At 64.5% G+C, this 113,106-nt stretch carries 116 protein-coding genes and 2 tRNA genes (2 of these 118 running past the window's edge); 67 read left to right on the forward strand and 51 right to left on the reverse strand.

Features of this window, described 5'->3' with window-relative positions; translation table 11 throughout:
- Positions 1-661: the 3' portion of an MFS transporter gene (locus CH276_RS07425; protein WP_217901408.1), read on the forward strand. It extends 605 nt beyond the left edge of the window; the window shows 661 of its 1,266 coding nt (coding positions 606-1,266); the start codon falls outside the window, past its left edge; it ends in the stop codon at positions 659-661.
- A 27-nt stretch (positions 662-688) separates the two neighbouring features.
- Here the strand turns inward: CH276_RS07425 and CH276_RS07430 are convergent, their stop codons facing one another.
- From CH276_RS07430 to CH276_RS07480, 12 genes are all read right to left on the reverse strand, one after another.
- On the reverse strand, positions 689-2,074 hold the full coding sequence (locus CH276_RS07430; protein WP_045196538.1) for a DEAD/DEAH box helicase: 1,386 nt from the start codon (positions 2,072-2,074) through the stop codon (positions 689-691).
- Positions 2,075-2,297: 223 nt separating this feature from the next.
- Complete coding sequence (locus tag CH276_RS07435) at positions 2,298-3,614, reverse strand: HNH endonuclease (protein WP_094631281.1); 1,317 nt, start codon at positions 3,612-3,614, stop codon at positions 2,298-2,300.
- 833 nt (positions 3,615-4,447) lie between these two features.
- Positions 4,448-4,816, reverse strand: coding sequence for a hypothetical protein (locus CH276_RS28165; protein WP_141214675.1), 369 nt, complete (start codon positions 4,814-4,816; stop codon positions 4,448-4,450).
- The gene (locus CH276_RS07445) at positions 4,816-5,343 is read right to left on the reverse strand and encodes a hypothetical protein (RefSeq protein WP_094631191.1); all 528 of its coding nucleotides are present in this window, start codon (positions 5,341-5,343) and stop codon (positions 4,816-4,818) included. The genes CH276_RS28165 and CH276_RS07445 overlap by 1 nt, the downstream gene beginning before the upstream one ends.
- A gap of 688 nt (positions 5,344-6,031) precedes the next feature.
- Positions 6,032-7,123, reverse strand: coding sequence for a GmrSD restriction endonuclease domain-containing protein (locus CH276_RS07450; protein ID WP_254924308.1), 1,092 nt, complete (start codon positions 7,121-7,123; stop codon positions 6,032-6,034).
- A 76-nt stretch (positions 7,124-7,199) separates the two neighbouring features.
- Positions 7,200-8,000: an FRG domain-containing protein gene (locus tag CH276_RS07455; RefSeq protein ID WP_094631193.1), complete on the reverse strand. Its 801-nt coding sequence runs from the start codon at positions 7,998-8,000 to the stop codon at positions 7,200-7,202.
- A gap of 229 nt (positions 8,001-8,229) precedes the next feature.
- Positions 8,230-8,305, reverse strand: a tRNA-Arg gene (locus CH276_RS07460).
- 116 nt (positions 8,306-8,421) lie between these two features.
- Positions 8,422-8,712, reverse strand: a complete 291-nt coding sequence (locus CH276_RS07465; RefSeq protein ID WP_254924309.1) for an isochorismatase family protein — start codon at positions 8,710-8,712, stop codon at positions 8,422-8,424.
- Positions 8,642-9,049, reverse strand: a complete 408-nt coding sequence (locus CH276_RS28910; protein ID WP_254924312.1) for a hypothetical protein — start codon at positions 9,047-9,049, stop codon at positions 8,642-8,644. The genes CH276_RS07465 and CH276_RS28910 overlap by 71 nt, the downstream gene beginning before the upstream one ends.
- Positions 9,050-9,179: 130 nt before the next feature.
- On the reverse strand, positions 9,180-11,588 hold the full coding sequence (locus tag CH276_RS07470; protein WP_217901452.1) for an ABC transporter permease: 2,409 nt from the start codon (positions 11,586-11,588) through the stop codon (positions 9,180-9,182).
- Between the two features lie 59 nt (positions 11,589-11,647).
- Complete coding sequence (locus CH276_RS07475; RefSeq protein ID WP_094631282.1) at positions 11,648-12,349, reverse strand: ABC transporter ATP-binding protein; 702 nt, start codon at positions 12,347-12,349, stop codon at positions 11,648-11,650.
- A gap of 84 nt (positions 12,350-12,433) precedes the next feature.
- Positions 12,434-13,633: a PucR family transcriptional regulator gene (locus CH276_RS07480; protein ID WP_230596811.1), complete on the reverse strand. Its 1,200-nt coding sequence runs from the start codon at positions 13,631-13,633 to the stop codon at positions 12,434-12,436.
- 367 nt (positions 13,634-14,000) lie between these two features.
- Between CH276_RS07480 and CH276_RS07485 the strand changes: the two genes are divergently transcribed.
- Both CH276_RS07485 and CH276_RS07490 read left to right on the forward strand, forming a co-directional pair.
- Positions 14,001-14,906, forward strand: a complete 906-nt coding sequence (locus CH276_RS07485) for an acyl-ACP desaturase (protein ID WP_094631196.1) — start codon at positions 14,001-14,003, stop codon at positions 14,904-14,906.
- Between the two features lie 153 nt (positions 14,907-15,059).
- On the forward strand, positions 15,060-15,920 hold the full coding sequence (locus CH276_RS07490; protein ID WP_045196513.1) for a universal stress protein: 861 nt from the start codon (positions 15,060-15,062) through the stop codon (positions 15,918-15,920).
- On the opposite strand, the gene CH276_RS07495 is transcribed toward CH276_RS07490, so the two are convergent.
- Genes CH276_RS07495 through CH276_RS07505 form a run of 3 tightly spaced genes read right to left on the reverse strand, consistent with a single transcriptional unit; the run spans position 15,913 to position 17,597 of the window.
- Positions 15,913-16,239 (reverse strand): cupin domain-containing protein, encoded by a 327-nt coding sequence (locus tag CH276_RS07495; protein ID WP_032395790.1) that lies wholly within the window; start codon positions 16,237-16,239, stop codon positions 15,913-15,915. The genes CH276_RS07490 and CH276_RS07495 overlap by 8 nt on opposite strands.
- A 54-nt stretch (positions 16,240-16,293) precedes the next feature.
- Positions 16,294-16,800, reverse strand: coding sequence for a dihydrofolate reductase (locus tag CH276_RS07500; protein ID WP_094631197.1), 507 nt, complete (start codon positions 16,798-16,800; stop codon positions 16,294-16,296).
- Positions 16,797-17,597: a thymidylate synthase gene (locus CH276_RS07505; protein WP_045200242.1), complete on the reverse strand. Its 801-nt coding sequence runs from the start codon at positions 17,595-17,597 to the stop codon at positions 16,797-16,799. Before CH276_RS07505 ends, CH276_RS07500 begins: the two co-directional genes overlap by 4 nt.
- Before the next feature lie 29 nt (positions 17,598-17,626).
- Here CH276_RS07505 and CH276_RS07510 point away from each other — a divergent pair, with 29 nt between their 5' ends.
- Positions 17,627-18,493: a DNA-formamidopyrimidine glycosylase family protein gene (locus CH276_RS07510; protein WP_094631198.1), complete on the forward strand. Its 867-nt coding sequence runs from the start codon at positions 17,627-17,629 to the stop codon at positions 18,491-18,493.
- On the opposite strand, the gene CH276_RS07515 is transcribed toward CH276_RS07510, so the two are convergent.
- Entirely contained in the window at positions 18,486-20,030 is a 1,545-nt protein-coding gene (locus CH276_RS07515; RefSeq protein WP_094631199.1) for a carboxylesterase/lipase family protein, read from the reverse strand. The two genes, CH276_RS07510 and CH276_RS07515, sit on opposite strands and share 8 nt — an antisense overlap.
- A gap of 74 nt (positions 20,031-20,104) precedes the next feature.
- Here CH276_RS07515 and CH276_RS07520 point away from each other — a divergent pair, with 74 nt between their 5' ends.
- The 5 genes from CH276_RS07520 (at position 20,105) to CH276_RS07540 (ending at position 25,387) form a co-directional block, all read left to right on the forward strand.
- A complete protein-coding gene (locus tag CH276_RS07520; protein WP_094631200.1) occupies positions 20,105-20,665 on the forward strand; it encodes a molybdenum cofactor biosysynthesis protein in 561 nt (186 codons plus the stop codon).
- 152 nt (positions 20,666-20,817) lie between these two features.
- Positions 20,818-22,209: a GntP family permease gene (locus tag CH276_RS07525; RefSeq protein WP_032396252.1), complete on the forward strand. Its 1,392-nt coding sequence runs from the start codon at positions 20,818-20,820 to the stop codon at positions 22,207-22,209.
- A 47-nt stretch (positions 22,210-22,256) separates the two neighbouring features.
- The gene (locus CH276_RS07530; RefSeq protein WP_032395785.1) at positions 22,257-23,477 is read left to right on the forward strand and encodes a CaiB/BaiF CoA transferase family protein; all 1,221 of its coding nucleotides are present in this window, start codon (positions 22,257-22,259) and stop codon (positions 23,475-23,477) included.
- Positions 23,478-24,401 carry a hydroxymethylglutaryl-CoA lyase gene (locus tag CH276_RS07535; protein ID WP_094631202.1) on the forward strand — a complete coding sequence of 308 codons (924 nt, stop codon included), beginning with the start codon at positions 23,478-23,480 and terminating at the stop codon, positions 24,399-24,401. It abuts the gene before it with no gap.
- Positions 24,398-25,387: a 2-hydroxyacid dehydrogenase gene (locus CH276_RS07540; RefSeq protein ID WP_094631203.1), complete on the forward strand. Its 990-nt coding sequence runs from the start codon at positions 24,398-24,400 to the stop codon at positions 25,385-25,387. The genes CH276_RS07535 and CH276_RS07540 overlap by 4 nt, the downstream gene beginning before the upstream one ends.
- On the opposite strand, the gene CH276_RS07545 is transcribed toward CH276_RS07540, so the two are convergent.
- Both CH276_RS07545 and CH276_RS07550 read right to left on the reverse strand, forming a co-directional pair.
- Positions 25,375-26,151, reverse strand: a complete 777-nt coding sequence (locus CH276_RS07545; protein ID WP_094631204.1) for an IclR family transcriptional regulator — start codon at positions 26,149-26,151, stop codon at positions 25,375-25,377. The genes CH276_RS07540 and CH276_RS07545 overlap by 13 nt on opposite strands.
- 16 nt (positions 26,152-26,167) lie before the next feature.
- Positions 26,168-26,755 (reverse strand): TMEM175 family protein, encoded by a 588-nt coding sequence (locus tag CH276_RS07550; protein ID WP_094631205.1) that lies wholly within the window; start codon positions 26,753-26,755, stop codon positions 26,168-26,170.
- A 38-nt stretch (positions 26,756-26,793) separates the two neighbouring features.
- Between CH276_RS07550 and CH276_RS07555 the strand changes: the two genes are divergently transcribed.
- Entirely contained in the window at positions 26,794-28,200 is a 1,407-nt protein-coding gene (locus CH276_RS07555) for an APC family permease (protein WP_094631206.1), read from the forward strand.
- On the opposite strand, the gene CH276_RS07560 is transcribed toward CH276_RS07555, so the two are convergent.
- Positions 28,194-29,636: a dihydrolipoyl dehydrogenase family protein gene (locus CH276_RS07560; RefSeq protein WP_094631207.1), complete on the reverse strand. Its 1,443-nt coding sequence runs from the start codon at positions 29,634-29,636 to the stop codon at positions 28,194-28,196. The two genes, CH276_RS07555 and CH276_RS07560, sit on opposite strands and share 7 nt — an antisense overlap.
- Before the next feature lie 29 nt (positions 29,637-29,665).
- Here CH276_RS07560 and CH276_RS07565 point away from each other — a divergent pair, with 29 nt between their 5' ends.
- Positions 29,666-30,424 carry an SDR family oxidoreductase gene (locus CH276_RS07565; protein WP_032395778.1) on the forward strand — a complete coding sequence of 253 codons (759 nt, stop codon included), beginning with the start codon at positions 29,666-29,668 and terminating at the stop codon, positions 30,422-30,424.
- Positions 30,425-30,438: 14 nt separating this feature from the next.
- Here the strand turns inward: CH276_RS07565 and CH276_RS07570 are convergent, their stop codons facing one another.
- The 3 genes from CH276_RS07570 to CH276_RS07580 are packed head-to-tail and all read right to left on the reverse strand — an operon-like array spanning position 30,439 to position 32,709.
- The gene (locus tag CH276_RS07570) at positions 30,439-30,684 is read right to left on the reverse strand and encodes a DUF2630 family protein (protein ID WP_032395777.1); all 246 of its coding nucleotides are present in this window, start codon (positions 30,682-30,684) and stop codon (positions 30,439-30,441) included.
- A gap of 16 nt (positions 30,685-30,700) precedes the next feature.
- Complete coding sequence (locus CH276_RS07575) at positions 30,701-31,948, reverse strand: hypothetical protein (RefSeq protein ID WP_094631208.1); 1,248 nt, start codon at positions 31,946-31,948, stop codon at positions 30,701-30,703.
- The gene (locus CH276_RS07580) at positions 31,945-32,709 is read right to left on the reverse strand and encodes a crotonase/enoyl-CoA hydratase family protein (protein ID WP_032395775.1); all 765 of its coding nucleotides are present in this window, start codon (positions 32,707-32,709) and stop codon (positions 31,945-31,947) included. Before CH276_RS07580 ends, CH276_RS07575 begins: the two co-directional genes overlap by 4 nt.
- Before the next feature lie 61 nt (positions 32,710-32,770).
- Between CH276_RS07580 and CH276_RS07585 the strand changes: the two genes are divergently transcribed.
- Both CH276_RS07585 and CH276_RS07590 read left to right on the forward strand, forming a co-directional pair.
- Positions 32,771-33,373 carry a TetR/AcrR family transcriptional regulator gene (locus tag CH276_RS07585; RefSeq protein WP_094631283.1) on the forward strand — a complete coding sequence of 201 codons (603 nt, stop codon included), beginning with the start codon at positions 32,771-32,773 and terminating at the stop codon, positions 33,371-33,373.
- Complete coding sequence (locus tag CH276_RS07590) at positions 33,360-34,976, forward strand: acyl-CoA dehydrogenase family protein (RefSeq protein WP_094631209.1); 1,617 nt, start codon at positions 33,360-33,362, stop codon at positions 34,974-34,976. The genes CH276_RS07585 and CH276_RS07590 overlap by 14 nt, the downstream gene beginning before the upstream one ends.
- A 10-nt stretch (positions 34,977-34,986) precedes the next feature.
- Here CH276_RS07590 and CH276_RS07595 read toward each other — a convergent pair whose 3' ends face one another.
- Together CH276_RS07595 and pgi are read right to left on the reverse strand one after the other, a co-directional pair.
- Positions 34,987-35,997 carry a type IV toxin-antitoxin system AbiEi family antitoxin domain-containing protein gene (locus tag CH276_RS07595; protein ID WP_094631210.1) on the reverse strand — a complete coding sequence of 337 codons (1,011 nt, stop codon included), beginning with the start codon at positions 35,995-35,997 and terminating at the stop codon, positions 34,987-34,989.
- Between the two features lie 124 nt (positions 35,998-36,121).
- Complete coding sequence (gene pgi / locus CH276_RS07600; protein WP_094631284.1) at positions 36,122-37,771, reverse strand: glucose-6-phosphate isomerase; 1,650 nt, start codon at positions 37,769-37,771, stop codon at positions 36,122-36,124.
- Positions 37,772-37,853: 82 nt separating this feature from the next.
- Between pgi and CH276_RS07605 the strand changes: the two genes are divergently transcribed.
- The gene (locus CH276_RS07605) at positions 37,854-39,305 is read left to right on the forward strand and encodes an NAD-dependent succinate-semialdehyde dehydrogenase (protein ID WP_094631285.1); all 1,452 of its coding nucleotides are present in this window, start codon (positions 37,854-37,856) and stop codon (positions 39,303-39,305) included.
- A 46-nt stretch (positions 39,306-39,351) separates the two neighbouring features.
- On the opposite strand, the gene CH276_RS07610 is transcribed toward CH276_RS07605, so the two are convergent.
- Positions 39,352-39,642: a chorismate mutase gene (locus tag CH276_RS07610; protein ID WP_032396247.1), complete on the reverse strand. Its 291-nt coding sequence runs from the start codon at positions 39,640-39,642 to the stop codon at positions 39,352-39,354.
- A 296-nt stretch (positions 39,643-39,938) separates the two neighbouring features.
- On the opposite strand from CH276_RS07610, the gene CH276_RS07615 reads away from it, so the two are divergent.
- The gene (locus CH276_RS07615; RefSeq protein WP_032395773.1) at positions 39,939-42,416 is read left to right on the forward strand and encodes a UvrD-helicase domain-containing protein; all 2,478 of its coding nucleotides are present in this window, start codon (positions 39,939-39,941) and stop codon (positions 42,414-42,416) included.
- A gap of 71 nt (positions 42,417-42,487) precedes the next feature.
- On the opposite strand, the gene CH276_RS07620 is transcribed toward CH276_RS07615, so the two are convergent.
- Positions 42,488-43,510 carry a M23 family metallopeptidase gene (locus tag CH276_RS07620; protein WP_094631211.1) on the reverse strand — a complete coding sequence of 341 codons (1,023 nt, stop codon included), beginning with the start codon at positions 43,508-43,510 and terminating at the stop codon, positions 42,488-42,490.
- Positions 43,511-43,750: 240 nt separating this feature from the next.
- Between CH276_RS07620 and CH276_RS07625 the strand changes: the two genes are divergently transcribed.
- The 4 genes from CH276_RS07625 (at position 43,751) to CH276_RS07640 (ending at position 48,326) form a co-directional block, all read left to right on the forward strand.
- The gene (locus CH276_RS07625) at positions 43,751-45,616 is read left to right on the forward strand and encodes a hypothetical protein (RefSeq protein ID WP_094631212.1); all 1,866 of its coding nucleotides are present in this window, start codon (positions 43,751-43,753) and stop codon (positions 45,614-45,616) included.
- A gap of 147 nt (positions 45,617-45,763) precedes the next feature.
- Positions 45,764-46,927 carry an ADP-forming succinate--CoA ligase subunit beta gene (gene sucC, locus CH276_RS07630; protein ID WP_032395771.1) on the forward strand — a complete coding sequence of 388 codons (1,164 nt, stop codon included), beginning with the start codon at positions 45,764-45,766 and terminating at the stop codon, positions 46,925-46,927.
- 8 nt (positions 46,928-46,935) lie between these two features.
- Positions 46,936-47,847, forward strand: coding sequence for a succinate--CoA ligase subunit alpha (sucD, locus tag CH276_RS07635; protein WP_032381720.1), 912 nt, complete (start codon positions 46,936-46,938; stop codon positions 47,845-47,847).
- A 137-nt stretch (positions 47,848-47,984) separates the two neighbouring features.
- Positions 47,985-48,326: a DUF2200 domain-containing protein gene (locus tag CH276_RS07640; RefSeq protein WP_094631213.1), complete on the forward strand. Its 342-nt coding sequence runs from the start codon at positions 47,985-47,987 to the stop codon at positions 48,324-48,326.
- 7 nt (positions 48,327-48,333) lie between these two features.
- On the opposite strand, the gene CH276_RS07645 is transcribed toward CH276_RS07640, so the two are convergent.
- Genes CH276_RS07645 through CH276_RS07655 form a run of 3 tightly spaced genes read right to left on the reverse strand, consistent with a single transcriptional unit; the run spans position 48,334 to position 50,738 of the window.
- Positions 48,334-49,167, reverse strand: coding sequence for a hypothetical protein (locus CH276_RS07645; protein ID WP_141214676.1), 834 nt, complete (start codon positions 49,165-49,167; stop codon positions 48,334-48,336).
- A gap of 34 nt (positions 49,168-49,201) precedes the next feature.
- Positions 49,202-50,212 carry a hypothetical protein gene (locus CH276_RS07650; protein WP_094631215.1) on the reverse strand — a complete coding sequence of 337 codons (1,011 nt, stop codon included), beginning with the start codon at positions 50,210-50,212 and terminating at the stop codon, positions 49,202-49,204.
- Positions 50,213-50,219: 7 nt separating this feature from the next.
- On the reverse strand, positions 50,220-50,738 hold the full coding sequence (locus tag CH276_RS07655; RefSeq protein WP_094631216.1) for a hypothetical protein: 519 nt from the start codon (positions 50,736-50,738) through the stop codon (positions 50,220-50,222).
- 209 nt (positions 50,739-50,947) lie between these two features.
- Between CH276_RS07655 and CH276_RS07660 the strand changes: the two genes are divergently transcribed.
- From CH276_RS07660 to purH, 6 genes are all read left to right on the forward strand, one after another.
- Positions 50,948-52,171, forward strand: coding sequence for an acyl-CoA dehydrogenase family protein (locus CH276_RS07660; RefSeq protein ID WP_176459154.1), 1,224 nt, complete (start codon positions 50,948-50,950; stop codon positions 52,169-52,171).
- A gap of 108 nt (positions 52,172-52,279) precedes the next feature.
- On the forward strand, positions 52,280-53,404 hold the full coding sequence (sfnG, locus tag CH276_RS07665; RefSeq protein ID WP_094631217.1) for a dimethylsulfone monooxygenase SfnG: 1,125 nt from the start codon (positions 52,280-52,282) through the stop codon (positions 53,402-53,404).
- Between the two features lie 94 nt (positions 53,405-53,498).
- Positions 53,499-54,689: a DUF5336 domain-containing protein gene (locus tag CH276_RS07670; RefSeq protein ID WP_141214677.1), complete on the forward strand. Its 1,191-nt coding sequence runs from the start codon at positions 53,499-53,501 to the stop codon at positions 54,687-54,689.
- A 71-nt stretch (positions 54,690-54,760) separates the two neighbouring features.
- Positions 54,761-56,203, forward strand: a complete 1,443-nt coding sequence (locus CH276_RS07675) for a cell division protein PerM (RefSeq protein WP_094631219.1) — start codon at positions 54,761-54,763, stop codon at positions 56,201-56,203.
- An 80-nt stretch (positions 56,204-56,283) separates the two neighbouring features.
- Positions 56,284-56,898, forward strand: coding sequence for a phosphoribosylglycinamide formyltransferase (gene purN / locus CH276_RS07680; RefSeq protein ID WP_094631220.1), 615 nt, complete (start codon positions 56,284-56,286; stop codon positions 56,896-56,898).
- Complete coding sequence (gene purH / locus CH276_RS07685; RefSeq protein ID WP_094631221.1) at positions 56,895-58,451, forward strand: bifunctional phosphoribosylaminoimidazolecarboxamide formyltransferase/IMP cyclohydrolase; 1,557 nt, start codon at positions 56,895-56,897, stop codon at positions 58,449-58,451. Before purN ends, purH begins: the two co-directional genes overlap by 4 nt.
- 67 nt (positions 58,452-58,518) lie before the next feature.
- Here the strand turns inward: purH and CH276_RS07690 are convergent, their stop codons facing one another.
- On the reverse strand, positions 58,519-59,382 hold the full coding sequence (locus CH276_RS07690) for a DUF559 domain-containing protein (protein ID WP_094631222.1): 864 nt from the start codon (positions 59,380-59,382) through the stop codon (positions 58,519-58,521).
- Positions 59,383-59,619: 237 nt separating this feature from the next.
- On the opposite strand from CH276_RS07690, the gene CH276_RS07695 reads away from it, so the two are divergent.
- Both CH276_RS07695 and CH276_RS07700 read left to right on the forward strand, forming a co-directional pair.
- Positions 59,620-61,005, forward strand: a complete 1,386-nt coding sequence (locus CH276_RS07695) for an ATP-binding protein (protein WP_032395759.1) — start codon at positions 59,620-59,622, stop codon at positions 61,003-61,005.
- Positions 61,005-62,951, forward strand: coding sequence for a vWA domain-containing protein (locus CH276_RS07700; protein WP_094631223.1), 1,947 nt, complete (start codon positions 61,005-61,007; stop codon positions 62,949-62,951). The genes CH276_RS07695 and CH276_RS07700 overlap by 1 nt, the downstream gene beginning before the upstream one ends.
- Here the strand turns inward: CH276_RS07700 and CH276_RS07705 are convergent, their stop codons facing one another.
- From CH276_RS07705 to rpmB, 7 genes are all read right to left on the reverse strand, one after another.
- Entirely contained in the window at positions 62,952-63,524 is a 573-nt protein-coding gene (locus tag CH276_RS07705) for a DUF1707 SHOCT-like domain-containing protein (RefSeq protein WP_094631224.1), read from the reverse strand. It abuts the gene before it with no gap.
- A gap of 25 nt (positions 63,525-63,549) precedes the next feature.
- On the reverse strand, positions 63,550-64,014 hold the full coding sequence (locus CH276_RS07710; protein WP_032395756.1) for a hypothetical protein: 465 nt from the start codon (positions 64,012-64,014) through the stop codon (positions 63,550-63,552).
- 46 nt (positions 64,015-64,060) lie between these two features.
- A complete protein-coding gene (locus CH276_RS07715; protein ID WP_032395755.1) occupies positions 64,061-64,987 on the reverse strand; it encodes an AEC family transporter in 927 nt (308 codons plus the stop codon).
- 85 nt (positions 64,988-65,072) lie between these two features.
- Positions 65,073-65,327, reverse strand: a complete 255-nt coding sequence (gene rpsR, locus CH276_RS07720; protein ID WP_008719028.1) for a 30S ribosomal protein S18 — start codon at positions 65,325-65,327, stop codon at positions 65,073-65,075.
- A gap of 16 nt (positions 65,328-65,343) precedes the next feature.
- The gene (gene rpsN / locus CH276_RS07725; RefSeq protein WP_045196459.1) at positions 65,344-65,649 is read right to left on the reverse strand and encodes a 30S ribosomal protein S14; all 306 of its coding nucleotides are present in this window, start codon (positions 65,647-65,649) and stop codon (positions 65,344-65,346) included.
- A 3-nt stretch (positions 65,650-65,652) separates the two neighbouring features.
- The gene (rpmG, locus tag CH276_RS07730; RefSeq protein WP_170944568.1) at positions 65,653-65,823 is read right to left on the reverse strand and encodes a 50S ribosomal protein L33; all 171 of its coding nucleotides are present in this window, start codon (positions 65,821-65,823) and stop codon (positions 65,653-65,655) included.
- Complete coding sequence (gene rpmB / locus CH276_RS07735) at positions 65,820-66,056, reverse strand: 50S ribosomal protein L28 (protein WP_094631225.1); 237 nt, start codon at positions 66,054-66,056, stop codon at positions 65,820-65,822. Before rpmB ends, rpmG begins: the two co-directional genes overlap by 4 nt.
- 137 nt (positions 66,057-66,193) lie before the next feature.
- Between rpmB and mrf the strand changes: the two genes are divergently transcribed.
- The 6 genes from mrf (at position 66,194) to CH276_RS07765 (ending at position 72,236) form a co-directional block, all read left to right on the forward strand.
- Positions 66,194-67,426 (forward strand): ribosome hibernation factor-recruiting GTPase MRF, encoded by a 1,233-nt coding sequence (mrf, locus tag CH276_RS07740; protein ID WP_094631287.1) that lies wholly within the window; start codon positions 66,194-66,196, stop codon positions 67,424-67,426.
- A complete protein-coding gene (locus CH276_RS07745) occupies positions 67,423-67,683 on the forward strand; it encodes a type B 50S ribosomal protein L31 (protein WP_094631226.1) in 261 nt (86 codons plus the stop codon). The genes mrf and CH276_RS07745 overlap by 4 nt, the downstream gene beginning before the upstream one ends.
- Before the next feature lie 3 nt (positions 67,684-67,686).
- Positions 67,687-67,854 carry a 50S ribosomal protein L32 gene (rpmF, locus tag CH276_RS07750; protein ID WP_094631227.1) on the forward strand — a complete coding sequence of 56 codons (168 nt, stop codon included), beginning with the start codon at positions 67,687-67,689 and terminating at the stop codon, positions 67,852-67,854.
- Between the two features lie 26 nt (positions 67,855-67,880).
- Positions 67,881-68,939, forward strand: coding sequence for a VIT1/CCC1 transporter family protein (locus CH276_RS07755; protein ID WP_094631228.1), 1,059 nt, complete (start codon positions 67,881-67,883; stop codon positions 68,937-68,939).
- A 233-nt stretch (positions 68,940-69,172) separates the two neighbouring features.
- The gene (locus CH276_RS07760; protein WP_094631288.1) at positions 69,173-70,354 is read left to right on the forward strand and encodes an RtcB family protein; all 1,182 of its coding nucleotides are present in this window, start codon (positions 69,173-69,175) and stop codon (positions 70,352-70,354) included.
- A 163-nt stretch (positions 70,355-70,517) separates the two neighbouring features.
- Complete coding sequence (locus CH276_RS07765) at positions 70,518-72,236, forward strand: metallophosphoesterase (RefSeq protein WP_094631229.1); 1,719 nt, start codon at positions 70,518-70,520, stop codon at positions 72,234-72,236.
- A 64-nt stretch (positions 72,237-72,300) separates the two neighbouring features.
- On the opposite strand, the gene CH276_RS07770 is transcribed toward CH276_RS07765, so the two are convergent.
- On the reverse strand, positions 72,301-73,317 hold the full coding sequence (locus CH276_RS07770; RefSeq protein WP_032396242.1) for a magnesium and cobalt transport protein CorA: 1,017 nt from the start codon (positions 73,315-73,317) through the stop codon (positions 72,301-72,303).
- A gap of 109 nt (positions 73,318-73,426) precedes the next feature.
- Positions 73,427-73,798, reverse strand: coding sequence for a PASTA domain-containing protein (locus CH276_RS07775; RefSeq protein ID WP_094631230.1), 372 nt, complete (start codon positions 73,796-73,798; stop codon positions 73,427-73,429).
- 31 nt (positions 73,799-73,829) lie between these two features.
- Here CH276_RS07775 and CH276_RS07780 point away from each other — a divergent pair, with 31 nt between their 5' ends.
- The 10 genes from CH276_RS07780 (at position 73,830) to CH276_RS07825 (ending at position 82,713) form a co-directional block, all read left to right on the forward strand.
- Positions 73,830-74,444 carry a trimeric intracellular cation channel family protein gene (locus tag CH276_RS07780; protein ID WP_032395748.1) on the forward strand — a complete coding sequence of 205 codons (615 nt, stop codon included), beginning with the start codon at positions 73,830-73,832 and terminating at the stop codon, positions 74,442-74,444.
- Between the two features lie 56 nt (positions 74,445-74,500).
- On the forward strand, positions 74,501-75,187 hold the full coding sequence (locus CH276_RS07785) for a response regulator transcription factor (protein ID WP_032395747.1): 687 nt from the start codon (positions 74,501-74,503) through the stop codon (positions 75,185-75,187).
- Positions 75,187-76,638 carry a HAMP domain-containing sensor histidine kinase gene (locus tag CH276_RS07790; RefSeq protein WP_032395746.1) on the forward strand — a complete coding sequence of 484 codons (1,452 nt, stop codon included), beginning with the start codon at positions 75,187-75,189 and terminating at the stop codon, positions 76,636-76,638. Before CH276_RS07785 ends, CH276_RS07790 begins: the two co-directional genes overlap by 1 nt.
- A gap of 102 nt (positions 76,639-76,740) precedes the next feature.
- The gene (locus CH276_RS07795; RefSeq protein WP_082322504.1) at positions 76,741-78,222 is read left to right on the forward strand and encodes a trypsin-like peptidase domain-containing protein; all 1,482 of its coding nucleotides are present in this window, start codon (positions 76,741-76,743) and stop codon (positions 78,220-78,222) included.
- Positions 78,223-78,311: 89 nt separating this feature from the next.
- Positions 78,312-78,809 carry a MogA/MoaB family molybdenum cofactor biosynthesis protein gene (locus CH276_RS07800; protein ID WP_037191958.1) on the forward strand — a complete coding sequence of 166 codons (498 nt, stop codon included), beginning with the start codon at positions 78,312-78,314 and terminating at the stop codon, positions 78,807-78,809.
- Positions 78,810-78,817: 8 nt separating this feature from the next.
- A complete protein-coding gene (locus tag CH276_RS07805; RefSeq protein WP_032395744.1) occupies positions 78,818-79,021 on the forward strand; it encodes a hypothetical protein in 204 nt (67 codons plus the stop codon).
- Between the two features lie 561 nt (positions 79,022-79,582).
- Positions 79,583-80,266 (forward strand): MspA family porin, encoded by a 684-nt coding sequence (locus CH276_RS07810; protein WP_094631231.1) that lies wholly within the window; start codon positions 79,583-79,585, stop codon positions 80,264-80,266.
- A gap of 172 nt (positions 80,267-80,438) precedes the next feature.
- Positions 80,439-80,867 carry a hypothetical protein gene (locus tag CH276_RS07815; protein WP_094631232.1) on the forward strand — a complete coding sequence of 143 codons (429 nt, stop codon included), beginning with the start codon at positions 80,439-80,441 and terminating at the stop codon, positions 80,865-80,867.
- 383 nt (positions 80,868-81,250) lie between these two features.
- Entirely contained in the window at positions 81,251-81,919 is a 669-nt protein-coding gene (locus CH276_RS07820) for an MspA family porin (protein ID WP_094631290.1), read from the forward strand.
- Between the two features lie 62 nt (positions 81,920-81,981).
- On the forward strand, positions 81,982-82,713 hold the full coding sequence (locus CH276_RS07825; protein ID WP_254924302.1) for an MspA family porin: 732 nt from the start codon (positions 81,982-81,984) through the stop codon (positions 82,711-82,713).
- 129 nt (positions 82,714-82,842) lie between these two features.
- On the opposite strand, the gene mscL is transcribed toward CH276_RS07825, so the two are convergent.
- The 4 genes from mscL to CH276_RS07845 form a co-directional block, all read right to left on the reverse strand.
- Positions 82,843-83,316, reverse strand: coding sequence for a large conductance mechanosensitive channel protein MscL (mscL, locus tag CH276_RS07830; RefSeq protein ID WP_045196436.1), 474 nt, complete (start codon positions 83,314-83,316; stop codon positions 82,843-82,845).
- Between the two features lie 43 nt (positions 83,317-83,359).
- Positions 83,360-84,022, reverse strand: a complete 663-nt coding sequence (locus tag CH276_RS07835) for an SAF domain-containing protein (RefSeq protein WP_094631233.1) — start codon at positions 84,020-84,022, stop codon at positions 83,360-83,362.
- Between the two features lie 89 nt (positions 84,023-84,111).
- Positions 84,112-84,456: an FmdB family zinc ribbon protein gene (locus CH276_RS07840; protein WP_032396238.1), complete on the reverse strand. Its 345-nt coding sequence runs from the start codon at positions 84,454-84,456 to the stop codon at positions 84,112-84,114.
- A 153-nt stretch (positions 84,457-84,609) separates the two neighbouring features.
- Positions 84,610-85,206: a 5-formyltetrahydrofolate cyclo-ligase gene (locus CH276_RS07845; RefSeq protein ID WP_094631234.1), complete on the reverse strand. Its 597-nt coding sequence runs from the start codon at positions 85,204-85,206 to the stop codon at positions 84,610-84,612.
- A gap of 107 nt (positions 85,207-85,313) precedes the next feature.
- Here CH276_RS07845 and CH276_RS07850 point away from each other — a divergent pair, with 107 nt between their 5' ends.
- The 13 genes from CH276_RS07850 (at position 85,314) to CH276_RS07910 (ending at position 95,621) form a co-directional block, all read left to right on the forward strand.
- Positions 85,314-86,267, forward strand: coding sequence for a UTP--glucose-1-phosphate uridylyltransferase (locus CH276_RS07850; protein ID WP_032395738.1), 954 nt, complete (start codon positions 85,314-85,316; stop codon positions 86,265-86,267).
- A gap of 33 nt (positions 86,268-86,300) precedes the next feature.
- Entirely contained in the window at positions 86,301-87,560 is a 1,260-nt protein-coding gene (glp, locus tag CH276_RS07855; protein WP_032395737.1) for a molybdotransferase-like divisome protein Glp, read from the forward strand.
- A 72-nt stretch (positions 87,561-87,632) separates the two neighbouring features.
- Entirely contained in the window at positions 87,633-88,280 is a 648-nt protein-coding gene (locus CH276_RS07860) for a GNAT family N-acetyltransferase (RefSeq protein ID WP_032395736.1), read from the forward strand.
- Positions 88,281-88,430: 150 nt separating this feature from the next.
- A complete protein-coding gene (gene sepX, locus CH276_RS07865) occupies positions 88,431-89,300 on the forward strand; it encodes a divisome protein SepX/GlpR (protein WP_032395735.1) in 870 nt (289 codons plus the stop codon).
- Between the two features lie 55 nt (positions 89,301-89,355).
- Positions 89,356-89,428, forward strand: a tRNA-Ala gene (locus tag CH276_RS07870).
- 353 nt (positions 89,429-89,781) lie between these two features.
- The gene (locus CH276_RS07875; protein ID WP_094631235.1) at positions 89,782-90,624 is read left to right on the forward strand and encodes a glycosyltransferase family 2 protein; all 843 of its coding nucleotides are present in this window, start codon (positions 89,782-89,784) and stop codon (positions 90,622-90,624) included.
- Entirely contained in the window at positions 90,621-91,265 is a 645-nt protein-coding gene (locus CH276_RS07880; protein ID WP_254924304.1) for an acyltransferase, read from the forward strand. Before CH276_RS07875 ends, CH276_RS07880 begins: the two co-directional genes overlap by 4 nt.
- Before the next feature lie 145 nt (positions 91,266-91,410).
- Positions 91,411-92,295, forward strand: a complete 885-nt coding sequence (locus tag CH276_RS07885) for a glycosyltransferase family 2 protein (RefSeq protein ID WP_176459155.1) — start codon at positions 91,411-91,413, stop codon at positions 92,293-92,295.
- A gap of 367 nt (positions 92,296-92,662) precedes the next feature.
- Positions 92,663-93,115 (forward strand): GyrI-like domain-containing protein, encoded by a 453-nt coding sequence (locus tag CH276_RS07890; protein ID WP_032395733.1) that lies wholly within the window; start codon positions 92,663-92,665, stop codon positions 93,113-93,115.
- 95 nt (positions 93,116-93,210) lie between these two features.
- Positions 93,211-93,549 carry an effector binding domain-containing protein gene (locus CH276_RS07895; protein ID WP_254924311.1) on the forward strand — a complete coding sequence of 113 codons (339 nt, stop codon included), beginning with the start codon at positions 93,211-93,213 and terminating at the stop codon, positions 93,547-93,549.
- Between the two features lie 189 nt (positions 93,550-93,738).
- Positions 93,739-94,413, forward strand: coding sequence for a ScbR family autoregulator-binding transcription factor (locus CH276_RS07900; RefSeq protein WP_176459156.1), 675 nt, complete (start codon positions 93,739-93,741; stop codon positions 94,411-94,413).
- Between the two features lie 59 nt (positions 94,414-94,472).
- Positions 94,473-94,643, forward strand: coding sequence for a hypothetical protein (locus CH276_RS28420; RefSeq protein ID WP_155290802.1), 171 nt, complete (start codon positions 94,473-94,475; stop codon positions 94,641-94,643).
- A 75-nt stretch (positions 94,644-94,718) separates the two neighbouring features.
- Positions 94,719-95,621: an SDR family oxidoreductase gene (locus CH276_RS07910; RefSeq protein WP_045196424.1), complete on the forward strand. Its 903-nt coding sequence runs from the start codon at positions 94,719-94,721 to the stop codon at positions 95,619-95,621.
- Here the strand turns inward: CH276_RS07910 and soxR are convergent.
- The gene (gene soxR / locus CH276_RS07915; RefSeq protein ID WP_082073774.1) at positions 95,537-96,037 is read right to left on the reverse strand and encodes a redox-sensitive transcriptional activator SoxR; all 501 of its coding nucleotides are present in this window, start codon (positions 96,035-96,037) and stop codon (positions 95,537-95,539) included. The two genes, CH276_RS07910 and soxR, sit on opposite strands and share 85 nt — an antisense overlap.
- Before the next feature lie 64 nt (positions 96,038-96,101).
- Between soxR and CH276_RS07920 the strand changes: the two genes are divergently transcribed.
- Entirely contained in the window at positions 96,102-97,340 is a 1,239-nt protein-coding gene (locus CH276_RS07920) for an arginine deiminase (RefSeq protein ID WP_094631237.1), read from the forward strand.
- Between the two features lie 4 nt (positions 97,341-97,344).
- On the opposite strand, the gene arsC is transcribed toward CH276_RS07920, so the two are convergent.
- Positions 97,345-97,728 carry an arsenate reductase (glutaredoxin) gene (gene arsC / locus CH276_RS07925; RefSeq protein ID WP_052049600.1) on the reverse strand — a complete coding sequence of 128 codons (384 nt, stop codon included), beginning with the start codon at positions 97,726-97,728 and terminating at the stop codon, positions 97,345-97,347.
- A gap of 64 nt (positions 97,729-97,792) precedes the next feature.
- Between arsC and CH276_RS07930 the strand changes: the two genes are divergently transcribed.
- The 3 genes from CH276_RS07930 (at position 97,793) to CH276_RS07940 (ending at position 99,329) form a co-directional block, all read left to right on the forward strand.
- Complete coding sequence (locus CH276_RS07930; protein WP_094631238.1) at positions 97,793-98,461, forward strand: NAD(P)-binding oxidoreductase; 669 nt, start codon at positions 97,793-97,795, stop codon at positions 98,459-98,461.
- A 10-nt stretch (positions 98,462-98,471) separates the two neighbouring features.
- A complete protein-coding gene (locus CH276_RS07935; RefSeq protein ID WP_045196418.1) occupies positions 98,472-98,840 on the forward strand; it encodes a GntR family transcriptional regulator in 369 nt (122 codons plus the stop codon).
- Positions 98,841-98,906: 66 nt separating this feature from the next.
- Entirely contained in the window at positions 98,907-99,329 is a 423-nt protein-coding gene (locus CH276_RS07940; protein WP_032395726.1) for a DoxX family protein, read from the forward strand.
- Between the two features lie 39 nt (positions 99,330-99,368).
- Here CH276_RS07940 and CH276_RS07945 read toward each other — a convergent pair whose 3' ends face one another.
- Positions 99,369-100,880 (reverse strand): dolichyl-phosphate-mannose--protein mannosyltransferase, encoded by a 1,512-nt coding sequence (locus tag CH276_RS07945; protein WP_094631294.1) that lies wholly within the window; start codon positions 100,878-100,880, stop codon positions 99,369-99,371.
- Between the two features lie 107 nt (positions 100,881-100,987).
- Between CH276_RS07945 and rsmI the strand changes: the two genes are divergently transcribed.
- Positions 100,988-101,812: a 16S rRNA (cytidine(1402)-2'-O)-methyltransferase gene (rsmI, locus tag CH276_RS07950; protein WP_094645811.1), complete on the forward strand. Its 825-nt coding sequence runs from the start codon at positions 100,988-100,990 to the stop codon at positions 101,810-101,812.
- Between the two features lie 4 nt (positions 101,813-101,816).
- On the opposite strand, the gene CH276_RS07955 is transcribed toward rsmI, so the two are convergent.
- Together CH276_RS07955 and CH276_RS07960 are read right to left on the reverse strand one after the other, a co-directional pair.
- Positions 101,817-102,245: an SRPBCC family protein gene (locus tag CH276_RS07955; RefSeq protein WP_032395725.1), complete on the reverse strand. Its 429-nt coding sequence runs from the start codon at positions 102,243-102,245 to the stop codon at positions 101,817-101,819.
- Positions 102,246-102,259: 14 nt separating this feature from the next.
- Positions 102,260-103,279, reverse strand: coding sequence for an alpha/beta hydrolase (locus tag CH276_RS07960; protein WP_032395724.1), 1,020 nt, complete (start codon positions 103,277-103,279; stop codon positions 102,260-102,262).
- Between the two features lie 171 nt (positions 103,280-103,450).
- Here CH276_RS07960 and CH276_RS07965 point away from each other — a divergent pair, with 171 nt between their 5' ends.
- A complete protein-coding gene (locus CH276_RS07965) occupies positions 103,451-104,830 on the forward strand; it encodes a WS/DGAT/MGAT family O-acyltransferase (RefSeq protein ID WP_094631239.1) in 1,380 nt (459 codons plus the stop codon).
- A 71-nt stretch (positions 104,831-104,901) separates the two neighbouring features.
- Here CH276_RS07965 and metG read toward each other — a convergent pair whose 3' ends face one another.
- On the reverse strand, positions 104,902-106,446 hold the full coding sequence (gene metG, locus CH276_RS07970; protein ID WP_094631240.1) for a methionine--tRNA ligase: 1,545 nt from the start codon (positions 106,444-106,446) through the stop codon (positions 104,902-104,904).
- A 21-nt stretch (positions 106,447-106,467) separates the two neighbouring features.
- Here metG and CH276_RS07975 point away from each other — a divergent pair, with 21 nt between their 5' ends.
- The 3 genes from CH276_RS07975 (at position 106,468) to rsmA (ending at position 109,519) form a co-directional block, all read left to right on the forward strand.
- Positions 106,468-107,295 carry a TatD family hydrolase gene (locus CH276_RS07975; protein WP_094631241.1) on the forward strand — a complete coding sequence of 276 codons (828 nt, stop codon included), beginning with the start codon at positions 106,468-106,470 and terminating at the stop codon, positions 107,293-107,295.
- A 102-nt stretch (positions 107,296-107,397) separates the two neighbouring features.
- Positions 107,398-108,525, forward strand: coding sequence for a resuscitation-promoting factor (locus CH276_RS07980; RefSeq protein ID WP_032395720.1), 1,128 nt, complete (start codon positions 107,398-107,400; stop codon positions 108,523-108,525).
- A 118-nt stretch (positions 108,526-108,643) separates the two neighbouring features.
- Positions 108,644-109,519, forward strand: a complete 876-nt coding sequence (rsmA, locus tag CH276_RS07985; RefSeq protein ID WP_094631242.1) for a 16S rRNA (adenine(1518)-N(6)/adenine(1519)-N(6))-dimethyltransferase RsmA — start codon at positions 108,644-108,646, stop codon at positions 109,517-109,519.
- 7 nt (positions 109,520-109,526) lie between these two features.
- On the opposite strand, the gene CH276_RS07990 is transcribed toward rsmA, so the two are convergent.
- On the reverse strand, positions 109,527-110,342 hold the full coding sequence (locus CH276_RS07990) for a DNA/RNA non-specific endonuclease (RefSeq protein ID WP_094631243.1): 816 nt from the start codon (positions 110,340-110,342) through the stop codon (positions 109,527-109,529).
- Between the two features lie 12 nt (positions 110,343-110,354).
- Positions 110,355-111,344, reverse strand: a complete 990-nt coding sequence (locus CH276_RS07995; RefSeq protein WP_094631244.1) for a helix-turn-helix transcriptional regulator — start codon at positions 111,342-111,344, stop codon at positions 110,355-110,357.
- A gap of 182 nt (positions 111,345-111,526) precedes the next feature.
- Between CH276_RS07995 and CH276_RS08000 the strand changes: the two genes are divergently transcribed.
- Together CH276_RS08000 and CH276_RS08005 are read left to right on the forward strand one after the other, a co-directional pair.
- Positions 111,527-112,462, forward strand: coding sequence for a 4-(cytidine 5'-diphospho)-2-C-methyl-D-erythritol kinase (locus CH276_RS08000; protein WP_032396229.1), 936 nt, complete (start codon positions 111,527-111,529; stop codon positions 112,460-112,462).
- On the forward strand, positions 112,462-113,106 hold the 5' end (the start) of the coding sequence (locus tag CH276_RS08005) for an ABC-F family ATP-binding cassette domain-containing protein (protein ID WP_032395716.1). 1,152 nt of this gene lie beyond the right edge of the window; the window shows 645 of its 1,797 coding nt (coding positions 1-645); the start codon lies at positions 112,462-112,464; the stop codon falls past the right edge of the window. Before CH276_RS08000 ends, CH276_RS08005 begins: the two co-directional genes overlap by 1 nt.

Here is a 113,106-nt window from a genome sequence, read left to right on the forward strand (position 1 = left end):
CCCCTACGGAGCGCCGGAGGATTACACAGCGGTCGTCGTGGAGTCGACGGTGAACCCCGCCAAGGCCGCGATACAGGCGTTGCGCGACGCGAGCCGGGTCCGAACCTTCTGGGCTCTGGTGGTGGGCTTCGCGATCTGTGGGGCAACGACCAACGGCCTCATCGGAACTCACTTCATCCCGTCGGCGCACGACCACGGAATGCACGAGACCACCGCAGCGGGCCTGCTGGCGGTGGTCGGGATCTTCGACATCGTCGGAACGATCGCATCGGGGTGGCTGACCGACCGCGTCGACCCGCGCTACCTGTTGGCGGCGTACTACGGATTTCGCGGCGTGTCGTTGCTGTTCCTGCCGTGGTTGCTGTCCGCGACCATCCAGCCGTCGATCGTCATCTTCGTGGTGATCTACGGATTGGATTGGGTGGCAACGGTTCCGCCCACTATTGCGCTGTGTCGCGAGGTGTTCGGCGACCGAGGCTCGCTGGTGTTCGGCTGGGTGTTCGCCTCACATCAGATCGGTGCCGGCATCGCGTCGGTCGTCGCAGGCGTCGTGCGGGACGCGACCGGTGAGTACACGATGGCGTGGTTCGGCGCAGCTGGTCTCTGCGCGGTTGCGGCGGTGGTGAGTGTGAGAACAGCGAAGCGCGGAAAGCCCTCGTAGGGAGGACTTTCCGCGCTCAGGCCGAAATCAGCGGCTGCGCTGGCTCGTGGCCGGTCCTGCTGCGCGACGGCTGTGGCCACCACCACCGCTGCGCGGCTGTCCACCACTGCGGGGCTGTCCACCACTGCGGGGCTGACCACCACTGCGGGCCGGGCCGCCGCGTCGCGCGTTGTTGCTGTTGCGGGGATTCGCGGTGCGAGCCGGTGCCTGCTCGGCCTTCGGCGCGGGCTGGACGTAACGAGCCTGCTCGCCGACGAGGTTCGCCACGGCGGGCGAGTCGGCGGTGACGCGAATGGGCGTGACCTTGATGTCGGCCTTGCGCAGCAGTACTGCGGTGTCCTTGCGCTGCTCGGGCAGAACGACGGTCACGACGTCTCCGGCGCTTCCCGCGCGTGCCGTGCGGCCGGAACGGTGCAGGTACGCCTTGTGCTCGGCCGGGGGATCGACGTGGACGACGAGCTGGACGTCGTCGACGTGAACGCCGCGAGCTGCGACGTCGGTGGCGACGAGGACGCGAGCCTCGCCGGAGGAGAACGCGGCGAGGTTGCGGTCGCGTGCGGCCTGAGAGAGGTTGCCGTGCAGGTCGACGGACGGGATTCCGGCGTCGGTGAGCTGCTTGGCGAGCTTGCGGGCCTGGTGCTTGGTGCGCATGAACAGGATGCGGCGTCCGGTGCCGGAGGCGAGCTGGTGGACCAGCTTCTTCTTGGCTTCGACGCCGTCGACCTCGAACACGCTGTGCGTCATGGCCTCGACGTGCGAGGTGGCCTCGTCGACGGAGTGCGTGATCTGGTTGTGCAGGAAGCGCTTGACCAGCTTGTCGACGCCGTTGTCCAGGGTCGCGGAGAACAGCATGCGCTGGCCCTTGTCCGGGGTGGCAGCGAGGATGCGGGTGACGACGGGCAGGAACCCGAGGTCGGCCATGTGGTCGGCCTCGTCGAGGACGGTGATCTGAACGCCGTCGAGGGTGAGGTGACGCTGCTTCATCAAATCTTCGAGCCGACCGGGGCAGGCGACGACGATGTCGACTCCACCCTTGAGCGCGGAGACCTGACGGACCTGCGAGACACCGCCGAAGATCGTGGTGACCTTCAGCGAGTACGCGGAGGCGAGGGGTTCGATCGCGACGGCGATCTGGGTGGCGAGCTCACGCGTCGGCGCGAGGATCAGGCCACGGGGGCGGCCGGGCTTCCGGTTACCGGGGAGCTGGCCGGCGAGTCGAGCGACCATCGGGATGGAGAAGGCGAGTGTTTTGCCGCTGCCGGTCTTTCCGCGTCCGAGCACGTCGCGTCCCTGCAATGTGTCGGGAAGGGTGTCGGCCTGGATGGGGAATGCCTCGGTCTTGCCCTGGCTCGCGAGTACATCCGCGATGGCCTGGGGTACGCCGAGTGCAGCAAAAGTCTGTGGGGTCGTCATAGTGATGAAAAGTGCCTTTCGGGCAGGGTGTTGCACCTGCGGGCCTTCGGGCCGAGATGCAAGGTGGCGAGACTGCCGGTGGGCAGTTTCGATCGCCGTAAGAGAAGCCTGTGCTGGGTGCACATGGAGGTTCGGGAGCATTCCACGACGTCTGGCGTGCAGCTGGGCGCGCCGTTGACGAGTGTAACCGAGTCGGTGCTCGGTATCTTCCCGCCGCGACCTGTCATGCGGCGTCGTCGTCGAACAGACCGGTGATGATCACGTTCTCGATTCTCGAGTTGTAGACCTCGACCACCGGGATCGGCGGCGCGCTCGAGTCATAGGTCTGCCCGGTGGGTGAGATGAGCCGGTAGCGATGTCGAGCGCCCCGTTTGTCTCGTAGGGCCTCGGCCGTCCAGCCCTCGCCCTCTTTCGCGTAATTGCATGCGGCACAAAGGCCTGCGCCGTTCTCGGCGCTCGTTCTGCCGCCTGTGGAGTGGGGTCTGATGTGGTCGTGGTGACGGATGGGCGCGTCGCACCACGGAGTGCGGCAGGTGCGATCTCGCAGATCGATGAGGCGTCCCAGCGCGGTCGGAAATGCGCGTGATGTGGACTCGACAGCCGTCAATGCGCCGGACGTCGGATGCGCGTAGAGGCGACGCAATGCGACGTGCGTCTCACTGTCGAGTGTGTGTCGGATGAGTTGCCGGGCGACGTCGGACGGAATGTCGCCATAGCCGTGCACGTACGCGGACGTGGGACCGCCGGCCAGGAGGGCGGCGTCGGCGATGACGATGTCGACGGTCACCGGCGGGCCCTGTGCGGCGGCTGCGCCGGTGACACGCTCGAACACGAGGTCGGCCATGATCTGGTCGCGGGTCCGTGTCTCACCGCCTGAGTTGACGATGGTGTCGGCGTCTCGTCGCAAGGTCGCCCACATGCAGACCATCTTCTCCATCGAGGTGAGGACCGTGAAGAAGCCCATCGATTCGGGGGCTGGCCGGGTGCTCGTGCGGCGGGCGGCGTAGGCCTTGGCGCGTCGTTTCACCTGGGAGGCGGCGTCGAGTTCGTTGGCCAGGGCGCGGGCGCGGCCCTCGATGGTGCGGTCACCGGCACCGGCCAGTGTGGCGGGGTCCGCGCACAGTCGTTCGTCGATGGTGCGGCGGTCGTCGACGGTGAGGCATGCGGTTTCGCGGGCGAGGATCATGGCGCGCCACTCGTTGAGTTCTCCGGCTTTCAGGCGAGCCAGGGTGTGCGGCATTTCGTGCACCAGAGCGCGAGCGAGGCCCAGATGAGTGCCGCCGCGGTTCGGGGATTCGCGTCGGGCCAGACCGATCTGTGACGCAATACCTATGCGCCACTGAGCTTTAGGCTTGCCGCGCTCGCGGCGTTCTTTGCTGATGGTCGTCGCCACGGCGTCGGTCACGATGGCTTGAACGGCCACGCTGGCGCACTTGATCGTCTCGAGGGCGGAGATCAGATCGATGCCCGCTGCCGCGTCGACATCGAACTCCGATGACTGAAGGCGCGCAACGAACCGCAGCACTTCATCGGACGTCAACGGCAAATCTTGTACAGCTGTGACCACGAGTTCCTCCCCAGTACTCGAATGCATGTTCGATAGTATGTGAACTTCACGCTAAGCGCAACCAGAATTCCCGGTGTCTGGAGAGGTCGAACTTGGTCAGAGGTCGACCGTGGAGGTGGCCTTTAGTCCATTGACTGCTGACGTGCACGAAAGTCCGACAATCCCCGCGTAGTCACGTGCCGATCCGGCACCGGCTCCCGCCGCCGGATTGCATTCAACGAGCTTGGCCCCTGTCGGGGAGCATCTCAGCGGATTGGGGTGCGTATGTGGAGCGCAGCCTGGATCGCGATGAGGAACTGATCGAATACTGTTGCTGTGCAGTTGGATCGGTGAGTGATCAAGAAGGCTGCGGTGTGTAGGGCGCATCGGCCGGCGACCTTGTCGATGCTGGCTGGCCACCGAAGGCGACGCGTAGCCGCCGCACAGCGCTTCGCATGGCGCAGTCACACACGCAAAGCCCACACCACAGACATACCGCGCCGTTCGGTCCGGCCTGCCCACCGCCAGGCGGCCAAGTGATGGGGCAGGGGCGTCGACAATTGGTGGCTTTGTGCGGAAGGAGCCGACACGACATTCGATGCGCGGTACCTAGGACCCTGGGATTCCCAAGTTGCGCAAGTCCGCCGCAAGGTGTCGATAGACGGATGGCTGGCCAGCTACTTACGTGGCCACCGTCCGGAGTGTATTTCATGACAGTGAGCAAGTGGTTCGGGTACTTAATCCGCGTCGTCGCTAACCGTCGATGCTACTGAATCGCGGAGAAAGAAGGCGGCAAGCTTTGTGGCGCTGTTCCAGGCGCTCTCGCGCTAGAACGGCGGCTCTTCAATCCCAAGTTCGTGCAGTAGGGCGACAATTTTTTCGTCTGCGCCTGATGAGTTCAGTGTGACGCTCTCGTAAAGGTCCCGGAGCTTGTAATCCGGGTATCGGGGAGTGCCTTCATCGACAATGATGAATGGTAGGCCCGATTCATCCCTGACAATGAAATCGAACGGATCGGCTCCATCGCCATCGCGGCTCTCGATAGTAACCGTAGAACGAGACATCGACAGTTCGTATCTGTTTCCGTTGATTCTTTCCCAGCGCAAGCGAGTTCCGTCTACTGCCCGAGTCTTTTCAATTAGTCCGCTTACCAACTTCCGAACTCGGCTCTCGTGGTCCGGTGGGAATGCAGTCATCACGCCTCCTCGATGCTTTGTTGGGCAATAATTGCCCCCACTTCGGCTGTCACTTCATTCACAGCTTTCCTGACCTTTTCAGTCTCGGAGGCCCAGTCTGTCGAGTTATCGAAACTAATAATCGATAACTTTAGTGCGTTTACAGGTAGGATGGCTTTCTGGATCTTCTTACTCAAAGCGAGTTCATTTGGGATGTTGGGGTCTAGAAACTGCTTGTAGGTCGTGGCCTGAAGTCTCCAATTCACAATTGATACATTGAGCAATTCGCTTGACTGCCGTTCGATCGCAGAGTCGATATTTTCCTCAAGGCGCATCAAGTGAGGGCCGATCGATGCGACCTGAATGGACCTGACTTGGCTGCGTGCCGCCTTCGATGCCTCCTTCGCGGCGTCCTCAGCTGCGTCTGCCGCACTCTTGGCCCTGTTGGCTGCCTTTTTCGCATCAAGGACCTGCCATAGGGTTATCGCGAAACCGATGATCCCGAGAGGCAGCGCGAGCCACAAGTTCGCCCATACGAAAAATTCCAACCGCGTGACCCCTGTTCGTTGCGTACCGCTTGTTAGCCGATCATACGGTGACGCAGAAACCGTTGACGCGATAATAACAGCGGGCATTGTGCCGAAACCGGCAACCTGCAGATGCCGGTGTGTCCCATTCAGCCAGGTGGCCCCAGCAGCGTCGGGACCGCACGTGACCTGCACTGCTTTGAACCGAGCTTCGGTGGCGCGCTCGGCAGGAATCGAACCTGCGACCTACTCCTTGGGGAGCGCGAAGGGCGTGAGTTCGGCGAACTCGGGTCGTCGCGGGAGTCGCCTAGGGTCGGTCTAGTAGGCAGTTGACGCCGCTCGGAGAGCGGCCCGTCCGGTGGCTATCAAGTGGACCGTTCCAATCAATGCCGAGAACGTCGCTGAACACTACTTCGAGCCCGCGCTACAGGAGGGCGGCCCGCGGCACTCGCACCGGCACGACCGCCGCCACTCGTTGGCGGGTGTGATGAGCCTGAACGCGAAGGGGTACTAAACGTAGGTCTCGAATTGGCTCGGGCACGCGTCTTTCGTGACCACGCTCAGCGTCTACGCCAATTAGACCGCGTACAACGAGGACGGGAAGCAAGCCCGACGACCCCCCCTACCCGCGGAACAAGTTCCGAAACAATCCGCCCTGCAGGGGGCATCGAACGTCTTGTCGCTCTTTGGACGGCGATCTGTCTGCTGATCAGGCCTTCTTCCGGCGCAGTCGTTTAGTTGGTTGGGCGGGCTCCAGCGCGAGAAGCTTGCGCCCGATATCAATGAACTGTGTCAACCGCTTTTCTGTGCTGATTCCGGTCGCAAACTTTCGGTTCATCTCTGGTCTGGACCAAAAGCTCTTGACGGCGACCTCAATATCAGTTCGGTAATGGCGGTTTTTTGCTACATGGTAGCCGAGGCCGATCGCTACTACCTCGTACGATGTGTTCAAGAAGCTCCCACTGTAAGCCGACTTTGCCGGAATCCACCGCCTGAATGCATCTTCCCCCGCGTTCTCATTTATAACCTTGAATGTCGTCTCAAATGTCCTTTTTAGGACTTCTAGGTCCTCTTTCGGGCTCAATGCCAAGGCGAGAGATTCATCATTAAGAAATTGGGCAAAGTTTCTCAGATCGTTTTGCCTTAATGGGTCTCGTCCGTGTAGCACTAGAAATCGAATAACCAGTTCGATATCGTATTGCTCTTGAGCGTTGCGTTCTGAAATTTGTACACAGTCTACAAAGTCACTGTTTTTAGCCAAGTTTTCGACCCATTTTAGGAATTCGGGATCGACCGCCACCAGCATTGCGCTCCTCAGCTCCTGGGGGGTCAACATCGAACCGTAGCTATTGAGTCTTTGAAAGAGGTCGTATTTAGCGTCTGGGGATGACTCGCGCTTTATTATTTGAATGTCAATCCGAGACCGCCTGATGTCCAAGACCTGGGTCGCGGGTAGGGAGTCGTCGGTGACACTGTTCTTGTCCATCGGCCAAACCCTGCCTTCGAGGTCTGGAAGGTACTTGGTACCGACAAGCCTTAACGGGTCGGCCATGGTCCCGTTCTCAAGCTTCAGGACTCCCTGAAGCTGCAAGAGAGTGCTGACGCGCTGGAGGCCGTCCACGATCTCCCAGGCTCCTGATTCGGTGGTGGAGACAAAGATCGACGGGAGCGGAATTCCAAGCAGTAGGCTCTCAATCAGCCGGGACTTTTGAAGGTCATCCCACCGGAAAAATCTCTGAAACTCGGGCCGAACAATGAGTTCTCCCGCCTGATACATCGACGTCAATTCGCCGATTGACATTGCCAAGCGGTCAGATGATATCTCGCGTCGGCGTGCTTCGATTTGCTCCGCGAGCGTCAGGGGCGATGACAATTTTTCACCATCCTTCAAGTTCAGTTAGCTCCGCAGATAGGCTAGAAAGGTCGGGAAATATCATCGACTCTGTGAAGCCTACAAATTTTAGTTCTTGGCGAAGTTCGTCTCTTTCGCCTTGGTAGACGTATTTCTTCAAGAGACCTCCCCACCGCGCTTCTGAATCCGCGATCTCCTCCATGCCCGTTTGGAATTCACCGGCAATGGTGAAGGTTCCGCGCTGGGCAACGATTCGCGCGCTATTATGCACGCCGTATATTGCGACGGGATGCTTGGCGCGCCAGCCCAGATGATTCTCTGACAGAACCGGTTCCCAGCGGTCACGGATCTGATCAGCCACCGTAAGGATATTGATCCCAGTTTCTTGCAACTGCGGTATCTGCCGGTTCCATCCTCGTGGATCGAGAGTCCAAATCGTGGGCTTGGGTTGCGCATCGAGGTTAGTCTTCGACGAAGCGGCAGTTGGGGTGGCGGCAAAGTAGGCGGCGATCAGTAGATTTTCCGACCAATCGAGTAGGCGCGTGGGAACTCCGTGGTGCTGCATGGAAAATAGGTGCTCCCAAGCCCCCTGCGGATACCCGGACGGCCAAAAAGGCAGGCTTCGCTCTCTGAAGCGCGCGAGCAGCCGGGACTCCCGTCGATAGATTTCCTTGTCTGTACGAGTGCCCTCCCTCATGAGCTTCGGAACGAGGCGGTAATCTTGGCTGCTGTGTCCTCGAAACCAGAGGGACTTGGAGTCATCTCCGCGATCATCCAGCACCAACGACATTAGTTGGCTGATCGAGTCGAATCCGATCTCCTCCATAATCCTCCTTGAGATCACACACCCCCGTCGTTGGCGTTTCGTCAGTCTATGGGGCCGCTCGCACAGATGGCGGGAACATAGCGCGGACGTCGTCGGCGCAGTGCCGCGCGTAGAAGCGGTGGGCACGCCTCGTCTCTTCACGCGTAGATCACGCGCGTTTTTCGGGCTTGGGGTGGTCGATGCGAGCCCTTAGATAGGGCCTCGCAAGCACTCTACCTGCGGTTATGCGTGGTGCCCTCGGCAGGATTCGAACCTGCGACCTACCCTTTAGGAGAGGGTTGCTCTATCCCCTGAGCTACGAAGGCTGGTGATCGTTCTGCTCACCGAAAGCCCTTGTCCAGCAACGGCTTTCGATCCATCGAACAATTGGTTGCGGATGGGTTCGCTGCCTCCGGTGCTCAGCTGGCCCACATCGCGCTCGCTAGTCTAGCGGCCCACCGTGTCGATCGTGAAGCAGGTTGCCGCTGCTCGTCACCGTCCCGGTCAGCGAGGCGATCAGGTTCAGGGCAGTGCGGTGCTGGTGAGCGGTGTAATCGGCGATCGATTCGATGCCGACGAAGCACTGGATGTCACGGGCGAAAGCGTCGAATGTCGTCGCGAGAATTCCCGCCGAGGCGAACACTCCCACGATGATGAGCTGGTCACGGCCACGTCGGCGCAGTTCGACCTCCAGATCGGTGGCGTAGAAGGCGCTGTAGCTGCGCTTCGCGATCGGAACGAAGTCCGGCTCGGGTGATCGCGCCCTCCTCGGCGGACGGACCCAACCCCCACATCGGTCCCAGCAGTCCGCGCTGCTGGATGGCACTCGCTGTTCGCGGACCACTCGCCACGATGGGTATTCCAAGGGCCCGGGCACGCGAGACCACCTTCGACACCTCCGCAGCAACCCGCGTACACACAGACTGGTCGAGCACGTTCAGGTAGTACGGCTGCATGTCGTGCACCAGAACCGCGACGCGTTCGGGCTGCACCTCCCACTCGGGACCGCCCACGCAGTCGCGCAGACTCTCGACGTCGTACTCCTCGACTTCGGCGCTGAATGTGGCCACGTCGGTCATCCTCGTACAAACGCGCGCGCATTTGCCAGACGTGCGCAGAATCGCCGGCCTATCGCTGTCTATTCCGCTCGCACCTGACCAACGCGCGCGCGTGTGCGGATCCCGAGGCCCCACAGAGCACCTAATCCGCCGCAATGGCGTCCACGATGTTCAGTCGCGATGCGTGCACAGCAGGTGGAGCCGAACCCAGCAGCGAGAGGCCGAGGGCGACGAGGCCGTACAGCAGCACCGACCAGCTCGCGGTGTAGGCGACCGGAATCCCGATGCTGGCTCCGAGGATCAGGGTGCTCAGGTATTGCAGCCCTGCGCCGATGATCAGGCCGAGGACACCACCGACGATGCCGACCGACAGCGCCTCGGCGAGCACCATTCGCGCCAGGGTTCCTCGGCCACCGCCCATGGCGCGCAGCACTCCCAGTTCGCGGCGACGTTCGAGTACCGACAGTGTCAAGGTGTTGAGCAAGGCGACGGCAGCGACGAGCGCGACGATCCACTGCAGCGCGATCGCCAATGCGCCGGACTGTCGGATGGCCGCACTGGTGCCCTCCAGAGCCGCAGCGCCGGTGTAGACGAAGGCTTCGGGCGGCAGTGTCGAACGCAACGAATCCTGTACGGCGGCAACGTCTCCGTCGACGCCGATCTCGAGGTAGGTCGCCCCGGGTCGGTCGTACCACCGTTGCATCGAATCCAGCGAGATCGCCATCGTGCCGCCGGCGGCGTTGATGTAGTCGACCAGATCCAACACCTGCACGGTCTGGACGCCGGTCGGCGTCGGCAAGTCGATGGAGTCGCCCACCGAGACACCCAACGTTCTGCCGAACCCCCGGGACAGCACCACCCCGTCACCGGCGAGCACCTGGGAACGCACGTCCTCGGTGAGCGAGGTGAGAGTCACCGCGTTGCTGCCGTCGGCGACGCCCTGGATGGAGACCGTCTCGCCGTCGATCGTGGCGTACGCCCACTGTCCCTCGACGATGCGAGACACACCGGGCGTCGACGCTACGGCGTCCTCCACCTCGGCGGGAACGATCGGGCCCGACGGTATGGCGTCGGGCGAGGTCATCGACACGTACAGGTCGGTATCGGCCAACGACGACAACGACTCGGCCGCCGAGTCGGTCATGTTGGTCAGTGAACCCGACACTCCCACACTGACTCCCACCGCGATCACGATCGTCATCACGGTTGCCCATATACGCCGCGGGGCGCGTTCGATGGTGGCGGTCGCGAGGCGACCGGCACCACCCCAGCGGCGGGGGACCGCTGCGGTGATCGACACGATCGGTCCGGTCGCGCCGACACACAGTGCGACGACGCCGAACATGAACAGTGCGCCGGCCCCGAGGGTCAACTGCCCGTCGACGTTGACTGCGAACAGGAAGGATCCGGCCACGGCGAGCACGCCGAACACCGTCGCAGCCAGGGTGAATCGCAGACCGGGGCCACCCGAGGTTTCCCCGCCGCCGACGGCGAGTGCTTCGATCGGCGAGATGCGATACACCTGCACGGCGGCGACTGCCGAGGCACCCGCGCAGGCCAGTACACAGGCCACGATCGCCACCGGAATCGCGAAGCCGGGCAAGACGTATTCGATCCGCGCATCGAAAGCCTGCGAGAGGAACGGCGGCAGACTCTCGATCGCGATGCGGCCCATCACGATTCCCAGCGGAACGCCGACGGCACCGCCGACGAGCCCGACCAGAACGGACTCGAACAACAGGTCGCGGACGATATCGCCGCGGCGGCCACCGACTGCCCGGAGCAGAGAGATGGTGGGTCGACGCTTCGCGATGGCCATGTTCATGACGTTGAAGACGAGGAACGCCGCGACGACGAACGCGATGAGCGAGACCATCAGTGTGGCATTGCGAGTCAGGCTCATCGCCTGGTTCGCGCGGTCGGCCCGAAAGTCGGGATTCATCACCGACACCCGGCCCGCCAGTGCGGCGTCGAGGTCGGTGCGCAGAGCGTCGCCGCTGCCGAGGACGAAGATCGAATCGAGTTGATCGGGGCGGTCGGTGAGCGTCTGAGCCGTCGGGATGAGCGCGACGGCGAACATGCCCCCGCCGATCCGCTGCGTCCCCGGGCCGTCGACCACGCCGACCACCGTCGTCGGAACATCGTCGATGGTGACGGTGTCGCCCTGCGTCAGACCTGTTGCGGCTCCGACCAATACTCCGGCCGGGTCGGTGAGCAACCCGGCCGCGTTTCCGACTGCGCCTTCGAGATCGGATTGCAGTGCCGTGATGGACGAGTCGACACCGAGAATCGTCAGGTCTCCGACGTCGGACCGAACGGTGCTGCGCAGCAGTGGGACTGCGGTCTCGACACCGGGGACCGCGCGAACTGCGTCGAGCTCGCTCTGATCGAAGCCCGAGTCGGTGACACCGACGACCTCGTAGTCGGCGTTACCTGCGATCGACACCGCGAGACGCTCGACGGATCCGGTCAAGGACCCGTACGTGCCGAGGACGGCGATGAGCAACCCGGCCGCGACGGCGACGACGCCGGCCGAGACCAACGAACGCACCCAGTGCATGCGGAGGTCGCGCAGGCTGATGACTCGAAATCTGCTGAGCGCGGTGCCTATCACCGATCGAGGCCGGCCGTGGGAGTGTCGGTCTCGACGCGACCGTCGATCATGCTGACGATGCGATCGGTGGACCGTGCCGCCTCGAGGTCGTGGGTCGCCATCACCACCGCTCGACGCCCGTCACTGGCGTGCGCCACCTCGGCAAGAATCTCCAGGACGTTGTGGGAGGTTTTCGAATCAAGATTGCCGGTCGGTTCGTCGGCGATCAGTAGCGCCGGATCCATCATCAACGCCCGTGCGATCGCGATGCGCTGGATCTGACCGCCCGACAACTGCGCCGGACGGTGCTCGGATCGGTTGGAGAGTCCGACCATGTCGAGCAGACGCATCGCGTCGGACTTGGCCTTCTTCATGGGGGTGCCGTCGAGCAGCTTGGGAACGGCGACGTTCTCCCATGCGGACATCGTCGGCAGCAGGTTGAAGAACTGGAAGACGAACCCCACCTGGTGGCGTCGAAAATCGGATTGAGCATTGTCGTCGAGGGTGGTGACCTCGACGTCGTCGAACCGGATGGAACCCGACGTGGGCGTGTCGAGTGCGCCGAGCATGTGCAGCAGCGTCGACTTGCCGGCACCGGACGGCGCGACGAGCGAGACGAACTGGCCACCCTCGATCGTGAGATCGATACCGTCCAACGCGCGTACCGGTTGCTCGCCGGTGGGGTACTCCTTGACCACACCGGACAGCTCGAGCTTCAACTTCGTCATCCAACAATCCCCTGCTCCTCGAATACTTCCGACGCTACCTGCCGTCGGGTCGAGAAACCGGTCGGAGTTCTCAGATCACGCTGCGCCGCGCGAGGATTCGAGGCGTCGGGCCACCAGGGCGGCCTGCAGGTGTCGGATACCCGAGGGACGGGTCGGGTCGAACCCGGTGAGCTGGGCGATCCGTTTGAGGCGGTAATCGACGGTGTTGGTGTGCAGGTGGAGCTGGCGTGCGGACCGCTGACGGTTCAGATCGTGGGAGATGTGGATCTCGAGGGTCTCGAGCAGCTCCGGCGACGAGTCGAGTGGCTCGAGGATCTGGGTCAGGTGGCGACGGCCGGGTCCCGGTCGCGTGAGCTGGTATTCGAGCACCAGGTCGTCCATGCGGTACAGCCCGGACGGACGGTGCAGCTGGTGCGCCAACGACAGCAGTTCGTGGACCTGATCGGCTGCGGTGGGGATGTCGGCGGTAGCGGCCTGCTCGGCGGTGACGGTGACGGGAACCTCGGCGGCGGTACCGATGCGGTGCACCAGGGCCTCGACCCACTCTTCGTCGTGAACACCCGGGATCAGCACGGTGCCGCCTTCGGTGCTCAGCAGAGACAGGGGAGTGCGACCGCAGATCGTGGCCAATTCGGCCTGAACGCGGCGCAGCTTTCGACGGGCGGCGACGGTCTTCTGGATGTTGGGGTCGTTCTCGTCGGGGTGCGGCGGCACCGAGATGGCGAGCACGAGGTAACTGTCGGCGAGCTCGATGCCGGACTGACGGGCCATCGACACCGCATTGTGGCCGCTGAGCAGCGAGGTCACCAGGGTGTGCGCTGCCGTGTGATGCTCACTGGCCACCGATTGGAGTTCCTCGACGTAGCTCTTGCTGGCCGCGATGGACACCTTCTCCGACAGCAGCACGAACATCCGCGCGGCCTCGATCAGCTGGGCGGCGTCGCCTTCACCTGCCCGCTTGGACACGAGATTCCAGCCGATCTGGATGCCCTCGTGGTAGACGCTGAGGACGGACTCGAGGGGCACACCCTCGCGCGCCCACTGACTGGCCTTGGCGCGTAGTTCGGCCAGGTCGGACTCCGCCGGAGCGCGTCTTTCGTCGAGCATCTGCACGGCGATACTGATGCACTTGACAGTGAATTCGGTGACGTCGCCGTGGAGCTGTTCGCCCGGCAACGACCCGCAGGGGGTGTTGGCGGCGAAGTGCCCCACGAGGAGCCGAGCCACCGCGCGGAAGTCGCGAAGAGGAGCCGACGCAGGCTGACCCGCGACCATGATTCCGAGGCTAGTCGAGTTGTGAACGGTCACAGATCAACCCTTCGTGTTGGATTCTTCAGGTCTCGAGAAAGCAAACTCACTCACGCGTATCGACGCGCTTCCACGGCTCAATGTATGCAATCCCCGACGAAACCGCGGCGTTTTCGTACTTCAAGTTTGTTTCTGGGCCTCTAACAGGATCGATCATAGGTTGTTATCAACGCGTGATCCACCATTTCGGCAAAACTCGTTGTGACCTATCTCGAGCGCGTGCCGTGGGCGCTTGCGACTTGCCCTAAACAATCGCCAAGCCGTCCCGACGGACGGGCCGCGCATCTACGTTGATCTCCGTCGGAGTGGGTGTGCGGGCGGCGAAGGGGTGGGTATGCGCAGTGACATCGGGCAGTTCGCGGTTCTGCGAGAACTGCTGCCGAGCATCGAGGCGAATCTCGTTCGTCATCGCGCCGAAGCCGTGCAGTGGGAACCGGCCGACTTCGTTCGGGCCGAGATGTACTGGGGTTCGCGTCCCTCCAGCCTGACCGAGGCCGCCAAAGCGGCATTGGTGACCACTCTGCTTGTCGAGCAGAACATTCCGCTGTACCGGCGCGACACCGCCGCCTCCGAGATCGGGGCCTGGCCGTCGTGGCTCACCGTATGGAGCGAAGAACGAACCAGGCATGCAGTGGCGGTCACCGACTACCTGGTCGCCACCCGCAGCGTCGATCCGATCGCCCTCGGTCGCGCCCGAGCGCAGTGCATGACGGTGGGTTTCGACGCCCCGATGAACGGAGCGCACCTGCTTCGGTCGCTCGCTCAGGTCGCCCTGGACGAGTCGGTTGCGAGCATGTGCCACCGCAACACCGCCGCGCAGTGCCACGATCCGGTGGCCGATCGCCTGCTCGGACGCATCGTCGCCGACCAGGACCTGCACGTCCGCTTCTTTTCCGACCTGGTCTCCGCAGCGCTCGAGGTTGCGCCGTCGCTCACCGTCACCGCGATCACCGAGGTCGTCATGAACTTCCAACTGCCGGGCAGCAACCTGCCGGGGTTCGCGCGCAGTGCGATGCTCATCTCGCGTGACGGAATCTACGATCTACGCCGCCACCTCGACGAGGTCCTGCGTCCTTTGCTGGCGCAGTGGCGCATCTTCGAGCGCACCGACCTCGGTGCCGGAGCCCGCAGTCGCGACCAACTGGCCGACCATCTCGATCATCTCGACGCGCAGGACACCGCTGTCGAGCTCAGCCGCACGCGAAGCCGAGAGTACGCAAACGCATTGCGCGCCAGCTGACACCACATACCCCGGGGGGTCCGTGGGACCGGCGCCTCTTCGATTCGATTCGAATCGAAGAGGCGCTTCGGCGGGGTCCATCGACTAGCCTGAACTCCTATTCGTCATACGCCCGAGGCCCCGGTTCTCGCGCAACGACCGGAGGCCCGAAACGTGACAGGCTCTCGACCGATCATCGTCGGCATCGACGGATCCGCTGCAGCGGACAAGGCCGTGATCTGGGCGGCGCTCTGTGCTCACCGACGCGATCGGCGATTGCACATCGTGACGGCCGTGGACATGCCGGGTGTGGTCGACCTGAGCGAATTCGCCGGAGAAGCAACCGAATTCGTGGCCACGGCCAAATCCAGATTGGTGGCGGCGGAAACTCTGGCGGCACTGGTGGTCGACGACCCGGCGTTCGAGGTGACCTCCAGTGCCGTCGAGGGCGGTGTGATGGACGTTCTCATCGGGGTCTCTGCTCAGGCCGAGCTCCTGGTGATCGGGGCGAGCGAAACCGGTGCTGTCACACTCTCGTTGGCTGCTCACAGCGTCTCTCCTGTCGCGGTGGTGCGAGGCCGTGACATCGACGGTCGGCCGGTCGCCGAGGGGCCGGTCGTCGTCGGTATCGACGGCTCGGAGGTCAACCAGGCTGCGGTCGAGTGGGCGTTCGTCGAAGCATCGGCCCGCGGAGCCGTGCTGATCGCGGTGCACGTGTGGTCGGATGTCGATCTGACCCAGTCGTTCGGCCGTGCACCCAAGGACTGGCAGGCCATCGCCGACGGTGAGGAGGCTCTGCTGGCGGAGAGCCTCGCCGGCTGGCAGGAGAGGTTCCCGGACGTCGAGGTGCAGCGCATCGTCGCTCAGGACCGTCCGGTGAGGATTCTGAGCGGACTGTCCGAAACCGGAGCGTTGATCGTGGTGGGCAATCGGGGGCGCGGTGGATTCGGTGGAATGCTCTTGGGCTCCACGAGTTTCGCGCTCGTCAACACCGCGGACTGCCCGGTGCTGGTCGTGCGGAAGTCCCCTACATAGCGACGGTCAGCAGAAAGCTCACGTCTTCGAGGGCCTCGACGCTGTGGCGGGCGTCGGGGATGACGAGAAGGTCGCCGGTCGAACCCTTCCAGGAGCGTTCACCGGAGATCAGTTCCAGCTTGCCGCTGAGCACCAGGACGGTCGACTCGCCGGACAGGTCGTGTTCGGCCAGTTTGTTACCGGCGGCCAGCGCCACGACCGTCTGCCGTAGGTGGCGTCGGTGACCGCCGTAGACCGTCTGCGAACTGCGGCCACTCGACGCGCCGACTGCAAGCTTGAGCTGTTGGCGGGCAAGGGCGGTGAGTGACTTCTTGTCCATGATCGTCAGTATGACGCACCACTCGCAGTCGCGACGGGGGAATCCTGAACGCGCTCAGGAAGGTTGGGTAGGCTTTCCGTACTCGACCCAGCGGAATCGGGTGCCGTCGACCCGGCTGCTCTGCCAGTCGCCTGCCCTGGCGACCCAGCCGTCGGGAATCTCCGGAGCACTCGTATCGCCCACGACGTCGAGATCGACCTCGGTCACCTCCAGGTGGGTCGCGATATCCATTGCACTGCGATAGATTTCGCCGCCCCCGATGACCCACACCGGGTCGGCGTCGGCGAGCGCGATCGCGTCGGCGACGCTGTGTGCCACCTCCGCGCCCTCGGCCGACCACGATGCGTTGCGCGTGACGACGATGTTCCGACGCCCGGGCAGCGGCCGGAACTTCGCGGGAAGTGAATCCCAGGTCTTGCGGCCCATGACGACGGCATGACCGCCCGTCACGGCGCGAAAGTGTGCCAGGTCCTCGGGAATGTGCCAGGGGATACCGCCCCCGTCCCCGATGGTTCCCGTGGTGCTCTGCGCCCAGATCGAGCCGACGAACGGAGCACTCACACCGCTACCGGGGCCTTGATCGCCGGGTGGTGCCGGTAGCCCACGATCTCGATGTCCTCGTAGGTGTAGTCGAAGATCGAATCCCGTTGCGCCAGTTTCAGAGTGGGGTAGGGGTATGCCTCGCGCGAGAGCTGCTCGGTGACCTGATCGCGGTGGTTGTCGTAGATGTGGCAATCGCCGCCGGTCCAGACGAACTCGCCGACCTCGAGACCGGTCTGCGCCGCCACCATGTGCGTGAGCAGCGCATAGCTCGCGATGTTGAACGGCACTCCGAGGAACATGTCCGCACTGCGCTGATACAGCTGGCACGAGAGCTTGCCGTCGGCCACGTAGAACTGGAAGAACGCGTGGCACGGCGGCAGCGCCATTCGCGGGATCTCGCCGACGTTCCAGGCCGAGACGATCATCCGCCGCGAATCCGGGTCGGTCTTCAAGGTCTCGATGACCTGGCTGATCTGGTCGATGTGCTCGCCCGACGGGGTGGGCCACGATCGCCACTGCACTCCGTAGACGGGGCCGAGCTCGCCGTCGGGAGCAGCCCACTCGTCCCAGATGCTCACGCCGTGTTCCTGCAGCCACGTGGCGTTCGAATCCCCACGCAGGAACCACAGCAACTCGTAGACGATGGATTTGAGATGGACCTTCTTGGTGGTGATCAGCGGGAAGCCCGCGGCCAGGTCGAAGCGCATCTGATGCCCGAACACGCTGGTGGTGCCGGTTCCGGTTCGGTCGGATTTCGCCGTCCCGGTATCGAGGATGTGGCGCAGCAGATCTTCGTACGGAGTCGGAACCATCACGACGGTCATCGTAGCTGCATACTGGGTACATGCCGGAATTACCCGAGGTGGAAGCCCTTGCCGGCTTTCTGCGCGAGCATGCCGTCGGTGCGGTGATCGGTCGCATCGACATCGCTGCACTGAGCGTTCTCAAGACGTTCGATCCGCCGATCACCGAGCTGCAGGGCAAGGACGTCACCGATGCCGCCCGCTTCGGGAAGCATTTGGCACTTCGCGCCGGTGACCTCTGGCTGATCACCCATCTCTCTCGCGGGGGATGGTTGCGGTGGGTGGACAATCCCAGCGTCGCACCGCCGAAGCCGGGCAAAGGACCCTTGGCGCTGCGGATCCATTTCTTCACCCCCGAGGGAGCGACGCCCGCCATCGATCTCACCGAGGCGGGTACCAAGAAGCGGCTGGCGGTGTGGGTGGTGCGCGACCCGCAACAGGTTGCGAGCATCGCCCGGCTCGGTCCGGACGCGCTGACGGTCACCGAGCTCGAATTCGCCGAGATCCTGGCAGGCACCACCGCGCGACTGAAGACCTCGTTGGTGGATCAGTCGCTGTTGGCAGGCATCGGCAATGCCTACTCGGACGAGATACTGCACGTGGCGAAGCTCTCGCCCTTCGCGTCGTCGAGCAAGCTCGATCCCGAATCCGTCGCGACGCTCTACGCGGCGATGCGATCGGTTCTGTCCGACGCGGTGACCCGCTCGGCCGGGCAGGATGCGGCGCGTCTGAAGGGGGAGAAGCGATCGGGGATGCGTGTACACGCCAGAACCGGACTTCCGTGCCCGGTGTGCGGCGACCCGGTACGTGAAGTCGCCTACGTCGATCGCTCTTTTCAGTACTGCGCGACGTGCCAGACGGCCGGCAAGATTCTCGCCGACCGTCGCATGTCGCGACTGCTCAAGTGACGGGTTCGAGCTTCTGGCTGTCGTAGCCCCGGTAGCCTTCCCATGCCTTGCGCCGGTCGCTCCGTGGGTCCTTCTGTACCCGGGTGCGGGTGTCGAAGATCAATGTCCGACGCGAGTCCTCGTCGTACGCCGGCCACGTGTCCAATGGTTTTCCGTTGGTGGCGAACGCAATCCAGTTCAACTGCACCTGCTCGGTGACCTCGGCGAAGGCCTTTCGTCCACCCGTGAGTGTGAGCGCCTTGCCGAAGAGGGTCTCGTTGATTCCGAACACGGCGAACAACTCGAATCCGTGGGTGGCGTCGAGGCCGAGCACCTTCATCGATCGCGGAGCGAAATCGAAGCGGTAGAAGTACGTGGGTGCGTGACGCGAATGTCCTTCGGCCACTTCGAGAGACGGCTTCCAGAAGGTGAAGTCGCCGCCGAAGTCGATGGCCGACCGCTCACTGGGGTAGCCGCGATAGCCTGCGGTGACCACGGCCTCGGCGTCGGGATCGGTGAGCGAGAACAGCTTGCCGATGCGTTCGGGGTTGGTGGGCAGTGCGTCGAGGAACTTCGGAAACAGTGTTCCCTCACGGGCATTGGTGCCGATGATCAGCGGGACGCGGTGCGCGGTGCCCTTCGCGTAGGCCTCCACCGGGCTGACCGGCAGGAAGTCGCCGTCGATCACGGGTCCGAACGGAAGCAGGCCGGGAGTGCGGTGCAGGGTGGTCAGGCCCAGCTTGGTGCCGGCCCGCCCGAGCCGTAGTACCTCGGCGTTCTCCAGGGTCTCGGCCGCGTTCTCCGCGGTGCCGCCCAGGTAGCCCACGTACTCGCGCGCCCATTGATCGGCACGCTCCTTGGTGGCCGTCATGCCGGGAGCAGAGCTCTCGGAAATGGCCTGTGCGAAAAGGCCTTTCGCGGCGGGAACCGTCATGAGTGTGGTGACCGCATTGCCGCCCGCGGATTCGCCGAAGATGGTGACGTTGCTCGGATCGCCGCCGAAGTTCGCGATGTTGCGCTGCACCCATTCCAGCGCCGCGACCTGATCCCGCAGGCCCAGGTTGGAGTCGAACGGCCGCTCGGGAGTGGAGAACTGGGACATGTCCAGGTAACCCAGTGCGCCGAGTCGGTAGTTGACCGAGACGTAGATGATTCCGTCGCCGTCCTTCAGTGAGCGGCGCACCAGCGAGCCGCCGCCGTACAGCGGGGTCGCCGAGGTGCCGAGCGTGTAGGCACCACCGTGGATGAACACCATGACCGGGCGCGGGTTCTTGCTCGGTGCGCTCGGGGCCAACACGTTGAGCGTCAGGCAGTCCTCGCTCGACGGCTGGTACTTGCCGACGGCGAGCATCGTGCCGCGCTTGTGCTGAATGGAGGCGTTGCCCCATTCGGTGGCGTCGCGCACGCCCGACCACGGTTGGGTCGGTTGCGGCGCTCGGAAACGAAGCGGTCCGACGGGCGGGGCGGCGTACGGGATGCCGCGCCAGGTGGTCAGGTCGCCCACCGGCTTGCCCTCGATGATGCCGTCGGAGGTGGTCACGCGTGTCGTCACAGCCATGTCGCGAGTGTACTGATCAGTTCTTACCCGCGGGTAAGAACGGATGGAGATCGGTACCGGGCAGACTCGAGGGCATGCTTTTCGAGTATCGCGCCGAGATCGTGCAGTTGCTGCGCTCGCCCACACACGCCTACTTCGGTAGATCCAAGGACGGCCCGGCCAAGTCGGCGACGGACCTGCCGACCAGCGTCGAGATCGTGGCGCACAAAGGCATTCGTGGAGATCGGTTCTTCGGCGTGAAGGCACACACCGAGGCGGCGGTGAGCTTTCTGGCCGTCGAGGCCTGGGAGGCCGTCGGCGACGTACTCGGGGTCGATGTGCCCGATCCGTCCGTGGCCAGGCGAAACGTCGTCGTACGCGGGCTGGAACTCGACCCGTTGCGAGGGCTGGAATTCGAGCTCGATTCCGGTGACGGCTGGATTCGGTTCCGTGGTGGCCGGCCGGCCCATCCGTGCGCGTGGATGGACCGGATGGTGGTGGACGGTGCACGTAAGGCGCTGATCGGTCGCGGCGGACTGCGTGTCGAGCCGCTGTCCGACGGCATCCTGCGGGTCGGGGAACTGCTGGTCCGCTCGCCCGTCGAACTCGATCCCTCTCGGGCCGCGCTCTCGATAAGGCGCGCTCAGCCAATCTGACCTGGCTCTCGGCGGACCTTCGTGGTTCCGTGCTGCCCAGGCCCTTGCTCACGAAGTAAATCTGTGCCCATAATGTGGGTATTGGTGTGATGGATCACATCGAGCCGCATGCGATGGCAGCGGTCACTCTTTTTCAGCGGGAAGAATTGCCGATGTCCGATATGTGGATCGTGATCAACACCGTCGTCGCCGTCCTGGCGGTGGTGGTCTTCATCGTTCGTTTTCACTTCAACCCGGTGATCTCGCTGGTGCTCGGGGCCGCGTACCTGGGACTGGCGACGAAGCTCGGAGTCGGCACCACCGTCGACACCATCACCGGCGGCTTCGGCGAGATCATGGCCGAGGTGGGCCTGCTCATCGCCTTCGGCGTTCTGATGGGTTCGGTACTGCAGGAGATGAATGCCATCCAGCGACTCGTCGGCACGTTGCTGCGAACATTCGGACCCAAGCGGCTGCCGTACGCACTCTCGCTGACCATCGCGACCCTGCTGCAGTCCATCTTCCTCGACGTGCTGCTCGTGATCTCCGCTCCGCTCGCCCGCAACCTCGCCCCGAAGATCGGCAAGTACGGCACAGCGCGAATGGCCACGGCGCTGGCGATCGCGCTCGAATGCGGCATTGTGTTCATGGTCCCCGGTGTCGCGACGCTCGCACTGGCCGGACTGCTCGGCGTGCCGCTGGGCAAGATGATGATCTACGGACTGATCCTGATCGTTCCGGTCGTCGTGCTGTCGGTGGCCGTCATGTCGTTCGTCTTTCGGCACGGCTGGTGGAACGAGGAGAAGGACGAGCAGCAGATCGTCGTGGTCCCAGAGCCTGTGGTCCCGGAGCCTGCCGATTCCGGCGACGAGCCTCTCGAAACCGGAGGTGGCGTAGCCCAGAAGGTGCGCACCGAGAAGCAGACGTCGCTGCTGGTGTTGCTCTCGCCGCTGCTGCTCGCGCTCGTCCTCATTGCCATCGGAGCCGTACTCGAAGTCGCCGAGATCTCGATTCCCGTCGTCGAGTTCATTGCCAGCCCGGTCATCGCGCTGCTGATCGGCTTGGTGGGAACGTGCCTCATCGGTCGCTACCACGTCGGACAGGCTCGGGTGGAGAAGGCTCTCGCCCGTGGCTTCGCGGAGAGCGGTCAGATACTGATCCTCACCGGCGTCGGTGGATCGCTCGCGGCCGTCATCAACGAGGCGGGTCTCGGCGACATCCTCGGCCAATACTTCACGGCGAGCACCGCAGCGCCGCTCCTGATGGTGTGGGTCATCGCGGCCGCATTGCACATCGCCGTGGGATCGGTGACGATCTCCGCCATCACCTCGGCCGGCATTCTCGCCCCGGTCGCTCCGCTGATCGGTCTCGACCCGGTGTTCATCGCACTCGCCGCCGGTGCCGGATCGTTGTTCGCCGTCCACGTCACCAGCAACACCTTCTGGCTCCTGCAGTCCTTGATGGGCCAGTCGACCCGAGGCACACTCAAGACGTGCTCGGTGGGCGTCTCGGTGGCATCGGTCATCGCCATCGCGTTGATCGTGCCGATGAGCTGGATCCTGTGAGCCCTGATTCCATGAGCCCTGATTCCGGGAGTATCGAAAGGAACACGATGGCATTGCCGCTCAGCGGAGTTCGAGTTCTCGAACTCGGCAACTACATAGCCGCCCCTACTGCGGCGCGCATGCTCGCCGATTTCGGTGCCGAGGTCATCAAGGTCGAACGGCCGGGAACCGGCGACGAACTACGCAACTGGCGGCTCTACTCCGGCACCACGTCGATGCTCTATCGCACGATCAACCGCAACAAGAAATCGATCGTGCTGGACCTGCGTACCGAACAGGGCCGCAAGGACGTCGTCGACCTCGCAGCGAAATGCGACATCGTGCTCGAGAACTTCCGGCCGGGCACGCTGGAGAAATGGGGTATCTCGCCGGAAGTGCTCAGCGCAGCCAACCCCGAATTGATCATCACGCGCATCTCGGCCTTCGGCCAGACGGGCCCCATGTCGCAGCGACCCGGATTCGCCGCTGTCGCAGAGGCGTACGGCGGCTTTCGCAATCTCGTGGGTGACCCGGATCGGCCACCCGTCCGGGTCGGGGTCTCGATCGGGGACTCCATCGCCGGGCTGTACGCGGCGTTCGGATGCGTCATGGCCCTGTTCCAACGGCAGACCCAGCGCGCGGCGCAGGCCTCGGACGGGCAGTCTCCGCTGTCGCTGGCACAGCGTTCCATCGATGTGGCGCTGAACGAATCGATTCTGTCGATGATGGAATCGCTGATTCCGGACTACCTCGCCTACGGTGTCGAACGCGAGCGCACGGGCGGCCGAATGGAAGGCATCGCACCCTCGAACGCGTACCCGTGCAACGACGGACACTCGATCATCATCGCCGGCAACGGCGATGCGATCTTCCAGCGCTACATGGAGACCATCGATCGTCCCGATCTGGGAGCCGACCCGGACCTGGCGTCCAACGCCGGTCGGTGGCGTCGACGCGACGAGTTGGACGCCGCGATCTCGGCGTGGACCGGGTTGCACTCGCGCGAGCAGGCGTTGAAGATTCTCGACGCCGCCGGGGTGCCGTCGGGTCCGATCTACACCGCGGCGGACATCGTCGCCGACGAACAGTACGCCGCCCGCAACATGATTCAGCACTTCTCGGTCGACACCGGAGGTGACGAGCCCACCGACGTCGGATTCGTCGGCGTCGTCCCGGTGATCGGTGACGCGTCCCTGCCGATTCGTTCGGTCGGACCGGATCTGGGCGAACACACCAGGGAAGTACTGTCGACTCTGCTCGGCCGCACCGACGAAGAGATGAGCCTCTAGATGTACCGATTCGCTCCCGCCGCAGAGCTTCGCGACGTCACGATGCGCGACGGTCTGCAGCTCACCGGCAAGATGCTCGCCACCGAACGAAAGCTCGAGATCATCAGAGCGCTCATCGAACTCGGCGTGCCCTCGCTCGAGATCGGCTCGATGGCTCGGGGTGACAAGGTGCCGCCGATGGCCAACACGCTCGAGGTGATCGGTGAGCTCACCGCCGCCGAACTCGCTCGATGCTGGGTGTGGGTCGCCACTCCACGTCACATCGAAAAGGCCGCTGCCGCCGGAGCCCGCAACTTCCAGTACTGCTTCTCCGCCTCGGACTCGCACAATCAGGCCAACATCGGCCGTACCACCGAGGTGTCCCTGGCTGCGATGCCCGACGCCGTCGACATCACTCGATCGGTCGGCGGTGAGATAGAGCTCTGCATCGCGACCTCCTTCACCTGCCCCTTCGAGGGGCAGGTGCCGCCGGACCGGGTCATCGAGATCGCCAACGACGAACGAGCAACCGGTGCAACGGATATCGTCATCTGTGACACCCTCGGGCAGGCGGTACCGGTACAGGTACAGTCGCTGATCTCGCGGGTCCGCGAGGAAACCCCCGACCGCAGAGTGGTGTTCCACGGACACGACACCTGGGGCCTGGGCGTCGCGAACACCCTCGCGGCGATCTCGGCCGGTGCCACGATGATCGACGGTTCACTGGGCGGACTGGGCGGATGCCCCTTCGCTCCTGGCGCCAGCGGTAACACCTCGTCGGAGGACATTCTCTTCGCGACACGGCCGGACTGGTTCGAGCCGGCGACGCTGGCGTCCATGGCGTCCCTCTCGGAGGGGCTGCTCGCCGAGCTGGACGAGCCCATGCGATCGAAGGCCGTTCAGGGTGTCCGGTCCGAGGCGCGCGCCTTCGAGTGGGTCGCATGAGCCGCATCCTCGTCACCACCGAGATCCCGGCACCGGGGATGGACATTCTGCGGGCGGCAGGGGACGTGGACCTGAGGGCGGTCGATCACGAGCAACTCGTCGCCGCCTGCTCCTCCGGTGAATACTCGGTCGTGGTGTCCCAGTTACGTGATCGGTTCGATGCGGAGTTGCTGGAGACGGCGTCGATCGTCGGGATCTCCAACTACGCCGTCGGATTCGACAACATCGACATCGCCGCCGCGACGCAGCGCGGGATCACCGTCGCCAACACCCCAGGGGTTCTGACGAACTCGACCGCCGACATCGCGATGCTGTTGATACTGTCCACTGCTCGCCGCGCCGTGGAGGCCGATGCATTCGTCCGTTCCGGCTCGTTCACCGGGTGGGAGCCGGAACTGCTTCTCGGCAGCGATGTCTCGGATCGAGTACTGGGACTGGCCGGCTTCGGCCGCATTGCCCGCGCCACCGCTCGCCGGGCATTGGGGTTCGGCATGACGGTGAAGTTCTGTCCGCGTCCCCCCGGTGATCGAGAGGTCTCCGACGACGAGCTCGGTGAGTTCGCGGGTCGCGTCGAGCATGCGTCGTGGGACGAGATCGTCACGACCAGCGATTTTCTGTCCCTGCACGTTCCGCTGTCGGACTCCACCCACCATCTGGTGGACGCCGAAGTGCTCGGGGCGATGAAGCCGTCGGCGATCGTGATCAACACCGCGCGAGGACCGGTGATCGACGAGGCCGCTCTGGTGACCGCGCTCCGCGAGGGGACCGTTGCCGCAGCAGGATTGGACGTCTACGAGCGCGAGCCGGCCCTCGAACCCGGCCTGGCCGATCTGCCCAACACGGTATTGCTCCCACATGTGGGGAGCGCGACGGTGTCGGTGCGTTCGGAGATGGCCCGGCTGTGCGCCACCAACGCAGCTGCGATGGTCGGCGGTTCGATACCTGCGCATCCGGTGAATCCCGACGCCTGGTCTCACGCAGGGTAGCGGCCGCCGAGGGTCCTCGTGATCTGCTCGGCGTGGGAGATCAGCAGATCCACCCAGTCCTCGCACTGCGACTGCGGCATGCGCAGTGTCGGTCCGCTGATGGTGACGGCACCGACGATGTCCGCGGCCGAATCGAACACCGGTGCGGACAGTCCCGACGCTCCGGTCTCGCGCTCGCCGGTGGTGATCGCATAACCGTCGGCTCTGGTCTGCGCCAACAGGGTTCGCATCGTCTCGGCTTCGGTCACCGTCTGCTCGGTCATCGATTCGAGTTCACGGGACAGGACACGCTCTGCCAGGTCGTCGTCCCAGGCCAGCAGGACGCGGCTGGCCGATCCTGCGCTGAGCGGGATCACCTTGCCGACGTACATGTCCCGGCGCAAGGCGTGGCGGGTCTCGGCGATGGCGACGCACACGCGGTAGTTCTGTTCCGGCCGAAAGAAACACGCGGTCTCGGTCGTCAGATCGCGCATGTTCTTGAGCACGGGGTTGACGACCGACAGCACGTCGAGGTCCTTGGTCGCCGTCGCTGCCCAGTAGGCCATCCGCACTCCGATACGGATCCGATCGCCGCCCCGGTCCAGAAATCCTTGCTGCACAAGGTTGGTGACGAGACGCTGCACCGTCGAGGTGGGCAGGCCGGTGGTCTGTTGGATCTCACCGAGCGTCATCGAAGGGCGGTCGAACGAGAAGGCGTCGAGAATCTCGGTGATCTTGCCCAGCACGAGAAGCGGTTGCTGCTTCGACGCGCTCTCGGTACTCACCCGACCAATCTACTCGTCAGACACGGCCGAGGAGGCGGTTGATCGGCGCTGTCAGGAACAGGAGGAGCAGCGACCACAGGCCCAGCGGTGTGAACGCCAGTCCCAGAGCGGCCAGGATGAGAACCGAGGTGATCGCGCCGTTGCGCACGCCGCCGTGACGCGGTGCGTCGTCGGCGACGATGTTCGGATGCCGGGAGACGATCACGTCGGCCGCGAACATCGAGACGACCGACACCGCGATGGTCGCGACGTACAACGGCACCGCACTGGCGTCGTACCCGCTCTTCTCGGCGATCAACTTGGTGGGGAACGGCAGGAACACGATCGAGAGCAACCAGACGAAGTTCACCCACATCAAACCCTTGGTGTAGCCGACCAGGGCACGGAACACGCGATGATGGCTCAGCCACTGCGAGAAGATGACCAGAAAGCTGAGCACGAATGCGAACAGCTCGACACCGCGGTCACGCAGAATATCGACGAATTGTGCGCTTTCGTCCGGTTCGGCCAGTTCCACCAACGGCAGAATGAGCAGTGTCGCGGCAATCGCGACCACGGCGTCGCTGAAGTTGACGAGTCTGTCGAATCCACGTTCGTATTCCATGTCAGCATTGTGCACTTCGGACGAGTAGCGTCCGAACGATGTCCGATCGACGTACTCTCACCACCGGCCGAGTGGTATTTCTCGTGGTTGCTGCGGCGGCCCCGATGGCGGCCATGATCGGCAACGTGCCGCTGGCCCTCATACGCGGCAACGGTGCCGGTCTGCCTGCGGCCTACGCGATCAGTGCCGTTGTGCTGCTGTGCTTCTCGGTGGGTTTCGCGGCGATCAGTCAGCAGGTGTACAGCACCGGAGCCTTCTACACCTACATCGGTCTCGCACTGGGGAAGCCGCCGGGAGTTGCTGCCGCGTATGTCGCAGTTGTCGCGTATACCTCGCTCGCATGTGGACTTTCGGGTGCGTTCGGATATTTCACTCACCTGGTGTTCGCCGATTCCGGTATCGACATTCCGTGGTACGTCTTCACGGCGGTCGCTGTCGTGATTGTCGCTTTCCTGGGTTTCAGGAATGCCGATCTTTCCGCGAAGGTGTTGGGAACGCTGATGGTTCTCGAATTCGCTTTTCTGACGGTGTTCAACGTCCTGGTGGTGGGTGAGAAGGGAACCGCGGCGATACCACTGGAATCGTTCAGTCCCACGCAGGTGTTTTCCGGATCGCTGGGGATAGCGATGATGTTCGCCTTCTCGAGTTTCATCGGTTTCGAGTCGGCCGCCCTCTACGGAGAGGAAACCAAGGACCCCAGACGCAGCATCCCACGCGCGACGTTCATCGCGGTGTCGCTCATCGCGGTCTTCTATGTGCTGACGAGTTGGATCATCGTCGGGGCCGCGGGCGGAGTCGATGCGCCGGTGCTGGCGCAGAGCGAACTGGGCAATCTTCTGTTCACGCTGGCGCAGCAGTACGGAGGAACGGTGCTGTACGACGGTACGGCAGTATTGTTGTGCACCAGCGTGCTCGCGTCGTATCTCGCCGTACACAACGCAGCGAGCCGATATCTGTTCGCCCTCGGGCGTGAGCACGTACTTCCGGCGCGGTTGGGCCGAATTCACCCGCATCACTCGAGCCCGCACATCGGCAGCATCACCGCCTCACTGGTGGCTGCCGTGGCGCTGGCGGTGTTCGCGGTGACCGGTGCCGACCCGTACCTGATCTACGCCGCCGGGGCCATCGGACTCGGAACTCTGGGGGTGATCGCCCTGCAGGCCGCCGCAGCGCTGTCGGTGGTGGTGTTCTTCATCGGCCACCCCGACCGTTCCGTGTGGCGCACCGCTGTCGCCCCCGGCATCGGCTTCGTCGGTTTCATGACCGGATTGATCCTCGCCGGAACGCATTACAGCGTTCTCACCGGTTCCGATTCTGCGGTCGTCAATGCGATACCCGTGGTGTTGATACTCGCCGCGATCCTCGGTGTCCTGGTGGCTCTGCGCATCAGGAAAGCGGACCCGAAGACCTACGAGGGAATCGCCGCGGCCTACATGCGTCAGTGATCGGCTGTTCTGCGAGCCTCGAGGAGTCTGAGCCAGATTTCGCTGACCGTCGGGTACGACGGCACCGCATGCCACAGGTCGTCGATCGAAACCTTGCCGACCACAGCCACAGTGGCTGCGTGGACCAGCTCGGCGACTCCCGGACCGACGAAGGTTGCGCCGACTATCGTGTCGGCGGCGCGGTCGATCACCAGCTGCGCCCGTCCCGAGTAATCGTCCTGCTGCAGAGACGAACCCGCGACGGCGATGTCCTGCGCGACGATCTCGACGTCGATGCCCGCCTCCCTGGCCTTGGCCTCGGTCAGCCCGACGGAGGCCACCTCGAGTGGAGTGAACACCACCTGGGGAATTCGACCGTGATCTGCGGTCGCACGGAATCTCTTGCTGTCCAGGGGCTTTCCCTCGGCCCTGGCGGCGATGACGTCGCCGGCCACGCGGCCCTGGTACTTGCCCATGTGCGTCAGCGGGGCTCGTCCGTTGACGTCGCCCACCGCGTAGAGCCACTCGTGGCCGGGAACGTTCAGGTGATCGTCGACATCGATGTAGCGCCCCTCCTCGAGTCCGAGGCTCGACAACCCGAGGTCCGCACTCGCCGGGTTACGTCCCGCGGCGACGAGAATCTCGTCGACCGTGATCTCGCTGCCGTCGACGACGAGACCGACCGGGCCACCGTGAATTCGACCGATGCCGGTGTCGGCGGGGTTCTCTCGTGACACGGACTCGAGGGTGGCGTCGAGCATGATGGTGGCACCTCGCGCCGTCAGCGCGTTCGCGACGAGTTCGCCTGCGAACGGTTCGGAAGCGGCGAGCAGCGACGAGCCGCGCTCGATCATCGTGACCTTCGCTCCGAGCGAGAGCAACCAGGTGGCCGCTTCCGTCGCGACGACGCCACCGCCGATGACGGCGATGTGGCCGGGGGTCTCGTGAATGTTGGTGGCATCGCGGGAGATCCACGGCCGGGCGTCGCGCAGCCCCGGTGTGTTCGGTACCGATGCAGTGGTTCCGGTGGCGAGGACGACGGCGTGCCGGGCGGTGAGCGTGCGCCCGTCGACCTCGACGGTTCTGTCCCCGGTCAGGCGTCCGTGACCGCGCACGACGGAGATCCCTGCTTTCTCCGCCCACGTCATCTGCGACGAATCGTCGAGGCCGTGGGTGAAGGATTCGCGTCGGGCCAGGACGGCGTCGGCATCGAGGGGCTGATCGCCGACCAGTTCCTTGACCCCCGGCATGTTTCGTGCGGTGTCGAGAACCTCGCTGGGGCGCAGCAGCGCCTTGCTCGGCATACACGCCCAGTACGAGCATTCGCCGCCGAGCAGTTCGTGCTCGACGATCACGACCGTGCGGTCGCTGCCCTGTGTCGCATACTGAGCGGCGTTCTCGCCGACCGGGCCACCGCCGATGACGATGACATCGAATTCCGAGCTTTCTGAGGCCATTGCTCCACAGTGACATAGGCTCGCCGCTTATGGCGACCACTCGGAACAAGATTCTGATCACCGGAGCGAGCTCGGGGCTCGGCGAGGAAATGGCGCGACGGTTCGCAGGCATGGGCCGGGATCTGGCGCTCTGCGCCCGGCGGGTCGAGCGGCTGGACGACCTTCGTGCGGAGCTGATGCACCACAACCCGAACATCACCGTGGTGGTCCGAGCACTCGACGTCACCGATCACGACGCGGTGGGTGAGGTGTTCGGAAAACTGCGAGACGAATTGGGCGGCCTCGATCGAGTGATCGTCAATGCCGGTCTCGGCAAGGGCGCGAAGATCGGAACCGGCCGCGCCGACGCCAACCTGCAGACCGCGCACACGAACTTCATCGGAGCGCTGTCGCAGGCCGAGGCCGCACTGTCGATCTTTCGTGAGCAGAAACGCGGGCACCTGGTGTTCGTCTCGTCCATCAGCGCCGACCGGGGACTGCCGGGGGCCAAGGCGACCTACTCGGCCAGCAAAGCGGCAGTGGCGTCGTTGGGTGAATCGTTGGCCACGGAACTGTCGCGAACCGACATCACCGTCACCACCCTGCTACCCGGGTTCATCGCCACCGACATGTCCGCCAATGCGGGCGACAGTGCCGCTCTCACAGCCACTCTGGACGAGGGGGTGTCGGCGATGGTCGACGCCATCGAGAGCGAGACCCGCCGCGCCGCGCTACCCGGACTCAAGTGGCGGGGCATCGACGCGGCGCTGAGGTTCCTGCCGAATGTGCTGACGGATCGACTGGTGTAGCTCCAGGGCCGGGGTTACTGCAGGTACCCCTCGACCTGGTCGATGCTGTTGGCGGTTGCGGTGTCGGGGTTCTGGCCTGCGTCGATGCGCGCCCGGCGCTGGCGGAGCAGGTCCCAGCACTGGTCGAGGGCGTGCTCGAGGGATGCCAGTTGAGCCTTCTCGGTGTCCGGGTCGATATCGCCCGACTGGGTCTCGGTGCGAAGTTTGTGCTCGGTGGCGATGAGCTGCTGGATCTTGGTGTGGATATCGTGCTCGTTCATGGCGACAACGCTAGACCTACCAGGGTTCGGCGGCCAGGTTCCGTGTCGCCAGGGCTCGATGTACGGCCGCGGTGAGCTCGGCGGTCGATCCCGCCAGGGCGTTGTCGGTGCACACGAGCGAGAGTGTGTAGTTGCCGTCCAGTCGGGAGAGGTAGGTCGACATCCTGATCGTCGACAGCGCGCCCGACGGGTTCGGATGAATCGCGCGGGTCGCGAGTCCGCACGATCGGTGGGAGCCGAGTGCGGTGATGCCGTCGGGAATGTCGCCGATGTTGGAGCACAACACTTCTCCGCGGCCCGGGGTCGACGTCAGCTTCGCGGCGAGACGGTGGGGGAGCAGCTGGACGATCTCGGGTGGATAGCCTGCCGGGGCCCCGACAGGTTTGCCGAACGCCGCCTTGCACGCTGCTCGGATGGCCGCGGGCGAGTCGTCTCCACGGACGGCGACGGTGGCCATGCCGATGGCGTTGGCATCACCGGACCCGGTGCGAAAAGGAATGTCGACGGTCACCGCGGGTGACCCGAGTTCGCTCATCGTGGCGGCGACGATGGAGACGAACAGCGAATTGGCCGATCCACCGACGCGTCGCGCCGTCGAATCCCATTCCGCAGCATCGATATCCACGATCACCGACTGCATCCCGTGTGCGTGGTGTGGCGCGATACCGCCGGGGTCGCCGGTGGTGAACGCCCGCAGTTCGGCGCGGGCCTTCCTGCTGACCCACAATCTGGCCGTCGCCGCGATGGATCGCAGGGCAACGGTGACGATCATCGAGATCGCGTCCTTCACATCCGAGCCCGGATGCAGCGCAGGCGCGGGTGCCGATCCGGAAAAGGCGCGAGCGGCAGAGTCGATCAGTTCCCTGGCATCGGCCAGCGCGTGCGAACACACCAGAGACAGCACGGTGCCGCCGTGTGCAACGGGCGCGGCCGTCAACCGCCAGCCGGGCCCGTACTGCGGGTCGAGTCGAACGTCTGCCTGCGTATCGGCCCATCCGATGATGTCGTCGACCGGGTCGGTGGCGTAGACGAGCGGAAGCGTCGCGGACGAGATGTCCCATCGAAGCCGTGCTCCGGGTATGCGGGGCTTGCCGACTCGACGGCCGAGCTGCCCGACGGCCAGCTCGTCGTGGATCCGGTCGAGTTCTGCTCGGCTCACCGTCTCGGTGGTGCGCCAGATACCTTGGAGGGCAATGGGAATTCCGTAGCCGCGGTGGGTCCGGAGAAAGATCTCGTCGATCACCGACAGGCGGGTGGATTTCACGGGCTCGCGGTGCCGTGTCGTCCCGCCCCCGAAGCGAACCTGCTCGCGCCGCTGAGCGCGTCGGCGTTGATCGAGATGGCACCGTGTCGGAATTCGTTCCGCAAGGCGGTCTCCTCGTCGAGACCGTCCTGTTCGAGCAGGGACAGTCGATCCTCTCGCATGCACGTCTGCGGCAGCAGGGCGAGTTGAGCAGCCAACGCCTCCGCTTCCGACCGGGCTCGACCCACCGGAACCCTTCTGGTGATCAGACCGATGTTCAACGCTTCCTCGGAGTCGACAGCGCGACCGGTGAGGATCATGTCCATCGCTCGGCCCGTGCCCACGATGCGCGGCAATCGCACTGTGCCGCCGTCGATCAACGGAACTCCCCAGCGTCGGCAGAAGACGCCGAACGTGGCGTCGTCCTCGGCGATGCGGAGGTCGCACCACAGCGCGAGTTCCAGTCCGCCCGCGACGGCGTATCCCGACACGGCGGCGATGACGGGCTTGGACAACCGCATTCGCGTCGGGCCCATCGGGCCGTCCCCGTGTTCGGTCGCGTGATTCGAGCGTGGAGTGCCCAGTGCTTTCAGGTCGGCTCCCGAGCAGAACGTGCCGCCCTCGCCCCACAGCACTGCCACCGAGGCTGATTCGTCGGCGTCGAACTCCTCGAACGCCTGGATCAACTCCTGGGCGGTGGGGCCGTCGACGGCATTGCGTGCCTCGGGGCGCGACAGGACGATGGTGGTGACGGGGCCTGATCGCTCGATCCGTACCGACATGTCAGTGAACGTTACTCGAGTTCTCTTGCGTGAAGCAATGAATCAGTGCTTCAATCCTTGCGTGCCGTATCGACGAACCCCAGCAGTGCAGGCCAGGCTCGACGCCGGTCGCGACAAGCTCTTCGCCGCCGCCATCGAGATCCTCTCGACGCAGGGATATGCAGGCCTGTCGGTGGCCTCGGTCGCCGCGGCAGCAGGAGTGTCCTCGGGCAGCGTCTACACCCATTTCGAGGGGAAAGCAGATCTGGTGGTCGCGATCTTTCGCGAGGTCTGCAGTCGGGAGGTCGCCGCGGTGGTCACCGCGTGCGAGCACGGCAGCGCCGTCGAGCGAGTGACCGCAGTGGTGCAGACATTCGCCGGACGCGCCCTGAAGAACCGGACGATGGCGTACGCCCTGCTGGCCGAACCGGTCGACCCGGCCGTGGACGCCGAGCGTCTGGTGTTCCGGCAGAAGTTCACCGACGCCTTCGCCGACGCGATCGTGGCGGGCATCGACGCCGGAGAGATCCCCGAGCAGGACGCGGCCATCTCGGCAGCAGCGCTGGTCGGTGCCGTCGGCGAAGTGATGGTCGGCCCGTTGTCCTCGCACGAATCGGTGGATCCAGTACCCAGTCTCGTTGCATTGTCGTTGCGCGCGTTAGGAGTTCGAGATGGACACGTATGAGGTATTCAACCAGGCCATCGACCTGACGCCCTACGACACCTCCGCGGACCCGTCGTTGCTCGACGGCGTGACGAGGGCAGGCGCAGGCTGGGCACTCGACGAGGTCGGCCGGCTCGGGGCGCTCGCCGGTGGTGTGCAAGCCCAGGAGTGGGGCAGGCTCGCCAACGAGAACCCGCCGGTGCTGAGAACCCACGATCGCTACGGGCACCGAATCGACGAGGTCGAATTCCACCCGCACTGGCACGATCTGATGACCGTTGCCGTCGAGCACGGACTGCACGCCACCCCATGGACCGACGACCGCGTCGGTGCACACGTCGCCCGTGCCGCCAAGTTCTACGTCTGGGGCCAGGCCGAGGCCGGGCACATGTGCCCCATTTCGATGACCTACGCCGTCGTTCCGGCGTTGCGGCACAACCCCTCTCTGGCTGCACAGTACGAGCCGCTGCTGGCGTCGCGGGAATACGACTTCGGTCTGCGCGAACCGTCTGGCAAACGCGGCTTGATCGCCGGTATGTCGATGACGGAGAAGCAGGGCGGCTCGGACGTTCGCGCGAACACCACCACGGCCACCCCGTCGTCGGACGGCACCTATTCGATCGTCGGCCACAAGTGGTTCACGTCGGCACCGATGTCGGACATGTTCCTCACCCTCGCGCAGGCACCCGGCGGACTCTCGTGCTTCATGCTGCCGCGCGTACTGCCCGACGGCACCCGCAACCGAATGATGCTGCAGCGCTTGAAGGACAAGCTGGGCAACAAGTCGAACGCATCCGGGGAGCTCGAATACCACGGGGCCACCGGCTGGCTCGTCGGCGAAGAGGGGCGCGGGGTCCGCACCATCATCGAGATGGTCAACATGACCAGGTTGGACTGCGTCATCGGGTCGGCGGCCGGAATTCGCAACGCCACGGTGCGCGCAGTTCATCACGCGCGTCATCGGGCTGCGTTCGGGGCCGCACTGGTCGATCAGCCGCTGATGCGAAACGTCCTGGCGGACCTGACCGTCGAATCCGAGGCCGCCACCGCCGCCATGATCCGCCTGGCTCAGGCCACCGACGGCTCGGCCCGCGGCGACGAGCGGGAGAGCGCACTGCGCCGAATCGCGTTGGCCGTCACCAAGTACTGGGTGTGCAAACGAGCTCCCGCCCACGCCGCCGAGGCCCTCGAATGTCTCGGTGGCAACGGCTACGTCGAGGAATCGGGAATGCCTCGGCTGTTCCGCGAATCGCCGCTGATGTCGATCTGGGAAGGATCGGGCAACGTCGCCGCACTCGATTCCCTGCGGGCACTGGCCCGTCAACCCGACAGTGTCGAGGCGTTCTTCGGTGAGATCGGCCAGGCGGCGGGCGCGGATTCTCGCCTGGACGACGCCATCGCGCGGGTCGGCAAGGAACTCTCCGACACCTCCGACATGGAATACCGGGCCCGCCGAGTCGTCGAACTGATGGCACTGACCTTTCAGGGCGCGCAACTGGTGATGTACGGGGATTCCGCTGTCGCCGATGCCTTCTGCGCCAGTCGACTCGACCGAGACTGGGGCATCGCCTTCGGCACCCTGCCGACGGGAGTCGATACGGCGGCGGTCTTGGCTCGGGTGTGATGCTGGGGATTCACGCCCCTCGTGGGAATTCGCACCGCCTGTAGGGTGCGCATATTCCAACGAGCGCCGTAGCCGCGGGGAGGGGGAGTTCGGCGTACCGTCCACTCGGCGGGCCGAGGAGCAACGCACGCCGATAGGCAGCATGGAGCCTGTCGATGATGACATGCGGAGTCGACAAGTCCCGCCAGTCGAATCTGAAGACGGTCCTGCCCTGCTCGGCGAGCCGGTTGTGGCGATTCTTCTCTGCGATGATTGCTTGCCGTGGCTGCGGACCGTACTTGTTTTCCCCGTCGAACTCGGCGATCACCTCGGCCAGGTCGGGAAACAGGAAGTCGGTACGGGCGATGCGTCGACCGCCGTCGTCGAAGATCGTCTGATTGGACAGCGGAGTCGACACTGTCTGCAGGATCAGTCGCGATCTACTCTCGCCGACACTGTCGCTGCGTGCACTCATCGCGCCGATAGCTCGTCGAGCGCGTCCAGCACCGCTTCGGTGTTGCGCCGCATCGCACGATTTCTCGAGTTCGTCGATCGTGGTGAGGCCGTGCCGCAATGCCCGATCACCGAGACACACCGCAACGTCGAGTGGATGAGTCCTGGCGACGTCGACGACTGTGCGCGCTGGGCGGGTGACCCGCATACCGTCGAGATGAAGCCACTCGTCGTCGAGTAGATCGGTGCCGTGAAGGAACCGGCGTCGACTTCGTTTGCCCGAGTGGCCGCGACGCGTGGTCATCGTCACCGTGTCCAGCGGTAAGTTCCACACGTCGAGTCCGAGAACCACCGCCGCGGATGCATGACTGAGTACGACGTCGTCGCCGCAATCGACATAGGTCGCCTGAGCCAGGAGCGCATGCTGCTGCTCAGAGTCCAGTGTCGCGAGAACATCCTCTCGAACGAACCAGCCTCTGCGGATTGCAACGATGGACTTGTGTGCGCGTGCCCGTCGAAGGTCATCATCGGTGAAGCCCGACGCGAGTGCATCGGCACGGGTGAAGAGCCCACGTTGGTCGAAGTCCATGCTCGATTGGACGCACGGCTGACCTGTTTGGATCCGCTGAGCGCAATCTACGGCCCGTCCGGGAATCCGCACCGCCTGCAGGGTGCGTGGATTCCTACTGGGGCCGTAGATCCGCCTACGGCCCTCAGGCCGAACGACCCCGCTGTGATCGGTACCAGCGCACCAGTGCATCGGTGGATGAATCCGATTGTGCGGCAGGGGCTTCGGCGTCGGTGAGGACAGGCGTCAGTTCGAGGGCCTGGGTCTTGCCCAGTTCGACGCCCCACTGGTCGTAGGAGTCGACTCCCCAGATGACGCCTTCGACGAAGACCTGGTGTTCGTACAGGGCGATCAACTGACCGACCACCGACGGCGTGAGCTTGGGGGCGAGGATCGAGGTGGACGGGCGGTTGCCGGGCATCACCTTGTGCGGCACCACATCTGCCGGGGTGTCCTCGGCGGCGATCTCCTCGGCGGTCTTGCCGAACGCGAGCACCTTGGTTTGCGCGAAGAAGTTGCTCATCAGCAGATCGTGCATCGATCCGGTGCCGTCGCGGGTGGGCAGATCGTCGGTGGGTTCGGCGAATCCGATGAAGTCCGCGGGCACCAAACGTGTTCCCTGATGCAGCAATTGGTAGAAGGCATGCTGGCCGTTGGTGCCCGGCTCGCCCCAGAAGATCTCGCCGGTCGGCGTGGTGACGGGGGAGCCGTCGGCCTTGACGGACTTGCCGTTGGACTCCATGGTCAGCTGCTGCAGGTATGCCGCGAAACGGGAGAGATCATTCGAATACGGCAGCACCGCACGGGTTTCCGCGCCGAAGAAGGAGCTGTACCACATGCCGACGAGGCCGAGCAGAACCGGCGCGTTCTCGGCCAGCGGCGTCGACCGGAAGTGCTCGTCGATACGATGAAAGCCGTCGAGGAACTCGCCGAACGCCTCCTTGCCCACAACGGCCATGACCGACAACCCGATTGCCGAATCGACGGAGTAGCGTCCGCCGACCCAATCCCAGAAACCGAACATGTTGGCGGTGTCGATGCCGAAGTCCGCAACCCGCTCGGCGTTGGTGGACACGGCGACGAAGTGCTTGGCGACGGCATCTTCACCGAGAGCGTCGACGAGCCAGCGCCGGGCCGCGGTGGCGTTGGTCAGCGTTTCGAGGGTGGAGAACGTCTTGGACGCGATGATGAACAGCGTCGACGCGGGGTCGAGTCCGTCTAGCGCACCGACGAGATCCGCGGGGTCGACGTTGGAGACGAACTTCGCGGAAATACCCGCGTCGGCGTAGTGCCGGAGCGCGTTGTAGACCATGACCGGTCCGAGGTCGGATCCGCCGATGCCGATGTTGACGACGGTGGAGATCTTTTCGCCGGTGGCACCGACCCATTCGCCCGAACGTACTCGATCGGTGAATTCGCCCATGGCCGTGAGGACTTCGTGTACATCGGCGACGACATCCTGGCCGTCGACGGTCAACGACGCGTCGGCAGGCAGACGCAGCGCAGTGTGCAGCACGGCGCGGTCCTCGGAAGTATTGATGTGCTCGCCCGCGAACATGGCGTCGCGTTTGCCTTCGACATCGGCGGTGCGGGCCAGTTCGACGAGCAACTCGACGGTCTCGCGAGTGATGCGGTGCTTGCTGTAGTCGATGTGCAGATCCGCGGCCTCGAGGGTGAACGTACGGCCTCGGTCGGCGTCATCGGCGAACAGTTGCCGAAGATGAGTTTCGGCGATCGCGGAATGGTGTTCGGTCAGCTTCTGCCAGGCATCCGTGCCGGTGATATCGACGCTCATACGAACCAACAGTAATCCCGTGCCCAGTCGCGCGCGCGTCGTTCTCGTTTGCGCCGGGCGCTGCGGAGGCATCATGGACGGTATGGACCAACGTGCATTGATCGAATCGATTCCGGCAAAACTGTGGATCGGCGGCAAGGCCGTCGACGCCGAAGGAGGTAAGACGTTCCCGGTGAACGATCCGGCCACCGGGCGGCCCCTGACGGAGGTGGCCGACGCCTCGCCCGCCGACGCGATGAAAGCGCTCGACGCAGCGGCGGCGGCGCAGAAGAGCTGGGCGGCAACACCTGCCCGCGAGCGCAGTGAAATTCTGCGAGCGGCGTTCGAGAAGGTCACCGAACGTGCCGACGACATCGCGCTGCTGATGACCCTGGAGATGGGTAAGGCCCTCGCCGAATCCAAGGCCGAGGTGAAGTACGGTGCCGAGTTCTTCCGCTGGTTCGCCGAGGAAGCAGTCCGCATCGGCGGTCGCTACACCCCGGCCCCGGCGGGCAATGGACGCATCCTCGTCACCAAGGCTCCGGTGGGGCCGGTACTGGCGATCACTCCGTGGAACTTCCCGTTGGCGATGGGCACCAGAAAGATCGGGCCCGCTCTGGCCGCCGGCTGCACCATCGTCGTCAAGCCCGCTCGTGAGACCCCGCTGACGATGCTGCTGCTCGCTCAGATCTTCGACGAGGTCGGCCTGCCCGAAGGTGTGCTCTCGGTGCTGACGACGTCGAAGTCCGGCGACGTCACCGGACCCCTCATCGAGGATCCGCGGATGCGCAAACTCACCTTCACCGGTTCGACGGGCGTCGGCAAGTCTCTCGTCCAGAAGTCCGCGACTCGGCTGCTGCGCACCTCGATGGAGCTCGGTGGCAACGCGCCGTTCGTGGTGTTCGACGACGCGAACATCGACGACGCGGTGGACGGCGCAATGCTCGCCAAGATGCGCAACGGCGGCGAGGCCTGCACCGCGGCGAACCGTCTGCACGTGCACAACAGCGTGCGCGAGGAGTTCACCACCAAGCTCGTGGCGAAGATGGCCGAGATGAAGCTCGGCCCCGGCGTCGACCCCGATACGAAACTCGGACCGCTCATCAACGCCGACCAACTCGAAACCGTGCAGGAACTCGTCGACGACGCGGTGGCCAAGGGCGCGACGGTGAAACTCGGGGGCACTGCGCCGGGCGGCGACGGCTACTTCTACCCGGCGACCGTTCTCACCGACGTGCCTACCGACGCGAGAATCCTGAAGGAAGAGGTGTTCGGGCCGGTGGCTCCGATCGTCGGCTTCGACACCGAGCAGGAAGGCATCGACGCTGCGAACAACACCGAGTACGGCCTGGCGTCGTACATCTACACCGAGAATCTCGATCGTGCGCTACGGGTGGCCGACGCCATCGACAGTGGCATGGTGGGCGTCAACCGCGGAGTGATCTCGGACGCGGCTGCGCCGTTCGGTGGGGTGAAGGAATCGGGATTCGGCCGTGAAGGCGGATCGGAGGGAATCGAGGAGTACCTCGAGACCAAGTACATCGCTCTGAAGTGAACGAACGCAGGTCGGGTGCGCACGCGGCGCGCCCGACCTGGGTAAATCAGTGGCCGAGACGACCGCGGCCGAGGCGGAGCAGGAGCATGGCCAGCGTGTGGCCTTCCTGGCCCAGGCTGCTGAAACGCTCGAGAACCTTCATCTCACGGCTGTGCACCAGGCGCGGTCCGCCGGAGGCCATGCGGGTGCGTCCGATGATCTGCGAGACCTCGGAGCGACGTCGAACCGCGGCGAGAATCTCGGCATCGAGGCGGTCGATTTCCTGGCGCAGGTCGTTGATCTCGGCTTCGCTGGTGGGCAATGCGGTCTCTGAGTCGATCTTCGTCGTCATGGCCATCGTCTCTCCTCGGGTCACATCTTGGATCGTTGCGTCGTCCGTCACCGTTACGCCTTTCGTATTCGGAACTGCATCGCCGATCGTTCGGTTCCCGTCCGGAACCGGGGGCGTTGCGTCTATCGACAGGCTCCTGCACGCGTGGCCGAACAGCGGCCGACCCGACGCAAGCGATGACGTACGGTTTTTTCGATCACCGATCCAGTGTGCCACGGGTCAACCGTCCTGAAAAGTCGTCGGTTCGGCCGACGACCACGGGATGTGGGTTTGTCGGTACGCGCCGGTAACCTGACCAGACGATGAACACATTCCTCCAGGGCCTCCAATCCCGACAGAACACCTCGTCCGACACACTGCTGGAAGGGCTCAATCCTCAGCAGCGTGAGGCCGTTGTGCACACCGGATCTCCGCTGCTCATCGTGGCCGGAGCCGGGTCGGGCAAGACGGCGGTACTGACGCGTCGCATCGCGTATCTGCTCGCCGAGCGTGGAGTGTCACCCGGCCAGGTTCTGGCCATCACGTTCACCAACAAGGCCGCTGCCGAGATGCGTGAGCGGGTCGCCGGACTCGTGGGGCCGCGAGCGAACGCCATGTGGGTGTCGACGTTCCACTCGAGTTGTGTGCGGATTCTGCGCGCGCAGGCTGCGTTGCTGCCCGGTCTGAACTCGAACTTCTCCATCTACGACGCGGACGACTCTCGGCGGCTGCTGACGATGATCTCCAAGGACCTGCAGATCGACACCAAGAAGTTCTCGGCGCGGCTGCTCTCGACGGCGATCTCGAACCTGAAGAACGAGCTGATCGGTCCCGACAAGGCGGCGGAGGACGCCGACGGCGATCCCGCCGAGCTGCCGCGGCTGGTGGCCAAGGTCTACGGCATCTACCAGCAGCGGCTGCGGGCGGCCAACGCCATGGACTTCGACGACCTCATCGGCGAAACGGTGGGCATTCTGCAGGCCTTCCCCCAGGTGGCGCAGTACTACCGACGCAGGTTCCGACACGTTCTGGTCGACGAGTACCAGGACACCAATCACGCCCAGTACATGTTGGTTCGTGAACTGGTCGGCACCCCCGACGCCGACGGCGCACTCGAGGGCACCGTTGCACCGGGCGAGCTGTGTGTTGTGGGTGACGCGGATCAGTCCATCTATGCATTCCGTGGTGCCACGATCCGCAACATCGAGGAATTCGAGCGCGACTATCCCGACGCTCGCACCATCCTGCTCGAGCAGAACTACCGGTCGACGCAGAACATCCTCTCGGCCGCCAACGCGGTGATCTCGCGCAACATCGGCCGACGCGAGAAGAAGCTGTGGACCGACACCGGCGAAGGCGAGTTGATCGTCGGTTACGTTGCCGACAACGAGCACGACGAGGCGTCGTTCGTTGCCTCGGAGATCGACCGACTCGTCGACGGCGGAGACGTGCGCTTCGACGAGGTGGCGGTCTTCTACCGAACCAACAACTCCTCGCGTGCGCTCGAAGAGATCTTCATCCGACTCGGTCTGCCGTACAAGGTCGTAGGTGGTGTTCGGTTCTACGAGCGCAAGGAAGTCCGTGACCTCGTTGCGTACCTGCGCGTGCTCTCCAACGAGGACGACACCGTCAGCATGCGGCGCATCCTCAACACTCCGCGCCGGGGGATCGGCGATCGCGCCGAGGCCTGTGTCGCCGTGCACGCCGAGCAGCGCGACATCAGCTTCTCGCGCGCTCTGCACGACGCGGCCGCAGGCAAGGTGGCGCTGCTCAACTCGCGTCAGCAGAAGTTGATCGCGCAGTTCATGGAGTTGCTCGACGAACTCCGTGCAGTGCTCACCGCGACCGACGGGGACGGCAACGACATCGCAGACATCGGCGATGTCGTCGAAGCCGTTCTCGACCGCACCGGCTACCGTGCCGAGCTCGAAGCCAGCAGTGACCCGCAGGACGGTGCGCGCCTCGACAACCTCAACGAACTTGTCAGCGTTGCAAGAGAATTCACTTCCGAGGCGCGCAATCAGGCCGCGGTGGCGGCGGAGGCGCTCGAAACCGGGGACGACGAGAGCGGCGACGAGGACGGTGGCGTCGACGGGTTGGCCGAGCCGGGGTCGCTCGCGGCGTTCCTCGAACGGGTCTCACTGGTGGCCGATACCGATCAGATCCCCGATTCGGGCACCGGCGTCGTGACGCTGATGACGCTGCACACCGCGAAGGGTCTGGAGTTTCCGGTCGTCTTCGTGACCGGTTGGGAGGACGGACAGTTCCCGCACATGCGGGCGCTCGGCGATCCCAACGAACTGTCCGAGGAACGACGCCTGGCGTACGTGGGCATCACCCGTGCGCGACAGCGGCTCTACCTCACGCGCGCGATCATGCGCTCGGCATGGGGCCAGCCCATCGCCAACCCGGAATCGCGCTTCCTGCAGGAAGTTCCGCAGCACCTGATCGACTGGCGACGAGAGGATCCGGGCACCGGGGGAGGCCGAGCCATCGGCGGCGGCAGATCCGGAGGTTACGGCTCGGGTGGCGGATACGGATCGAACAGTTACGGCTCGGGCGGGTACGGCGGATCGTCGAATCGCGGGCAGAGTTCGACTCCCAGTTTCGGTGCCGCCAAGGGCCGCAACTCCAATCTCGTTCTCGCTGTGGGCGATCGAGTCAGCCACGACAAGTACGGCCTGGGCACGGTGCTGGAATCGACCGGTGCCGGAGTCAAGGCGATGGTGTTGATCGACTTCGGTTCCGCCGGCCGCGTGAAGATGATGCTCATCGGCGGCGTCCCGATGACCAAGCTCTGAGTTTTTCCAGCGCACGAAAAAGCCGGGCCCTGCGAAAGCGGGGTCCGGCTTGTTGTGCGACGAGCGAGAATTCAGTCCATCTCGGGGCCGAGGGAGATGCCTCGGGAAGCGAGCCACGGAAGCGGGTCGATCTTGACCTCGCCCGGAAGGTGGACCTCGAAGTGCAGGTGCGGTCCGGTGGAGAAGCCGCGGTTGCCCATGGTCGCGATCTGATCGCCTGCCATGACGTCCTGGCCGACAGTGACGGTCGAGGTGTCGATGTGGCCGTAGACGGTGATCGTGCCGTCGGCGTGCTGAATGCGAACCCACATGCCGAAGCCTGCGGCCGGACCGGAGTCGATCACCTTGCCGTCGGCGACGGCGTAGATCGGAGTTCCGATGGCATTGGCGACGTCGACGCCGGCGTGGAGTACGCCCCAGCGGGTGCCGAAGTTGGAGGTGTAGGTGCCCTGCGCGGGAAGTGCGAACAGGGGCCTGCGGGCAGCGGCTTCGCGTGCGGCACGCTCTTCGCTGAAGCGCTGGCCCTTGGCGAGCAGGTCGTTGAACTGGCTCAGATCCACCGGTGCAGCGATACTAAGGATCTGCGGTGCTTCCGACGGCGTCGCGCTGGACGAGTCGGCTTCGATGTCGGTGGTCTGCGGCGTGGTGGTGGCCGCGACTGCTGCGGCGGCGGGTGCTTCACCTGCGGCAAGGGCGTACTCGGAGGTGGCGACTGCGGCGGGTGAGTCGTCGTTGACGACGGCTTGGCCTGCTGCGACTACCGCACCTGCGGCGACTGCGAGAACGGCAGCTCGGCCCTTGAGTGCGGTGGGAGGAAGGGGGATGCGGTGTGCGCCTCCGCGACGGGCCACGGGGGTGGCGTCTGCGGTGGTGGCGTACGAGGTGACGACGGTCGGAGACTCGTCGGCTGCGATGTACGCGGTCTCGACGAACTCGGCCTCGGCGTACTGGTACGCGGGGTAGGAGTACGCGTCGTACGCGCTGTTGTCCTCGGCGGGTTCGGAGATGGGCTCGTAGCTGTAGACCGTGGTTGCGTCGTCGGCCGTGGGTCGAGAGAACCGGCTGGAAGTGAAGGACGCACGGTGTTGCTGCAAGACCTACAACCTCCGTTATCCGTGACCTGGCCGTTACTGAAAGACTCGGCAGACGGTAACGAAATGATTGCGGGGCGCGCAAGTTAACAGCCGAAACCGGCGGGATATGTGAGATGGCTCACAAGTCGACCAGCGGTTATGTCGTGACGGGCCACATTCGTAATCGGACACGAGAACCCGTGGACGGCACACGGCGACAGTAACGGTTCTCGCACCGATCGAGCCGATACCGTGATCCGAGTGCCGACTCCCACCTTCGACGACTCGTCCGCCCGCGGCTCCGAGCGAGCGGAACCGCAACGGATCCGACCTCAGGACGGAGGGTTCGGCCGAGCGGACGATCCGTCGCCCACCCCGCGCGGCGCGCTTGCCGTCGTACTCGCTCTGATCGCTGCGATTGCCACGGTCGCGGCCCAACTGATCGGCGTCGTCCGCAGCGCCGACGGGTCGCCGGTGGGTGACGGGGCAGTAGTGGCCGCGATCCTGGCCGGTGCCGTCCCCGTTCTCGTGGTGATCGGAGCCGCGGTGGGCCTTGCGGGCAAACGCGTCGAGCTTGCGGCGGCCCTGCTGGCCGGATACGGCGCGGTGGCGCTCGGATTCACACTGCTCGACGTTGCTCTGTTGTCCGATCCCATCGACGCGAATCGGCTCGAGCTCTTCCGCCCGCTGAGCGCCGCGATGCTCGACGCCACCCCGGGCGCCTATGTTCTGCTCGTCGGTCACGCTGTGTCGGTTCTGGCGGGTGTTGCGGGGTGGTCCGCAGTGCATCGCGCCGGGCTCGGTGACGGGTACGGCCACTCGGTGTATTCCGAACACGTGGGACGGGCGGCGGCGGGGCGCGTCGGGCCGATGCTCGCCGGGCTGCTCGGCGCGTTCGGTGTGCTTGCGGCCGTTGCAGCGTTCGCCTCGCTGTACCGCTCGTCCGATCCGGTCGTGATCGTGACGGCAGTGGTGGAGTCGCCGGTGTTCGTCGCGGTGGGCTCCGCAGTTGTCGGTATCGCAGCGCTCGTGGTGGCCGCATCGGCGTTGGCCGCACTGTCGCCGCAGGTGGCGTCGGGCGCATCCGTCGGAGCCGGGCTCGGGGTGCTCGGATTCGCCGGGGTCGGCCTGCTCGCGGGCCTCGGTACCGGTGACCGGGTGGATGCCGGACTCGGTGCATATCTGGGGACGGTCGCAGGGCTCGGACTGCTGATCTGTGGCGCACTGCTCGCGCCCGTCGCCGCGGCGCGTGACCGTCGAGCACTGGAGAGAGCGCAGCAGCGCGAGACGGGTTCGCGCGGTGTCCGCGGTGTCTCCGGTCCCGGAACGACGCGGTGGCATGCGGCAGCCGGAACTGCAGGCGTGCTGTCCGGTGTGCTGTTCGTTCTCGGATCGTTGCTGCCGATTCTGGAGACCGACTCGGGGATCGCCGCGCCGCAGATATTGGCCACTCGCGTGGTGTTGGTCGCCGGGTTCGTGATGATTCTGGGTTCGGTGCCGCTGCTGTTCTCCGAGTTCGCCTCGACCGCGCGACCGTTCGTGTCGATGTTCTGGCTCGGCGCGGTTGCCGCTGCGGCGGCGGTACTCCAGTCGGTGGTGCTCGCCGAGGACGTGGAGGGTGTGAGCACCGGCGTCGGCGCGCTGGGGATCATCGCAGGCGTCGTTGCCGCGGCTGCCGCCGGAGTGCTGGCTCTGTTCGCCGGATCTGCCGAGCGCGACGATGTCGACACGTCCCAGGACTCCTCGACCGATGGTGTGGTGCTCGGTACCGGATCGATCGGAGCCGTACTTCTGGCGGTGGGACTGGCGCTGCCCCTGTATCGCGGCAGCGACCTGACGGCCGCGACCGTCACCGAATTTCCGTGGGGCTGGGATACCTGGGGGCAGATGCTGCTCGCCGTCGGAGTGATCGTCGCAGCCGTCGTGGCTGCGCGTGCCAGGTCCGCTCGCGGTGCCGTCCTGCTCGCTGCCGCAGCCGTCGCGGGCATCGTGCATCTGTCGTCTTGGCCGCTGACATCCGCGCGCGCCACCGATCCCGAGATGGGACCCGGCGTGCTGCCGTCGGTGGCGGGAATCCTCGTTCTCGCTGTCGCGGCGGCACTTTCGGCCCGCCGCGCAGATCGGTGACGCCCGTTTCAACGAGCCGGTAGCGGTGAGATAAGCCACATAGCATGCATGCGCCCGATACGCCGTCGAGGCACCTGGATAAAGTCCATGCTCAGACCCGCTCACACCCGACGGAGCGGGCGTCAACGTAGACGAGACGGTGAGCTGATGGATCTCTTCGAATACCAGGCGAAGGAATTGTTCGCCAAGCATGGCGTACCCACCTCCGCAGGCCGTGTTACCGACACGGTCGCCGGAGCAACAGAGATTGCCGAAGAAATCGGCAAGCCAGTAATGGTCAAGGCACAGGTCAAGGTCGGCGGCCGCGGCAAGGCCGGCGGCGTCAAGTACTCCAAGGACGTCGCAGCAGCCACCGAGAACGCAGAAGCGATTCTCGGACTCGACATCAAGGGCCATGTCGTCAAGAAGCTTCTCGTTGCAGAAGCGTCCGACATTGCCGAGGAGTACTACATCTCCTTCCTGCTCGATCGCACCAACCGCACCTACCTCGCGATGTGTTCGGTCGAGGGTGGCGTCGAAATCGAGGTGACGGCGGAGGAGAACCCCGACGCACTCGCACGTATCCCGGTCGATGCCGTCAAGGGCGTCGACCTTGCTTTCGCTCGTGAAATCGCCGAAAAGGGCAAGCTTCCCGCCGAGGTGCTCGACGCCGCTGCGGTGACCATCCAGAAGCTGTGGGAGGTCTTCATCAACGAAGATGCTCTCCTGGTCGAGGTCAACCCGCTGGTTCGCACCCCGGACGATCAGATCCTCGCCCTCGACGGCAAGGTGACGCTCGACGCCAACGCAGACTTCCGTCAGGCCGGCCACGCCGAGTTCGAGGACAAGGACGCAGCCGATCCCCTCGAGGCCAAGGCCAAGGAGAACGACCTCAACTACGTCAAGCTCGACGGACAGGTCGGCATCATCGGAAACGGTGCCGGACTGGTCATGTCGACCCTCGACGTCGTCGCATACGCGGGCGAGGCACACGGCGGCGTCAAGCCCGCCAACTTCCTCGACATCGGCGGCGGCGCATCGGCCGAGGTCATGGCCGCAGGCCTGGACGTTATCCTCGGCGACGAGCAGGTCAAGAGCGTGTTCGTCAACGTCTTCGGCGGCATCACCGCGTGCGACGCAGTGGCCAACGGCATCGTCGGCGCGCTGAAGAAGCTGGGCGACGACGCCAACAAGCCGCTGGTCGTCCGTCTCGACGGCAACAAGGTCGAAGAGGGCCGCAAGATTCTCGCCGACGCCGCGCACCCGCTGGTGACGCTCGCCGGAACCATGGACGAGGGCGCCGACAAGGCCGCCGAGCTGGCAGCGAAGTAGAGGAAACAATGTCAATCTTTCTGAACAAGGACAACAAGGTCATCGTCCAGGGCATCACCGGCGGCGAAGGCACCAAGCACACCGCCCTGATGCTCAAGGCCGGCACCCAGGTCGTCGGCGGCGTCAACGCACGCAAGGCCGGAACCACGGTCAAGCACGTCGACGCACAGGGCAACGACATCGAATTGCCCGTCTTCGCTTCGGTTTCCGAGGCCATGGAGAAGACCGGAGCCGACGTGTCCATCGCGTTCGTGCCGCCGGCATTCTCCAAGGACGCCATCGTCGAGGCGATCGACGCGGAGATCCCGCTGCTCGTCGTCATCACCGAGGGCATCCCCGTGCAGGACTCCGCGTACGCGTGGGCCTACAACGTGGAGAAGGGCAAGAAGACCCGCATCATCGGCCCGAACTGCCCCGGAATCATCACTCCCGGTGAGGCTCTCGTCGGCATCACGCCCGCGAACATCTCGGGAACCGGCCCCATCGGCCTGGTCTCCAAGAGCGGCACGCTGACCTACCAGATGATGTTCGAGCTCCGCGACTTCGGATTCTCGACGGCCATCGGCATCGGCGGCGACCCGGTCATCGGAACCACCCACATCGACGCCATCGAGGCGTTCGAAGCGGATCCCGACACCAAGGTCATCGTCATGATCGGCGAGATCGGCGGCGACGCCGAAGAGCGCGCAGCCGACTACATCAAGGCCAACGTGACCAAGCCGGTCGTCGGCTACGTCGCAGGCTTCACCGCTCCCGAGGGCAAGACCATGGGCCACGCAGGTGCCATCGTCTCCGGCTCGCTGGGAACGGCGCAGGCGAAGAAGGACGCACTCGAGGCCGCAGGCGTCAAGGTCGGCAAGACGCCGTCCGAGACCGCTGCACTCGCACGCGAAATCCTGGAATCGCTGTCCGTCAAGTAGGACTCGCATCTGAAGAAGCCCGCCACCGATTTCGGTGGCGGGCTTTTTCGTATGCCCCTGCTCCGCGTCAATGGACCACTGCATGCGTCTGGGCGGTGCAATGTCACATTGACGCGGATGGGTCTAGATTGATCCGCGTGCACAGGATCTTCACCACAGCGTTCAGCTCGGTCTATCCGCACTACGTGAACAAAGCCGAACGCAAAGGTCGGACGAAAGCCGAGGTCGACGAGATCATCCGGTGGCTCACCGGGTTCGATCAGCCGACCCTCGATAGACATCTCGAGGCCGAGACGACGTTCGACGACTTCTTCGCGGCGGCGGACCTCAACTCGAACTCGACGCTGATCACCGGAGTGGTCTGCGGCATCCGCGTCGAGAATGTCGAGGACCCTCTGATGCAGAAGATCCGCTACCTGGACAAGCTGATCGACGAGCTGGCCAAGGGTAAGAAAATGGAGAAGATCCTGCGCGAATGACCGTTGCTCAGTAAATCGAATGGGTGAGCGTTGCCGTGTACGTGTCGGCAATGACTCCCGTCGCTGGAACGGCGACCGACACTGTCGATGTCCAGCTCGTCAGACAGAGCGCGCCGCCGGTTTTGGCGACGGTGGGCTGAGCGGTCAATCCGACACTCACTGCACCGGAGTTCCCGCTTACACCGGCCGTGCAGGCCGACGAGGGTGCGCTGTAGGTCGCCGACGTCGGCGTCAAGGTGAGGCCGGTGGACGAGCCTCGGAAGTTCGACAAACTGACGTCGGATTTCCACCCGGCCAATCCGACGCCCAGCACCGTCATGCTGATGGTTCCCGTCCACGTCGCTCCGGGTGCGACGGTCGATGATCCCGTCATCGTAGACGGCACCTGCAGATTGAGCAGATTGTCCGCGGCGGCGACCGGTGCTGCGGCCTTCGCGGCCGGGCGGGGTGCGAGGGTCGTCGACGTCGAGGCGGGCGGAGACGAAGCCGCCGCGGTGGTCGGCGACACGGCTGGACCCGTCGTGGGAATCTCGAAAGTCGGTACGACGCTCGATGTTTCGGTCGGTGTGCTGGTCGCAGCATCCGTCGTGGTCGTGGTCGTGGTCGTGGTCGTGGTCGTGGTCGTGGATGGTGCCGCAGCGTCCGTGGTGGCGCTCTGCACTGGAGAAGCGGAGGCGGCCGAGGTCTCGGTGCTCGTACATGCCGGCGTCGGAACCGCCGTGGTGGTCGGAACGGGACTTGTGGTCGTCGTCGGTGCGACGACGCAATTCTGTTCGGCTGCAGGCGGATCCGCCAAGTGTTGCGCAGACGCCGCCGGGTGGGCGGTGGCTGCAAGAACCATCGCCCACCCGACCGCTAGCGCGAGACGTCGCATCTCAACCGACCTGTCGCCGCCGCGTCATCACGACGACCGCAACGCCGATCGCGACGACAACCAGCGCGGCGAGTCCCCAGATCCACACCGGAGTGCCGGAGTCCGACGATGTTTCCTCCGCCGCCACCGAGCCCTGATCCGGGAACGTCAACTCGACGCCGGAAGTCTTGCTCACCAACCCGCTCGTGATGGTGACCGCTGCCTGCCATGGACCAGCAGGGAGCGCAGGGTCCAGCGTGAAGGTGACACTTCCCGTTTGCCCTGGCGCAATTGATCCGCCCGAACCCTTCACCGGCGCAGTCGAAATGCCGCCGGGACCACCCGACAGCTCCACGGTTCCACTCGGGTCGAGGGCCCGCCCGCCGGTGTTGGAGACGGCGGCAACGATCTCCGGCGCGCCCGAGTCGTCGCGTGACGCGGTGACATCGCCGATCTCCAGGTCGGCAGCCGGGCCGTTGCCGGGTCCGACCGACAGATACGTACGAATACCCACGCGGCTGACGTTCTGGATGCCCGTTCCGGTTGGGGCACCGGCAGTTTGCGCCCACACGACGGCGTACTGCTCGCCTTCGGCGGCGTCGGGTGGAACTGCGATGGTGACGACCGCTTCGGCCGCTGAGTTCGGAGCCAGCGTGAGGTCTGTCGGCGTCACCGACATCCATGTCGTGAGCTCGTTGACAGCGCGGTCGTCACCCACCTCGAAGCCGGAGTCGTCAGCTCCTATCGATGCGGCAGCGGGGTACAGGGTGATCGGCTGCTCTTGATCGCTGCTGTTGCTGACCTCGATTCGTCTGGTGATCGTGGTCCCAGGAGGCAGGTTGTCGATGATGTACGCCAGCGCACGCGGATCGTCCTGCAAGGACACCGGCGCTTCGAGCAAGCGAATACCCACGCTGCCCACCGGTGTCGGTTCGGCCGGTTGCTGAGCGGCCGCCGGAGCCTGCGTGACGAACGCCGAGGCGAACATCAGCGCGGTGAGGACTCCGGCAGCCAATCCCCGATGAAGTGACATGTACAGATCAGGCGACCGAATGCGTGACAACACCCGTGTACGTACCGGCCACGACATCGCTGGGCAAAGCGACGGAGACGGTGCCGGTCCAGGTAGCGGTGTTCGCTCCGACGACTGCCGTCGCGGTGACCACAGGCTTGTTGGAGTCGATGGTCTGAGGAACCAGTATTCCGGCCACCGTCGAGACGCCTGTACGCGCAGGCAGGAGCGGTGCGGAATAGGTGACTGCGGTCGCAGGGATGGACGCGGGGTCCGGCGCGGGCTTGTCGAACGCGGTGCTGATCGCCGACGCCGTCCAGCCATTGATTCCGAGTCGCTGGTCGGACACGACGACAGGGGTGATGCCTCCGCTCGCTGTGTTACCGGTGACGGTCAGCGCCTGGGATGTCGGGGCTGTGATCGTGAGTGCACCTCCCGTGACGGTGAACGTCACATTGGTGGGTACGGCATTCGAGACAGCGGGGGAGATGACGGCAGCAACGAGGGCACCGGCGGCGGCGACGGTGGCGAAGAGTGACTTGCGCATAGGGGACGTCCTTGGGGAGGGCGAGCGCTCGGACCCGCCGGTTTGTGATGTGCACAACATTAATCGCCGGATGTCGTGAGTCGTTACAAATCGGAACTATCTGTCCGCGAGCATGTTTTCGGGGTTCGAATCGGACCGTTTGTGCAGCTTTAAAATCTCGCTGAATCGAAGTGTGTTCATCGGGTCGACGTGGGACTTCACTGGGCCTCATGACAACCACCGAGAATCGTGCTCTCACCAAGAACTGGCCCGACGCGCCCACCACTGCGGCCGGATGGATTTCCCGCGCGGGTGAGGTGGCTCAACTCCTCGCGGTCGATGCCGTCGCTCGCGACAAGGGGCGTGAAGTCCCGACTGCCGAGGTGCAGCTGCTCAAGGACGCAGGTCTGGTCACGCTGCTCGGCCCCGTCGAACACGGCGGCGGCGGCCAGGACTGGCCGACGGCGTATCAGGTCATTCGCACCGTCTCGAAGGCCGACGGCTCGATCGGCCAGCTGCTCGGGTATCACCTGCTGTGGTTCTGGGCCGCCCGGCTGGTCGGCACCCCCGAGCAGATCGAGGCGGTCGAGGCAGACGCCACCAAGAACAGGTGGTTCTTCGGCGGTGCCGTCAACCCGCGGGACAACGACGTCGCTGTCACCGACGAGGGCGAGACCATCGTGTTCGACGGTTCCAAGACCTTCTCCACCGGCAGCCGCGTCTCCGACGTCACCGTGCTCGAAGGAGCACTCGAGGGCAGCACCGATCACGTGTTCGCGATCGTTCCGTCGAACATCGAGGGCTTGTCCTTCCACGACGACTGGGACAACATCGGCCAGCGTCAGACCGAGAGCGGCAGCGTCACCATCGACAAGGTTCGTGTCGATTGGGCCAGCGCAGCAGGGTTCGTGGACAAGGCCTTTCAGCCGCGGGTCTACAACACCCTCAACGTCCCGACAATTCAACTGGTGTTCGTCAACTTCTACCTCGGGATCGCGAGAGGTGCCCTCGAAGAGGCGGCGTCGTACACCAAGGACAAGACCCGCGCGTGGCTGCACAGCACAGTGGACAAGGCCGTGGACGAGCCGTACATCATCGACATCTACGGCGATCTGACCTCCAAGCTCTGGGCCGTCGAAGCCCTCGCCGACGCAGTTGCGTTGGAAGGACAGAAGATTCACGACAACGCCTGGAACGTCACCGCCGAGGAGCGCGGTGAGCACGAGGTTCGGGTGGCCGCAGTCAAGGCTCGCGCCACCGAGGTCTCGCTCGAGATCACCTCGACGGTGTTCGAGGCGCTCGGCGCGCGGGCGACCGCCAGCAAGTACGGCTTCGACCGCTTCTGGCGCAACGTGCGCACACACACCCTGCACGATCCGGTCGCGTACAAGCGACGCGAGGTCGGACGCTGGGTTCTCACCGGCGAGCTGCCCGAGCCCACCTGGTACTCGTAATCCCTCTCTCTCCGGCCCCGATCCGACCCCCGATTTCCGGATGAATGTGACATTCACGCCGTCTGAGCGCGTGGATGGCACATTGATCCGCCGAAGGATGACGCACACATGAGCACCGAAAAAATCACCGACGCAATCAAATTCGCGTACTGGGTACCCAATGTCTCGGATGGTCTGGTCACCAGCACCATCGAGCAGCGCACCAGTTGGGATTACGAATACAACAAGAAGCTGGCGCAGACTGCCGAGAACAACGGCTTCGAGTACGCCCTGAGCCAGGTTCGCTACGAGGCCAGTTACGGGGCCGAGTTCCAGCACGAGTCGACCAGTTTCTCGCTTGCACTGCTGTTGGCAACCGAACGACTCAAAGTCATTGCCGCCGTGCATCCGGGGCTCTGGCAGCCGGCAGTATTGGCCAAGCTGGGCGCAACGGCCGATCACCTGTCGAACGGCCGATTCGCCGTCAACGTCGTCAGTGGCTGGTTCAAGGACGAGTTCACCCACCTCGGTGAGCCATGGCTCGAGCACGACGAAAGATACCGTCGCAGCGCAGAATTCCTGCAGGTGCTGCGCAAGATCTGGACCGAGGACGACGTCGACTTCCGCGGTGACTTCTACCGGATCCACGACTTCACCCTCAAGCCCAAACCGCTGAACACTCCCGATCGGCCGAACCCCGAACTGTTTCAGGGCGGCAATTCGTCTGCAGCGCAGGAGAATGCCGGACGGTACTCGGACTGGTACTTCAGCAACGGCAAGGATTTCGACGGCGTCACCGAGCAACTCGACAACCTCCGACGCGTGGCACGTGATCACCGGCGTGAGGTGAAGTTCGGGCTCAACGGCTTCATCATCGCGCGAGACAGCGAGAAGGAAGCCCGAGACACGTTGCGCGAGATCATCGAGAAGGCGAACAAGCCCGCTGTCGAAGGTTTCAGGAGCGCGGTGCAGCAGGCGGGCAATGCGACGGGCGACAAGAAGGGAATGTGGGCGGACTCGACGTTCGAGGACCTCGTTCAGTACAACGACGGCTTCAAGACGCAGTTGATCGGCACGCCGGAGCAGGTGGCCGAGCGAATCGTCGCCTACCGTCGGCGCGGCGTCGACCTGATTCTCGGGGGCTTCCTGCACTTCCAGGAGGAGATCGAGTATTTCGGGGCGAAGGTGCTGCCGCTGGTTCGGGAGCTCGAGGCCGCCGAATCGAAGGACACCGAGCTGGTTGCTTCGCGCTGACCTGGAGTTCCGTGATCGGTCGGGTCCGTGCAGTAGCGTGAGTTCTCGGACCCGACCGACCTGGGGTACGGACAATCTCAGATGAGGAGACGCGATGACCTACTCGCCCGGCAGCCCTGAAGCAGGGGGCTCCAACTCTGGTGGCTACGGCGGAGGTGGACCGTCCTACGGCCCGTCGTCCTCGCCGAATCAGCCGTCGTCCAACCCACAAGGTCATCCAGGCCAGAATCAGCCCTTCCATCAGCCGTCGGTGTCCAATCCCTTCGGCCCTCCGGTCCCCGGCACCTCGGCGCCGGGCCCGGCTTCCGCCGCACCGCAATCGAAGTCATCCGGATCAACGCTGTCGAACCTGCCGAAGGTTCTCACGTTCGTGATTCTCGGGCTCGGCATCGTCACCTTCCTGCTCGGACTGCTCGACCTCGTCACCGCCGAGGTCACCTCGTCTCAGGAACTGCCGAGCAGCATTCAGACGTCGTTCAGCACCACCTTCTTCGCGTCCGGTGGTAGTGCGGTGTCGATTGCGCTACTGCTGGCTGCGGGCCTGATCGCCGGTGCCTCGCTACTGCAGAAGGACGCGAGGAACCAGGCCGTGGTGGCCGCCCTGGCGATCGCCGGTTGGCTGGTGCTGGTCTTCCAGTCGTTCAGCCTGCCCAGCGCAGAGGGCAACGAGTTCGCCAGCACCACCAGTTCGCTCGGTATCGGTGCAATCCTGGTGCTCGTCCTGGGCTTCGTCCAAGCCGCCGCCGCGGTGGGGGCACTGCTGCTCGATGCGGGCATCGTCAAGGCTCCGGCTCCCAAGCCCGCGGGCTACGGCAATCAGAACCAGCAGCCCGGATACGGCCAGCAGAACCCGTACAACGCACCGACGACCTCGTTCGGTGGACCGTCGCAGCCCCAGAACTACGGCAATCCGCCGTCGTACGGTCAGCCCCAGGGAACCTCGTCCAACTTCGGTCAAGGCCTCAGCGGTCAAGCACCGAGCGGGCAGGCGTCGGGACAGCATTCCTACAACCCGGGTGCCCAGCCGCCGTACGGACAGTCCGCCCCCAACACCCCGTCGCCCCAGGGCGGCTACACACCACCTCCTTACACCGGTCCCAGCGGCCCGGCCGCGGGGCAGGCCTACCCGCCGAATCAGTACCAGTACGGCCAGCCGTCCGGATACGGTCAGCCCCCGGCCAAGTCGGACGAGCCCGAATCGGGCGAACAGTCGACGCCGTACGGTGCGCCCACGCAATCGTTCGGTGCCACTCCCGCCGTGGAAGACGACAACAAGCGCGACTGATTCAGGCATCACAATCGACTTCGCGGCGCGCCTGACCGGCGCGCCGCGAAGATGATGCGACTCTCGTTGCGATGAGCGATCTATTGAACCGAGAGACGCGACGCGCGGCCGCCCGGGCTCCCCGCGCGGGCACCGGACCGACGCCCGATCAGTCGCGCATGCTCGCCGCAGTGGCCTTCAAGACCTCCGGGCTGGTCGTGGTGATCGCGACGACCCTGGCTCTGATCACCCTCGTCTCCGTCAACAGCGACCTGACCGGAACCCTCGGGGCGATCGCCGGGTCGTGGTTCGCCGTACACCTGGTACCCCTGAGCATCGGCGGGACGTCCCTCGGCGTCGCACCGCTTCTGCCGACACTGATCATCGGCTGGTCCGTCGCCCGAACCGTCCACCACGCCGTCGACTCCGACACCGACCGTCGCATGCTTCGATGGGTGTTCGCGGCGTCGATGGCCGGCCCGCTCGCCGTCACCGCCATCGCCCTGGCCGTCGCCAAGGATGCGTCCACCGTCATCGGACTGTCCAGCCCCAACGCACTCGTCGCGTTCTCCTGGGTCGCAGGCGTGCACGCGGCCGCGTCCGGCACCGGTCTGCTTCTCGCGCGCTGGGACTCACTGGTGGTCCGCCGCGGACTCCCGGACTGGGTGCGCGCGCTGGTTGCTCCGTTCGTGCGGGCGATATCGCTTCTTGCCGCAGGCGGCGCCGCCGTCGTACTGCTGGCCCTGCTCGCCTCCTGGGAAAGTGCGGGAGCGCTGGTCGAGAGCGGTCGCGATGTCGTCGGCATGCTCGGGCTGACCGTGGTGTCGGTGCTCTACCTCCCCAATGTCGTCATCGGTGCCCTCGCGGTGGCCACCGGCTCTACTGCCGGGTTCGGCGAGGCGTCGGTCAGCCTGTTCTCCACGACGGGAGGACCGCTCCCGCCGCTGCCGATCCTCGCCGTTCTCCCCGAAGGACCGGCGCAGACGATCTGGGTCGTGATGCTCGTCGTCCCGATCGGTGCCGGCCTGCTGCTCGGCCGCGACTGTGCTATCCGCAGTGCCGACATCCAGGTCGCCGTGTCGTCCGTGTGGGTCGTCGCTGCGGCAACCGGCGTGCTGGCAGCGTTGTTCGGCTACGCCGCAGGCGGCAACCTCGGCACCTTCGGCACCGTCGAAGTCACCGTGTGGAGCTTCGGGCTGCTGACATTCGCGTGGTTGGCCGTCGTCGGGTCCGCCTCCGCGGCCCTCGTCGTGTGGCGTCGAGCAGAACCCGAGCCGGTCCAGGACGAGCCCGATCCGACTCCAGTACCCCCGGCGGCCGAGTTGGCGATCGAGGCCGCCCCACCCGAGACCGAAGACGACGAACAGGCCGAGGAGGTCGTCGAAGCGGAGGTCGTGGACGAGGTCGGGGACGACGTCCCGGCCGAGATGCCCCCGGCCGAAGAACCGGACGCACCCGTCGAGGCCGCTACCGACGAACCGTTGGATGCCGAGGTCGTCGCTCCGCCCGGAGACCAGGACGGACCTGCCCGGTAGGGCTCGGAGGCGCAGCGACTAGGCTTTCCGCTGGCTCGAACGATCCGCCTCGATACTTCAGGAGTAGTGCGCTGACTGCCTTGCGTGAGACACCCGCGCGGGTCGTCGTCCTCGCGTCGGGGACCGGCTCGCTCCTGCAATCGCTCATAGCCGCGACTGCCACCGAGAACTATCCCGCTCGCATCGTCGCCGTCGGAGTCGATCGCGACTGCGACGCAGTCCGCCGTGCCGACGATGCCGCGATCCCGAACTTCCGGGTCGCCCTGCGAGACTTCGCCGATCGAGCGGCCTGGGATCACGCACTCACCGAGGCCGCCTCGAGCTTCGAACCCGATCTGGTCGTCACCGCCGGGTTCATGAAGATACTCGGCCCGCAGTTCCTCGGGACCTACACCGGACGCATCGTCAACACCCACCCTGCACTGCTGCCGTCGTTCCCCGGCGCACACGCCGTCCGCGATGCGCTCGACCACGGCGTCAAACTGACCGGTTCGACGGTTCATCTGGTCGATTCCGGAGTCGACACCGGGCCGATCCTGGCGCAGGAAGCCGTACCGGTTCTCGACGGCGACGACGAATCCGCGTTGCACGAACGCATCAAGATTGTGGAGCGACGGTTGCTGGTCGACGTGATCGCAGCCGTGGCCGCCAAAGGTGTCACCTCCGATGGACGAAAGGCTCAGATAATCCGATGAGTGAACGTAAAGCAGTGCGCCGCGCGCTGGTCAGCGTCTACGACAAGACCGGACTGATCGAACTGGCGACCGGCTTGCACAGCGCAGGCGTCGCTCTGGTGTCCACCGGATCGACGGCGAGCAAGATCGCCGACGCCGGAATCCCGGTCACCAAGGTCGAGGACCTCACCGGATTTCCCGAGACCCTCGAGGGGCGCGTCAAGACGCTCCACCCTCGGGTGCACGCAGGCGTGCTCGCCGATACCCGTAAGCCCGAGCATCTTTCGCAGCTCGAGGAGTTGGGCATCGAGGCTTTCGAGCTCGTCGTGGTGAACCTCTACCCGTTCACCGAGACCGTCGCCAGTGGCGCGACGCCGGACGAATGCGTCGAGCAGATCGACATCGGCGGTCCCTCGATGGTGCGCGCCGCGGCCAAGAATCACCCGTCGGTGGCCGTCGTCGTCGACCCAGCCCGCTACGAGGACGTGCTCACGGCCGTCTCCGGTGGCGGATTCACCCTCGCCGAGCGCACGTCGCTTGCGGCACAGGCCTTTCAGCACACGGCCGCCTACGACGTCGCGGTGGCATCGTGGATGAGCAGCGTTCTGACCCCCGACACCGAGACGGTGTTCCCGGAATGGATCGGCGGCACCTGGGACCGTTCGGCCGTGCTCCGTTACGGCGAGAACCCGCACCAGAAGGCTGCCCTGTACGTCGACTCCTCTGCTGCTGCAGGCATCGCGCAGGCCGAACAGTTGCACGGTAAAGAGATGTCGTACAACAACTTCACCGATTCCGATGCGGCCTGGCGGGCGGCGTTCGATCACGCCGATCCCACCGTCGCCATCATCAAGCACGCCAATCCGTGTGGCATCGCCGTCGGCAAGGACATCGCCGAGGCGCACCGCAAGGCCCATGCGTGTGATCCGGTGAGCGCATACGGCGGCGTCATCGCAGCCAACCGTGAGGTCACCGTCGAGATGGCCGAGCAGGTGGCCGAGATCTTCACCGAGGTCATCATCGCGCCGTCCTACGCCGACGGTGCGCTCGGAGTGTTGCAGCGCAAGAAGAACATTCGCGTGCTGCTCGCCGTAGCACCGCCCACCTCGGGCGTCGAACTCAAACCCATCTCCGGCGGCGCACTGTTGCAGCAGCGGGACGTGCTCGACGCGGACGGCGACAATCCGGCCAACTGGACCCTCGCAGCCGGCGAACCCGCCGACGAGGCGACGCTGAAGGATCTCGAATTTGCCTGGCGCGCAGGAAGGGCCGTGAAGTCAAACGCGATCCTGCTCGCCCACGACGGTGCGTCCGTCGGCGTCGGAATGGGCCAGGTCAACCGCGTCGACGCCGCCCATCTCGCCGTGCAGCGAGCCGGGGATCGCGTCGCCGGTTCGGTCGCTTCCTCCGATGCGTTCTTCCCTTTCCCCGACGGTCTGCAGGTGCTGATGAGCGCAGGCGTCAAAGCCGTTGTGCAGCCCGGTGGTTCGGTTCGCGACAACGAAGTGATCGCCGCGGCACAGGACGCGGGAGTGACGCTGTATCTGACGGGATCGCGGCACTTCGCTCACTAGTTCGTGACGCCGAACTCGAAGTTATGGATGGATTTCCGGCGAAATCCGTCCATAACTTCGAGCTCGGCTAGACCTTGGCCCCCGCGGTGCGCAACTTGTCGCGAACCCGCGCTGCGACTTCCCACGGATCGGCGCGCAGTTGCAGTGCGCTCACCCGAATCACCGTCCAGCCCATTGATTCCAGAAGGTGTTGACGCTCGATATCCCAGGCTCGCTGCCTTTCGTCGGACCAGTGCTGCTCGCCGTCGTACTCCACCGCCACCTTCCACCGTGCCCAGCCGATGTCGATGCGGGCGAACACCCTCCCGTCCGGACCCGCCACCTCGATCTGAGTTTGCGGTCGAGGTAGTCCCGCGTTCATGAGAGCCAGTCTGGTGCGTGTCTCCTGTGGTGATTCCGCACCGGCGTCGACCAGGGCGAGCACGGCCCTGAGCTGAACGATGCCGCGGGCACCTCGATGGTTCTCGGCAAGCCGGGCGATGTCGTGAACGCCGACTCCGGTGGCGCGGCACAGTGCATCCAGCCGTGCGACGGCGGTTCCGAACGGCCTGCGTCGGCCGAGGTCGTATGCAGTTCGCGCCGCTGTGGTGACGACCAAGCCGTCGACAGTCTCGGACTCTTCGGGCAACAGCTCGTCGAAGCCGATCCGAAGCCCGCCCAACTTCTGTCGATGTTCGGCCCAGATGAGCTCGGCATCGTGGTCCGCGGAGATCCAGCCCGATCCGTGCACCGCCGCGGCACTCAGGCCGGAGACCACTGCCTTGCCTCGCGAGTACAACCACGCTGCCCTTGCCTTGGTCGGCGCATCCAGTTCGGAACCCGGGTCGATGTAGACGTCACGATAGATTCGACGAAAGTGCTGCCGGAGCTGCTGGCGGGTGACCAACCCGTTTGCCAGTGCCTCGGATCCGACGAACGGTGCGCTGTCCATTCATGCACAGTGGCATCGGATTCAGGCGAATAGTGGGCCGAGCGCCGGCTGTGGATGAACAAAATTGTTGTCCACAGTTATGCCGCTGTGATCAATATCGGGCCGAGATCTGTATCGGCTGCCGAGCTCGAAGTTGTGGACACAATTCGCCCGATTTTCGTCCATAACTTCGAGCTCGGCAGAACGGGTGTTCGTCACTGCATGGCAGCATCGGCCAAACGCTCGTAGCGTGGAGAAGTGACCTCTACCAAACCTGGCATCTCCACACTCGGCGAACTCAAGGCATCCGGACATCGGCAGCGGTCGATCAAGGAAGAGTTGCGGGAAAATCTTCTGAAGGCATTGCGTGACGGCACCGATCCGTGGCCGGGGATCGTCGGTTTCGGATCGACGGTGTTGCCGCAGTTCGAGCGCGCGATTCTGGCCGGTCACGATGTTGTGCTGCTCGGCGAACGCGGTCAGGGCAAGACGCGTCTGCTGCGCACCCTGAATCTTCTGCTCGACGAGTGGGTGCCGGTGATCGCCGGAGCGGAACTGGGCGAGCATCCGTACGAGCCGATCACCCCCGCCAGCATTCGCAAGGCCACCGAACTCGGCGACGACCTGCCTGTCGAGTGGCGTCATCGCAGCGAGCGGTACGCCGAGAAGCTCGCGACCCCGGATACCTCGGTGGCGGACCTCGTCGGCGACGTCGATCCCGTCAAGGTGGCCGAGGGCCGCAGCCTCGGCGATCCCGAGACGATCCACTTCGGACTAGTGCCCCGCAGCCACCGTGGCATCGTGGCGATCAACGAGCTGCCCGACCTCGCCGAGCGCATTCAGGTCTCGCTGCTCAACGTCATGGAGGAGCGCGACATCCAGGTCCGCGGCTACACGCTGCGTCTGCCTCTCGACGTCATGCTGGTGGCGAGCGCGAACCCCGAGGACTACACCAATCGCGGACGCATCATCACCCCGCTCAAGGATCGCTTCGGCGCGGAGATCAGGACGCACTACCCCCTCGAGCTCGATGCCGAAGTGGCCGTCATCGACCAGGAAGCGGAGCTGCAGGCAACTGTTCCCACCTATCTGCTCGAGGTGCTGGCTCGATTCACCCGGCTGCTGCGCGAGTCGCCGTCGGTCGATCAGCGGTCCGGCGTCTCCGCTCGCTTCGCTATCGCAGCGGCCGAAACCATCGCTGCCGCAGCCGTTCACCGAGCAGCGATACTCGGCGAGGCCGAGCCCGTGGCGCGGCCGGTCGATCTCGGCACCATCATCGAGGTGCTGCGCGGCAAGGTCGAGTTCGAGTCGGGTGAGGAAGGCCGTGAAATCGAGGTCCTCGAGCACATGTTGCGCCGGGCGACTGCCGACACCGTTCGAGCTCACCTCGGCGGAATCAACCTCGCAGCGCTGGTGACGGCGGTCGAGACGGGCGAACCCATCGTCACCGGCGACCGCATCACCGCCAAGGCGTTGCTCGACGAGTTGCCCGACGTCGAGGTGATCGGCGACATCCACGAGCGACTGAATGCCACCTCGGACGGCGAGAAGGCCGCCGCGGTCGAACTCGCACTCGAAGGGCTGTACCTGGCGCGACGGATCTCCAAGGATCCCGACGACGACGGTCAGACGGTGTACAGCTGATGCGTCGCTCCAGATACGGGCGCTATCACGACGGGCCGGATCCTCTTGCGCCGCCGGTGGATCTGCGAGAGGCGCTCGACGCCATCGGCGAGGACGTGCTCGAGGGTGCGTCGCCCCGTCGGGCACTGCAGGAGATGCTGCGCCGCGGCACCAAGAACATGCGCGGGCTCGACGACCTGGCAGCCGAGGCCGCGAAGCGTCGACGAGACCTGTTGAAGAAGAACAACCTCGACGGCACGTTGCAGGAAGTGCGTGAGCTGCTGGACAAGGCAGTGCTCGAGGAACGCAAGGCATTGGCGCGCGCGCTCGACGACGACGCACGGTTCCAGGAGATGCAGATCGGTGACCTGTCACCGTCCACAGCGCAAGCAGTGCAGGAGCTTTCGGACTACGACTGGCGCTCGTCGGAGGCACGCGAGAACTACGAGAAGATCAAGGATCTGCTCGGACGCGAGATGCTGGACCAGCGTTTCGCGGGCATGAAGCAGGCCCTCGAAGGTGCTACCGACGAGGACCGTCAGGCCATCAGCGAGATGCTGAAAGACCTCAACGAGTTGCTCGACGCCCACAACAAGGGCGAGGACACCGATGAGCAGTTCGAGCAGTTCATGGACAAGCACGGGCAGCACTTCCCGGAGAATCCGTCGAGCGTCGAGGAGCTGTTGGACTCCCTGGCCCAGCGAGCCGCGGCCGCTCAGCGGCTCCGAAATTCGCTGAGTCCCGAGCAGCGGGCAGAGCTCGATGCGTTGGCGCAGCAGGCCTTCGGTGACTCGAACCTGTTGAGCCAGCTCGATCAACTCGATCAGAATCTGCAGCAGGCCCGGCCCGGTGAGGACTGGGACGGCTCGCAGAACTTCCGCGGCGAGAACGGGATGGGACTCGGCGACGGCACCGGTGCGCTCCAGGACATCGCGGACCTCGAGAACCTGGGGAATCAACTCTCACAGCAGTACAACGGGGCTGCCCTGGACGACATCGACGCCGATGCGTTGCTGAAGCAGCTGGGGCCGGAGGCCGCGGCCGATGCGCGGATGCTCTCCGAGCTCGAAAAGGCGCTGCAGCAACAGGGTTTCATGGACAAGGGTGCCGACGGTCAATGGCGTCTGTCGCCGAAGGCGATGCGGCAGTTGGGGCAGTCGGCACTGAAGGATGTGGCGGGAAAGCTGTCCCGACGCGGCGGCGAGCGAGACACGCGCAAGGCAGGCGCGATGGGTGAGCCCACCGGTGCGTCGCGGGCGTGGGAGTTCGGTGACACCGAGCCGTGGGACGTCACTCGCACGGTCAACAATGCAGTACTGCGATCAGCGGCAACAGGATCCGGTTTCCCGGTGCAGTTGCAGGTGACCGATGTCGAGATCAGCGAGACCGAGACGCGAACGCAGGCTGCCGTGGCGCTGCTGGTAGACACGTCGTTCTCGATGGTGATGGACGGTCGATGGGTGCCCATGAAGCGCACAGCACTTGCACTCAATCACCTGGTGAGCACTCGATTTCGCGGAGACGATCTGCAACTGATCGGATTCGGCAGGCACGCACAGACATTGACGGCCTCCGAGCTGGCCGGGTTGGACGGTGCCTACGACCAGGGCACCAATCTGCACCACGCTCTGATGCTTGCGGTTCGGCATCTGCGACGTCATCCCAATGCGCAACCGGTGGTGTTGATCGTGACCGACGGTGAGCCGACAGCGCATCTCGAGCCCGACGGCCACGCGTATTTCGATTACCCACCGTCGTCGAAGACCCTCGGGTTGACCGTCCGCGAACTCGATACCGTCGCGAAACTCGGTGCGCAGGTGACGATCTTCCGGCTCGGCGACGATCCAGGCCTCGCGCGAGTGGTGGACAAGATGGCCGAGCGGGTGGGCGGACGCGTCATCGCGCCGGATCTCGATGGACTCGGTGCTGCGGTGGTGACCGACTACCTCAAGCGTCGGCGATCGTAGCTACTTCTCCGCTGCCTTGATCTCCACCGACACGCCACCCCAGAAGGCGAAACCGGTGATGATCACGCGCGGCGCGCCGGGGTGCGTCGCGCTGACGTGTTCGAAGCCGCCCATGATGCCCATGCCGCGGACTTCGACGCTCACTCCGGGTGGCACGGTGACCTCGATGCCGCCCATGATGGCGACGCAGTTGATGGTGGTTTCTTCGGCGGCGAACGACGCGCGGCGTAGGTCGAGTTCGATACCGCCCCAGAAGGCGAACGCGTCGATGCGCGCCGCGGGGGTCCACTGTCCTTTCCGCACAGCACCGCTCATGATCGCGATCACGCGGTCGTTCGAGGAGCCACCGGGCGGCGCGGCCGCCGGGGGCGGGGAGAGCACCAGGTCGCCGGTCAGCAGGTCGAGTTCTCCGTAGGTCTTCGCCTGGTACACCGCGGCGGTGCGCTCGTCGTATTCGCTCACGGTCAGTTGGCCGTTCGCGAAAGCATCGCTCAGCAACTGCGCGACGAGGTTCCTGTCCGCATCGGCTGCGCGAATCCGGCTCCGATCTCGGTCGGGGAGATGATCGCTCACTGGCCGGACACTACCGAAGCCTGGGTCAGGCCGCATTCAGGATGGTGCGGCTCCCGAGCGGTGACGCGAGAGTTATCTGCATGGTGGCGTAGACGGCAACCATGATGCAGGACTTGTCCGCGGCGTCGGGGCGGGTGCCGGTACGCAGTTCGATGGTGACGGTGGTGTCGGTCTCGGTGACCGACGCATCGGCTCCGTAGCACTCGGGAGTGCCGGTGACGAAGTGGACCGCGATGGTGTTGGGGGAGATCTGGCTCCACGACTCGAACGGGGTGGTGGTGGCGCGGATCAGATCGGCCGTCGGCTCGAACATCGTGCCGACGTCGCCGACGGGCACCTCGTGCGGAACCGGAGGGGCGCTGGGTTGTTGGGCGAACCCCACAGGGGAGGTGGAACCGACTGTCGGGGTTGTGTCCTCGTCGCCACCGGAGGCGGTGCTGCAGCCGACCAGCAGCAGGCACAACATGACACCTGCAGCGAGAAACCTCATGAATCCAACGTAGCGCCGGGAGCTGAGGAGAACCTTTGTGTTCGGCTCATGCGAGGAAGACCGTCACGAGCGCTATGACGGGGATCGAGACGAGTGTGGTCACGAACGCGGTGTCTCGGGCGAGCACAACACCGCGCTGGTAGCGGCTGGCGAAGACGAACACGTTCTGCGCTGTCGGTAGTGCCGACACCACGACGATGGCGAACAGATCGTGCCCGTCCAGACCGAAGACGAACCGGGCCATGAGGTAGCCGAGCAGGGGCTGGAGTGCCATCTTGAAGACGGTGGCCAGAGCGACGTCCCGCCGCGGGCTGATGCCCTTCTGCAGCACCCGGGCACCGTAGAGGGACAGGCCGAAGGCGAGCAACGCGCCGGGGACCGACGCATTCCCGACGAGTTGGAACGGCTGCATCAGTGCCTCGGGCAGCTCGAGTCCGGTGATCGACAGCACCAGTCCCGCTGCGCCGGCCAACACGATCGGGTTGCGGAACGGCGTCGTGACGGTCTTGAACAGGGAAACCTTGTCGACCTTGGTGGAGATGTCGAGAATCGTCACCGCGATCGGGGTGTAGATCATGATCTGGAACAGCAGCAGAGGAGCCACGAAGTTCGCGTCGCCCAGTACGAACACGGCGATCGGGATGCCCAGGTTGGCGGCGTTGACGTACGAACTAGCCAGTGCGCCGACGGTCGCGTCGGGCACGGTCCGTTTCAGGGCGAGCTTGGCTATGACGAAATAGATCGCTCCGACGAGCAGTGCCGTGGAACCGGCGACGGCCAACACGGGCGAGAGGATGACCGACAGGTCCGAGTTCGCCAACGTGACGAACAGCAACGCAGGGGTCGCGACGAAGAAGACGAGACGGCTGAGGACGAACTGGCCGTGCTCGCCGAGCACCTTCAAGTGGGCGAGGAGGTAGCCCAGGGCGATGACGACGAAGATGACGGTGAAGCCCTCGAGGACGCCGGACATCTACGGACTGCTCATCTCTGGATCGGGAACGACAGAGAGGCCACGTAGCCGATGGCTACGTGGCCTCTCCGAAAGAAAGTGTGGATCAGCGGCTGGTGAACGGCAGCAATGCCATTTCACGAGCGTTCTTCACCGCGACAGCGACCTGGCGCTGCTGCTGCGGGGTGAGCCCGGTGACCCGACGGCTGCGGATTTTGCCGCGGTCCGAGATGAACTGACGAAGGAGGTTGATGTCCTTGTAGTCCACCGTGGTCACCTTGGCGGCGTTCAACGGGTTCTTCTTCGGTCGACGGCCTGCCTCTGCGCGGACCTTCTTCGACGGTGCTCTCTTGACTGCCATCTGAAACCTTTTCCCTTTACCAGCTCGACTTGTGGACGCCTGGCAGTTCCCCGCGGTGAGCCATCTCGCGCATTTTCACGCGGGACAGCCCGAATTTCCGAAGGTAACCGCGCGGACGTCCATCCGCAGCGTCACGATTGCGTAATCGTACCGGACTCGAATCGCGCGGCAGACGCTGCAGTGCTGCTCGAGCCTGCGCACGCTCGGAGTCGCTGCTCGAGGGCTTGCGGATGGTCTCTTTGAGCTCCGCTCGACGCGTTGCCCACCGGGCGACGACGATCTTGCGTTGCTCGTTCTTCGCGATCTTCGACTTCTTCGCCACTGTCTACCGCTCCTCTCGGAAATCCACGTGCTTGCGCACGACCGGGTCGTACTTCTTCATCACCAGTCGGTCGGGATCGTTGCGACGGTTCTTGCGGGTGACGTAGGTGTAGCCGGTACCGGCGGTCGACTTCAGCTTGACGATCGGACGAACGTCCGTGCTCTTGCCCATCAGATCTTCTCCCCGCGTGCGCGCAGTCTTGCCACCACGGCGTCGATGCCGTCGCGGTCGATGGTCTTGATGCCCTTGGTCGAGAGCGTGAGGGTGACGCGTCGGCCCAGGCTCGGCGCGTAGTAGGTCTTGCGCTGGATGTTCGGGTCCCACCTGCGGCTGGTTCGCACGTGAGAGTGCGAGACCGATTTTCCGAATCCGGGGGTGCGGCCGGTGACTTGGCAGTGCGCTGACATGAGCACTCCTTTCTTACCGTTATGACAATCGTTTTCGACAAAGCGTGTTCTCGAATGTAGCGTGCATTCGCAGGTAATGACAATCGTTGTCGAGAAGAAGGGTGCTCGTGAACAACTCACCGGACGATCGAACCCCGATGGTCCTCGTCTCCGGCTGGACCGGAGCCATGGACGCGGTCGTGACATCACTGCTCGCGCCGGGCACCGTCGCGGTCCGCCACGATCTGAGCCGCGTCGCCGAAGGAGTCGTGCGTCGCACACTGTCCGTACTGGGGGAGGAACCGCGCGAGAGCATTCTGGAGCTGGCGCACGGCTGCGTCTCGTGCACCCTTCGGGAGGATCTACTGCCACTGTTGCGGGCACTGTCGACGCGCAGCAACGTCGATCGCATCGTGCTCGCCATGGACCCCGCGCTCGAGCCCGAGGCACTGTGCTGGGCCGTGGACAACGTCGTCGTTGCGGGTGTCGTCGGGCAGATCGACGGCCCGGCCTCGCGTGACGTCCGCATCGAGGCAGTGATCGACTGCCTCGACGCCGCAACCTGGTTGGCCGACGCCACCGGCGACGACGCGTTGGCCGACCGAGGCGTCGTCGCCAGTGGCGACGACGATCGAACCGTCGCGCAGTTGGTGGTCGGTCAGGTCGACTACGCCGATGCACTCGTCGTGACCGCAGGTTCCGACGTCGACGCGTGGGAACGCGCCCGACTCGCTGCAGTCCTGGCGCGGTTGGCCCCGAATGCTCCCGTCGTCTGGGTGTCCCAGGACGCACTGGTCGATGCCCCGGCACTTCTCGCGAGTGTCCCTGCCGATGCACGACGCGGTGCGATCAGCGACGCGCACTCACCGCTGTTGCGCGGACAGCCGCCACTGACCGTCGATTGCGGCATCACCCTGGTCGAGTTCACCGCCACGCGGCCGTTCCATCCCGAGCGGTTCCACGAGGCGATCGACGTATTGCTCGACGGCGTCGTCACCGCACGGGGGCGGGCGTGGGTGGCCACTCAGCCCGACGAAGCTCTGTGGATCGAATCGGCAGGCGGCGGCCTTCGCGTCGCCAGCGCCGGAAAGTGGCTTGCCGCAATGACTCCGGAGCAGCAGGACCGCGTCGACGCCACCCGTCGGGCAATGTCGGCGCTGCGGTGGGACGAGAAGTTCGGTGATCGAGACACGTCGCTGGTCATCCTCGTCCACGAGGCCGACCCCACCGAGATCGACCGAACCCTGCAGTGGGCGTTGGTGTCCGACGACGAAATGGCAGACCCTGCGGCCTGGTCCGCCTGGAACGACCCATTCGGTCAGTGGCACGAAGACCCCTGCGAGAGCAGCGAATCCCCTTACGCAGAACAATCACGAGAGGCAACAGAATGAAACCAGGAATCCACCCCGACTACCACCCGGTCGTGTTCCAGGACTCGAGTACCGGCAACAAGTTCCTCACCAGATCCACCGTCACGTCCGCCCGCGAGACCGAGTGGGAAGACGGCAACACCTACCCGCTGATCGTCGTCGACGTCTCGTCGGAATCACACCCGTTCTGGACCGGAGCCGCCCGCGTGATGGACGCCCAGGGACGCGTCGAGAAGTTCGAGAAGCGATACGGCCGACGAAGCCGAAAGGACTCCTGAATCATGGCTGTTCCGAAGAGAAAGATGTCGCGCTCGAACACTCGGAGCCGTCGCGCGCAATGGAAAGCCGTTGCTCCTGATCTGGTGACCGTGCGTTTTCAGGGCCAAGAGTTCAGGGTGCCGCGGAGATTGGTCAAAGCAGTGCAGACCGGGGTGTACGACCCGAGCTGACTCGCTACGGGTCTATCTTCACTTTCATGAACGATGGACCCAGTGCGCGAGATGTGAAGCGGTGGCGCCAGTACCTCGCCGACGAGCGAGCCGAGGCCGCCGTCTATCGCGATCTGGCAGGCCGACGGACCGGCGAGGAGCGCGAGATCCTGCTCGCACTCGCCGATGCGGAGGGCCGCCACGAGCAGCATTGGCGAAATCTGCTCGGTGATCGGGTCGGAATGCCGCTCAAAGGTGACATCCGCACTCGCATCCTCGGGGTGTTGGCACGTCGCTTCGGTTCGGTGTTCGTACTCGCGCTGGCCCAACGAGCGGAAACCCGTTCGCCGTACGCCACCGACGCCGACGCGACGGAGGCGATGACGGCCGACGAGCAGATCCACGCGGAGGTCATCAGGGCACTGGCGGCCCGCGGCCGCAATCGATTGTCCGGAACGTTCCGGGCCGCGGTGTTCGGTGCCAACGACGGACTGGTGAGCAACCTCGCTCTCGTTCTGGGTATCAGCGGCTCCGGGGTGTCCAATCAGATCGTCCTGGTCACCGGCCTTGCGGGACTGCTCGCCGGCGCGCTGTCGATGGGGGCGGGCGAATACGTCTCTGTCCGTTCACAACGCGAGTTGCTCGAGGCGTCGTCGCCGGACAGTGGGGCGCGCGATGCCGTTCAACACCTCGACGTGGACGCCAACGAACTGGCCCTGGTCTACCGAGCCCGAGGGATGACCCACCAGGAGGCCGACGCCAAAGCGGCGGAAGTGCTGCGGTCGCTTCCCGCCGAGGAGATGGCCCCCGAGGTGGACCAGCACGAGTCGATCGGTACGGGGCTGGGTGCGGCGGCAGCCAGCTTCTGCTTCTTCGCCTCCGGAGCCGTCATCCCGGTACTGCCGTACCTGTTCGGCCTCGAAGGCTATGTGGCCCTTGCTGTTGCGGCCGTCCTCGTCGGACTCGCGTTGATCTGCACCGGCCTGGTGGTGGGACTGCTCAGCGGTGGACCGCCCGTCAAACGTGCACTGCGCCAACTCGCCATCGGCTACGGCGCGGCCGGAGCGACGTATCTGTTGGGCTTGGCATTCGGTGGGGGTGTGTAGGGCCCGGCGTTCTGAGTAATTCGCTCGCGTGGACGAGGGATCGATCGATAGGGTTCCGGTCATGCGTGCAACCGTTCTGTCCGGTGCCGCTCTCGACACGAGAGTCGGTGTGAGCCTTGTGCTGCGCGCGCATTCACCGGAGCGATGCGCCGCTTTTTGCGGCAAACAAGCTCGGCTCGTGAATCGACCCATCGAATAGCGCCCTCTTGTGCAAGGGGGCAGGAAGGAACATCATGCCCCCGAACAAGGTGGGCTTGCGTTTGCTCAATTGGGCTTCACAGCTCGAGGACAAGACTCTCGAGCAGGCCCGTGAAACATCGTCGATGCCGTTCGTGCATCCGCACGTCGCGCTGATGCCCGACGCTCACAGCGGTATGGGAAGCGCAGTGGGAACGGTGATTCCTACGCTGGGCGCTGTCATTCCGGCCGCCGTCGGCGTCGACATAGGTTGCGGAATGATCGGCGTACGAACAGAATTCACACTCGACGACGTCGACGGCCGTAATCTGACTGACCTGCGACTCGCCATCGAGGCAAGCATCCCGCTGTCGCCGGGCAACTACAACGTCGGCGTCGACCGGTGGAACTTCACCGCTCCGAAGCTACTCGAACTCGAGGAGTTGGCGGCCACGGACGGTGTCGAGCTGAATCATTCACCGCAGTGGCGCGAGCAGCTCGGTTCGTTAGGCGGCGGCAACCATTACATCGAACTGTGCCTCGACGAAACCGATCGGGTATGGCTGTTTCTGCACAGTGGGTCGAGGGGCGTCGGCAACAAGATCGCCAAGAAGCACATCGCGATCGCACAGCGATTGTGCGCGCAGTGGTGGATTCCGTTGCCCAACAAGGACCTGGCATACCTGCCCGAGAGCTCCCGTGAATTCGGGCAGTACCTCCGAGAATTGAAGTGGGCGCAGCGGTTCGCATACCTGAACAGGGCCGAGATGATGGACCGGTTCAGTGCGGTATTCGCCGAGTGGATGGGAACCGACGACCATCGCGAGGTCGAACGGATCAATTGCCATCACAACTACACGGTGAAGGAGAACCACTTTCAGAAGGACGTGTGGCTCACCCGAAAGGGCGCGGTCGACGCACACGAGGGTGTCAAGGCGATCATTCCCGGGTCGATGGGAACTCGTTCGTACGTGGTCGTCGGCAAGGGCTCGAAGGCGGGGTTGTGCTCGGCGCCTCACGGTGCCGGTCGACAGTTCTCTCGGACCGAGGCCAGGAAGCGGTTCACTCACGAGAACCTGCGGGAGCGGATGGTAGGGATCGAATTTCGCGACAGTGCAGACTTCATCGACGAGATTCCCGACGCCTACAAGCCGATCGATGTCGTGATGGAGGACGCCCGCGACCTGGTGAGCATCGAGCACGAACTGCGGCAGATCCTCAACGTCAAGGGGACCTAGATCGACCTCCCGTCGTGCATGGAAATTCGTAGTGGGTTACGAAGATCCGTGCACGACGGGATTGTCCGCGTTCGTCCCGTTGTGCATCGGTGTTCTCGTGTTGTTCACCCAACAACTTCGCTTGGTTAACGGATAGAGAGAGCGTCACCGTCACCATCGAGGAATGACGCTCAATCCCGCAGGCGAAACCGTCGCAACCGGAATCCCGGGCACGCTCGCCGAGAACATGACCATGGCCGAGCAGCACGATTGGCATCGGTCGTTCCTGCGGCGGCACCCCGTCAGCCGACGCAACTTCCTGGTGGGAGCCGCCGCGACGGCCGCCGCGGTAGGCGTCGGGAACTCAGTGTTCGCGCGAACCGCGTACGCGCAGGACGCCCCGCTGGCCGTGGCCGGACGGCACATGGGCTTCGGAAACGACCCGGCGACGCAACTGCGGTTCTCGGCACAGCTTTCGAGGAACCCAGGGCTCACCGGTGTCTTCCTCGATCACGGCCCCACGCCCGCACTCGGCGCTACGACGTCGGCCGAGGTGCGCAACCTGATCAGTCAGGTTCCGCAGACCGACGGCGGAATTCTGTCGGCGGAGCAGTACTACGTACATGTGCCGGTCGACAATCTGACGCCGAAGTTGCCGCACTACTACCGCTGGCGCACCGCCGACGGCTTCGTCAGTGACATTCGGAGTGCGTCCCCGGCCCTGCCGACCGGTCGCATCGCACCGTTCCGGTTCACGATGATGGGCGATCAGGGCGTAGACGAAACACCCTCGCAGCCGCCAGGTTTGGTTGCCGGCGACTACGACGACCAGTACTACAAGGCGGACAACGAGCCGTCGGTCAAGCATGCGCGCAACATCAATCGGCAGATCGAGGCCTCGCACCCGGACTTCCACATCCTCGCCGGCGACATCGCGTACGCGGACCCGTCGGGTGCCGGTCTGCCGCCGCAGTTCGCGAAGCACGGTCAGACCCCACCGAAGGGATTCGACAAATTCAACCCGTTCGTCTGGGACGGCTATTTCCAGGCGATCGAGGCCAGTGCATCGACCGCGCCGTGGTTGTTCGCCACCGGTAACCACGACATGGAAGCGCTGTACAGCCCCAACGGCTACGGCGGACATGCCGCGCGGCTCGATCAGCCGACCAACGGACCCAAGGGATGCCCGTCGGCGTACTCGTTCGTCTACGGCAACACTGCCGTTCTCTCGCTCGACGCGAACGACGTCAGCTACGAGATCAAGGCCAACACCGGTTACAGCGGTGGAGCCCAGAACACCTGGGTGGAACAGACATTGGCGAAGTACCGTGCAGATCCGAACATCGACTTCATCGTCTGCTTCTTCCACCACTGCGCGTATTCGACCACGTCGACGCACGCGAGCGACGGCGGCGTCCGCGACGCGTGGGTTGCGCTGTTCGACAAGTACCAGGTGGACGTAGTGCTTCAAGCCCACAATCACGTCTTCGAGCGCACCGATCCCATTCGTGGCAACCGTGCGACGCGGGTCGCCGGTGACAACGCCACGGTCAACGGAAAGACCGACGGCACCGTGTATTACACAGTCGGCGGTGGTGGTCGTCCACGCTATACGTTCCAGGACGGTGAGGGCGTGAGCTACCGCGGCAACGAGTTGCCCGACACGGCAGTTCCGAACAGTTACGTATGGGCGCCGGACGGCACCAAGTCGGCCGAGTCCATCACCTGGTCTCGGGTGCGATTCCTCAACTACTCGTTCGTCAGAGTCGATGTGGTGCCGGGTATTCCGGGCATCACCGCCAGCAGGATGACGATCGGTGCAATCGACGAATACGGTAACGAGTTCGACCGTCTGACGTTCGAGCGAGACATTCCGGTTGGTCCGGTGTTCGGTTCGTCCTAGTGCCGGCGGCAGTGGTGGCTGAGTGCCGTGGAGGGCACCTAACCGCACCACTGTGCGGAGCGCACTACAACCACTTCTGACGCTTGAACACCACGAACAGTGCAGTGGAGCAGATCACCATGGCGATCAGAGCCATCGGATACCCGAGCTGCCACGTCAGTTCCGGCATGTCCTCGAAGTTCATACCGTAGATGGCGGCGATCAGCGAGGGCGCGAAAAGAATTGCGCCCCAGGACGAAATGCGTTTGACCTGTTCGTTCTGCTCCAGGCTGGCCACGGTCATGTTGCGCATCTCCTCGTTCTGCTGCTGCGCAACGATGGTCGAGTGCACGGTCAACGCATTCTGCAGGTTGGAGCGGAAGGACTCGATGCGGTCGGACACGCGGATCGCGTGATCGTGCACGTCGCGCAGGTATCGCTGCAGTTCCACGTCGACGTTGTACTTGTCCGAACCGCGCTTGAGTGATTCGATCATCTCGACGAGTGGCTTTGCGGCACGGTCGAATTCGGACACCTCACGGAGCAGTGAGTAGATGCGACGCGATACCGAGGGGTCGCCGGTGAACAGCTGATCCTCGATCTCGTCGATGTCGTTCTGCAATCCGGTCACCACCGGGACGTACTCGTCGACCACTTGATCGAGGATGCCGTAGAGAATTGCCTCGGGGCCGAGTTGGAGCAGTTCGGGAGATCCTTCGAGCCGCTTGCGCACCATTGCCAGATCGGGGGATTCGGCATGGCGAATGGTGACGACGAAATCGGGTCCGAGGAATATGTGCAATTCGCCGAATTCGACCTTTTCGGTCTCGTCGATGTACCGAGCGGGTCGGAGAACGACGAACAGTTGCTCGGCGTACCGTTCCAGTTTCGGTCGCTGATGGGCTGCAATGGCATCTTCCACGGCGAGGCGGTGCAGACCGAACTCGCCTGCTACAGCATTGATTTCGCTGATCTCGGGGCGGTACAGGCCGATCCAGGCCATGCCGTGCCGCTCGCGCATCAACTCGAACGTGATGTCGAGGCTCTCGGGATTGGCAGTGCGTTTGCCGTCGACGTAGACGGCATTGTCGATGATCGGCACCTGTTCGTTCACCTCGGTTCTGCGAAATTCTGCTGGGCACCGAGACTATCGCCTGCGGCAACCACTCCGACAGCCCAGCCGCCGTCGACGACTGGGCCGTGCGTCCGAGCTAGTGAACGGTTCCGGTGATCACGAGAATCGCGGCGTTCTTGTCGACCTCGACCCCCTTCTGGTAGTTGGTTCCGATTGCGGTTCCTTCGGTGTCGGATCCCTTGATGTTGACCGTGGTGAATCCCAGATCCTCGAGGGTCTGTTCGGCTGCGGTTGCCGTCATGTCGTAGACGTCCGGCATCTTGATCAGGTTGTCGGAGTTCGACGCGTTGGCGACGGCTCCACCGCCCAGTGTGAGTGCTGCGGCAGCTGCGACGGCTGCGATCGACTTCTTCAATCCAGTACGCATGATGTGCTCCTCGTTGTCGTGATCGGTGATGTCTCGAAGTTGCTCGCCGATGCTGTGGTGGACCTCGGATGTTGCTGTCAAACCCCTGTCAGCGCCGTGACATGCTGATCCGATGCTTCTCGACGTACTCGGATTGATCGGTATCGCGGCCTTTGCGGCGTCGGGGGCGTTGATCGGAGTGCATCGCCGGTTGGATCTGTTCGGGGTCTGCGTCGTCGGAATCACGACGGGCATCGGCGGCGGAATCATTCGCGATCTGCTGCTCGGCATCCACCCACCGACGTCACTGGACACGTGGCCGAACCTCACGGTCGGCTTGTTCGCCTCGCTGGTCGTGTTCGTTGCGCACCGACAGATGGGCAAGGTCAGGCGCGGTGTTCTGGTGCTCGACGCCTTCGGGATGGGACTGTTCGCATCGACCGGTGCGACGATCGCGTTGGCTGCCGGCGGTAGCGCGTTGGCGGGAGCTCTCATCGGCACCACGACGGCGGTGGCAGGCGGCGTGATCCGAGACGTGCTGGTCAACGAAGTTCCCCTGCTGCTGCATCGGGACCTGTATGCCCTGCCGGCCATGCTCGGTGCGACGGCCGTCGTGTTGGCCGATGCCGCGACCCTGCCGGAGAACGTGGGTCTGGTCGCGGGAACCCTGCTCGCGACGGGGTTGCGCCTGCTCGCGCTGTGGCGAAAGTGGAACCTCCCGCTGGCGAAGCACCTACCGACGCTCTAGGTCGCTATCCGCACCCCTCTCAGACATATCTCAGTCGACCAGGACAAACTGTACGAATGCGGATATTGGTGGTCGACGACGATCGGGCAGTGCGTGAGTCGCTGCGCAGGTCGCTGACATTCAACGGGTACACCGTGGACCTGGCGGTCGACGGGCTCGACGCGCTCGAGCAGGTCGCGGCGGCACGTCCCGACGCCCTGGTGCTCGACGTGATGATGCCTCGCCTCGACGGCCTGGAGGTGTGCCGTCGATTGCGCAGTGTCGGTGACGACCTGCCGATTCTGGTGTTGACGGCACGGGACTCGGTGTCCGAGCGTGTTGCCGGCCTCGACGCCGGTGCCGACGACTACCTGCCCAAGCCGTTCGCGCTCGAGGAGCTGCTGGCTCGCCTGCGCGCACTGCTTCGGCGTACCGCGATGGAAGCGGGCATCGACTCGGAGACCATGACGTTCGCGGACTTGTCGTTGGACCCGGTCACTCGTGAGGTCTCGCGCGCCGAACGCTCGATCAGCCTCACCCGGACCGAATTCTCGTTGCTCGAAATGCTGATGACCAATCCGCGTCGAGTCCTCACCAGAAGTCGCATCCTCGAGGAAGTCTGGGGTTACGACTTCCCGACGTCGGGCAACGCGCTCGAGGTGTACGTCGGGTACTTGCGGCGCAAGACCGAGGCGGAGGGGGAGTCGCGGCTGATCCACACCGTTCGCGGTGTCGGGTACGTCCTGCGCGAGACGCCCCCGTGATGGTCGCTTCGTTCGGGCGAAAGTCGGCCGACAATGTCGGCTCCTCGCCGACGGCGATGCGGCCACCGATGCCACTGACACGGTCGGTGTCGCTGCGGTGGCGAGTGACCTTGCTCGCGGCCTCCGTCGTCGCAATTGCGGTGGCGGTCATGGCCATTGCCGCGTACACGGTGGTATCCCGAGCACTGTATGGCGATGTGGACACTCAATTGCGTTCGCGTGCTTCGGCTCTGGCGGAGTCCAGTCTGGTGTCCTACGACCCGCGGTTCGTCGCTGGAGCAACGTTGTACAGCACCGATGTCAGTGTCGCGCTGATCTATCCGGACATGTCCAGCTACAACCCGCCCGGGCCCAAGGTGCCGATCGGCGATGCCGAACTCGCTGTGGTGAGCGGAGAGCAGGAATCGTCGCTACGCACACTCGACGATCAGCGGGTACTGGCGCTACGCACCAAGGACGGCAGCACTCTCGTCGTCGCACAGAGACTACTGCCGACCGGAAAAGTACTCGACCGTCTGGCGTGGGTGCTGCTGATCGTCGGTGCCTGCGGCGTGGTGCTGGCGGCTGGAGCAGGTATGGCCGTGGGGCGCACCGGTTTACGTCCGATCGCCCGACTGACCGCGGCTGCCGAACGGGTGGCACGCACCGACGACCTGACGCCGATCCCGGTGACCGGCGACGACGAGTTGGCGCGTCTGACCGAGAGTTTCAACACGATGCTCCGGGCACTGGCCGAATCTCGCGGCAGGCAGAGCAGATTGGTCGCCGACGCGGGCCACGAACTTCGCACCCCGTTGACTTCGCTGCGGACCAACATGGAGTTGCTCATCGCGGCGGGACGCCCAGGAGCGCCGTCCATCCCGGACGAGGACATGGCCGAGTTGCGGACCGACGTGGTGGCGCAGATTCAGGAATTGTCCACCTTGGTCGGTGATTTGGTCGATCTGGCGCGAGAGGACGCGCCGGAGACGGTGTTCGAGCGAGTCGATCTAGCCGATGCCGTCGAACGCAGTCTCGAAAGAGCACGCCGCCGTCGCAACGAGATCGACTTCGAGGCGACGTTGATGCCGTGGTTCGTCTACGGCGATCAAGCAGGACTCTCGAGAGCCGTGCTGAATGTGCTCGACAACGCGGCCAAATGGAGTCCGAGCGGTGGTGAGGTGCGAATCGCGATGCGGCAGATCGGCGATGGCCTGCTGGAATTGACGGTCGACGACGCGGGCCCCGGTATCCCCGAGGAAGATCGCGAGCTGGTGTTCGAGCGCTTCTATCGCTCGACGGCGTCGCGTTCGATGCCCGGATCCGGTCTGGGACTTGCCATCGTGCGGCAAGTGGTCGTCAAGCACGGCGGCACCATCGGAGTGGAGGTGTCCGAGCGGGGCGGCGCGCTGATACGAATCGTGTTGCCCGGCGAGGGTGCTCCTGATCCCACCACACTCTCGGCAAACTGATAGCCGGATCTCAGCGCGCTCTCAGTCCCGCCCTGCACAGTGAGTAGCAAGAAGGCGGGCGGACCTCGGATACCGAGGTCTCTACTGAAGGAAGCAGCAACGATGAGCGACGACCGTAACGAATCCGAACAGAGCGGACAGGGTGCCGGTGGCGAGCAGCATCCGGCGGACCGGGCTTCGCGCGGCGACGAGCAGAACTACTCGGCCCAGCAGCATCCGACTCAGCAGCATCCGACTCAGCAGTTCCCGCCGCAGCAGGGTTACCCCCAGCAGTACGCCGGCTACGGACAGGGGGCCTACCAGCCCGGCTACGGCCCGTACGGTCAGCAGGGCGATCCGCAGCACACCCAGGCTCACCACGCACAGCCCCAGCACGTTGCGCCGCAGTCCGATTCGGCACCGACTGCGGTGAAGTCCCGCCCGGGTAGGTCGGTACTGGTGGCCGGAGCCATCGCCCTCGTTCTGGTCGGTGGCGGAATCGGCGGCGCGGTCGGTGCGATCGCCACAAACAATGCCAACGGCAACGGCGGGGGAGTGACCAACTCACTGAACTCCACCGTCACTGCAGCTCAGCCCGCCGCCAATTTCCCCGACGGCTCGATTCAGGCAGTAGCGAACAAGGTTCTGCCGAGCGTCGTGCAGATTCAGGTGAAGGGCTCCCAGGAAGAGGGTGAGGGCTCTGGCGTCATTCTGAGCAGCGACGGCCTGATCCTTACCAACAATCACGTCGCGACGGGTGCGGGTGCCAACGGCAAGCTCACCGTCGCGTTCTCGGACGGATCGGTGGCCGACGCGACGATCGTCGGTGCCGACTCGGTCTCGGACATGGCCGTCATCAAGGCCGAGGGCAAGTCGAACCTGACGCCGATCGAACTCGGATCGTCCTCGAACCTCGAAGTGGGCCAGCAGGTCATCGCGATCGGCTCCCCGCTCGGCCTGGCCGGCACGGTCACCACGGGCATCGTCTCCTCGCTGAACCGGCCTGTGTCGACGTCCGGCGAGTCCGGCAATCAGAACTCGGTGATCGACGCCATCCAGACCGACGCTGCGATCAACCCGGGTAACTCCGGAGGCGCACTCGTCAACACCGACGGACAGCTCATCGGCATCAACACTGCGATAGCCACGCTCGGCGGCAGTCAGGGGTCCGCGCAGAGCGGCTCCATCGGGCTCGGTTTCGCCATCCCGGTGGATCAGGCCAAGCGCATCGCCGACGAACTGACCACGACGGGCAAGGCGACCCAGGCAATGATCGGCGTTCAGGTGCCGTCGCAGGACGACGCCAACGGAGCAACCGTCGTCGAGGTCACCGAGGGAGGACCGGCAGCAGCTGCGGGCATACCGAAGGGCGCGGTGATCACCAAGGTCGACGATCGCATCGTCGCCAGCGGTGACGCGTTGATCGCAGCGGTACGGTCACACGCACCGGGCGATTCGGTCACCATCACCTACACCGACGGCGGCAGCGAGAAGACCGCGACCGTGACTCTCGGCACCGCCGAGCCCGCAGCGGCGCAGCCACAGACTCAGCAGCAGGAACAGCAATTGCCGTTCCAGGTCCCGTCGTTCCCCGGTGGTCGCTGATGTTCGGAGAAGCAGGCAGGCAGAGCACGGTTGCAACGATTTACGCACAGCGTGAGCCGGGTGGAGGCCTTACTACTACGGTGAGCGGTATGGAACTCGACGCACCACTGGCAGGGCGCGCGTTGGTCGTCATCGTTGACGACCGAACAGCGCACAGCACCGAGAAGGATTCGAAGGGCCCACTCGTCACGGAGCTGCTGACCGAGGCAGGCTTTCTGGTCGACGGTGTCGTCGCAGTGACGGCGGACGAAGTGGACGTGCGCAACGCACTCAACACCGCGGTGATCGGCGGCGTCGATCTGGTGGTCTCCATCGGTGGCACGGGCGTCTCACCGCGCGATGTCACCCCGGACGTCACCGCGGAGGTCCTCGACCGTGAGATTCCGGGTATCAGTGAGGCACTGCGATCGTCGGGGCTGGCAGCAGGTTCGTTGGACGCAGGTCTGTCCCGCGGGCTGGTCGGTGTGTCCGGAAGCACCCTGGTGGTGAATCTGGCCTCGTCGCGGGCTGCGATTCGAGACGGGATGGCGACGCTGACGCCACTGGCGAGTCAGGTCATCGCCGAGCTGTCGGGATTGGACGCATAGCGATACCCATGAGCGACGAGCCGAACGACGATCGATCGGCCGAAGACGACGCGAGCCGGGCCCGAGCAGAACGGGCCCGGCTCGCTCGCATCTTCGGTGAGGTGCTGCCGGAGACGACCGGAGACGAACGGGGTGAGGGTTCGGGTGTCGAGAACGGCGGGTCGGCGTCGGACGAATGGTTGAAGCAACAGCGACCACCCCATTACTTCTGATGTGATCCACGACACATTTATTTGGCCTGAATGACAGGTCTGTTAGTTACTCGTTTACCTGCCGTTAGTGGCCGGGACGGCAGCGGAGGCCGGTCGAAGGGGCCGGTGACGGCAAGACGAGCGGTTCACGGAAGCGACGAATCGCCCGTAACGGTCGGGCCGCGATCGCTGTCTTCCCACATCAGGGCTGTTTTACCCCCAGTTTGGATGTGTAACGGTTCGGCGTCTTCCGGAGATGGTGTGACGCGGGTTACCACCAATTGTCGTGTGAAAGTTGTTCACGCCGCCGAAACACATCACGAGAGAGCAACTTTCCGACGCCGATCGTAGGGATTGTCACGATCAGGCATCTCCTCTAATGTTCCCCTCAGCTTCCGACAACCGGGGTGTGGGACCAACCGGTCCCGAGCCCTGAACTCGGAACTGAACAACAGGATGAGGCCGCCACGGTCGCATCCGGCTCGGGCTCGACTGCACTGAAGCAGCCGATCTAGTTCGAGGGTGAAAGCCACAAGCTTCCCCGTGCGACACCGCGCTGGGACTGAACATGATGAGGAATAAATGACGGAGATCCAGAAGTCGCGGCGTAGCCGGGGACTCAAGTCCATGAGCGCTGCGGTTGTCGCCGGCGCGTCGGTCGTCGGCCTGGTACTCGGTACCGGAACCGCGTCCGCTGCAGTGGACAGCACCAACACGGTCGTCGATGCCAACGGCAACGTCATCACCGTCTCGCTGTCCGACACCTTCATCAACAGCGTCTCGCCGCTCGACGGCAACCCGCTCACCCGTGAGTGGTTCGCCAACGGTGTCGCAGGCTGGACCGTCACCGGTCCCGACGCCGACGACTTCGAGGGCACCGTCGCCATCGGCTACCAGGTCGGCTACCCGATGAGCCTTGGTGGGTCGATCACCTTCGGTTACACCACTCCGAACATCAGCGCAGAGTTCACCCTCCCGAGTGACTCCCCGTCGGTGGACATCTCCACGAGCGACCTGCTCCCGTCGGTCGGCTTCGAGGCCGAGATCGCTCCCGGCCCCGGCATCGTCGATGCGACCGCAGCTTCCGGTGAGATCCAGGGCACCAGCGGCGACGCCGAAGGTCCCTCCGGCACCATCCAGATCGCCAACGCTCACGGCACCGCTACCGGCATCCTCGGTAACGTCCGCGTTCGTCCGTACGTCTCGGTCACCAGCTCCACCGGTGACGTTGCTGTCACCTACGGTGCACCGTGGACCTTCAACTGATCTCGATCGGTTGATCAACAGCAGCATCCTCGGCTGACCTAGCCGAAATCGATTGGGCCCGCCCGGGTTTCCCGGGCGGGCCTGATTGCTGTGTACTCGAAGAACCGAACGAATCGACACCGCAGAACAGTGCTCGGGTGCTGCCTGCGAGAAGGGGTCCGGGGGACCGACAATGAAAACGAAAGCTCTCTCTGCCGTCGCCTGCGCGGCATTTCTGCTTCTGGCCGGATGTAGCAGCGAATCCTCGGATGCTGCATCGGGAGAGAATGCCGATACCTGCACGGCCTTCGCGACGTCGCACAACGACTTCGTCGCCACCGTCGAAGCCGTCCCCACCGATCAGGCCGGTGTCGAGAAATGGACCGCGGACAAGGCCGCTTCGCTGAGTGAATTCACCACCCAGTCGGAGCAGGCGACAGGCGAGGTCAAGAATGCTCTGACGACTCTCGTGGCCGATCTGCCCGGCGATTCGTTGGAACTCTCCGAGCCGGACAGCGAATCCGGGCAGAAATTCGTCGACAATGCAAACGCCGTTGCGTCGGCTTGTGAAGCGGACGGCACCGCCGTCACGCTCGATGAGTTTCCGCTGTTGAAGTTCTAGTTTCGGGGCAAATGCTCGACGATGCCCTGCAGTCGACGGATTGCAGGGCATCGTCGTGTCGGTCGAATGAATGGTGTGCAGAAAAATATCGTCGATATTCGATTCGGTTTGTTGTACACATTGTGCATTTTTAGTGTCTTCTCTTGCTTTGTGTCAGCACAATGCCGGCGATTGCAGCGAATGGGGCCGTCAGTTTGCGAGCGCAGGCGCTGTTTAGGTAGCACAAGCAGGGACGGTATCTGTGAGCTGCTGAAACATGCATCGATATTGCGTCCGTTGTGGATGCTTCGTGCCGATTCGTGCAGTATTCTTCTGCGAGAAAAGATGTCTCCCGATCGGTCCGGCCATCGGATGGGGCATCGGCCGGTCATATGAGGGGAATCATGAACAATATTCGTCACTCCGCGCTGCGCATGGTCAGTCGAATCGCCGCAGTGAGCGCGGCTTCGGCCGTTGCCATCGGAATGCTCTCGGTCGGCGCAGCCAGCGCCGATACCTTCGTTCCATTGCCGAACGGCGAGAAGGTTGCGGGGCCGTACAAGATCTCGCACGTCGACGAGTCCGCGGTCATCTCGCCCGCGATCGCGAACAACCCGCTCAATCGAAACGGGTGGGTCACCGGCACCGCCACCGCCGACGTTCCCGAGGGAGTGACCGGAACCCTGAAGACGGGCTACCTCGTCGGTTGCCAGCTCGACATGGATGATCTGAGCCTCGACATGAACGCAGGCTTCGGTATCGAAGGCGGCAACACCAACATCATCACGCTGTTCCCCATCCCGTTCCTCATCGGCGGCGAAGGCGAGACCACCAACAAGTTCGACGGTGGCGTCGGAGTCAACGTCCCCATCAAGGACAAGGAAGTGGCACAGGTCGAGCTCGGCAGCAAGGACGTCAAGGGTCCGTTCACCGCAATTCAGTACCAGGACGTCGGGATCTCCGTGGAGAACTGCGGTGGCTACGCGCAGGCTCGCTCGTACACCACACTCGAACTCACCGGCAACTACCGCTACAAGGGCACGCTCTACGGCCAGCCGTTCAGCCTCGGCTGAGCTTCCCACCATTTCATTCACCCTCGCCTAGAGCGCGTGTCACTTTCCCAAAAGGGGTAGCTATGCAGAACACCACCACCATGCGGCGCGGATTCCAGATCGCCGCAGCCGGAGCCGTCGGCGCAGTCGCCATCGGGTTCCTGTCAGCCGGAGCGGCCAGCGCCGACACCTTCGTTCCACTGCAGGACAACGAGATCAGCAAGACGCTGATCGACGGAACCACCGTCACCGTCAAAGGATTCGGCCAGAGCGCGCTGATCTCGCCGTCGATGGGTGCCACACCCACCCAGCGCAACGTGTGGGTTACCGGCAACTACACCGTCGAGACGTCCAATGCCAGTGGCGGATCCATCGAGCCGGGCTTCCTGGTCGGCTGCCAGGTGGACTTCAGCGCCGCGATCGGTGCTGATGGAAACGCATCCTTCGGCCAGGGCAACACCATCGGCCTCGAGCCGGGCGACCTGAGCTCACTGACGATCAACCGCACTCAGCCGAACACGTACGACATCGGTGCAGGCGTCGAGCTGAGCCTCGCCCCCGGCCAGTTCAACGACGTCAAGCTCGTCGCCGATGAGAAGTCCGCCGAGATCGACGGTGTCACGGTGGCGACCGAGGTGTCGAACGAGTTCTCGTTCGACGGTAACGGCGGCGGCTACACCTACGCCGACGAAACCCTGAGCGTCGATGGATGTGCCGGCTACGCCGAGGCCCGTTCGTACGTGAAGGTCACCATCGACAACGATGCCGTCACGGCAACCACCACGCTGTGGGGACAGCCGTTCAGCATCGGCTGACACCACGGCCGAGATCGAACGAGGGAGCGGCCCTCCCCCCCTGAACGAATGAATGCGCCATTCACGCTGTCAGACAGCGTGAATGGCGCATTCATTCGATAGGGGACCCGACTGGCTCGGGTGCGCGAATCAGTCCTTGGAGTGCTTGCCGAGATCCGGTGCCGCGTCGATTGCCTCGCCGCTACCGCCGGTGGTGTCGGCTGAAGTCGAAAGCTTCTGTCCCGCTTCGGTTCCCCCCGCGAGGATGTCGCGAATCTGAACCAGCACGTCGACGTCGCTCAGTTCCTTCTCCGGCTGACTGACGAAGCGCTTCTTGGCCGTGTTCACCGGGAGAATCAGTACGAAGTAGACCACTGCCGCGATGATGACGAAATTGATGACCGCGGTGATGACTGCGCCGACGTTGACGAACGATTCCGGCGACGACGTGATCTGAAACCCGAAGCCGTATTCGTTGCTGCCACCGAGCGCTGCGACAAGGGGGTTGATGACGTTCGTCGTGAATGCGGTGACGATGGCGGTGAATGCCGCGCCGACGACGACCGCGACTGCGAGATCCACGACATTGCCGCGGAGTAGAAAGTCCTTGAAGCCCTTCAGCATGAGCCCTTCTCCCAACGTTCGGTTTGTTCTGTCTCGACAGACGTTAGTGCAGGGTGACGGTGATTGCGCTGACCAACGAGGCGGCCGCAACCGTTGTTGCATCGTTCGTCGGTAGAGCCAGCAGTACTACGCGGTCTTGCTGCCTGCTGCCACCGGCGTCGGCGGAGACGAGCACGACCATCGCTCCCGACGCGAGAACCCGGGCCGCGGGGACTGCATCGGGGTTCTCCTGAGACTCGACCGTCAACACGTCGACGCGGTCACCTTCCCGCAGCAGGTCGGTTACCGCAGCATCGGCCAGATGCACCGGTACGACGCGTGCCTCGGTCCCCAGGGCCGTCGTGCCGGTCCGAGATCCGAGCAGGCGTACGTCGGTGAGCAATTCACCCGACCGGACCGGTCCGGTGAGTGTTCGACCGTTCACGGCCTCGGACTCGACGAGTGCGCCCTCGGGGACGTTCGCCCGGTCCCACTCGGCCGCCGCCACATCGGCCGAGGTGAGTACGGTGCCGGGTGTCAGGTCGCGTCCGGCCGTGATCACTCGTACTCGGTCGTCATCGGCGGTGTCGTCGACGAACAGAACGGCGGCAACGGCGACCAGAACTCCCGCTGCGATCCGTCTGAATTTCGTGGATCCGACCCACGCCGGACGCACGGTGATGCGATCGAGCAGCGTCGAGTCGAGTCGATTCTTGCCGGCAGCCATGGCCGAAACGCTATCGGTGGCCGTTCCGGTACAGGCACCGAAAAGGCCGGGCTGTGGATAACGGCCCGGCCTGTGGATGAAGCGGAAAGCTACTGGCTGGCAGCAGCTTTCGTGGTGGACGAGGAAGACGAAGAGTTCGACGACGACGAATCGGAAGATTTCTTCTCCGCGGGCTTGGACTCGGACTTCGAGTCCGACTTCGCAGCGGCCGCATCGGACTTCTTCTCGCCCGCGCCCTCGCTGGAGGTGCCCCCGCCGCCGCGGCTGTCGGTGCGGTAGAAGCCGCTGCCCTTGAAGACGATGCCGACGGAGTTGAACAGCTTGCGGAGCTTGCCCGAGCACGCGGGGCACACCGTCAGTGTGTCGTCGGTGAAGGACTGAACGATGTCGAAGCGGTTGTCGCACTCGGTGCATGCGTATGAGTAAGTGGGCATCGTGTTTCCTCCGCGCTGGTCACCGAGGAAATTCGCCACTCTGCTGGCCGAGGCCGAACACCGCCGGTGTCTTGTCTGTTCGTCGAAACTGTCGAAACTGGGGAGAGCATTAGCACTCTACAGTCAGGAGTGCCAACGAATCGAATCGTAGCGTTATTCCGTACCCAAGCGTAGGAGTCCGCTGCCGGGGGTCAACACGTGCGTCACCGGTCTGTCGTGCGGTTCGGCGGGTAGGCGATCGACCAGTTCGTTCTCACGCACCACCGCGACCAGCATGGCGTCGCGCCTGCACAGATCGAGGGTGCGGTCGTAGAAGCCCGCGCCTCGGCCCAACCGGGTTCCGCGCCGGTCTACGGCTAGCGCCGGAATCAGCACCAGTGAGCAACCCGACACCGCATCGGGATCGAGCGTCGGTCCGCCCGGTTTCAACAGCCCGAACGGGGCCGTCACCAACGACTCTCGTCCGGCGTACCGAGCCCAGCGCAACGGACCCGGCTCGTGTGCACTCGGAAGCAGAACGGTCGACCCGGCCGCGGCCATGGCGTCGAGCATCTCGATCGAACCGGGCTCCCGGCCGACGGGAACATATGCGGCGATCACCGAGTGTTCGGCCGCCAATTCGCCCAGGACGTGACAGAGTGCGGAGGACTCCATTGCGCGTTGCGCACCGTCGAGCAGTCGGCGTTCGGCGAGAACATGCTTTCGCCATCGATCCTTGGACGTGTTCTCCGTGAATTCGGGAACGGTCACAACGGTTCGTCCTCCCTTCCTGTGCTGTCGTTCAACGATATGCACTCGGGGGTAAAACGCAGCACACGGCAAGCAGATCACCAGAAACCATGGATAGGGTGAGCACCATGACAGAAGCCGTTACAGCGACGACCGCCGCCACGCCCGTGCATTTCCGCACGGCCATCGTTCCCGCAGCGGGCATGGGTACCCGGTTCCTGCCGGCCACGAAAACCGTTCCGAAAGAACTGCTTCCGGTGGTCGACACTCCCGGCATCGAGCTAGTCGCAGGCGAAGCAGCAGATTCCGGCGCGCAGCGACTCGTGATCGTCACGTCCCCCGGCAAGGACGGCGTCGTCGCCCACTTCGTCGAGGACCTCGTCCTCGAGAACAAGCTCGAGGCCAGCGGCAAGCTCGAGATGCTCGAGAAGGTTCGAGTTGCCCCCGGTCTGCTCGACGTCCAATCGGTCATTCAGCACGAGCCGCTCGGACTCGGACATGCCGTCGCCTGTGCCGAAGAAGTCCTCGACGACGACGAGGATTCCGTTGCCGTTCTGCTTCCCGACGATCTCGTGATGCCCCGCGGTGTGCTCGACGTCATGGCCCGCGTGCGCGCCAAGCGCGGAGGCTCGGTGCTGTGCGCCATCGAGGTCCCCGACGACAAGGTCTCCTCCTACGGCGTCTTCTCCGTCGAGATCGTGCCCGACGCGGTCAACCCGAACGTCCTCAAGGTCACCGGTATGGTCGAAAAGCCCAAGCGGGAGGACGCCCCGTCCAACCTCGCTGCCGCGGGCCGCTACCTGCTCGACCGCGCGATCTTCGACGCTCTGCGCCGGATAAAGCCCGGTGCGGGCGGCGAGCTGCAGCTGACCGACGCCATTGCGCTGCTCATCGAAGAAGGCCATCCCGTGCACGTGGTGGTGCACCGTGGATCGAGACACGACCTCGGAAATCCCGGGGGATACCTGCGCGCTGCGGTTGACTTTGCTCTACAACGTGACGACTACGGTCCGGCGCTGCGCGAATGGCTGAACGAACGCTTGAGCGACAGCTGGGCACCGGAACTGACCACGTACGAATAGCATCGCGGGTCGATGCCATAGAGGAAGGGCCAGATGCGCTCGGTCGAAGATCAGCAGACCAGGGTGACCGCCGCGGCGGTGGCTCCACGGCCTGTCCGGGTCGCCATCTCGGAAGCACAGGGCCTGCTGTGTGCAGAAGAAGTGGTCACCGAGCGTCCCCTTCCCGGTTTCGACCAGGCAGCGATCGACGGCTACGCGGTACGGAGCGTCGATGTGGCGGCCGCGGGCACCGACCTGCGCAACGAGGACGACGAACGCATCGATCTGACGCTTCCCGTCGTCGGCGAGGTGTCCGCCGGATCGCGTCAACCCATCCGGTTGCAACCGCGTCAGGCGGTGCGAGTCGACACCGGCGCGCCGCTGCCGACACTGGCCGATGCCGTGTTGCCCCTGGATCGAACCGACAGCGGTCGTGCCCGCGTCAAGGTGTTCCGTCCGGTGCGGTCGGGTGACTACGTCCGCAAGATCGGCGACGACGTGCAGCCCGGTGACGTCGCGGTTCGCGCAGGCACGATCATCGGCGCGGCTCAGGTGGGGCTGCTCGCCGCCGTCGGGCGCGACAAGGTGCTGGTGCATCCTCGGCCGCGACTGTCGGTGATCTCCGTCGGTGGGGAACTGGTCGACACCGATCGGACCCCGGGGCCCGGTCAGGTGTACGACGTCAATTCCTACGCGCTCGCCGCCGCAGCGCGTGACGCCGGAGCCGACGTCAATCGGGTCGGGATCGTCAGCACCGATCCCAAGCGACTACGCGAGGTGGTCGAGGGCCAGCTCATTCGATCCGAGATTGTGGTCATCGCCGGAGCGGTGGGCGGCGGCGCATCGGACGGTGTGCGCGAGGCGCTCGGCGAACTCGGCGACATGGAAGTGGAACGAGTTGCCATGCACCCCGGGTCCGTCCAGGGCTTCGGTCAACTCGGACGCGACGAAGTACCCACCTTCCTGTTGCCTGCCAACCCCGTCAGCGCGTTGGTGGTGTTCGAGGTCATGGTGCGTCCGCTGATTCGGATCGCTCTGGGCCGACGGCAGCCGATGCGACGGACCGTGACCGCTCGAACCGTCGCGCCGATCACCTCGATCGAGGACCGCAAAGGATTTCTGCGCGGCCAGCTCATGCGCGACGAGGGAACCGGTGAATACCTGGTGCAGGCGCTCGGCGGCGCACCAGGATCCTCCTCGCACCTACTCGCGACACTCGCCGAGGCGAATTGCCTGGTCGTCATCGATCCCGAGGTCACCGAAATCCGCACCGGCGAAGAAGTGAAGGTCTCGTTCCTCGCTCAGAGAGGCTGACGCCAGTGGCGTGTTCAAGCGCCGCGGAGGGCACATAACCACGCCACTGCGCGTAGCGCATAACATCGACGGATGCCGCGAACGTGGTCGAGCCACCCAGGTTGGCCGGCGAAATTGGGTCCAGTGAGAGTGGCCGCCGGAACCGTCACCGTGCGGCCGGTACGGATGCGTGATGCGGCCGCGTGGAGCCGGATTCGCACGGAGGATCGCGCCCACCTCGAACCCTGGGAGCCCAGCGGAGAGGGTAGCTGGAATTCGCGGCATCACATCTCCTCGTGGCCGACGCTGTGCTCGGGCCTGAAGTCCGAGGCGCGCAAGGGGCACATGCTGCCGATGGTGATCGAAGTCGACGGTGAATTCTGTGGCCAGATCACCACCGGAAACATCGTGCGGGGAGCACTTCGATCGGCCTGGATCGGGTACTGGGTGTCCAAGGAGGTCAACGGCAAGGGTGTGGCCACCGCGGCCTTGGCGCTCGGGCTCGACCACTGCTTCGGTCCGGTCGGACTGCATCGCGTCGAAGCGACGGTGCGACCGGAGAACCTGGCCAGTCAGGCAGTGCTGCGCAACGTCGGCTTTCGTGAAGAGGGGCTGCTCTACAAGTACCTCGATGTCGACGGCGAATGGCGCGATCACAAGCTCGTCGCGATCACCTCGGGTGAGGTGCAGGGAACCGTCGTCGAGCGGTTGGTTCGCGCGGGCCGGGCTGCGTGGGCGTGATCTTCGCGGCCGCGGCGCGAGTACTCGTGTTGTCAAAGTGACAGGAGTGTAATTCGGGTCGGCGCGTCTGCGTCGTTCTCGTTCTTCCTCCGCATAGCCTGAGGACGTCTTTCACTGTCGCCGTCGTCCAAGGGGAGGAGAACAACGCCGATGCCGAACTCGATCATCTGGATCGGTCTCGTAGCCGTCTGGCTCTTCGTTCTTCTGCCCATGCTCATGACCAAGCGTCCGCAGATCATGCAGACCACGGACGCTGCCCTCGCCACCCGCGTGCTGCATCGGGGTGGCACCCAGCGAAAGCAGCGCGGCCCCGCGACCGGGCATCGCAGCGATCCCGACTGGCGACCGGAAGACGACCTGCGAGTCTCCGCGCCGGCCCGAGAGATCTTCGGTGCCGCGATCGCGACCGTTCGTCCAGACTCACCCGATCTACCCGGTACCGCGGAGGACCCGATGGACACTCACGCTGCAGACAGCGACCTCGACAGCGAGGCACCGGACACGGAAGCACCGCGCGGAGGTTCGCCCGCGCACGAACCCGGTGTCGTCGACGACGATTTCGTTCCTCGCCGACGCGGACGCGGTGGTTTCGATCCCGAGGCCGATGCGATCGCCCGGGCCGCGCGGTACGCATTCCGACAGCGCGCCGTCCTGGGCCTGGTCTTCGCGGCGATCACCACCGCAGCCCTGGCCTTCATCATCTCCCCGGCGGTCTGGTGGCTGTGTGGACTGTCCGTCGCTGTCCTCGTCGGTTACCTGTACTACCTGCGTCGTCAGGTGCAGATCGAGGAAGAGGTGCGCAGGCGTCGGCTCACTCGGATGGGCCGATCACGTCTCGGCGTGGAATCGGAAACCGACGAAGAGTTGGAGCTCGTCCCGCAGCGACTGCGTCGCCCCGGCGCGGTGGTGCTCGAGATCGACGACGAGGATCCCGAATTCGAGCACCTCGACCACTACGAGGAGCCGTTCCAGGCCCGTCGTGACGACGACCGGGACCTGCGCAGAGCCCAGGGCGCGTAACCGACACCCGAAGCGACTTTGCTAGAGTTACCCAGCCGGTCGACATGACGGCAAAGGGGCTGTGGCGCAGTTGGTAGCGCGTCTCGTTCGCATCGAGAAGGTCAGGGGTTCGATTCCCCTCAGCTCCACCGACACGAAGAACCGTCACTCACGCGAGTGGCGGTTTTTTCGTGGTCCCGGCAACTGCGGAGGCACGTGTTACCGCGAAGTGAATTCGAGATGGATTCATATCGAACGAATTGGGTGATCGGTTCGGGATTCGATTTCAGAAGGCGTGTTTCGCAAACTGCAGTTGCATAATTGCCGCACAAAACCGTCGATTCGATTGTTTGAAGCGATGCGACCCGACCGAAAGAACCTTTCGAGCCAGTGAGCTGCGGATATGCAATTCGGGGCAGCTTTAGGCAATTTCTGGAACATGTCGTAAGTTCGAATTCGTGGCTGAGCTGTATTCAAAGTCCGAATTTGTCAGGGGATCGCGATGAACACTCTCAGTGTGGTAATTCCGGTGCTCGACGAGGTCGATCATCTGGGTGAATGTCTGACGCTGCTGCTCGATCAGGGCGACGACATCGACCGCATCGTCGTGGTGGACAACGGGTCGACCGACGGCACGCTTCGGTTGGTGAACGACATCCGCGCGATCACGAACAAGGTCATGCTGGTCCACGAGCCCAACCGCGGCGTGGTCCACGCTCGCAACACCGGATTCGACCTGGTGGACTCGTCGATCATCGGTCGAATCGACGCCGATACCCGTGTTCGGCCCGGGTGGGCGCGCTCGATCGTCGACTTCTTCGACGAGCATGCCTCCGTCGCCGCCACCGGTGGCCGGACGTTCCTCTACGAATCACCCTGGGCTCGGCCCCTCGCGTGGATGCATTCGCGCGCCGAACGACGTGAGCCGACGGTGCGCGCCGCCCTGGCAGTATCGGGCAACAACTTCGCGATTCGCGCATCAGCCTGGCGCACGGTTCGCGATGCGGTCAGTGAGCGAACCTGTGTCCACGAAGACATCGATCTGTGCCTGTGCCTGGCTGCCGAGCGCTTGCCTGTTGCCCAGAACGGGTCGATGAAGGCCGCAGTGTCCGGTAGGCGCGCAACGACATCGCCGGTGAAATACGTCCATTATGCGTTGGCGGGCTACCGCTCCTACCAGGAGCACGGTCTGGCGTCGCGCAAGCTCGGTCGCATCGTGGCGATGGATTGGCTGATGCACACACTGCGGTGGCCGATCTCGCGACTGTTCGCCGCAGTACCGTGCCGGGCATTGCCGGTCGACGATCGTGCCGAGTCCGACGAACGGATGCGAGCCGCCGCGTGACGGCCGGTTCGCGTATCCGCGACTGGATGCGCAACCCGTCGGACGTCCGCTGGGCCCTCGCTCAGATGAGTCAGGCGACTGTCGTCTCGTTGGCGAATGTGCCCTTCTTGCCCGCCGTGCTGCGCGCATCGGTTCTGCGGCCTGCGGGTCTACGGACGACCGGTCCGTGCCTGATGTACGGCGGTTCCATGATTCAGGGGCAAGCATCGGTTCGATTGGGCACCGGCGTGTTCGTGAACTTCGGCTGCTACTTCGACACCGTTGCCGACATCGTGATCGGTGATCACGTCTTCATCGCGGATCACGTTCGCATTCTCACCAGTACTCACGAGACCGGGCCGTCGCATCATCGCGCAGGTGCATTGCGGGGAGAGTCGGTGGTGATCGGACCGGGAGCGTGGATCGGATCGGGCGTGGTCGTGATGCCGGGCGTGCACATCGGGGCCGGCTGCATCATCGGGGCGAACTCGCTGGTGACGGCAGATTGCGAACCGGACGGTGTGTACGTCGGGTCTCCGGCGCGCCGTCGCCGAGAGTTGAACGACCTTCCCGCAGCGCAGCAGTGGATCGGGGAGAAGGCCGATTTTCGTGATCGGGAAGCAATGCACAGATTGGTAATTCCTCCGAATTCCGAATTCTGATTCATAAAGTCCGAATAATTCGACGGGTTCTTTTCTTGAAGTAATGATGTAGCATCGTCAACGTCAGCGGCTCGAATTCAAATGCGTTCAGCGCCAATGGGTATCGAGCTACACGATTGCCAAAAATATGTCAGGGGTTGGCGTTGTGAATACTCTTTCCATTGTTGTGCCTGCGTTCGACGAGTCGGCTCACATGCGCGAATGCCTGGATGCATTGCTCGTTCAACGCGAACGCATTCACGAAATCATTGTCGTCGACAACAATTCGACCGACGACACGGCGGCCATCGTCGCGGAATACGCGCGGCGATTTCCGCAGGTGGTGCTGCTGCGGGAGTCCGAGCGCGGCGTCGTGCACGCACGCAACACCGGTTTCGATCACGCCCACGGATCGGTCATCGGCCGCATCGACGCCGATACCCGTGTCCAGGCCGGCTGGGTCGACGCGGTACTGGATTTCTTCGATCGCCGACTCGACTATGTCGCAGTCACCGGCCCGATCTACCTCTACGACTCTCCGTGGGCGCGCCCGTACCGGGCATTCGTCAACCGTTCCGTGCGGAACAGGCCTGCTGAGCAGTGGGTTTCTGCCGCATCGGGCAACAACTTCGCTATCCGCAGATCCGCGTGGGAAGCCGTTCGCGACAGTACGAGCCTGCGAACCGACCTGCACGAGGACATCGATCTGTCGCTGTGTCTGAACAAGGTCGGTCTGCGGATCGCGCAGATCGAGCCGATGCGCGTCGAGGTGTCCGGCCGTCGGTTACTGACGCCGCCGCTCGAGTATCGGCATTACGTCCGGAGTTCGTATCGCACGTGGGCCCATCACGGTCTGGCCAGTGGCTGGTTGCGCAGATTACTGATTTCGGACCTGGTTCTGCACACGGTGCATTGGCCCCTGACGCGAATTCTGTCGTCGTGCGAATCTCGGATTCTCCCGGTCTCGCATTCCGGAGCGAGCAACACGCCTGTGCGTGGTCTGTCGGATATTCGCGGCGAGAGTTACGTTGCCGCAGCGCACGGAAAGTAGATACTTCGGCGCTGTGTTCGTCCTCCTTCTTGCGTGAGGAATGCGGGCAGGGCCGCCGAAGCAGGTCCTTCGAGGACGGGCGGTCCGGGCCGGATTCGTGTCGGCGATCGACCGGAGCCGGCCTGGCCCGCAGAACCGGGGGATCGAGCACGCACGGGTGGGCCGCAGTGACCGGTGCGATGCAGCGGACCCTGAGCTTCGAGGCAGGAACCGTCGGCAGCTGTTGCGGCGATCGAGACGGGTGCGATGTTCGGTTGATCGTTCGACGATCCACCTACCAGTCGCGCCGGTAGATTGACGGGCGATATTGTGATCGGGCCGGTTCCGAACACAGGATCTGCCCCTGCAACTTCTCTACGGAGTGTGAATGTCGTTCGAGATCGTCGACCTTGACGAAACGTGGGTCGCTGGTCTTCCAGTTCGCAGCCCCAAACGGGCGCTCGGTCGCCTCAACGACCCGGCGCTCGATCAAGCATGGTCCGCTGTTCTCAATCAGGAGACCTCCGGTCCGCTCGCTTCCATTTATACGGACTACGCCCCCGGTATCGGTTCGTACAATACACAGGTAGTCGGTTATCTGTGTTCTTCACTCGGTCAGGTCGAGCGTGGACATCTGGTTGCGAAAGTGCCCGCGGCCAAATACGCGCGTTTTTCTGCGGTGGGGTATTTCCCCGAGGTTCTCACTCGATTGTGGACTCAGATCGATCATGCCGAAGAGCAGGGCGAGATCGTGCGATCGTTCACCGGCGACTACGAGTGCTATCCGCACGCGTACAAGATCGATCTCTATCTGGCGATCACTGCGCCCGGCGGTTCGTGATGACCTTCCGTGTCACGGCACGCAGCGCGGAGCTGTTCAGTGGGTTGGTGGCACCGCGGGTGGAGCCCGGCGCGGAATCGAGCGGTAGCGAGTGGATGCGATTCCTGCGAGATCGTGTGCGCGAGAAGCACATCGACGCAACCCAGGTGAGCACGGTGTACGTTCCGGATCCGCACGGCACGGTCAATGCGGTGGTCGCGGTCTCGGTGGACTCGCCGAGTGATGTGGCTGTGGGCGATGTGTTCGTTTCGATACCGACCGGTGTGTTCGCAGTATTCACGCCCAGTGGCGCACTGGCGGATCCGATCGAGGACGTATGGGCTCAGGTCGACGAGTGCGTTTTGTCCGGATCGATATTTCGCGCCTACAAAGAGGAAGTCGAAGTCGTTACAAATGCCGGAGAGGTGGAACTTTTCATTTCAATCGTTTTGTAAACGAGCCGTTCTTCCTGTAATTGTCACTTTCGAATCACAAAGTCGCCACCGGACCGGTTACTATTGTCCAGCGCTGGCAGCTCGATATGGCGAAGTGAATTCCACGTTCACCTCGATCGGCCGACGGGCAGGCAGCGCGCACAGAGCGTCGATGTCATGGCAAGGTCGACAGAGCAGGGGTGTTCCAACATGGTGAGACAACTCAGAGCAGAAGCCACACGAGCGGCCGCACTGCGCGCTGCAGCAGACCTCTTTCTCGAGGTGGGGCACGCGAATGCCACGCTGAGTCAGGTGTCGGCGCAGTCGGGCGTGACCAAGGGCGCGCTGTATTTCCACTTCGCATCGAAGGAGGAACTGGCCCGCGCGATCGTCGACGAGGGTCATGAGCGCGTGTCCACGGCGTGCGCGGGCATGGTCGACAGCCGCAGTCCGGCTCTCGAGTCGGTCATCGGAATCTCGTACTCGGTACTCGAGCTGGCCGCCTCGGACCCTCTGGTGCGCGTCATGTACCGGTTGCAGATGGAGATCGACGGATCCGACACCGCCCGCGGCAGCGTGTTCGGTACCTGGGGAAACATCTTCGAGCATCTCTTCGAGCGAGCCATCGAGCACGGTGATGTCGCCGACCATCTGGACGCGGGCAACGCGGCGCTGTTGATCTGCGAGATGCTGGCCGGCGTTCTGATGGTGTCCGAGGCACAATCCCGTCTCGAAGACGCGCCGTCGCGCATGGAGAAGGTCTGGAACACGGTCCTTCCCTCGCTGGTGCCGATCGACAAGCTCGCCTACTTCCGTGAGTTCGCGGCGCGAAGTCTGTCCAGTTTCGTACGCGAGAACATCACGTCGGGGTCCGTCACCGTCTGATCGTGTTCGTGATCTCGATGTGCTTGCCGCGCTTCGGGCCGCCGGGCACACTGTGTGACATGGAACACATCACGCACGATCGAAAGATGTCGGACAACGAGCTCCGGAAAGCGATCGGCACCCTGCAGCAACGCGCGGACGATGCCCGCAAGCGGGGTGCCGCCGATGACGCTGCCCGCATAGAGCGCACCATCGCGGACTACCGAGACGAGATGTCGCAAAGATTGTGACGCCCCTCTCGGTCGTCACCGCGTAGGGTCGAAATCGAACTGACACGTGTCGACCGGTGGGGGATACAGGTTTCGATGGCTACATACGATCTGCGCGGCAAGAAGACGTTGATCACCGGAGCGGGCAGCGGAATCGGTCGGGCAACGGCCGTCGCTGCCGCCGAGGTGGGAGCCGAGCTCTTCCTCACCGACATCAACGCCACCGGTTTGGCGGAGACGGTGGACATGGTCGGTCGCGCGGGCGGCACCGTCAGCCACTCGTTGCCGTTCGATGTGTCCGACTTCGAGGCGGTCACCGCCTTCGCGGACGACATCCATGCCGAGTTCGGCAGTCTCGACGTCGTGATGAACGTCGCGGGAATCTCCGCCTGGGGAACCGTCGAGAACCTCGAGCATCGGCACTGGAAGTCGATGGTCGACGTCAATCTGATGGGCCCGATCCACGTCATCGAGAAGTTTCTACCGCCGATGATCGAGGCCGGTCGCGGTGGTCATCTGGTCAATGTCTCGTCTGCTGCCGGTCTGATCCCACTGCCGTGGCACGCTGCCTACAGCGCCAGCAAGTACGGGCTGCGCGGAGTGTCCGAGGTACTCAAGTACGACCTCAAGCGCCACGGAATCGGTGTCAGTCTCGTGGTGCCCGGTGGCGTGAAGACCGGATTGGTGCAGACGCTTCAGATCGCCGGCATCGATCGTGACGATCCGCGCGTACAGAAGTTGCAACACCGATTCGAAAAGCGCGCCGTGGAACCGTCGGTCGTCGCCGATGCCATTCTCGCCGGCATCGCCAAACGCAAATACCTCGTCTACTCCTCCAACGACATTCGCTTCGGGTACTGGGTCGCGCGAAAGTTCGCCCCGCCCTACGAGTTCGTGCTGCAGAAGGCGAACGATCAGTTCTCCAAACTGCTCGAGCCGCGTCGAGTCGAGGGTTCGTCGAAATCGACATCCAGCGTGCGCGCACCCGGCCCCGAATAGGACAGCTCGTCGTGCGGATTGGCCAGCGCACAGCCGGCCAACGAAAGACAACCGCACCCGATGCACCCGGTCAAGTTGTCCCGAAGTCGGATCAATTGCTCTATCCGAGAATCGAGTTCGCGATGCCACCGCGTCGAGAGCCTGGCCCAGTCCTCACGCGTCGGCGTCCGCTCGTCCGGTAGTTCGCTCAATGCCTGACGAATGGTCGCCAGCGGGATCCCCACCTTCTGCGAGATCCGGATGAAGGCGACCCGTCGCAGAGTTTCGCGATGGAATCTGCGTTGGTTACCCGAGGTGCGGCGACTGCTGATCAGCCCCTGCTTCTCGTAGAAGTGCAACGCCGAGACCGCAACTCCACTGCGCTCGGACAGCTGGCCGGGGGTCAATTCGCGGACGTTCCACTCGGGCATCGGCACGACCTCGACAATACTTCAGGTCCTGATACCGGCGGCGACCGGCGAATGGGTTTACCGTTCGTTCATGAGTGTCGATGCGGCTGCAGGCCCGTTGGGTGCCGACTCGGAGGTGGGGGTGCTGCGCACCGTCATGCTGCACCGGCCGGGCGACGAGCTTCGACGCCTCACGCCGCGAAACAACGACCAGCTGCTGTTCGACGGTCTGCCGTGGGTGGATCGCGCACAGGACGAGCACGACGCGTTCGCCGATCTGCTGCGTGGTCGCGGGGTGACGGTGCTGCTCCTCGGCGAGCTTCTCACCGAGGCCATGACGGTCAGCGGCGCAGCGCGAATGCAAGGTATCTCCGCCGCTGTTGATGCCCGACGGCTCGGCCGGTCGCTCGCCGAGGACCTCGCCCAACACCTGCGGGGTGTCCCCGCGGCCGAATTGGCGCAGATCCTGATGGCGGGCATGACATTCGACGAACTGCTCGAGGCGGAGACGGGGGAGCCGCAGCTCAGTGGGGCATCGCTGGTTCGGCGGATGCATCACGGTGGGGACTTCGTCATCGATCCGCTGCCGAACCTGTTGTTCACTCGCGACTCGTCGTTCTGGATAGACGATCGAGTGGCGATCACCTCGTTGGCTCTGCCTGCCCGGGTGCGGGAGACATCGCTGACCGATCTGATCTACGCGTTCCATCCGATGTTTCGGGGTGTGCGGCGCGCGTACGAGTCGCGGACCGCACCGGTCGAGGGTGGTGACGTGTTGCTGCTCGCTCCCGGTGTGGTGGCTGTCGGAGTGGGTGAGCGCACCACGCCCGCCGGTGCAGAAGCGCTGGCGCGCAGCCTGTTCGAGGACGGTCTGGCGCACAGTGTGTTGGTGGTGCCGATCGCGCAGGAGCGCGCGTCGATGCATCTGGACACGGTGTGCACCATGGTCGATACCGATGCGGTGGTGATGTATCCGGCCATTCAGGACACGTTGTCCGCCTTCACCATTCGCCGCGAGGACACGGGAGTCAGTATTCGAGGTGCCGACCCGTTTCTCGAGGCGGCCGCCGCTGCGATGGGAATCGGCAAGCTGCGGTTGATCGATACCGGACTCGACCACGTCACCGCCGAGCGCGAACAATGGGACGACGGTAACAACACGCTGGCCATCGCGCCGGGAGTCGTCGTCGCGTACGAGCGCAACGTCGAAACGAACGCACGACTCGAGGCGTCGGGCATCGAGGTGTTGCGGATTTCCGGATCGGAACTCGGCTCGGGACGCGGCGGTCCGCGGTGTATGTCGTGCCCGGTGTCCCGCGAGAGGTTGTAGCGCTCTACAGGACGGTGTTCACCTTGTCGGCCGGTCGGGCGAGCACAGTGCCCTTGTCGGTCACCACGATCGGGCGTTCGATGAGAATCGGATGCTCGGTCATCGCGGCGATCAACGTGTCGGCGTCCGCGCCCGCGAGCCCCAGTTCCTTGTAGATGCTCTCGCGAGTCCGGATGGCCTGCCGGGGTTCGAGACCGGCATCGGCGAGAAGTGTACGGAGTTCGTCCTCGGTCGGAGGCGACTCGAGGTACCGGATCACACGTGGAACCACACCGGCTTCCTCGATCAGTTTCAGCGCTGTGCGAGAGGTGTTGCACCGCGGATTGTGGTAGATGGTCGCCGAGCCCGACGGGTCGTTCCGCAGGCTCCTCTCCCCAGGGACGGTCATGTTTGCAATCCTGCCACGCGGGTAGCCAACCCGACAGATTCACGCCAGGAACGGAGTAGTCGATATGACCGACAAGCGCATTGTCATTGCAGGTGGCCACGGCCAGATCGCCCAACATCTGACTCAGGTGCTCACCGCCCACGGAGACCGCGCGGTGTCGTTGATTCGCAACAGCGACCACGTCGATGCCGTCACTACGCTCGGCGCGTTGCCGCAGGTGATCGATCTCGAATCGGCTTCGGTCGACGATGTGGCCGCAGTGTTGGCCGGTGCCGACGCCGTTGTGTTCGCGGCGGGTGCGGGCCCCAACAGCGGTCCCGAGCGCAAGGACACGGTGGACCGCGCGGGCGCGGTGCTGCTGGCCGATGCCGCCGAGAAGGCCGGCGTCCGCCGCTACGTGCTCATCAGCTCGTTCGGTGCGGGCGAGCCGGTCGCCGAGGATCTCGACGACGGTTGGAAGGCCTACATCAAGGCCAAAACTGCTGCAGAAGAAGATGTTTCGGCCCGAGATGGACTGGACTGGACGATTCTGCGTCCGGGTAAGTTGACCGACGAGGACCCGACGAACTCGGTGGCACTGACCGAACCGCCGATGGACTCGGGTGAGGTAACCCGGGCCGACGTGGCCGCAGTGATCGCGCAGCTGCTCGACACCGGCGCGGCTGTACGCAAGACATTGATGCTCAAGTCCGGTTCGACGTCGATCGTCGACGCAGTCGACGCTCTCGGATAAGGCACCTACTGTGCGCGTGCATATCGATTCGTCGAACACGACCCCCGTGTTCGAGCAACTGCGGATGCAGATTCTCGGGCTGGTGCGATCGGGCGATCTCATTGCCGGGACCAAGATCCCGACGGTTCGCGGCTTGGCCGAGGAGCTGAAGATCGCGCCGAACACGGTCGCGAAGACCTACCGCGAGCTCGAGCAACAGGGCATCATCGAGACGCGAGGTCGGTCCGGGTCGTTCGTCGCGTCGGGCGGTGACCCGTCGCGTGACATCGCGGCCCGGGCGGCGACGGAGTTCGTCAGGACCGTACGATCCATCGGCCTGGACGACGACCAGGCCCGTTCGTTTCTCGAATCCGCGCTCAAGGGTGCCAGCGGCAACTGAGTTGACGCTTCAACCTACTTCTGTCAGGGTGGTGCTGCCCGTACCGCCCTGTCAGAAGGATGTGTCATGAATTCCACCGTCGTCCGCGACGCCGTCGCCCTCGTTGCTCGAATCGGACTGGGAGTCGTCTTCATCGCCCACGGGTGGCAGAAGCTCAACACCTACGGCCTCGATGGTGCCGCCGCGAGCTTCGAGGCGATGAACATTCCGTTGCCCACCGCGTCCGCGTACTTCGCGACGTTCGTCGAACTCATCGGTGGCGGAGCGCTCGTGCTCGGGATCTTCACCCCGATCGCTGGGCTGCTGCTGTTCCTGGACATGCTGGGTGCTGCCGTCTTCGTCCACTTCGAGAACGGCGTCTTCGCTGCGGACAACGGTTACGAACTGGTCGTCGCGCTCGGCGTCGGTTCGCTCCTGCTCGCCGCGTTCGGTGCCGGACGTATCAGCATCGACGGCGTCACCAAGGGCAAGACGGCACTGCTTGCATAGGTCGTTCCGCAGGCTCTGCTTCGGCCTGGCACGACCGCCCTACCGCCAACTCGGTAACCACAACTGTTCCTGCCACATCTGTGGCGTGATCGGCATTGCGGTGAGAATCGGCCAGAGCCAGACGAAGTTCGCTATCACCACGGCGAGGTACAGGGACACCAGCAGTAGTCCGGTACCTCGCCGTTCGGCCGATGCGGTGGCCTTGCCGATGATGTCGCCCAAAACCAACGCGAAGCCCATCACCATGAACGGGGCCAGTGCCACCGCGTAGAAGTAGTACATCTGCCGGTCGAGCGTGGTGAACCAGGGCAACAAGGCTGCGGAATAGCCGACGAGCACGGTGGCGTAACGCCAATCGCGTCGGACGAACACCGACCAGATCACCCAGGCCAGCATCGGCAGTGCCAACCACCACATCGCGGGAGTGCCGATCAGCATGATCGCCTTCACGCACGAGGACGCCGAGCACCCGGATACGCTCTCGCCGTCGGCGAAGTAGTACAGCATCGGCCGAAGGCCCATCGGCCAGGTCCACGGCTTCGATTCCCACGGGTGCCGGTTGCCTGCCGAATTGGTCAGGCCCTCATGGAATTCCAGCACGTTGCCGCTGTAGTACCAGAGAGAACGCAGTGCTTCGGGAAGGAACGAGAACGGCCCGCCTGCACCGATTCCGTTGCCGACCTCGTGCCGGTCCACTCCGGTCTCGGAGGTGAACCACGCCCAGTAGGTCATCAGATACACCGCGATCGGAACGACCACCAGCGCGTACAGCGCAGGGCCGATGTCGCGCAACGCCGTTCCCCGCCACGGGCGTCCGACGCCGTACGAGCGCCGCGCCGCCACATCGAATGCCACGCTCAGCAATCCGAAGAACGCGATGAAGTACAGACCCGACCACTTGGTGCCGCAGGCGAGACCCAGCATCACGCCCGCCCCGAATCGCCACCAGCGCACCCCCATTCGCGGCCCCAGAACACTGGCGTCCATTCGGCCGTCGGCGCGTACTCTCGAAAGTCGCCGCCGCATGTCGTCGCGGTCGACTACCAAGCAGCCCAGTGCCGCGGTGACGAACAAAGCGAGAAAGATGTCCAGCATGCCGATCCGGCTGCTGACGAACGTCACGCCGTCGACGGTCAGCAGAATTCCCGCGATCGCACCGACGAGTGTCGAGCGAGCGAGCCGGCGCGCGATCCGAATGACCAGCAGTACCAACAGGGTTCCGGCCACGGCCGAGGAGAAACGCCAACCCCACCCGTTGTAGCCGAACAACGCCTCTCCGACGGCGATCAGCTGCTTGCCGACCGGTGGATGCACCACCAGCCCGTACGCCGGATTGTCCTCGAGCCCGCCGCCGGTGAGAACCTGATACCCCTGAGGCGCGTAGTGCTTCTCGTCGAAGACCGGGGTTCCTGCATCGGTGGGGTACCGCAACATCGTGAAGCGCGTGATGGCGCAGATGACGGTGATGACGACGGTGACGATCCAACCGCGGCGGACATCGGTGTCGTGGAACCAGTCGCGCGCGGCAACGGTCGGCCCGGGACTGACCATCGACCGGTCGCCGGAGCGCTCAGAGGTCAGCAAGGTCACGTACCGATCGTAGGCGTTGATCGGTAGTGCCCGACAAACCGATGCACCGCGTACGGGACACTGGAGTCATGCTCATCCTTGCCGCCACCCCGATGGGCGACGTCGGTGACGCCTCGCAGCGCCTGCGCGACGCACTCGGCAGTGCCGATGTCGTCGCCGCCGAGGACACCCGGCGCACCAAGCAACTCGCCTCCTCGCTCGGCGTGGTGATCTCGGGCAGGGTCGTCAGTTTCTACGATCAGGTCGAGACGACTCGCCTGCCGGCGCTGGTCGAGGCCGTGGCAGAGGGCAAAACGGTGCTGTTGGTCACCGACGCCGGGATGCCGTCGGTCAGCGATCCCGGCTACCGCCTCGTCGCGGCGTGCGTCGACGCCGATCTGCCGGTGACCTGTCTGCCCGGTCCGTCCGCCGTGACGACCGCACTCGCGCTGTCCGGTCTGCCCGTCGAACGGTTCTGCTTCGACGGGTTCGCGCCACGCAAGCAGGGGCAGCGTCGCAGCTACTTTCAGTCGGTGCTCGCCGAACCACGCGCCATCGTCTTCTTCGAGGCACCGCACCGCCTCGTCGCATGCCTCGAGGACGCCGTCCACGTGCTCGGTTCCGACCGCCGCGCCGCGGTGTGCCGGGAGCTGACCAAGACCTACGAGGAAGTCCGACGCGGTGGCCTCGGTGAGTTGCTCGAATGGTCGAGGGCAGGCGTACGCGGCGAGATCACCGTCGTGCTCGAAGGAGCCGTCGCCGTCGCCGAGGAGCCCGAGGATCTCGTTGCCGACGTGGAAGCGCTGGTGGCGTCGGGCATGCGGTTGAAGGACGCCTGTGCCCAGGTGGCAGTCGACGGCGTCTCCAAACGTGAGGTCTACGAGGCAGTGCTCGCTGCGCGCAAGGAGCAGTAGCGCGTCAGCCGACGACCTGCTGACGCAGGCCCTCCGTGGCGGCCTCGAGGATCGTCTTGGTTCCCTTCTTCACCAGGAAGCCGGGAAGCGGGACCTTCGGGTCGACGGTCAGCTCGAACTCGACGTGGGTGGCGTCGCCCTTCGGAGTCAGGGTGTACCGGCCGTCCTGGGCCTTCTGTTGGGTGCTCTCCACGAGAGTCCAGGACACCTCGTTGTCCGACCACGTGTACTCGACGAGCTGTTCGTCGTTGACTCCGATGATCGAGACCTGCATCTTCACGTGGTGCGGCTTGCCGTCGTCGAACCGATCGACGACCTCGCACTTCTTGTGTACCGGGGACCACGAGGGAATGCCCTCGACGTCGGCGAGAACCTCGAGTACTGCCGCTGCATCCGCGTCGATGTCGACGGACTTGTTCACTGTGACTGCCATGGGGAGAACGTATCTCAGCTTTCTCTGCGGGGGCTGACGTTCCGCGCGAACTCGCCGATGGCTCTGAGCGCGCGGCGGGCCTCGGGGACGAAATCGGCTGCCTGGAACACATGAACCTGGTCCTCGTACACCTGCAACTCGCAGTCCACTCCGGCGACGGCGAGTCGCTGAGCCATGAGTTCGGCGTCGGCATAGACCATTTCGGTCGAACCGACCTGGATCAGCACCGGCGGAAGGCCGGTCAGATCTCCGTCGACCGGTGACACCCGCGGACCCACGTCGCCGTCGACGACGATGCGCGCATCGACGCGATCGGCCAGTGCAGTGAGTGCGGGAACCGCATTGGACGGGAAGACCGAACATTTCGACGCGTTCTCGTGGTCGAGTTTGCGGGTGGGGTCCATGTCGGTCAGGGGGGACATGGTGAAGATTCCTCCGGGCGCGGGCAAGTCGACGGTGCGCAGCGCCAGGGTGACCATGAACGCGAGGTATCCGCCTGCCGAGTCGCCGCCCAGGATGATCTGCTCCGGCCGGTATCCGGAATCGAGAAGGAAGCGGTACGCGTCGACACCGTCCTCGACCGCGTGGCTGATCGGATTGCGCGGCATCATGCGGTAGTTCACCGACAGCACCGCTCCGTCGACGTGTTTCGACACTCGCGAGGTCATTCGCCGATGGGTGCGCAGCCCGCAGCAGACGAAGGCACCGCCGTGCAGGTAGAGCACCACGCGATCGGACCCGGTGCCCTCGGCTCTGATCCATTCGGCGTCGCACTCGGCGAGCATGACGCGGCTGCGGGTGGTGCCGCTGATCTGGGGGACGAGCAGTCCGGCGTAATCGACCAACCCCATGGGCCACGGAAGTGACGGTGTCTGCGCCCAGATCGTCAGGAACGGTCGGACAGTGAGCTGTAGGCCCTTGGACAGAATCTGCGACTGCAGGCTTGCGCCGCGGACGTAATGCCTGCGTGCGGTGACTGCTGGGTCGGTCGATTTCACTACGGTGAGCGCCGGATTCATAGCCGTCGCCTCCATCCCCGTCGTCGGTGCACGGCGCATCTGCGCCGTGCGTCGGAACCCCGCTCTTGTTGGAACCCCTGGTAACGGACAATAGCGGGTAGCTTTTCGTGACCGGACGTAAGGTCGTGTTCTGAGTCACATTCGGTGCCGTACCGTGACCGAAAACAAATGGAAAAGGGACAGCTCATGGCACTCATGCCCATCACGGAATCGATGTTTCTGATCGCCGAGTCACGGGAGCACCCGATGCACGTGGGCGGTCTGGAGTTGTTCGTCCCGCCCGGTGATCCGCACGACTTCGCCGAGGAGGTACACCGCAAGTTCACCACCGGCGAGGTACACGAGCTCTTCCGTAAGCGCCCTGCGCGTCCGGTGCAGATCATGGGAAATCTGGCCTGGGCCTTCGATCCGGACGTGGATTTCGAGTACCACGTTCGCCGCACTGTGCTGCCTGCTCCCGGTCGGATTCGCGAGCTGTTCCAATTCCTCTCGCTCAATCACAGTGCACCGCTGGATCGGTATCGACCGATGTGGGAGCTGCACATCATCGAGGGTCTGGCGGACGGCCGAATCGCGTTGTACACCAAGGTGCATCACTCGCTGGTCGACGGCGTCAGCGCATTGAAACTGATGCAGCGCACGCTCTCCACCGATCCCGACGACCGAAGCGGAGTCGCCACCTGGGACCCGTCATTGTTCGGTAAGCGCAAGAAGCAGGGCGTCGAGGAGCAGCCGGGACGGCTTGCTCAGCTGGGCAGTGGGCTCTCGCTGGGACGCAAGATCGCGGGCGACCTCGTCGATTTCGCTCCGGCCTCGGCACGAATCGGATTGCGCGCGTTGAAGAAAGAAGGGGCTCAGCTGCCGTTGCAGGCACCGCGCACCATGTTCAACGTGCCCATCGGCGGCGCGCGCCGCTTCGCTGCCGAGAGCTGGTCGATCGAGCGGATCCGCACGGTCGGAACGGCTCTGGACGCCACGCTCAACGACATGGTGCTCGCGATGTGCGCCGGGGCTCTGCGCGCGTACCTCATCGATCGCAACGCGCTGCCCGAGGAACCGCTGATCGCGATGGTTCCGGTGTCGCTCCGCAAGGAGGGGGACGGCAAGGACGCCGGGAATTCGGTGACGACCATCCTGTGCAATCTCGCCACGGACGAATCCGATCCGCTCGTGCGGCTGGAACGAATCAAGGATTCGACCGTCAAGGGCAAGCAGATGATGAGCGAGCTCAACACCCTCGAAGCGCTCGCCGTGGGAGCAGTCACCATGGCTCCGTTGCTGTTCGGGCCGGTGCCGGGATTCGTCGACTACACCCCGCCGCCCTTCAACGTCATCATCTCCAACGTTCCCGGATCCAAGGAGGATCTGTACTGGAACGGCGCGAAACTGGACGGCATCTACCCGGCGTCCATCGTGGCCGACGGGCAGGCTCTCAACATCACGGTCGCCAGCAACGGCGACTCGCTGAACTTCGGACTCATCGGATGCCGACGCAGTGTGCCGCACCTGCAGCGAATGCTGACGCATCTGGAGAACACGTTGGAGGAACTCGAGAAGACCTTGTGAGTGCGGCTTCGCCGCATGTGAGCGAAACTTCGTAGCCCACTACGAAGTTCCACTCACATGCGCGGAGCGCTCTACTCGTACTTGGGGAACACCGGCGTCGGGGTCGGTAGTGCAGTGCCGGGCACCGAACGTGTTGCGATGTCGGTGAATTCGCGGTTCTGTGCGCCGAGCAGGTCGAGGATGCGCGACGCGGAATCGGGCATGACGGGCTGCGTCAGGATGCTCACGATGCGCAGCACCTCGATCGTCACGTACAGCACGGTGGCCATGCGATCGGGATCGGTCTTGCGCAGTACCCACGGCTGCTGCAGCGAGAAGTAGCGGTTGGTCTCACCGAGCACCGACCAGATCGCTTCGAGCGCGGAATGGATTGCCTGCACATCGAATTCGCGTCGGCAGAGCTCGAGGAGTGCATCGGCGCGGGCCAGCATCGCGTCGTCCTCGGCGGTGAATTCTCCCGGTGTCGGGAGAGCTCCGTCGAGGTTCTTGGCGACCATCGTCAGCGAACGCTGCGCGAGGTTGCCGAGTTCGTTGGACAGGTCGGCGTTGACGCGGGCGACGATTGCCTCGTGGCTGTAGCTGCCGTCCTGACCGAACGAGACCTCGCGGAGGAAGAAGAAGCGCACCGGGTCGAGGCCGTAGTTCTCCACCAACGATTTAGGGTCCAGAACGTTGCCGAGAGACTTGGACATCTTCTCGCCCTTGACGTTCAGGAACCCGTGCACGAACACTCGCTTGGGCAGTTCGATGCCCGCGGACATCAGGAACGCCGGCCAGTAGACGGTGTGGAAGCGGGTGATGTCCTTGCCGATGATGTGCAGATCGGCAGGCCAGAATTTCCGGAACGACTCCGACTCGACGTCGGGATAGCCGGCACCGGTGAGGTAGTTGGTGAGCGCGTCGACCCACACGTACATCACGTGCGCCGGATCGCCGGGCACCGGCACGCCCCAGTCGAACGTCGTTCGGGAGATCGACAGGTCGCGCAGGCCGCCCTTGACGAAGTTCACGATCTCGTTGCGACGGGTGCCGGGCGCGATGAAGTCCGGCGACGCGTCGTACAGCTCGAGCAGTTTGTCCTGGTACTGCGACAGCTTGAAGAAGTACGACGACTCCTCGGTCCACTCGACCGGAGTGTTCGTCTCCGTCGCGACGCGCGAGCCGTCCTCGGCGAGGGTGGTCTCGGCCTCGGTGTAGAACGCCTCGTCTCGTACCGAGTACCAGCCGGAGTAGGAGTCGAGATAGATGTCGCCGTTCGCTTCCATCCGCTTCCACAGTTCTTGGCTGGCGGCATGGTGATCGGCGTCGGTGGTGCGGATGAAGCGTCCGTAGGAGATCTTCAGCAGGTCCTGAGCGGTCTGGAATGCGTCGGAGTTGCGCGCGGCGAGCTCACGCACGTCCACGCCCTCGGTCTGGGCGGTCTGCTGCATCTTCAGGCCGTGCTCGTCGGTACCCGTCAGGAATCGCACGTCGTAGCCGTCGAGGCGTTTGAAGCGCGCGATGGTGTCGGTGGCGATGTACTCGTAGGCGTGTCCGATGTGCGGAGCGCCGTTGGGGTACGCAATCGCCGTGGTGACGTAGAACGGTGGCCGTGGGGCATCAGCTGGCGCAGTCATGGTGCGCCTACTCTAACCAGCGTGAGCAGAGACCGTCCCGCACCACCGTTGCCCGAGTCCGTCGGCACTCTCGTCGACGCGCACACCCACCTCGATGCGTGTGGGGCGACCGACGCGGCGAGTGTGGCCGCGATCGTGGACAAGGCCGAGTCCGTCGGTGTCACGCGGGTGGTCACGATCGCCGACGACCTCGATGCCGCGCGCTTCGCCGTCGACGCGGCGTCCTGGGATCCGCGGGTATGGGCCGCGGTGGCGATTCATCCCACCCGCGCGAACGTGCTCGACGACGACGCCAGGGCCGAGATCGAGCGGTTGGCGTCCGATCCTCGCGTGGTGGCGGTCGGGGAGACCGGACTGGACTACTACTGGCCGGGCAAGCTCGACGGGTGCGCCACGGTGGCCGAGCAACACGAGGGATTTCGCTGGCACATCGACCTCGCGAAGCGCCTGGGCAAGCCGTTGATGATTCACAATCGCGAGGCCGACGAGGATCTGCTGGCCGTTCTGACGGCGGAAGGTGCGCCCGAGACGGTGATCTTCCACTGCTTTTCCGGTGGTCCCGAGACCGCGAAGGCCTGCGTCGACGCCGGTTACGTTCTCAGCTTTTCGGGGACCGTCAGTTTCAAGAACGCGCACGCGTTGCGGGAGGCCGCGGTTCTGGTACCGGACGAGCTCGTGCTGGTGGAGACCGACGCGCCGTTCCTGACGCCGCATCCGTATCGAGGTGCACCCAACGAGCCGTACTGCCTGCCGTACACCGCGCGGGCGTTGGCCGAGGTTCGCGGTCAGGATCCGGCAGCGCTCGCTGCTCACGCCACAGCCAATGCGGAGCGGGTGTACGGCCTCTAGCTGCCGAAGTTGCGACGTGGGTGCTAATTCGTTACCGTACCGTGACCGAACTCGGGCGTTTCGACGCCGAAGTCACGCTCGCAACCGCCAGGAATACGAAACTTGTCGACTATCAGACGCCTCAACTCCGCCCGCTCGACCACTCTCTACCTGGTCATCGCGGCCCTGTTGATGACGCTCGTCGCCGGTGGTGTGATGGCCGTGAGCCGTCACAAGACCGTGACCATCGACGTCGACGGCGACATGATCTCGCTGAGCACGATGAAAACCGACGTCAGCAGTGCGTTGGCCGACGCCGGTTATGCCCCGTCGGACAAGGATCTGGTCGTTCCCGCTCCCGACTCCGGCCTGAGCGACGGCGACACCGTTGTCCTTCGCCGCGCCCGCGAGATCACACTGAACGTCGACGGCAAGCCCGAGGAGATCTGGACCACCGCACTGACCGTCGAGGAAGCACTGCAGCAGACCGGCCTCGCCGAGGACGTGCACGTCTCCGCCTCGCGCTCGGAGCGACTGCCGCTCGACGGCACCGAGTTGGACGTCGCACTGCCCAAGCAGGTCTCGCTCGTCGACGGCGGAGCCCCCGCCACCCCGATCACCCTGGCCGCACCGACCGTGCGCGAATTCCTCGAAGCAGCAGGCGCGCCGCTCGAAGAAGCCGACACCGTCAGCCCCGATCCCGACGCGACCGTGACCGACGGCGCCGAGATCGTCGTCACGCGTGACCGCACCGTCACCAAGACCGAGACCACCGATACCGATGCGCCGGAGCAGCGGATCGAAGATCCGACGATGAACATGAGCCGTACCGTCGTCGAGAACCCCGGTGCCCCGGGCGTCTCCGACATCACCTGGAAGATCAACATGGTCAACGGCGTCGAGGTCGGTCGCGAGAAGGTCGACGAGAAGGTGCAGGTACCCGCCCAGCCGAAGACCGTCCGCGTCGGAGCCAAGCCCGGCACCGAGGTGCCGCCGGTGGAGAACGGTGCGATCTGGGACGCGCTCGCACAGTGCGAGGCAACCGGCAACTGGGCGATCAACACCGGCAACGGCTTCTACGGTGGCGTGCAGTTCGACCAGAACACCTGGGAACGTCAGGGCGGCCTCAAGTACGCACCGCGCGCCGACCTCGCCACCCGCGAAGAGCAGATCGCAATCGCATCGGTGACGCAGAAATCGCAGGGCTGGGGCGCATGGCCCGCCTGCACCTCGCGCCTGGGTTATCGCTGACTGCCTTGGGTCATTCCGCAGGCTCCACTCCTGCCTTCCTGGGTCATTCCGCAGGCTCCACTCCTGCCTTCCTGGGTCATTCCGCAGGCTCCACTCCTGCCCACGTAGAGTTTCCGCCGTGTCCGAACATGTGAGGGGATCCGCGGCTCTGCTCGGTCCCGCCGAGGTCCGCTCCCTCGCAGCCGAGCTCGACGTGCGGCCCACCAAGCAGCTCGGGCAGAACTTCGTGCACGACGCGAACACTGTTCGACGCATCGTCGCCTCCGCGGGCGTCGGCCCTCAGGACACGGTCCTCGAGGTCGGCCCCGGCCTCGGTTCGCTGACTCTGGCGTTGCTCGACGTGGCCGAATCCGTCATCGCCGTCGAGATCGATCCCAAGCTCGCGAACCGTTTGCCCACCACGGTGGCCGACCGAGCCCCGACCCTGGCCGATCGGCTGACGGTGATCGAGGCCGACGCGCTTCGCGTCCGAGCGGCGGACATCGCGGGGGAGCCGACTGCACTGGTGGCCAACCTCCCCTACAACGTCGCCGTTCCCGTGCTGATTCATCTGTTCTCGGAATTGCCGAGCCTCCGTGTCGCGGTGGTGATGGTCCAAGCCGAGGTGGCCGATCGGCTCGCCGCGGTACCGGGCAGCAAGATCTACGGCATCCCCAGCGTCAAGGCCAGGTTCTTCGGTGACGTCAAAAGGGCCGGCGCGGTGGGCCGTTCGGTGTTCTGGCCGGTGCCCAAGGTCGAGTCGGGCCTGGTGCGTATCGATCGGTACGCCGAGCCGCCGTGGCCCACCGACACCGCGCATCGCAAGGCCGTCTTCGCGGTGATCGATGCCGCATTCGCGCAGCGACGAAAGACCCTGCGAGCGGCCCTCGCCGGCTGGGCCGGCTCCCCGGTGGCGGCCGAACGCCGGTTGCGTGAGGCCGGAATCGACCCGACGGCGCGAGGCGAAACCATCGACGCCGCAGCCTTCGTCCGCTTGGCCGCCACCGAAGCCTGAGGCCCCTCTACAGGTGGATGTCCGACAGTCGCGTCAGCTCGGTCCACGTCGACGCCTCCGCACGAGCGGCAGCCACCGGTGCATAGCGATCGGCCTCGATCAACACACCCAGCTCCAGGCCGGTCATCGACGCGATGTCGGCCACCGGAACCTGGTACGTCCGGTACGGGCCGAGGGGCGGGGGATCGGTCTCGAGTCGTAACGGCTTGTCGAGGATCGGATCGAGGGACGGCGACTGGTCGAGAACGTATCCGGTGCATGCGGGAGTCGAATCCTGCGACCATGCCGCGATCTTGAAGAACTGCCGCGGAATGGCGACACCGCGGTAGATCGGATCGTCGTCGGCGAAGATGCAACCGCTGAACACCGAGAGCTTTCGGTCGTACTGCTCGGCGTTTCCCAGTACGTAGTCCTCCAGCCCCAGCCACAGCGTCTTCGACTGATTCAGGGTGGCCGTCTGTGGCGCGCACACGGTGTAGTGGAACGTGTCCTCGTTGGCGCGCTCGGCCACCGCACGCTCACCCCACACCGGATCTCGCCTGCGAACCAGATGCCCGCGATCGAGGTCGTTGTTCTTGTACAGCTCGTTGCCCGCCTGCTGCGCAGCCGGTAGCCGATCGTCGAGTCGCCAGTTGTCTCCCCGCCCGACATCCTGCAGGCTCGCGCCGTCGATGTTGACGCCGGTGACCGCGGCGAGACGTCGGGCAGGGTCGATGGACACCGAGAAGTGCGTGTACGCAAGCACCACCACGTCGGCGCGATCGGGCAACGGAATGTCGATGTCGGCCAGGAATTTCGGGTCGAAACCGAGTGGTGTCGTCATCTGCCCATTGACTCACGGACCGGTTACCGGAGGGTGAACCGCCGCGAGGTATCGCTCGTTCAGTCTCGCGTGCCGCTCGGCCACGATGCGGCATTCCTCGCGCAGTTCCGGTGGATCGAGCACCGTGAAATCGGTGTCGAACGCCGCCAGCCACCGCGCGATCGAGGGCAGCGAATCCCCGGCCAACACCACCGCGCAGGTGCGGTCGTCGATGGATTCGAGTGTGCCCCACTGCTCGTCGATCATCGGCGCGATCGTCTCGATCGGGGCGTGCAACGCGATCCGCGCCTGAACTTTGGCGAACGCACGATCGATTCCCTTCGAGACGAACGACGCCGCGCCGCCCGGCGGCAGCGCCCGGGGCGTGAACCGCGGACCCGTCGGAATTTTCGGAGTCAGACGATCAACCCGATACGACCGCCAATCCTCCCGCAGTACATCCCAACCCAGCAGGTACCAGCGCGCTCCGACCCGCACCAGGCTGTACGGCTCCACCTCGCGCCTGGACTCGGAACCGTCGTGCTTGCGGTAGTCGAACCGCAACCGCTCGTGTCCGTGGCAGACCGCTGCCACCGTGGACAGCACCGACGCATCCACCGCCGAACGGGGTGTCTTCTCCACCACGTCGATGCGCAACGCGTCGAGCCGATGCTGGATGCGCGAGGGCATCACCTGCCGCAACTTCGTCAACGCCCGCAACGACGCCTCCCCGATACCCGCGACCGAGCCCCCGGCGGCGGACTGCAACCCGAAGGCCACCGCCAGCGCCTCGTCGTCGTCGAGCAGCAGCGGAGGCATCTCCGCGCCGGGACCGAGCTGGTACCCACCGCCGACACCCGGCGTCGCATTGACCGGATAACCGATGTCGCGTAGCTTGTCCACGTCGCGCCGCAACGTGCGAGGAGTGACGTCGAGTCGCTCCGCCAATTCCGCGCCCGCCCAATCACGACGCGTCTGCAGAAGAGACAACAGTCGCAACAACCGAGCCGATGTTTCCTTCATGGGCCCACGATGCCACCGAATGCGGACATATTCGGTCCGCATCGCCCGATCATCCCCGCCCCCGAAGTCCACTGAATGTGACATCGACCGCCCAAAAGTCCACTGAACGTCACATCGAGTACCCACCGGAGGCCGCCCTGGTGGTGAACTCGGGCGTTGTTTCTCCACTACTGTGGTTACTCGTGCTGTCTGTCGTTCCCACACCCGTCGTTGTTCGGGCCCCGTCGAAGGTGAATCTGCATCTGTCGGTCGGTGACCTGCGTCCCGATGGCTTTCACGAGCTGACGACGGTGTTTCAGGCGCTCTCGCTCTCGGACGAACTGTCGGTGATTCCGGCCAAGACGCTCTCGGTTCGGGTGCGCGGTGACGACGCGAGGGTGGTTCCCACCGATTCGCGGAATCTGGTGTGGAAGGCCGCCGAGTTGCTGGGGCGTCGGGTCGGGCGAGAGCCGTCGGTGGAGATCACCATCGACAAGGGGATTCCGGTGGCCGGTGGGATGGCAGGTGGAAGTGCCGACGCTGCCGCGACCCTGGTGGCACTGAACGCGATGTGGCATCTCGATCTCTCGCGTGACGAGCTCGACGAGGTGGCGGCTCAACTCGGGAGCGACGTGCCCTTCTCGTTGCACGGCGGAACCGCGGTCGGAACCGGTCGCGGGGAGAAGCTGCTTCCGGTGCTCTCGCGCAACAGTTTTCACTGGGTGCTGGCGTTGGCGAAGGGCGGTCTGCAAACGCCTGCCGTGTACAACGAACTCGACGAGTTGCGGGCCAAGGGCGATCCGCCTCGCCTCGGCGGCACCGAGGATCTGATGCATGCGCTGGCGTCCGGCGATGCGCGTGCACTCGCGCCGTTGCTCGGCAACGACCTGCAGGCCGCTGCGGTCTCGCTGATGCCGCAGTTGCGTCGCACGCTGCGTGCGGGAGTCACCGCCGGGGCATTGGCGGGCATCGTGTCCGGCTCGGGCCCCACCTGCGCGTTTCTGTGCGCCGACGCCGACGCGGCGGTGTCGGTGAGCGCTGAATTGTCCGGTGCCGGTGTGTGCCGCACCGTCCGTGTTGCGAGTGGACCGGTTCCCGGTGCTCGTGTTGTCACTAGTGAATCGATTGGTTTTTCCTGATGGTCAATCTCGTCAATCTCGAAAACGTCAGCAAGTCCTTCGGCGTCAAGCCACTGCTCGACGGCGTCTCGCTCGGCGTGCAGGAGGGCGAACGCATCGGCATGGTCGGTCTCAACGGCGGCGGTAAGACCACCACCCTCGAGGTTCTCGCCGGCATCGAACCGCCCGATTCGGGACGTGTCAGCCGGGTCAACGGCCTGCGCATGGCCGTCGTCACCCAGCGCGGCGTGTTGCCTCCGGGGTCGACCGTCGGCCAGGTGGTCCTCGACCCACTCGGAATGGCCGAGCACGAGTGGGCGGGTGACTCTCGGGTGCGAAACATCCTGACCGGCATCGGTATTGCAGACCTCGGGCCTGCGGGGAGTTCGGGACTCGACGCGTCGATCGACAACCTCTCGGGCGGCGAGCGTCGACGAGTTGCGTTGGCAGCGGCCCTGGTTCAGGATCTCGATCTGCTGGTGCTCGACGAGCCGACCAACCACCTCGATGTCGAGGGCGTGCAGTGGTTGGCCGCGCACCTGGTCAGCCGTCGCAGTGCGCTGGTGGTCGTCACCCACGATCGCTGGTTCCTCGACACGGTCGCCAATCGCACGTGGGAAGTGGTCGGCGGCGGCGTCGAGGCCTACGAGGGCGGCTACAACGAC

It is taken from the genome of Rhodococcus sp. 06-470-2 (assembly GCF_002258235.1).
Lineage (GTDB): Bacteria > Actinomycetota > Actinomycetes > Mycobacteriales > Mycobacteriaceae > Rhodococcoides.

Excerpts from the sequence above, each read along its gene's own strand:
- CH276_RS07430 (WP_045196538.1), bottom strand. The coding sequence starts at position 2,074 with ATGACGACCCCACAGACTTTTGCTGCACTCGGCGTACCCCAGGCCATC.
- CH276_RS28165 (WP_141214675.1), bottom strand. The coding sequence starts at position 4,816 with ATGACTGCATTCCCACCGGACCACGAGAGCCGAGTTCGGAAGTTGGTA.
- CH276_RS07450 (WP_254924308.1), bottom strand. The coding sequence starts at position 7,123 with ATGTCAATCGGCGAATTGACGTCGATGTATCAGGCGGGAGAACTCATT.
- CH276_RS07455 (WP_094631193.1), bottom strand. The coding sequence starts at position 8,000 with ATGGAGGAGATCGGATTCGACTCGATCAGCCAACTAATGTCGTTGGTG.
- CH276_RS07480 (WP_230596811.1), bottom strand. The coding sequence starts at position 13,633 with ATGGTCGCGGGTCAGCCTGCGTCGGCTCCTCTTCGCGACTTCCGCGCG.
- CH276_RS07485 (WP_094631196.1), top strand. The coding sequence starts at position 14,001 with ATGCGCAGTGACATCGGGCAGTTCGCGGTTCTGCGAGAACTGCTGCCG.
- CH276_RS07495 (WP_032395790.1), bottom strand. The coding sequence starts at position 16,239 with ATGGACAAGAAGTCACTCACCGCCCTTGCCCGCCAACAGCTCAAGCTT.
- CH276_RS07510 (WP_094631198.1), top strand. The coding sequence starts at position 17,627 with ATGCCGGAATTACCCGAGGTGGAAGCCCTTGCCGGCTTTCTGCGCGAG.
- CH276_RS07515 (WP_094631199.1), bottom strand. The coding sequence starts at position 20,030 with ATGGCTGTGACGACACGCGTGACCACCTCCGACGGCATCATCGAGGGC.
- CH276_RS07520 (WP_094631200.1), top strand. The coding sequence starts at position 20,105 with ATGCTTTTCGAGTATCGCGCCGAGATCGTGCAGTTGCTGCGCTCGCCC.
- CH276_RS07525 (WP_032396252.1), top strand. The coding sequence starts at position 20,818 with ATGTCCGATATGTGGATCGTGATCAACACCGTCGTCGCCGTCCTGGCG.
- CH276_RS07530 (WP_032395785.1), top strand. The coding sequence starts at position 22,257 with ATGGCATTGCCGCTCAGCGGAGTTCGAGTTCTCGAACTCGGCAACTAC.
- CH276_RS07535 (WP_094631202.1), top strand. The coding sequence starts at position 23,478 with ATGTACCGATTCGCTCCCGCCGCAGAGCTTCGCGACGTCACGATGCGC.
- CH276_RS07540 (WP_094631203.1), top strand. The coding sequence starts at position 24,398 with ATGAGCCGCATCCTCGTCACCACCGAGATCCCGGCACCGGGGATGGAC.
- CH276_RS07550 (WP_094631205.1), bottom strand. The coding sequence starts at position 26,755 with ATGGAATACGAACGTGGATTCGACAGACTCGTCAACTTCAGCGACGCC.
- CH276_RS07555 (WP_094631206.1), top strand. The coding sequence starts at position 26,794 with ATGTCCGATCGACGTACTCTCACCACCGGCCGAGTGGTATTTCTCGTG.
- CH276_RS07560 (WP_094631207.1), bottom strand. The coding sequence starts at position 29,636 with ATGGCCTCAGAAAGCTCGGAATTCGATGTCATCGTCATCGGCGGTGGC.
- CH276_RS07565 (WP_032395778.1), top strand. The coding sequence starts at position 29,666 with ATGGCGACCACTCGGAACAAGATTCTGATCACCGGAGCGAGCTCGGGG.
- CH276_RS07570 (WP_032395777.1), bottom strand. The coding sequence starts at position 30,684 with ATGAACGAGCACGATATCCACACCAAGATCCAGCAGCTCATCGCCACC.
- CH276_RS07580 (WP_032395775.1), bottom strand. The coding sequence starts at position 32,709 with ATGTCGGTACGGATCGAGCGATCAGGCCCCGTCACCACCATCGTCCTG.
- CH276_RS07590 (WP_094631209.1), top strand. The coding sequence starts at position 33,360 with ATGGACACGTATGAGGTATTCAACCAGGCCATCGACCTGACGCCCTAC.
- CH276_RS07595 (WP_094631210.1), bottom strand. The coding sequence starts at position 35,997 with ATGGACTTCGACCAACGTGGGCTCTTCACCCGTGCCGATGCACTCGCG.
- pgi (WP_094631284.1), bottom strand. The coding sequence starts at position 37,771 with ATGAGCGTCGATATCACCGGCACGGATGCCTGGCAGAAGCTGACCGAA.
- CH276_RS07605 (WP_094631285.1), top strand. The coding sequence starts at position 37,854 with ATGGACCAACGTGCATTGATCGAATCGATTCCGGCAAAACTGTGGATC.
- CH276_RS07610 (WP_032396247.1), bottom strand. The coding sequence starts at position 39,642 with ATGGCCATGACGACGAAGATCGACTCAGAGACCGCATTGCCCACCAGC.
- CH276_RS07615 (WP_032395773.1), top strand. The coding sequence starts at position 39,939 with ATGAACACATTCCTCCAGGGCCTCCAATCCCGACAGAACACCTCGTCC.
- sucC (WP_032395771.1), top strand. The coding sequence starts at position 45,764 with ATGGATCTCTTCGAATACCAGGCGAAGGAATTGTTCGCCAAGCATGGC.
- sucD (WP_032381720.1), top strand. The coding sequence starts at position 46,936 with ATGTCAATCTTTCTGAACAAGGACAACAAGGTCATCGTCCAGGGCATC.
- CH276_RS07645 (WP_141214676.1), bottom strand. The coding sequence starts at position 49,167 with ATGGTTCTTGCAGCCACCGCCCACCCGGCGGCGTCTGCGCAACACTTG.
- CH276_RS07650 (WP_094631215.1), bottom strand. The coding sequence starts at position 50,212 with ATGTCACTTCATCGGGGATTGGCTGCCGGAGTCCTCACCGCGCTGATG.
- CH276_RS07655 (WP_094631216.1), bottom strand. The coding sequence starts at position 50,738 with ATGCGCAAGTCACTCTTCGCCACCGTCGCCGCCGCCGGTGCCCTCGTT.
- CH276_RS07660 (WP_176459154.1), top strand. The coding sequence starts at position 50,948 with ATGACAACCACCGAGAATCGTGCTCTCACCAAGAACTGGCCCGACGCG.
- sfnG (WP_094631217.1), top strand. The coding sequence starts at position 52,280 with ATGAGCACCGAAAAAATCACCGACGCAATCAAATTCGCGTACTGGGTA.
- CH276_RS07670 (WP_141214677.1), top strand. The coding sequence starts at position 53,499 with ATGACCTACTCGCCCGGCAGCCCTGAAGCAGGGGGCTCCAACTCTGGT.
- CH276_RS07675 (WP_094631219.1), top strand. The coding sequence starts at position 54,761 with ATGAGCGATCTATTGAACCGAGAGACGCGACGCGCGGCCGCCCGGGCT.
- purH (WP_094631221.1), top strand. The coding sequence starts at position 56,895 with ATGAGTGAACGTAAAGCAGTGCGCCGCGCGCTGGTCAGCGTCTACGAC.
- CH276_RS07690 (WP_094631222.1), bottom strand. The coding sequence starts at position 59,382 with ATGGACAGCGCACCGTTCGTCGGATCCGAGGCACTGGCAAACGGGTTG.
- CH276_RS07700 (WP_094631223.1), top strand. The coding sequence starts at position 61,005 with ATGCGTCGCTCCAGATACGGGCGCTATCACGACGGGCCGGATCCTCTT.
- CH276_RS07710 (WP_032395756.1), bottom strand. The coding sequence starts at position 64,014 with ATGAGGTTTCTCGCTGCAGGTGTCATGTTGTGCCTGCTGCTGGTCGGC.
- CH276_RS07715 (WP_032395755.1), bottom strand. The coding sequence starts at position 64,987 with ATGTCCGGCGTCCTCGAGGGCTTCACCGTCATCTTCGTCGTCATCGCC.
- rpsR (WP_008719028.1), bottom strand. The coding sequence starts at position 65,327 with ATGGCAGTCAAGAGAGCACCGTCGAAGAAGGTCCGCGCAGAGGCAGGC.
- rpmB (WP_094631225.1), bottom strand. The coding sequence starts at position 66,056 with ATGTCAGCGCACTGCCAAGTCACCGGCCGCACCCCCGGATTCGGAAAA.
- mrf (WP_094631287.1), top strand. The coding sequence starts at position 66,194 with ATGGTCCTCGTCTCCGGCTGGACCGGAGCCATGGACGCGGTCGTGACA.
- CH276_RS07745 (WP_094631226.1), top strand. The coding sequence starts at position 67,423 with ATGAAACCAGGAATCCACCCCGACTACCACCCGGTCGTGTTCCAGGAC.
- rpmF (WP_094631227.1), top strand. The coding sequence starts at position 67,687 with ATGGCTGTTCCGAAGAGAAAGATGTCGCGCTCGAACACTCGGAGCCGT.
- CH276_RS07755 (WP_094631228.1), top strand. The coding sequence starts at position 67,881 with ATGAACGATGGACCCAGTGCGCGAGATGTGAAGCGGTGGCGCCAGTAC.
- CH276_RS07760 (WP_094631288.1), top strand. The coding sequence starts at position 69,173 with ATGCCCCCGAACAAGGTGGGCTTGCGTTTGCTCAATTGGGCTTCACAG.
- CH276_RS07765 (WP_094631229.1), top strand. The coding sequence starts at position 70,518 with ATGACGCTCAATCCCGCAGGCGAAACCGTCGCAACCGGAATCCCGGGC.
- CH276_RS07780 (WP_032395748.1), top strand. The coding sequence starts at position 73,830 with ATGCTTCTCGACGTACTCGGATTGATCGGTATCGCGGCCTTTGCGGCG.
- CH276_RS07785 (WP_032395747.1), top strand. The coding sequence starts at position 74,501 with ATGCGGATATTGGTGGTCGACGACGATCGGGCAGTGCGTGAGTCGCTG.
- CH276_RS07790 (WP_032395746.1), top strand. The coding sequence starts at position 75,187 with ATGGTCGCTTCGTTCGGGCGAAAGTCGGCCGACAATGTCGGCTCCTCG.
- CH276_RS07795 (WP_082322504.1), top strand. The coding sequence starts at position 76,741 with ATGAGCGACGACCGTAACGAATCCGAACAGAGCGGACAGGGTGCCGGT.
- CH276_RS07800 (WP_037191958.1), top strand. The coding sequence starts at position 78,312 with ATGGAACTCGACGCACCACTGGCAGGGCGCGCGTTGGTCGTCATCGTT.
- CH276_RS07805 (WP_032395744.1), top strand. The coding sequence starts at position 78,818 with ATGAGCGACGAGCCGAACGACGATCGATCGGCCGAAGACGACGCGAGC.
- CH276_RS07810 (WP_094631231.1), top strand. The coding sequence starts at position 79,583 with ATGACGGAGATCCAGAAGTCGCGGCGTAGCCGGGGACTCAAGTCCATG.
- CH276_RS07815 (WP_094631232.1), top strand. The coding sequence starts at position 80,439 with ATGAAAACGAAAGCTCTCTCTGCCGTCGCCTGCGCGGCATTTCTGCTT.
- CH276_RS07820 (WP_094631290.1), top strand. The coding sequence starts at position 81,251 with ATGAACAATATTCGTCACTCCGCGCTGCGCATGGTCAGTCGAATCGCC.
- CH276_RS07825 (WP_254924302.1), top strand. The coding sequence starts at position 81,982 with ATGCAGAACACCACCACCATGCGGCGCGGATTCCAGATCGCCGCAGCC.
- mscL (WP_045196436.1), bottom strand. The coding sequence starts at position 83,316 with ATGCTGAAGGGCTTCAAGGACTTTCTACTCCGCGGCAATGTCGTGGAT.
- CH276_RS07835 (WP_094631233.1), bottom strand. The coding sequence starts at position 84,022 with ATGGCTGCCGGCAAGAATCGACTCGACTCGACGCTGCTCGATCGCATC.
- CH276_RS07840 (WP_032396238.1), bottom strand. The coding sequence starts at position 84,456 with ATGCCCACTTACTCATACGCATGCACCGAGTGCGACAACCGCTTCGAC.
- CH276_RS07850 (WP_032395738.1), top strand. The coding sequence starts at position 85,314 with ATGACAGAAGCCGTTACAGCGACGACCGCCGCCACGCCCGTGCATTTC.
- glp (WP_032395737.1), top strand. The coding sequence starts at position 86,301 with ATGCGCTCGGTCGAAGATCAGCAGACCAGGGTGACCGCCGCGGCGGTG.
- CH276_RS07860 (WP_032395736.1), top strand. The coding sequence starts at position 87,633 with ATGCCGCGAACGTGGTCGAGCCACCCAGGTTGGCCGGCGAAATTGGGT.
- sepX (WP_032395735.1), top strand. The coding sequence starts at position 88,431 with ATGCCGAACTCGATCATCTGGATCGGTCTCGTAGCCGTCTGGCTCTTC.
- CH276_RS07875 (WP_094631235.1), top strand. The coding sequence starts at position 89,782 with ATGAACACTCTCAGTGTGGTAATTCCGGTGCTCGACGAGGTCGATCAT.
- CH276_RS07890 (WP_032395733.1), top strand. The coding sequence starts at position 92,663 with ATGTCGTTCGAGATCGTCGACCTTGACGAAACGTGGGTCGCTGGTCTT.
- CH276_RS07895 (WP_254924311.1), top strand. The coding sequence starts at position 93,211 with ATGCGATTCCTGCGAGATCGTGTGCGCGAGAAGCACATCGACGCAACC.
- CH276_RS07900 (WP_176459156.1), top strand. The coding sequence starts at position 93,739 with ATGGTGAGACAACTCAGAGCAGAAGCCACACGAGCGGCCGCACTGCGC.
- CH276_RS28420 (WP_155290802.1), top strand. The coding sequence starts at position 94,473 with ATGGAACACATCACGCACGATCGAAAGATGTCGGACAACGAGCTCCGG.
- CH276_RS07910 (WP_045196424.1), top strand. The coding sequence starts at position 94,719 with ATGGCTACATACGATCTGCGCGGCAAGAAGACGTTGATCACCGGAGCG.
- CH276_RS07920 (WP_094631237.1), top strand. The coding sequence starts at position 96,102 with ATGAGTGTCGATGCGGCTGCAGGCCCGTTGGGTGCCGACTCGGAGGTG.
- arsC (WP_052049600.1), bottom strand. The coding sequence starts at position 97,728 with ATGACCGTCCCTGGGGAGAGGAGCCTGCGGAACGACCCGTCGGGCTCG.
- CH276_RS07930 (WP_094631238.1), top strand. The coding sequence starts at position 97,793 with ATGACCGACAAGCGCATTGTCATTGCAGGTGGCCACGGCCAGATCGCC.
- CH276_RS07940 (WP_032395726.1), top strand. The coding sequence starts at position 98,907 with ATGAATTCCACCGTCGTCCGCGACGCCGTCGCCCTCGTTGCTCGAATC.
- CH276_RS07945 (WP_094631294.1), bottom strand. The coding sequence starts at position 100,880 with ATGGTCAGTCCCGGGCCGACCGTTGCCGCGCGCGACTGGTTCCACGAC.
- rsmI (WP_094645811.1), top strand. The coding sequence starts at position 100,988 with ATGCTCATCCTTGCCGCCACCCCGATGGGCGACGTCGGTGACGCCTCG.
- CH276_RS07955 (WP_032395725.1), bottom strand. The coding sequence starts at position 102,245 with ATGGCAGTCACAGTGAACAAGTCCGTCGACATCGACGCGGATGCAGCG.
- CH276_RS07960 (WP_032395724.1), bottom strand. The coding sequence starts at position 103,279 with ATGGAGGCGACGGCTATGAATCCGGCGCTCACCGTAGTGAAATCGACC.
- CH276_RS07965 (WP_094631239.1), top strand. The coding sequence starts at position 103,451 with ATGGCACTCATGCCCATCACGGAATCGATGTTTCTGATCGCCGAGTCA.
- metG (WP_094631240.1), bottom strand. The coding sequence starts at position 106,446 with ATGACTGCGCCAGCTGATGCCCCACGGCCACCGTTCTACGTCACCACG.
- CH276_RS07990 (WP_094631243.1), bottom strand. The coding sequence starts at position 110,342 with ATGACGACACCACTCGGTTTCGACCCGAAATTCCTGGCCGACATCGAC.
- CH276_RS07995 (WP_094631244.1), bottom strand. The coding sequence starts at position 111,344 with ATGAAGGAAACATCGGCTCGGTTGTTGCGACTGTTGTCTCTTCTGCAG.